General features: G+C 74.4%; 108 protein-coding genes and 1 pseudogene (2 of these 109 running past the window's edge). 34 read left to right on the top strand and 75 right to left on the bottom strand.

All coding sequences use genetic code 11. The features are described from left to right. Positions 1–1,544: the 5' portion of an ABC transporter ATP-binding protein gene (locus GA0070613_RS18285; protein WP_089013414.1), read on the bottom strand. 334 nt of this gene lie to the left of the window's left edge; the window shows 1,544 of its 1,878 coding nt (coding positions 1–1,544); its start codon is at positions 1,542–1,544; the stop codon falls past the left edge of the window. Between the two features lie 210 nt (positions 1,545–1,754). On the opposite strand from GA0070613_RS18285, the gene GA0070613_RS18280 reads away from it, so the two are divergent. The 3 genes from GA0070613_RS18280 (at position 1,755) to GA0070613_RS18270 (ending at position 5,429) form a co-directional block, all read left to right on the top strand. Beyond that, positions 1,755–2,384, top strand: a complete 630-nt coding sequence (locus GA0070613_RS18280; RefSeq protein WP_089013413.1) for a TIGR03085 family metal-binding protein — start codon at positions 1,755–1,757, stop codon at positions 2,382–2,384. 124 nt (positions 2,385–2,508) lie between these two features. Further along, positions 2,509–3,459 carry a terpene synthase family protein gene (locus tag GA0070613_RS18275; protein WP_089013412.1) on the top strand — a complete coding sequence of 317 codons (951 nt, stop codon included), beginning with the start codon at positions 2,509–2,511 and terminating at the stop codon, positions 3,457–3,459. 143 nt (positions 3,460–3,602) lie between these two features. Continuing rightward, positions 3,603–5,429 (top strand): AMP-dependent synthetase/ligase, encoded by a 1,827-nt coding sequence (locus tag GA0070613_RS18270; protein ID WP_089013411.1) that lies wholly within the window; start codon positions 3,603–3,605, stop codon positions 5,427–5,429. A gap of 64 nt (positions 5,430–5,493) precedes the next feature. Here GA0070613_RS18270 and GA0070613_RS18265 read toward each other — a convergent pair whose 3' ends face one another. The 3 genes from GA0070613_RS18265 to yczR all read right to left on the bottom strand — a co-directional run bounded on the left by GA0070613_RS18265 (position 5,494) and on the right by yczR (position 9,680). Next, the gene (locus GA0070613_RS18265) at positions 5,494–6,807 is read right to left on the bottom strand and encodes a low temperature requirement protein A (protein ID WP_231929261.1); all 1,314 of its coding nucleotides are present in this window, start codon (positions 6,805–6,807) and stop codon (positions 5,494–5,496) included. A gap of 64 nt (positions 6,808–6,871) precedes the next feature. Further along, positions 6,872–8,149 (bottom strand): low temperature requirement protein A, encoded by a 1,278-nt coding sequence (locus GA0070613_RS18260; protein WP_197698922.1) that lies wholly within the window; start codon positions 8,147–8,149, stop codon positions 6,872–6,874. Positions 8,150–8,222: 73 nt separating this feature from the next. Beyond that, complete coding sequence (gene yczR, locus GA0070613_RS18255; RefSeq protein ID WP_089013408.1) at positions 8,223–9,680, bottom strand: MocR-like transcription factor YczR; 1,458 nt, start codon at positions 9,678–9,680, stop codon at positions 8,223–8,225. A gap of 59 nt (positions 9,681–9,739) precedes the next feature. Between yczR and yczE the strand changes: the two genes are divergently transcribed. Together yczE and GA0070613_RS18245 are read left to right on the top strand one after the other, a co-directional pair. Next, positions 9,740–10,426, top strand: coding sequence for a membrane protein YczE (gene yczE, locus GA0070613_RS18250; RefSeq protein ID WP_231929260.1), 687 nt, complete (start codon positions 9,740–9,742; stop codon positions 10,424–10,426). 228 nt (positions 10,427–10,654) lie between these two features. Further along, positions 10,655–11,116: a hypothetical protein gene (locus tag GA0070613_RS18245; RefSeq protein WP_089013407.1), complete on the top strand. Its 462-nt coding sequence runs from the start codon at positions 10,655–10,657 to the stop codon at positions 11,114–11,116. Positions 11,117–11,149: 33 nt separating this feature from the next. Here GA0070613_RS18245 and hisF read toward each other — a convergent pair whose 3' ends face one another. The 12 genes from hisF to hisD all read right to left on the bottom strand — a co-directional run bounded on the left by hisF (position 11,150) and on the right by hisD (position 19,268). Next, positions 11,150–11,917: an imidazole glycerol phosphate synthase subunit HisF gene (gene hisF, locus GA0070613_RS18240; protein ID WP_089013406.1), complete on the bottom strand. Its 768-nt coding sequence runs from the start codon at positions 11,915–11,917 to the stop codon at positions 11,150–11,152. A 74-nt stretch (positions 11,918–11,991) separates the two neighbouring features. Beyond that, the gene (locus GA0070613_RS18235) at positions 11,992–12,990 is read right to left on the bottom strand and encodes an NADP-dependent oxidoreductase (protein ID WP_089013405.1); all 999 of its coding nucleotides are present in this window, start codon (positions 12,988–12,990) and stop codon (positions 11,992–11,994) included. Positions 12,991–13,036: 46 nt separating this feature from the next. After that, entirely contained in the window at positions 13,037–13,468 is a 432-nt protein-coding gene (locus GA0070613_RS18230) for an organic hydroperoxide resistance protein (protein ID WP_089013404.1), read from the bottom strand. 4 nt (positions 13,469–13,472) lie between these two features. Next, the gene (locus tag GA0070613_RS18225) at positions 13,473–13,919 is read right to left on the bottom strand and encodes a MarR family winged helix-turn-helix transcriptional regulator (RefSeq protein WP_089013403.1); all 447 of its coding nucleotides are present in this window, start codon (positions 13,917–13,919) and stop codon (positions 13,473–13,475) included. Positions 13,920–14,000: 81 nt separating this feature from the next. Beyond that, positions 14,001–14,414 carry a RidA family protein gene (locus GA0070613_RS18220; protein WP_089013402.1) on the bottom strand — a complete coding sequence of 138 codons (414 nt, stop codon included), beginning with the start codon at positions 14,412–14,414 and terminating at the stop codon, positions 14,001–14,003. Beyond that, a complete protein-coding gene (priA, locus tag GA0070613_RS18215; RefSeq protein ID WP_089013401.1) occupies positions 14,411–15,139 on the bottom strand; it encodes a bifunctional 1-(5-phosphoribosyl)-5-((5-phosphoribosylamino)methylideneamino)imidazole-4-carboxamide isomerase/phosphoribosylanthranilate isomerase PriA in 729 nt (242 codons plus the stop codon). Before priA ends, GA0070613_RS18220 begins: the two co-directional genes overlap by 4 nt. 16 nt (positions 15,140–15,155) lie before the next feature. Beyond that, the gene (locus GA0070613_RS18210) at positions 15,156–15,479 is read right to left on the bottom strand and encodes a hypothetical protein (RefSeq protein WP_089013400.1); all 324 of its coding nucleotides are present in this window, start codon (positions 15,477–15,479) and stop codon (positions 15,156–15,158) included. Positions 15,480–15,486: 7 nt separating this feature from the next. Beyond that, the gene (gene hisH, locus GA0070613_RS18205) at positions 15,487–16,110 is read right to left on the bottom strand and encodes an imidazole glycerol phosphate synthase subunit HisH (protein ID WP_089013399.1); all 624 of its coding nucleotides are present in this window, start codon (positions 16,108–16,110) and stop codon (positions 15,487–15,489) included. Next, positions 16,110–16,268 (bottom strand): hypothetical protein, encoded by a 159-nt coding sequence (locus GA0070613_RS32800; RefSeq protein WP_172875845.1) that lies wholly within the window; start codon positions 16,266–16,268, stop codon positions 16,110–16,112. Before GA0070613_RS32800 ends, hisH begins: the two co-directional genes overlap by 1 nt. After that, complete coding sequence (gene hisB, locus GA0070613_RS18200) at positions 16,268–16,879, bottom strand: imidazoleglycerol-phosphate dehydratase HisB (protein WP_089013398.1); 612 nt, start codon at positions 16,877–16,879, stop codon at positions 16,268–16,270. Before hisB ends, GA0070613_RS32800 begins: the two co-directional genes overlap by 1 nt. Continuing rightward, a complete protein-coding gene (locus GA0070613_RS18195; protein ID WP_089013397.1) occupies positions 16,876–17,949 on the bottom strand; it encodes a histidinol-phosphate transaminase in 1,074 nt (357 codons plus the stop codon). The genes hisB and GA0070613_RS18195 overlap by 4 nt, the downstream gene beginning before the upstream one ends. Next, positions 17,946–19,268, bottom strand: a complete 1,323-nt coding sequence (gene hisD / locus GA0070613_RS18190) for a histidinol dehydrogenase (protein WP_089013396.1) — start codon at positions 19,266–19,268, stop codon at positions 17,946–17,948. The genes GA0070613_RS18195 and hisD overlap by 4 nt, the downstream gene beginning before the upstream one ends. 104 nt (positions 19,269–19,372) lie before the next feature. Between hisD and GA0070613_RS18185 the strand changes: the two genes are divergently transcribed. Then, positions 19,373–20,077, top strand: coding sequence for an LON peptidase substrate-binding domain-containing protein (locus tag GA0070613_RS18185; RefSeq protein ID WP_089013395.1), 705 nt, complete (start codon positions 19,373–19,375; stop codon positions 20,075–20,077). Here the strand turns inward: GA0070613_RS18185 and GA0070613_RS18180 are convergent. The 25 genes from GA0070613_RS18180 to mraZ all read right to left on the bottom strand — a co-directional run bounded on the left by GA0070613_RS18180 (position 19,992) and on the right by mraZ (position 46,406). Further along, complete coding sequence (locus GA0070613_RS18180) at positions 19,992–20,939, bottom strand: DUF2567 domain-containing protein (protein ID WP_408630949.1); 948 nt, start codon at positions 20,937–20,939, stop codon at positions 19,992–19,994. The two genes, GA0070613_RS18185 and GA0070613_RS18180, sit on opposite strands and share 86 nt — an antisense overlap. Before the next feature lie 47 nt (positions 20,940–20,986). Then, entirely contained in the window at positions 20,987–22,558 is a 1,572-nt protein-coding gene (locus tag GA0070613_RS18175) for an AAA family ATPase (protein WP_089013394.1), read from the bottom strand. Positions 22,559–22,657: 99 nt separating this feature from the next. Continuing rightward, a complete protein-coding gene (locus tag GA0070613_RS18170) occupies positions 22,658–23,548 on the bottom strand; it encodes a hypothetical protein (RefSeq protein WP_231929259.1) in 891 nt (296 codons plus the stop codon). A gap of 95 nt (positions 23,549–23,643) precedes the next feature. Then, positions 23,644–24,588 (bottom strand): RluA family pseudouridine synthase, encoded by a 945-nt coding sequence (locus GA0070613_RS18165; RefSeq protein WP_089013393.1) that lies wholly within the window; start codon positions 24,586–24,588, stop codon positions 23,644–23,646. Continuing rightward, positions 24,585–25,208, bottom strand: a complete 624-nt coding sequence (gene lspA, locus GA0070613_RS18160) for a signal peptidase II (protein ID WP_089013392.1) — start codon at positions 25,206–25,208, stop codon at positions 24,585–24,587. Before lspA ends, GA0070613_RS18165 begins: the two co-directional genes overlap by 4 nt. A gap of 66 nt (positions 25,209–25,274) precedes the next feature. Beyond that, positions 25,275–25,694 (bottom strand): TraR/DksA family transcriptional regulator, encoded by a 420-nt coding sequence (locus tag GA0070613_RS18155; RefSeq protein ID WP_089013391.1) that lies wholly within the window; start codon positions 25,692–25,694, stop codon positions 25,275–25,277. 229 nt (positions 25,695–25,923) lie between these two features. Next, positions 25,924–27,426, bottom strand: a complete 1,503-nt coding sequence (locus tag GA0070613_RS18150) for a potassium/proton antiporter (RefSeq protein ID WP_089013390.1) — start codon at positions 27,424–27,426, stop codon at positions 25,924–25,926. Between the two features lie 22 nt (positions 27,427–27,448). Beyond that, positions 27,449–27,748: a DUF167 domain-containing protein gene (locus tag GA0070613_RS18145; RefSeq protein ID WP_089013389.1), complete on the bottom strand. Its 300-nt coding sequence runs from the start codon at positions 27,746–27,748 to the stop codon at positions 27,449–27,451. 11 nt (positions 27,749–27,759) lie between these two features. Further along, positions 27,760–28,359: a hypothetical protein gene (locus tag GA0070613_RS18140; RefSeq protein ID WP_089013388.1), complete on the bottom strand. Its 600-nt coding sequence runs from the start codon at positions 28,357–28,359 to the stop codon at positions 27,760–27,762. 74 nt (positions 28,360–28,433) lie between these two features. Then, positions 28,434–29,228: a DivIVA domain-containing protein gene (locus GA0070613_RS18135; protein WP_089013387.1), complete on the bottom strand. Its 795-nt coding sequence runs from the start codon at positions 29,226–29,228 to the stop codon at positions 28,434–28,436. A 43-nt stretch (positions 29,229–29,271) separates the two neighbouring features. Continuing rightward, complete coding sequence (locus GA0070613_RS18130; protein WP_089013386.1) at positions 29,272–29,577, bottom strand: YggT family protein; 306 nt, start codon at positions 29,575–29,577, stop codon at positions 29,272–29,274. Positions 29,578–29,605: 28 nt separating this feature from the next. Then, entirely contained in the window at positions 29,606–30,298 is a 693-nt protein-coding gene (locus tag GA0070613_RS18125; RefSeq protein ID WP_089013385.1) for a cell division protein SepF, read from the bottom strand. A gap of 192 nt (positions 30,299–30,490) precedes the next feature. Further along, positions 30,491–31,243: a YggS family pyridoxal phosphate-dependent enzyme gene (locus GA0070613_RS18120; protein WP_089013384.1), complete on the bottom strand. Its 753-nt coding sequence runs from the start codon at positions 31,241–31,243 to the stop codon at positions 30,491–30,493. A gap of 9 nt (positions 31,244–31,252) precedes the next feature. Next, the gene (gene ftsZ, locus GA0070613_RS18115) at positions 31,253–32,368 is read right to left on the bottom strand and encodes a cell division protein FtsZ (RefSeq protein ID WP_089013383.1); all 1,116 of its coding nucleotides are present in this window, start codon (positions 32,366–32,368) and stop codon (positions 31,253–31,255) included. A 262-nt stretch (positions 32,369–32,630) separates the two neighbouring features. Next, positions 32,631–33,449: a cell division protein FtsQ/DivIB gene (locus GA0070613_RS18110; RefSeq protein ID WP_089013382.1), complete on the bottom strand. Its 819-nt coding sequence runs from the start codon at positions 33,447–33,449 to the stop codon at positions 32,631–32,633. Next, positions 33,446–34,927 carry a UDP-N-acetylmuramate--L-alanine ligase gene (gene murC / locus GA0070613_RS18105; RefSeq protein ID WP_089013381.1) on the bottom strand — a complete coding sequence of 494 codons (1,482 nt, stop codon included), beginning with the start codon at positions 34,925–34,927 and terminating at the stop codon, positions 33,446–33,448. The genes GA0070613_RS18110 and murC overlap by 4 nt, the downstream gene beginning before the upstream one ends. Before the next feature lie 31 nt (positions 34,928–34,958). Beyond that, a complete protein-coding gene (gene murG, locus GA0070613_RS18100) occupies positions 34,959–36,065 on the bottom strand; it encodes an undecaprenyldiphospho-muramoylpentapeptide beta-N-acetylglucosaminyltransferase (RefSeq protein WP_089013380.1) in 1,107 nt (368 codons plus the stop codon). Next, positions 36,065–37,471, bottom strand: a complete 1,407-nt coding sequence (locus GA0070613_RS18095; RefSeq protein WP_172876001.1) for an FtsW/RodA/SpoVE family cell cycle protein — start codon at positions 37,469–37,471, stop codon at positions 36,065–36,067. Before GA0070613_RS18095 ends, murG begins: the two co-directional genes overlap by 1 nt. A gap of 233 nt (positions 37,472–37,704) precedes the next feature. Further along, positions 37,705–38,829 carry a phospho-N-acetylmuramoyl-pentapeptide-transferase gene (mraY, locus tag GA0070613_RS18090; protein ID WP_089013378.1) on the bottom strand — a complete coding sequence of 375 codons (1,125 nt, stop codon included), beginning with the start codon at positions 38,827–38,829 and terminating at the stop codon, positions 37,705–37,707. Further along, positions 38,826–40,223 (bottom strand): UDP-N-acetylmuramoyl-tripeptide--D-alanyl-D-alanine ligase, encoded by a 1,398-nt coding sequence (locus GA0070613_RS18085; protein ID WP_089013377.1) that lies wholly within the window; start codon positions 40,221–40,223, stop codon positions 38,826–38,828. Before GA0070613_RS18085 ends, mraY begins: the two co-directional genes overlap by 4 nt. Then, the gene (locus GA0070613_RS18080) at positions 40,220–41,743 is read right to left on the bottom strand and encodes a UDP-N-acetylmuramoyl-L-alanyl-D-glutamate--2,6-diaminopimelate ligase (RefSeq protein WP_089013376.1); all 1,524 of its coding nucleotides are present in this window, start codon (positions 41,741–41,743) and stop codon (positions 40,220–40,222) included. The genes GA0070613_RS18085 and GA0070613_RS18080 overlap by 4 nt, the downstream gene beginning before the upstream one ends. Positions 41,744–41,835: 92 nt before the next feature. Continuing rightward, positions 41,836–44,058, bottom strand: coding sequence for a peptidoglycan D,D-transpeptidase FtsI family protein (locus GA0070613_RS18075; RefSeq protein WP_089013375.1), 2,223 nt, complete (start codon positions 44,056–44,058; stop codon positions 41,836–41,838). Positions 44,059–44,062: 4 nt separating this feature from the next. Continuing rightward, positions 44,063–44,662: a hypothetical protein gene (locus tag GA0070613_RS18070; RefSeq protein ID WP_089013374.1), complete on the bottom strand. Its 600-nt coding sequence runs from the start codon at positions 44,660–44,662 to the stop codon at positions 44,063–44,065. Beyond that, entirely contained in the window at positions 44,659–45,768 is a 1,110-nt protein-coding gene (gene rsmH / locus GA0070613_RS18065; protein WP_089016031.1) for a 16S rRNA (cytosine(1402)-N(4))-methyltransferase RsmH, read from the bottom strand. The genes GA0070613_RS18070 and rsmH overlap by 4 nt, the downstream gene beginning before the upstream one ends. A 206-nt stretch (positions 45,769–45,974) precedes the next feature. Next, positions 45,975–46,406, bottom strand: a complete 432-nt coding sequence (gene mraZ, locus GA0070613_RS18060) for a division/cell wall cluster transcriptional repressor MraZ (protein ID WP_089013373.1) — start codon at positions 46,404–46,406, stop codon at positions 45,975–45,977. A 355-nt stretch (positions 46,407–46,761) separates the two neighbouring features. Here mraZ and GA0070613_RS18055 point away from each other — a divergent pair, with 355 nt between their 5' ends. The 3 genes from GA0070613_RS18055 to GA0070613_RS18045 are packed head-to-tail and all read left to right on the top strand — an operon-like array spanning position 46,762 to position 49,401. Beyond that, positions 46,762–48,009 carry a MurT ligase domain-containing protein gene (locus GA0070613_RS18055; RefSeq protein ID WP_089016030.1) on the top strand — a complete coding sequence of 416 codons (1,248 nt, stop codon included), beginning with the start codon at positions 46,762–46,764 and terminating at the stop codon, positions 48,007–48,009. Next, positions 47,999–48,721 carry a type 1 glutamine amidotransferase gene (locus tag GA0070613_RS18050; RefSeq protein ID WP_089013372.1) on the top strand — a complete coding sequence of 241 codons (723 nt, stop codon included), beginning with the start codon at positions 47,999–48,001 and terminating at the stop codon, positions 48,719–48,721. Before GA0070613_RS18055 ends, GA0070613_RS18050 begins: the two co-directional genes overlap by 11 nt. Beyond that, positions 48,661–49,401, top strand: a complete 741-nt coding sequence (locus tag GA0070613_RS18045; protein ID WP_089016029.1) for a TVP38/TMEM64 family protein — start codon at positions 48,661–48,663, stop codon at positions 49,399–49,401. Before GA0070613_RS18050 ends, GA0070613_RS18045 begins: the two co-directional genes overlap by 61 nt. A 218-nt stretch (positions 49,402–49,619) precedes the next feature. Here the strand turns inward: GA0070613_RS18045 and leuS are convergent, their stop codons facing one another. After that, positions 49,620–52,460 carry a leucine--tRNA ligase gene (gene leuS, locus GA0070613_RS18040; RefSeq protein ID WP_089013371.1) on the bottom strand — a complete coding sequence of 947 codons (2,841 nt, stop codon included), beginning with the start codon at positions 52,458–52,460 and terminating at the stop codon, positions 49,620–49,622. Between the two features lie 448 nt (positions 52,461–52,908). Here leuS and GA0070613_RS18035 point away from each other — a divergent pair, with 448 nt between their 5' ends. From GA0070613_RS18035 to GA0070613_RS18025, 3 genes and pseudogenes are all read left to right on the top strand, one after another. Continuing rightward, positions 52,909–53,961 carry an AAA family ATPase gene (locus tag GA0070613_RS18035; RefSeq protein ID WP_089013370.1) on the top strand — a complete coding sequence of 351 codons (1,053 nt, stop codon included), beginning with the start codon at positions 52,909–52,911 and terminating at the stop codon, positions 53,959–53,961. 1 nt (position 53,962) lies between these two features. Then, a complete protein-coding gene (locus GA0070613_RS18030; protein ID WP_089013369.1) occupies positions 53,963–55,261 on the top strand; it encodes a DUF58 domain-containing protein in 1,299 nt (432 codons plus the stop codon). Beyond that, positions 55,258–57,746, top strand: a pseudogene (locus tag GA0070613_RS18025) (transglutaminase TgpA family protein). Before GA0070613_RS18030 ends, GA0070613_RS18025 begins: the two are co-directional and overlap by 4 nt. 178 nt (positions 57,747–57,924) lie before the next feature. Here the strand turns inward: GA0070613_RS18025 and GA0070613_RS18020 are convergent. From GA0070613_RS18020 to GA0070613_RS17965, 12 genes are all read right to left on the bottom strand, one after another. Continuing rightward, positions 57,925–58,320: a DUF3040 domain-containing protein gene (locus tag GA0070613_RS18020; RefSeq protein WP_089013367.1), complete on the bottom strand. Its 396-nt coding sequence runs from the start codon at positions 58,318–58,320 to the stop codon at positions 57,925–57,927. Between the two features lie 115 nt (positions 58,321–58,435). Then, complete coding sequence (locus GA0070613_RS18015; RefSeq protein ID WP_089013366.1) at positions 58,436–59,695, bottom strand: DNA polymerase IV; 1,260 nt, start codon at positions 59,693–59,695, stop codon at positions 58,436–58,438. Positions 59,696–59,773: 78 nt separating this feature from the next. Further along, the gene (locus GA0070613_RS18010) at positions 59,774–60,955 is read right to left on the bottom strand and encodes an alkaline phosphatase family protein (protein WP_089013365.1); all 1,182 of its coding nucleotides are present in this window, start codon (positions 60,953–60,955) and stop codon (positions 59,774–59,776) included. Then, entirely contained in the window at positions 60,952–61,701 is a 750-nt protein-coding gene (locus GA0070613_RS18005; protein WP_408630948.1) for a methyltransferase domain-containing protein, read from the bottom strand. Before GA0070613_RS18005 ends, GA0070613_RS18010 begins: the two co-directional genes overlap by 4 nt. A 40-nt stretch (positions 61,702–61,741) precedes the next feature. Then, complete coding sequence (locus GA0070613_RS18000) at positions 61,742–61,921, bottom strand: hypothetical protein (protein WP_089013363.1); 180 nt, start codon at positions 61,919–61,921, stop codon at positions 61,742–61,744. A 95-nt stretch (positions 61,922–62,016) separates the two neighbouring features. After that, on the bottom strand, positions 62,017–65,445 hold the full coding sequence (locus GA0070613_RS17995) for an error-prone DNA polymerase (protein WP_089016028.1): 3,429 nt from the start codon (positions 65,443–65,445) through the stop codon (positions 62,017–62,019). A 222-nt stretch (positions 65,446–65,667) separates the two neighbouring features. Beyond that, positions 65,668–67,308: a DNA polymerase Y family protein gene (locus tag GA0070613_RS17990; protein WP_089013362.1), complete on the bottom strand. Its 1,641-nt coding sequence runs from the start codon at positions 67,306–67,308 to the stop codon at positions 65,668–65,670. Between the two features lie 46 nt (positions 67,309–67,354). Further along, the gene (locus GA0070613_RS17985) at positions 67,355–68,137 is read right to left on the bottom strand and encodes a hypothetical protein (protein WP_231929257.1); all 783 of its coding nucleotides are present in this window, start codon (positions 68,135–68,137) and stop codon (positions 67,355–67,357) included. A gap of 134 nt (positions 68,138–68,271) precedes the next feature. Continuing rightward, the gene (locus GA0070613_RS17980; protein WP_089013361.1) at positions 68,272–68,721 is read right to left on the bottom strand and encodes an SAV_6107 family HEPN domain-containing protein; all 450 of its coding nucleotides are present in this window, start codon (positions 68,719–68,721) and stop codon (positions 68,272–68,274) included. 411 nt (positions 68,722–69,132) lie between these two features. Next, positions 69,133–69,804, bottom strand: a complete 672-nt coding sequence (locus GA0070613_RS17975; protein WP_089013360.1) for a lysophospholipid acyltransferase family protein — start codon at positions 69,802–69,804, stop codon at positions 69,133–69,135. Positions 69,805–69,816: 12 nt separating this feature from the next. Then, a complete protein-coding gene (locus GA0070613_RS17970; protein ID WP_231929256.1) occupies positions 69,817–70,527 on the bottom strand; it encodes a DJ-1/PfpI family protein in 711 nt (236 codons plus the stop codon). Positions 70,528–70,530: 3 nt separating this feature from the next. Further along, a complete protein-coding gene (locus GA0070613_RS17965) occupies positions 70,531–71,112 on the bottom strand; it encodes a TetR/AcrR family transcriptional regulator (RefSeq protein WP_089013359.1) in 582 nt (193 codons plus the stop codon). A gap of 248 nt (positions 71,113–71,360) precedes the next feature. Here GA0070613_RS17965 and GA0070613_RS17960 point away from each other — a divergent pair, with 248 nt between their 5' ends. Genes GA0070613_RS17960 through GA0070613_RS17945 form a run of 4 tightly spaced genes read left to right on the top strand, consistent with a single transcriptional unit; the run spans position 71,361 to position 74,115 of the window. Continuing rightward, the gene (locus tag GA0070613_RS17960) at positions 71,361–72,758 is read left to right on the top strand and encodes a ferredoxin reductase family protein (protein ID WP_089013358.1); all 1,398 of its coding nucleotides are present in this window, start codon (positions 71,361–71,363) and stop codon (positions 72,756–72,758) included. A gap of 20 nt (positions 72,759–72,778) precedes the next feature. Continuing rightward, on the top strand, positions 72,779–73,288 hold the full coding sequence (locus tag GA0070613_RS17955; protein WP_089013357.1) for an FMN-binding protein: 510 nt from the start codon (positions 72,779–72,781) through the stop codon (positions 73,286–73,288). A 14-nt stretch (positions 73,289–73,302) separates the two neighbouring features. Next, a complete protein-coding gene (locus GA0070613_RS17950) occupies positions 73,303–73,770 on the top strand; it encodes an FAD:protein FMN transferase (RefSeq protein WP_157746380.1) in 468 nt (155 codons plus the stop codon). 9 nt (positions 73,771–73,779) lie between these two features. Further along, positions 73,780–74,115: an FAD:protein FMN transferase gene (locus GA0070613_RS17945; protein ID WP_089013355.1), complete on the top strand. Its 336-nt coding sequence runs from the start codon at positions 73,780–73,782 to the stop codon at positions 74,113–74,115. Here the strand turns inward: GA0070613_RS17945 and GA0070613_RS17940 are convergent. Next, complete coding sequence (locus GA0070613_RS17940) at positions 74,097–75,293, bottom strand: FAD-dependent monooxygenase (protein ID WP_089013354.1); 1,197 nt, start codon at positions 75,291–75,293, stop codon at positions 74,097–74,099. The genes GA0070613_RS17945 and GA0070613_RS17940 overlap by 19 nt on opposite strands. A gap of 93 nt (positions 75,294–75,386) precedes the next feature. On the opposite strand from GA0070613_RS17940, the gene GA0070613_RS17935 reads away from it, so the two are divergent. The 7 genes from GA0070613_RS17935 (at position 75,387) to GA0070613_RS17905 (ending at position 81,436) form a co-directional block, all read left to right on the top strand. Then, positions 75,387–76,118: a TetR/AcrR family transcriptional regulator gene (locus GA0070613_RS17935; RefSeq protein ID WP_089013353.1), complete on the top strand. Its 732-nt coding sequence runs from the start codon at positions 75,387–75,389 to the stop codon at positions 76,116–76,118. A gap of 89 nt (positions 76,119–76,207) precedes the next feature. Next, positions 76,208–76,696, top strand: a complete 489-nt coding sequence (locus GA0070613_RS17930) for a YbaK/EbsC family protein (protein ID WP_089013352.1) — start codon at positions 76,208–76,210, stop codon at positions 76,694–76,696. Beyond that, the gene (locus GA0070613_RS17925) at positions 76,693–77,424 is read left to right on the top strand and encodes a monooxygenase (protein WP_089013351.1); all 732 of its coding nucleotides are present in this window, start codon (positions 76,693–76,695) and stop codon (positions 77,422–77,424) included. Before GA0070613_RS17930 ends, GA0070613_RS17925 begins: the two co-directional genes overlap by 4 nt. Beyond that, a complete protein-coding gene (locus GA0070613_RS17920; protein WP_089013350.1) occupies positions 77,421–77,999 on the top strand; it encodes a GNAT family N-acetyltransferase in 579 nt (192 codons plus the stop codon). The genes GA0070613_RS17925 and GA0070613_RS17920 overlap by 4 nt, the downstream gene beginning before the upstream one ends. Next, positions 77,999–78,814, top strand: coding sequence for a carotenoid biosynthesis protein (locus tag GA0070613_RS17915; protein ID WP_408631007.1), 816 nt, complete (start codon positions 77,999–78,001; stop codon positions 78,812–78,814). Before GA0070613_RS17920 ends, GA0070613_RS17915 begins: the two co-directional genes overlap by 1 nt. Then, positions 78,811–79,938 (top strand): glycosyltransferase, encoded by a 1,128-nt coding sequence (locus tag GA0070613_RS17910; RefSeq protein ID WP_089013348.1) that lies wholly within the window; start codon positions 78,811–78,813, stop codon positions 79,936–79,938. Before GA0070613_RS17915 ends, GA0070613_RS17910 begins: the two co-directional genes overlap by 4 nt. A gap of 10 nt (positions 79,939–79,948) precedes the next feature. Continuing rightward, a complete protein-coding gene (locus GA0070613_RS17905; RefSeq protein ID WP_089013347.1) occupies positions 79,949–81,436 on the top strand; it encodes a phytoene desaturase family protein in 1,488 nt (495 codons plus the stop codon). Between the two features lie 13 nt (positions 81,437–81,449). Here the strand turns inward: GA0070613_RS17905 and GA0070613_RS17900 are convergent, their stop codons facing one another. Next, a complete protein-coding gene (locus GA0070613_RS17900; protein ID WP_089013346.1) occupies positions 81,450–82,139 on the bottom strand; it encodes a CDP-alcohol phosphatidyltransferase family protein in 690 nt (229 codons plus the stop codon). 44 nt (positions 82,140–82,183) lie between these two features. Then, on the bottom strand, positions 82,184–83,101 hold the full coding sequence (gene metF, locus GA0070613_RS17895) for a methylenetetrahydrofolate reductase [NAD(P)H] (RefSeq protein ID WP_089013345.1): 918 nt from the start codon (positions 83,099–83,101) through the stop codon (positions 82,184–82,186). A 436-nt stretch (positions 83,102–83,537) separates the two neighbouring features. Here metF and GA0070613_RS17890 point away from each other — a divergent pair, with 436 nt between their 5' ends. Next, positions 83,538–84,620 (top strand): polyprenyl synthetase family protein, encoded by a 1,083-nt coding sequence (locus GA0070613_RS17890; RefSeq protein WP_089013344.1) that lies wholly within the window; start codon positions 83,538–83,540, stop codon positions 84,618–84,620. Positions 84,621–84,690: 70 nt separating this feature from the next. On the opposite strand, the gene GA0070613_RS17885 is transcribed toward GA0070613_RS17890, so the two are convergent. Continuing rightward, positions 84,691–85,080, bottom strand: a complete 390-nt coding sequence (locus GA0070613_RS17885; RefSeq protein ID WP_089013343.1) for an Rv2175c family DNA-binding protein — start codon at positions 85,078–85,080, stop codon at positions 84,691–84,693. A gap of 168 nt (positions 85,081–85,248) precedes the next feature. On the opposite strand from GA0070613_RS17885, the gene pknB reads away from it, so the two are divergent. Both pknB and GA0070613_RS17875 read left to right on the top strand, forming a co-directional pair. Continuing rightward, positions 85,249–87,234, top strand: coding sequence for a Stk1 family PASTA domain-containing Ser/Thr kinase (gene pknB / locus GA0070613_RS17880; protein ID WP_089013342.1), 1,986 nt, complete (start codon positions 85,249–85,251; stop codon positions 87,232–87,234). Next, the gene (locus GA0070613_RS17875) at positions 87,231–88,091 is read left to right on the top strand and encodes a deoxyribonuclease IV (RefSeq protein WP_172875844.1); all 861 of its coding nucleotides are present in this window, start codon (positions 87,231–87,233) and stop codon (positions 88,089–88,091) included. Before pknB ends, GA0070613_RS17875 begins: the two co-directional genes overlap by 4 nt. Before the next feature lie 40 nt (positions 88,092–88,131). On the opposite strand, the gene GA0070613_RS17870 is transcribed toward GA0070613_RS17875, so the two are convergent. From GA0070613_RS17870 to GA0070613_RS17860, 3 genes are all read right to left on the bottom strand, one after another. After that, entirely contained in the window at positions 88,132–89,151 is a 1,020-nt protein-coding gene (locus GA0070613_RS17870) for a threonine aldolase family protein (RefSeq protein WP_089016025.1), read from the bottom strand. A 4-nt stretch (positions 89,152–89,155) separates the two neighbouring features. Beyond that, complete coding sequence (locus tag GA0070613_RS17865; RefSeq protein WP_089013341.1) at positions 89,156–90,562, bottom strand: class II 3-deoxy-7-phosphoheptulonate synthase; 1,407 nt, start codon at positions 90,560–90,562, stop codon at positions 89,156–89,158. 102 nt (positions 90,563–90,664) lie between these two features. After that, a complete protein-coding gene (locus GA0070613_RS17860; protein WP_089013340.1) occupies positions 90,665–91,156 on the bottom strand; it encodes a hypothetical protein in 492 nt (163 codons plus the stop codon). Between the two features lie 69 nt (positions 91,157–91,225). Here GA0070613_RS17860 and GA0070613_RS33985 point away from each other — a divergent pair, with 69 nt between their 5' ends. Then, positions 91,226–91,588: a lytic polysaccharide monooxygenase gene (locus tag GA0070613_RS33985; protein ID WP_269458998.1), complete on the top strand. Its 363-nt coding sequence runs from the start codon at positions 91,226–91,228 to the stop codon at positions 91,586–91,588. 16 nt (positions 91,589–91,604) lie between these two features. On the opposite strand, the gene GA0070613_RS17850 is transcribed toward GA0070613_RS33985, so the two are convergent. Continuing rightward, entirely contained in the window at positions 91,605–93,242 is a 1,638-nt protein-coding gene (locus GA0070613_RS17850) for a glycosyl hydrolase family 18 protein (protein WP_089013339.1), read from the bottom strand. A gap of 144 nt (positions 93,243–93,386) precedes the next feature. Here GA0070613_RS17850 and GA0070613_RS17845 point away from each other — a divergent pair, with 144 nt between their 5' ends. Next, positions 93,387–93,875 carry a glutathione peroxidase gene (locus GA0070613_RS17845; RefSeq protein WP_089013338.1) on the top strand — a complete coding sequence of 163 codons (489 nt, stop codon included), beginning with the start codon at positions 93,387–93,389 and terminating at the stop codon, positions 93,873–93,875. Positions 93,876–94,043: 168 nt separating this feature from the next. On the opposite strand, the gene GA0070613_RS17840 is transcribed toward GA0070613_RS17845, so the two are convergent. Then, the gene (locus GA0070613_RS17840) at positions 94,044–94,457 is read right to left on the bottom strand and encodes a DUF4259 domain-containing protein (protein ID WP_089013337.1); all 414 of its coding nucleotides are present in this window, start codon (positions 94,455–94,457) and stop codon (positions 94,044–94,046) included. A 105-nt stretch (positions 94,458–94,562) separates the two neighbouring features. Then, entirely contained in the window at positions 94,563–95,366 is an 804-nt protein-coding gene (locus GA0070613_RS17835; protein WP_089013336.1) for an SGNH/GDSL hydrolase family protein, read from the bottom strand. 234 nt (positions 95,367–95,600) lie between these two features. Here GA0070613_RS17835 and GA0070613_RS17830 point away from each other — a divergent pair, with 234 nt between their 5' ends. After that, a complete protein-coding gene (locus tag GA0070613_RS17830; RefSeq protein ID WP_089013335.1) occupies positions 95,601–96,290 on the top strand; it encodes an NADPH-dependent F420 reductase in 690 nt (229 codons plus the stop codon). A gap of 60 nt (positions 96,291–96,350) precedes the next feature. On the opposite strand, the gene GA0070613_RS17825 is transcribed toward GA0070613_RS17830, so the two are convergent. Further along, positions 96,351–96,842, bottom strand: coding sequence for a GNAT family N-acetyltransferase (locus tag GA0070613_RS17825; RefSeq protein ID WP_089013334.1), 492 nt, complete (start codon positions 96,840–96,842; stop codon positions 96,351–96,353). Positions 96,843–97,003: 161 nt separating this feature from the next. Between GA0070613_RS17825 and GA0070613_RS17820 the strand changes: the two genes are divergently transcribed. Continuing rightward, a complete protein-coding gene (locus GA0070613_RS17820; protein WP_157746379.1) occupies positions 97,004–97,951 on the top strand; it encodes a threonine ammonia-lyase in 948 nt (315 codons plus the stop codon). Positions 97,952–98,028: 77 nt separating this feature from the next. Here the strand turns inward: GA0070613_RS17820 and GA0070613_RS17815 are convergent, their stop codons facing one another. The 5 genes from GA0070613_RS17815 to GA0070613_RS17795 form a co-directional block, all read right to left on the bottom strand. After that, a complete protein-coding gene (locus GA0070613_RS17815) occupies positions 98,029–98,379 on the bottom strand; it encodes a DUF2203 domain-containing protein (protein ID WP_089013332.1) in 351 nt (116 codons plus the stop codon). 87 nt (positions 98,380–98,466) lie between these two features. Next, on the bottom strand, positions 98,467–99,285 hold the full coding sequence (proC, locus tag GA0070613_RS17810; RefSeq protein WP_089013331.1) for a pyrroline-5-carboxylate reductase: 819 nt from the start codon (positions 99,283–99,285) through the stop codon (positions 98,467–98,469). 74 nt (positions 99,286–99,359) lie between these two features. Next, the gene (locus GA0070613_RS17805; RefSeq protein ID WP_089016024.1) at positions 99,360–100,388 is read right to left on the bottom strand and encodes a 6-phosphofructokinase; all 1,029 of its coding nucleotides are present in this window, start codon (positions 100,386–100,388) and stop codon (positions 99,360–99,362) included. 178 nt (positions 100,389–100,566) lie between these two features. Next, entirely contained in the window at positions 100,567–101,070 is a 504-nt protein-coding gene (locus tag GA0070613_RS17800) for a pyridoxamine 5'-phosphate oxidase family protein (protein ID WP_089013330.1), read from the bottom strand. Positions 101,071–101,155: 85 nt separating this feature from the next. Continuing rightward, a complete protein-coding gene (locus GA0070613_RS17795; protein WP_089013329.1) occupies positions 101,156–101,653 on the bottom strand; it encodes a polyadenylate-specific 3'-exoribonuclease AS in 498 nt (165 codons plus the stop codon). Positions 101,654–101,901: 248 nt separating this feature from the next. On the opposite strand from GA0070613_RS17795, the gene GA0070613_RS17790 reads away from it, so the two are divergent. Further along, positions 101,902–102,594 (top strand): Crp/Fnr family transcriptional regulator, encoded by a 693-nt coding sequence (locus GA0070613_RS17790; protein ID WP_089013328.1) that lies wholly within the window; start codon positions 101,902–101,904, stop codon positions 102,592–102,594. Positions 102,595–102,679: 85 nt separating this feature from the next. Here GA0070613_RS17790 and GA0070613_RS17785 read toward each other — a convergent pair whose 3' ends face one another. After that, positions 102,680–102,889 carry a hypothetical protein gene (locus tag GA0070613_RS17785; protein WP_089013327.1) on the bottom strand — a complete coding sequence of 70 codons (210 nt, stop codon included), beginning with the start codon at positions 102,887–102,889 and terminating at the stop codon, positions 102,680–102,682. A gap of 178 nt (positions 102,890–103,067) precedes the next feature. On the opposite strand from GA0070613_RS17785, the gene GA0070613_RS33980 reads away from it, so the two are divergent. Further along, entirely contained in the window at positions 103,068–106,649 is a 3,582-nt protein-coding gene (locus GA0070613_RS33980; protein ID WP_089013326.1) for an ATP-binding protein, read from the top strand. Positions 106,650–106,656: 7 nt separating this feature from the next. Here GA0070613_RS33980 and GA0070613_RS17775 read toward each other — a convergent pair whose 3' ends face one another. Continuing rightward, on the bottom strand, positions 106,657–107,358 hold the full coding sequence (locus tag GA0070613_RS17775; protein ID WP_089013325.1) for a lysophospholipid acyltransferase family protein: 702 nt from the start codon (positions 107,356–107,358) through the stop codon (positions 106,657–106,659). Positions 107,359–107,602: 244 nt separating this feature from the next. Here GA0070613_RS17775 and GA0070613_RS17770 point away from each other — a divergent pair, with 244 nt between their 5' ends. Then, positions 107,603–108,454, top strand: a complete 852-nt coding sequence (locus GA0070613_RS17770; protein ID WP_089013324.1) for a hypothetical protein — start codon at positions 107,603–107,605, stop codon at positions 108,452–108,454. Between the two features lie 174 nt (positions 108,455–108,628). Beyond that, complete coding sequence (locus GA0070613_RS17765; protein ID WP_089016023.1) at positions 108,629–110,047, top strand: alpha,alpha-trehalose-phosphate synthase (UDP-forming); 1,419 nt, start codon at positions 108,629–108,631, stop codon at positions 110,045–110,047. Between the two features lie 11 nt (positions 110,048–110,058). On the opposite strand, the gene GA0070613_RS17760 is transcribed toward GA0070613_RS17765, so the two are convergent. The 3 genes from GA0070613_RS17760 to GA0070613_RS17750 all read right to left on the bottom strand — a co-directional run. Continuing rightward, the gene (locus GA0070613_RS17760; RefSeq protein WP_089016022.1) at positions 110,059–110,859 is read right to left on the bottom strand and encodes an alpha/beta hydrolase; all 801 of its coding nucleotides are present in this window, start codon (positions 110,857–110,859) and stop codon (positions 110,059–110,061) included. A gap of 49 nt (positions 110,860–110,908) precedes the next feature. Further along, entirely contained in the window at positions 110,909–112,315 is a 1,407-nt protein-coding gene (locus tag GA0070613_RS17755; protein ID WP_089013323.1) for a flavin-containing monooxygenase, read from the bottom strand. 143 nt (positions 112,316–112,458) lie between these two features. Beyond that, on the bottom strand, positions 112,459–112,545 hold the 3' portion of the coding sequence (locus GA0070613_RS17750) for an endonuclease/exonuclease/phosphatase family protein (RefSeq protein ID WP_089013322.1). Its footprint extends 612 nt past the window's final position; the window shows 87 of its 699 coding nt (coding positions 613–699); its start codon lies beyond the right edge, outside the window — the gene reads right to left on this strand; the stop codon is at positions 112,459–112,461.

Below are 112,545 nucleotides of genomic sequence, written 5' to 3'. Positions count from 1 at the left end.
AGCAGCCGGGGCCGGCCGGCGAGCGCGCGGGCCAGGGTGAGCCGCTGCCGCTGGCCGCCGGAGAGTGAGGTGCCGCGCTCGCCGACCATGGTGTCCAGCCCGTCGGGCAGGGCGGCGACGAACCCGTCGGCCTCGGCCAGCCGCAGGGCGGCCCACACCTCGTCGTCGCCGATGCCGGGCCGGTCGAGGGCGATGTTGGCCCGGACCGTGTCGTCGAAGACGAACGGCACCTGGGCGACCAGGGCGACCGTCGAGGCGAGCGAGGCGGCGGTGAGGTCACGGACGTCGACGCCGTCCAGGGTGACCGCGCCGGCGCGCGGGTCGACCAGCCGGACCGCGAGGGACGCGATGGTCGACTTGCCGGCGCCGGTCGGCCCGACCAGGGCGACGGTCTTCCCGGCCGGCACGGCGAAGCTCACCTCGCCGAGCACCTCGGCGCCGGGCAGGTGCGCCTCGGCCGGCTCGTAGCCGAAGTGCACGTCGTGGAAGGCGAGCGTGGCCGGCGTCGGATCGGCCGGGTCGAGGACGGTGCCGCCGTACCGCATCTCGCCGGTGGCGTCGAGCACCCGGCGCACCCGGTCCCAGCCGGCGACGCTGCGCGGCAGCTCGGCCAGCACCCAGCCGATGGCCCGGACCGGGAAGGCCAGCACGGTGAAGAGGAAGGCGACGCTGACCAGCTCGGCGACGCTGATCGCGCCCTGCCGGAGCCGGACCGCGCCGACCACCAGCACGGCGAGGGTGCCGAGGCTGGGCAGGGTCTCCAGCATCGGGTCGAAGACGCCGCGGAGCCGGCCGACGGCGATCAGCGCGTCGCGCAGCTCGCCGGCCCGGGACGCGAAACGCCCGGTCTCCTGCGCCTCCCGGCCCATCGTCTTGACCACCAGGGCGCCGTCGAAGCTCTCGTGGGCGATGCCGCTGACCTCGGCGCGCAGCCGCTGGGCCCGGGCCTGCCGCGGCGCCATCCGCCGGGAGTAGACCACGTTGAGCGCGAAGAGGGCGGGGAAGACGGCGAGGCCGACCAGGGCGAGCGCCCAGTCGGTGAGGAAGAGCGAGACGACCGCGCCGACCAGCATGACCACGGTGCCCACCGCGAACGGCAACGGCGCGATCGGATACCAGGCCGCCTCCACATCGGAGTTGGCGTTGGAGAGCAGCGTGCCGGTGGCGTTGCGGTGGTGCCAGGACAGCGGCAGGTCCAGGTAGCGCCGGGTGACCCGGCGGCGGTAGGCGGCCTGGAGCCGGTACTGCATGTAGCCGGCGCCGAGCCGGCGGCCGAAGATGCCCACCACCCGCAGCACGCTGATCCCGAACAGGGACGCGGCGGCCAGGGCGAGCACCCCGGCGCCGACCGAGCCGCGGGCGATCGCCGGCACCACGACGTCGCCGACCACCCGGCCGACCACGAACGCGCTGGCGATCACCATGAGGCCGAAGAGCACGCTCCCGGTCACGGCGACCGCGAAGATCCGCGGCTGCTCCCGGATGGCCCGGCCGAGGACCCGCAGCCCCCTGCCGAGGACGTCCCGACTTGTCCCGCTCGCCACGCTCTCCCCCGCCGTAAGCCGCAATTATCTCCCTCATCCTTACCGGTCCGTGCCAGCTCCGCCGACCCGGACGGATATGTCCAGCGTCACTCCCCCGCTGGCGGCGCGCCAACCAGGGCGGGCCGGCGCCGCGGCGGGTCGGCGGCGGGCGCGGCGGCGCCGCGCCGCGCCGGGCGGGCCGAAACGCCGCGCCGACCCTACGATCGGTGCATGCCGCGGTACGCCCGATCGGAGCGCGAGGCGCTCGCCGACCTGCTGCTGGACCTGGGACCGGACGCGCCGACGATCAACGAGGGGTGGCGCACGCGGGATCTCGCCGCGCACCTGGTCGTCCGGGAGCGCCGGCCGGACGCCGCCGCGGGCATCCTGCTGCCGCCGCTGCGCCGGCACGGCGAGGCGGTCCGCCGGCGGGTCGCCGCCCGCCCGTACCCGGAGCTGGTGGCACGGGTACGCCGCCCGCCGGCGTGGAGCCCGCTGAGCAACCCGCTCACCGACGAGCTGGTCAACACGATGGAGTTCTTCATCCACCACGAGGACGTGCGGCGGGCCCGCCCGGGCTGGCTGCCCCGGGACCTGCCGGCCCGCCTGTCGGCGGTGCTCTGGAAGCGGACCGCCGTGCTGGCCCGGGTGGCGTTGCGCCGGTTCCCCGCCGACCTGCTCGTCCAAGCGCCCGGGTTCGGCGAGCTCACCGTCGGGCGGGGCGGGGAGCGGCTGCGGTTGGTGGGCGCGCCGGGAGAACTGGCCCTCTTCCTGTCCGGCCGGCAGCGGGTTTCCCGGGTGCAGATCGACGGGCCGGCCACCCCGGCCGACCGGCTGCGGACGGCCAGCCTGGGCTTCTGACCGAGGGCGCGGAATCGGTCGCGGGTCGAGGTGAACCAGCATCGACCCAGCGACCGGGGCCGATCGCTGCTCCCGTACGCTGCTGCCCGCCGCCCCGCCCAGGGGCCGCGGGCAGGGGGCACGGATGCGGAGCTTCGCCGTCTCGGCACTGCGCGAACCCCCCTTCGCGGCGCGCCGGCACGCCGCCGTCGAGCTGGTCGCCGGGGAGAGCGCCGGGTGGGCGCGTGACCTCGGCCTGGTGGCCACGGCGGCCGGGCTGCGCCGGCTGCGTGGGGCCGGTCCGGCGGAGCTGGCCGGCCGGGCCTGCCCGGACGCGCCGGTCGACCGGTTGCGGCTGCTGACCGACCTGATCTCCTGGCTGTTCGTGATGGACGACGCCTGCGACGAGGACGGCCTGGCCGCCAGCCCCACCCGGCTCGCGCCCACCGTGGCGGAGCTGCTGCAGGTGCTGGACGGGCAGGGTGATCCGGCGGCGCCACGGCCGGTGGCGGCCGGGCCGCTCGGTGTCGGGCTGGACGACCTCTGCCGGCGGGTCCGCGCCCTGCACCGGCCGACGTTCCTGCTGCGGCTGATCAGCCAGCTCCGGGAGTACCTGCTGGCGCTGCTCTGGGAGGCGGCGAACCGGGAGCACCGACGGGTGCCCGGGGTCGCCGAGTACGTGCAGATGCGCCGGCACACCGGCGGGGCCCGACCCAGCTTCACCCTCACCGACCTGGCGTACGGCGATCTGCCCGGCGCGGGCCGGTGGGCCGACCCGGCGCTGGCCGCGCTGGACGACCTCGCCGCGGACCTGGTCTGCTGGTGCAACGACCTGTTCTCCTACGGCAAGGAGTTGAGCAGCGCGCCGGACACGCACAACCTGGTCACCACGATCGCCGGGGAGACCGGGCAGGGCGAGGCGGCGGCGCTGCGGGCGGCGGCCGCCCGGTTCAACGAGGGCCTGGCCGCGTACGCCGAGCGGGAGGCCGCGCTGACGGATGCCGGGGACGCGTCGGTCCGGGCCGTCCTGGTGACCCGCCGGAACTGGATCCGGGCCACCTACGACTGGTCGCGCGCCGTCTCCCGGTACTCCTGATCCGGGCGTTCCACGTCCCGGGACGCCGGCCACTACCGGATGGAAGGGCTAGCCGCTGCCCCGGTGCAGGCAATACTCTTCGGTAACCGCAGAATGGCGTGACCCCCGTCACGTCTATCCACCCTCTGAAGGCGGCTACAGCGATGGCTCTCGATGTACCGTACCGTTCCATCCCCGACATGTTCCTCAAGCGCGTGGCGGCGACCCCCGACCGCCACGCCTTCGCCCATCCCGCTCCCGACGACTCGGGACCGGTCTGGCTGAGCTGGGAGCAGGTCGGTCGGCGCGCCAAGGCGGTCGCCGCCGGGCTGCACGGGCTCGGCGTCGGCCTGGAGGATCCGGTGGCGATCCTGGCCAACACCCGGCTGGACTGGGTGATCGCCGACTTCGGCATCATGTGCGCGGGCGGCGCGACCACCACCGTCTACCCGACCACCGAGCCCGAGGACGCGACCTACATCATCGCCGACTCCGGGTCCCGGGTGCTCTTCGCCGAGAACCCGGCCCAGGCCGCGAAGATCGCCGGCGCCGAGCTGCCGGCGCTGACCCACGTGGTGCTCTTCGACGGCGCGCCCGACCCGGCCGCCGCCGTCCCCCAGCTCACCCTGGCCGAGCTGGAGGAGCGGGGGGCGCGCGCCCTCGAGGCCGAGCCGGACCTGATCGACATGCTGGTCGCCGGCATCGGACCGGAGCACCTGGCCACCCTGATCTACACCTCCGGCACCACCGGCCGGCCCAAGGGCGTCGAGCTGCTGCACGGCGGTTGGTGCTGGGAGGGCGTGGCGCAGGCCGAGATGGGGCTGCTCCGCGACGACGACCTGCAGTACCTCTGGCTCCCGCTGTCCCACTCGTTCGGCAAGACTCTGCTCTGCGGCGCCACCCACGTCGGCCTGCCGACCTACGTGGACGGCCGGGTGGACAAGCTGGTCGACCTGCTCGCCGTGGTCAAGCCAACGCTGATGTGCGGCGCGCCCCGGGTCTTCGAGAAGGTCTACAACAAGGCGGTCACCACGGCCCAGGGCGCCGGCGGCGCGAAGGCGAAGATCTTCGCCTGGGGGGTGCGGACCGGCAAGGAGAAGGTCGCCCTGGAGCAGGCCGGCAAGCCGGTCCCGGCCGGGCTGAAGCTGAAGTACGCGCTGGCCGAGAAGCTGGTGTTCAGCAAGCTCCAGGCCCGACTCGGTGGCCGGATGCGGGTGCTGGTCTCCGGCGCGGCGCCGCTGAGCCCGGAGATCGCCACCTTCTTCGCCGCCGCCAACCTGCCCATCTCCGAGGGGTACGGCCTCACCGAGAGCAGCGCGGGCAACTTCGTGAACCCGCCGGAGGGGCTGCGGATCGGCAGCGTCGGCCAGGCGATGGGCGACCTGGAGTGCCGGATCGACACCGACGGCGAGATCCTGGTGCGCGGCAAGCCGGTGATGCGCGGCTACCACAACCTGCCCGAGGAGACCGCCGCGGCGTTCACCGAGGACGGCTTCTTCCGTACCGGGGACATCGGCAGCCTGGACGACGACGGCTACCTGCGGATCACCGACCGGAAGAAGGACCTGGTCAAGACCTCCGGCGGGAAGTACATCGCGCCGTCGCACATCGAGGGCATGTTCAAGGCGGTCTGCCCGTACACCTCCCAGGCCGTGGTGATCGGGCAGGCCCGCAACTACTGCACCATGCTGGTCACCCTCGACCCGGACGCGATCAAGGGTTGGGTGGCCGGCGGCCCGCTGGAGGGCAAGGAGTACGCGGAGATCGTCGCCTCCCCGGAGGCGCAGGCGATGGTCGACGGGTACGTGGCCGAGCTGAACGGCAAGCTCAACCGGTGGGAGACGATCAAGAAGGTGGCCATCCTCCCCCGCGACCTGACGATCGAGCACGGCGAGATCACCCCGTCGCTGAAGATCAAGCGCCGGGGCGTGGAGAGCAACTTCGCCGCCGAGATCGACAAGATGTACGCCGGGACGCTCGCCGAGCTCTGATCCACCCGTAGCGGCCGGCGGCCGTGCCCCTCCGTCCCGGGGCACGGCCGCCGGTTCGTCGGCGTCACAGGTGGCGCTGCCGCCACTGGCTCTGCTCCACCTCGGCGGCGATCTGCTCATCCAGCGCGAGCTGGCGGATCTGCCGCCGCCGCCCGTCCTCGCTGATGGTCTGGGCCACCATGGCGGCGAGGCAGAGCAGCGCGAGCAACGCCAGCGCCACCAGCTCCGGCAGCCGGCCGGCCACCGGAGCGGCCAGGGCGAGCACCGCCACCGCCACCAGCAGCCGCCAGTGCACGGTCCGCAGCGCCCGCCGCCCGCACGCGGCGAGGCTGAGCAGGTAGAGGCCGACCCCGCCGTACAGGACGGTGATCCAGAAGCCGCCCAGCGGCACCCCCCAGGACGGCGTGTCGGGCTCCGCCGCCTCCGCGAGCAGGCCCTTGAGGCCGAGGGCGAAGAAGATGATCCCGGCAACCATCGGCAGGTGCAGGTAGGTGTAGACGTCCCGGGCCAGCCGGGCGCGCGGGACCGGCTCCCGGGTGTGGTGCAGCGTCTGCTCGAGCGCGAAGGCCAGGGTGTCGAAGTACGCCCACCACAGCGCCGCCACTACGGCGATGCCGAGCGCCGCGGCGACCACCACCGGGCCGCTCAGCGGCAGGCCGCTGATGAACTTCGGGCCGATCCCCAGCGCGATGATCGACTCGCCGAGCGCCACCAGGACGATCAGGGCGTGCCGTTCCGCCCAGTGCCCGGCGGAGACCACCAGCCAGTACGAGCCGCCCAGCGCCACCCCGGCCCCGTACTCCACGGCCAGCGCCGCCGTCCAGAGCGCGAGCTGGAGCGCGACCGCCGCGGGCCGGTCGGTGAGCCGCTGCGGCGCCAGCCCGGCGGCGACCAGCAGCGTCGAGGCGAGCACTGGCAGGGCGGCCAGCAGCGGCCAGCGCCGGCGGTGAACCGGGTCCGAGCGGACCACCCAGCCGACGACCGCGAGTTGCGCGGCGCGGACCACGAAGTAGCAGGCGGCGAAGACGAGGGGGCCGTTCAGCCCGCCGGGGAGGTCGACGAACGCCCCCGGCATGCTCAGCGCCAGCAGGAAGATGGCGGCCACGGTGACGAAGCCGACCACCGGCAGCACGCCCTGGTCGGCGCGGACCAGGTTGCCGACCACGGCGAAGCCGGTCCAGCACCACCAGAGCAGCGCCAGCACCAGCAGGCACCGGAACAGGTTGACCGGGTTGGCCCGGCTCTCGGTCAGGCTGGTGACGTTGAGGAACGCGAAGACGAAGACCAGGTCGTAGAAGAGCTCCAACCGGGTCGTCCGGGTCCCGGGCGCGCCGGAGCGGACGACATGCGACCACCGGGTACCGCCGCCGTTCCCCACCTGCGCAGTCTCCCAGCCCGGCCCTCGGCAGGAGCCGGATCCGGGCAGCTGGGAAGTGCTCGCGTCAGCGGCCGGGCGGCGCGCCGGCGCCGTGCTCGTCGAGGAAGGCGTCCCGCAGCGCCCGGCGGGCCTCGCCGAAGAGCACCACCTCGGCGGTCACCATGCCGGCGCAGACCAGGGCGAGCAGCCCGAGGGCGGCCAGCGCCGGCAACTGGTCGGCCACCGGCACCAGCACCACCAGCAGCCCCGCCGCCGCCACCCGGGGCCAGTTGACCGAGCCCATGTTGCGCAGCCGGAAGCCCACGTGCCCGAGTAGGTAGAGGATCACCCCGCCGTAGAGGGCGAGCAGGCCCAGCCCGTGCAGCGGGTCGGTCAGCCGGTGGTGGCTGTCGTCCCCGACGTACGCGAGGACCTTCTTGAAGCCGAGGGCGAGCAGGATGATCCCGGCGACCATCGGCAGGTGGAGGTAGGTGTAGGAGTCCCGGCCCAGCGCGGCCCGTTCGGCTCCCCGGGCTCGGTGCAGCACCCGCTCGGCGGCGATCGCCACCACGTCGAAGTACGCCCACCAGAGGGACGCGGCGACCGCGATGCCGAACGCCGAGGCGACGATGATCGGCCAGGAGATCGGGAGCGCGGTCACCCCGACGCCGATCGCGACGAGGGACTCGCCCAACGCCACGATGATGATCAGGCCGTGCCGTTCGGTCCAGTGCGCGGCGGAGAAGATCTGCCAGCCCCGGGCGCCGATGGCCATGATGCCGCCGTAGTCGATGGCGAGGGCGAGCACCCAGAGCAGGGTGCGGATGCTGCCGACCCGCTGCGGGTCCGCGCTGAGCTGCTGGGGCAGTAGGGCGGCGGTGAAGAGCAGGGTCGCCCCGCCGAGCATCGGCAGCGCCGCGCGGAGCAGCTGGCGGCGCAGCCCGGCGTCACCCCGCGCGGCGTGCCAGTAGATCACCAGGTGCAGCACCCGGACGACCAGGTAGCAGGCGGCGAAGACCACCGGGCCGGAGAGGCCGCCGGGCAGGTCCACGAAGGCCTCGGGAATGGTCACCGCGACCACGAACATGGTGGCCATGACCGCGAAGAGGGCCACTCGGACGACGCCCTCGTCGGCCCGTACCGTGTTGCCCAGCCAGGCGTAGCAGCACCAGCACCACCAGAGCAGCGCCAGCACCAGCATGCCCCGGCCCAGCCCGCGCCAGGTGAGGTCGGCCGCCATCAGCGCGGTCACCTGGGTGAGCGCGTAGACGAAGACCAGGTCGAAGAAGAGCTCCAACGGCGTCACCGTGGCGCCCTCGGTCATCACCCGCATCCGCGGCGCGCGCCGCGTCCCGTCCGTCACGGCGCACAGTGTGGCAGCCGGCCCGTTCGCCCGGCGTCCCCGGAACGCCCGGCGGGTCGCGGGCGTCGCGGCGTCAGGCGATGACCGAGGGCTCCCGCCACTGCGGGCGGCCGGCGCGGTCCAGGTCGTAGCGGACCGCGGCGAGCCGGCCCACCGCCTCCACCAGGTCTGCGGCGGACAGGGTGAAGGGCAGCCGCAGGAACCGTTCGAGGGTGCCGTCCAGGCCGAACCGGGGGCCGGGCGCCAGCCGTACGCCGACCTCCTCGGCGGCCCGGGCCAGGGCACTGGAGATCGGGCCGTCCAGCTCGGCCCAGAGCGTCACGCCGCCGCGCGGCACGGCGACCCGCCAGTCGGGCAGCCGGTCGGCCAGCGCGCCGATCAGCGCGTCGCGCTGGGCGGTGAGCTGGGCCTGGCGGGCGGCCACGATGGCCGGGGCGTCGGCCAGCAGGTGCACCGCGACGAGCTGGTCGAGCACCGGGCTGGCCATGTCGACCCCGACCCGGGCGGCGGCCAGCCGCTGCACCTGCGGGGCGGAGGCGCGGACCCAGCCGATGCGCAGGCCACCCCAGTAGGGCTTGCTCATCCCGCCGATGGAGATGACCCGGGAGTGCCGGTCGAAGGTGGCGGTCGGTGGGGGCAGCTCGGTGCCGTCCAGCGGCAGGTCCACGAAGGACTCGTCGATGATCAGGTCGGTGCCGGCGGCGTGGGCGGCGCCGACCAGCCGCTCGCGCAGCTCGGTCGCCATCAGGTGGCCGGTCGGGTTCTGGAACTCCGGGATCAGGTACGCCAGCTTCGGCCGGGTCTGCCGGATGCTGCCGAGCAACAGGTCGGCGTCCCAGCCCGCGCCGTCGGCGGCGAGCCCGTGGGTGGTGATCCGGGCCCGGCGGGCGGCGAGCGCCGCGAGGGCGTTGGGGTACGTCGGGGACTCGACCAGCACCCCGCCGCCGGGCGACAGCGTCAACCGCAGCACCAGGTCGAGCGCGTGCTGGGTGCCGCTGGTGACCATGATCTGCTCGGGGCTGGTGGGCAGGCCCCGCTCGGTGTACGACCGGGCGACCGCCTCGCGCAGCTCGATGATCCCGGTCGGGTGGTAGCCGGCCCCGCTCAGATAGCGCGGCAGGTCCTCGGCGGCGGCCCGGGCGGCCGGGACGAGCTGGGCCGGGGCGGCCAGCGCGGCGACGCCGAGGTCGATCATGTCCCGGTCGTCGAGCGGGGTCCACAGGCCGGTGCTGGCCACCCGGTGGGTGCCCGGGAGCATGGTCCAGCTGCCGGCGCCCCGGCGGCTGGCCAGGTGACCGGTCTCCCGCAGCTCCCGGTACGCGGCGGTGACCGTGGTCCGGCTGATCCGCAGCGCCTCGGCCAGCTCCCGCTCGGCCGGCAGGCGTACCCCGAGGGGGAGCCGGCCGTCGGCGAGCAGGCCGCGGACCGCGGCGGCGAGCGCGGCGTAGTCTGGACTGCGCCGCCGGCCGGGCAGCGCGTGCCACTGGCCGAGCAGCCGGGCCAATTGAGTGCCACGCACTTGACTCGTCATGGCCACCCCTCCCGAATTGGCTCCTTGAAACGCTGCGATTGGCCCCTAGGGTGGCATGCATGGCAGCGATTGGCAATCTCCGGTACCGGCCGGCCCGGCGGCTGAGCCAGCTCTACGTCGGGCTCGCCCTCTACGGGGTCAGCATGGCGCTGATGATCCGGTCCGGACTTGGGCTCGACCCGTGGGACGTGTTCCACCAGGGGCTCGCCGGGCAGACCGGGCTCTCCTTCGGCACGGTCACCATCGCGGTCGGGGCCCTCGTCCTGCTGCTCTGGATTCCGCTGCGGCAGCGCCCCGGCCTGGGCACGGTCAGCAACGTGGTGGTGATCGGCCTGGTGGTGGACGCCACTCTCACGGTGCTGCCGGCCGGCGCACCGCTGCCGGTACGGATCGGACTGCTGGTCGTCGGCATCGTGGCCAACGGCGCGGCCACCGGCCTCTACCTCGGCGCGCGGCTCGGCCCCGGCCCGCGCGACGGCCTGATGACCGGATACGTCGCCCGCCGCCCGGGCCGGTCCGTCCGGCTGGTCCGCACGGTCATCGAGGTGACCGTGCTGGCGCTGGGCTGGCTGCTCGGCGGCACCGTCGGAGTCGGCACCGTCGCCTACGCGCTCGCCATCGGGCCGCTGGCCCAGGTGTTCATCCCGCTCTTCGCGGTGACCCCGGCTCCGGAGCCGGCGCCGTCCACCCTGGACCCGGTGGCCCGCGCGACCGGTCCCGCCGGCCCGGCGACCGAGGCGGCCTGACCGGTCCCCCGGCGCGGCCGGCACCCGGCCGCCGCCCCACACCCCCGTCGGGTCGCCCCCGGCGGCCAGCCCGCCCCGACCGGTACGGAGGTCTCCGGACACGCAGGGTCACCGGAGGTGCGCCGACCGCCACCGGATGGGGTCCCCCGGACCCGCGGTGAGCTGCGGTGATGTCCGACCGGAAAACCAGGTGTTTTCTCCGCCGTCGACGCCGGGCATCATTCCTGCATGGGGGAGAACGGATGGCGCTGGACCGACGCCTGGATCTTCGTCTCACTGGTCATCGCGAGCGGCGCCGGTCGGCACCGCCGGTCGGCCTCGACCCGACGGCCCGAGGGCGTGCGCCTGGCTGACGTGCTCTCCACCGCCGACCACCTCAACCAGTCCATCCCCGAGCGGCACGAGGTGGAGGGCGCGGTCCGCCGGCTGGCCGGCGCCGGGCTGGTCAGCGTCTCGGACGGCTGGTTCCGGATCACGCCGGACGGGGAGCGGCTCTGGCGCACCCGGCCCAGCGCCGGGGTGGCGACCACGGTGGAAACCGTGCAGGCGGTGCTGAGCCGTCGGCACACCCCGGGCACCGCAGACTGGAGCCTCGCCGAGGACGACCACGCCGCCGCCGTCCAGGAGTACGCGGTCCGCTCGATCCCGGCCCCGCGCCGCTCCCCCGAGGGCCACTCCGGCCGCGGCTGACCCGGCCTCCGGCGGACCCGAACTCGGTGGCGGTCAGCGGACCGGGTGGCCGGCTCCGCGCAGGGCGTCCTTGACCTCGCCGACGGTCAGCTCGCCGAAGTGGAAGACGCTGGCCGCCAGCACCGCGTCGGCACCCGCGCCGATCGCCGGCGGAAAGTGCGCCACCTCGCCGGCGCCGCCGCTGGCGATCACCGGCACGTCGACCACCGCGCGGACCGCCTGGATCAGCGCCAGGTCGAAGCCCGCCTTGGTGCCGTCGGCGTCCATCGAGTTCAGCAGGATCTCCCCGGCGCCCAGCTCCGCGCCGCGCCGCGCCCACTCGACGGCGTCGATGCCGGTGCCCCGACGACCGCCGTGGGTGGTCACCTCGAAGCCGCTTGCGGTGGTGCCGGCCGGCGCCCTCCGGACGTCGAGCGAGAGCACCAGCACCTGCCGGCCGAACCGGTCCGCGATCTCGGCGATCAGCTCCGGTCGGGCGATCGCGGCGGTGTTCACGCCAACCTTGTCCGCGCCCGCGCGCAGCAGCGTGTCGACGTCGGCGACCTGGCGTACGCCGCCGCCGACGGTCAGCGGGATGAAGACCGACTCGGCGGTGCGGCGGACCACGTCGAGCATGGTCCCCCGGTCGCTGGAGGAGGCGGTGACGTCGAGGAAGGTCAGCTCGTCCGCGCCCGCGCGGTCGTACGCCGCCGCGAGCTCCACCGGGTCACCGGCGTCGCGCAGGTCGAGGAAGTTGACCCCCTTGACCACCCGCCCGGCGTCCACGTCCAGACACGGGATCACCCGTACCGCCACCGTCATGTCGCGAGCCTATCCAACGCGTACGGCACGGCGGCCGGCCCGACGCGGGCCGACCGCCGTGAACGAGTTCCGGGTCACACCCGGACGAGCATCTTGCCCAGGTTCTCGCCGCGCAGCACACCCAGGAACGCCGCCGGGGCGTCCTCGATGCCGTCGACGACCGTCTCGTCGTACGAGATCTTCCCGTCGCGCAGCCAGCCGGCCATCTCCTGGACGAACTGGTCGCGCAGGTGGCCGTGGTCGGCGACCAGGAAGCCGCGCAGGGTGAGCCGCTTGCCGATGACCAGCGCCAGGTTGCGCGGCGCGGCCGGCGGCTCGGTGGAGTTGTACTGCGCGATCATGCCGCAGATGGCGGCCCGGCCGTGCAGGTTCATCGCCCCGATCGCGGCCTCCAGGTGCTCGGAGCCGACGTTGTCGAAGTACACGTCGATGCCGTCCGGGGCGGCGGCCTTCAGCGAGTCGCGCACCGGGCCGTCGTGGTAGTCGAAGGCGGCGTCGAACCCGAGCGCCTTGAGCCGCTCGACCTTGGCCGCCGAGCCGGCGCTGCCGATCACCCGGGACGCGCCCCGGAGCTTGGCGATCTGCCCGACCATGCTGCCCACCGCGCCGGCGGCGCCGGAGACGAAGACGGTCTCGCCGGGCTTCATCGCGGCCACGTCGAGCAGACCGGCGTACGCGGTCAGGCCGGTCATGCCGAGCACGCTCAGGTACGCGCTCACCGGCGCCAGGCTCGGGTCGACCTTGCGGGCCGCCTTCGCGTCGAGCAGCGCGTACTCCCGCCAGCCCAGGCCGTGCAGCACGGTGTCGCCGGGCTTGATCCCCTCGGCCTCGCTGGCCACCACCTCGCCGATCGCGCCGCCGTCGAGCGGGGCGTCGAGCTGGAACGGGGGCACGTACGACTTGACGTCGTTCATCCGGCCCCGCATGTACGGGTCGACCGACATGAACTGGTTGCGGACCACGATCTGCCCCGGGCCCGGGGTGGGCACCTCGGTGGAGACGAGGCGGAAGTTCTCGGCCGTCGGCCAGCCCTGGGGGCGGGAGGCCAGGTGGATCTCACGGTTGGTGCTCATGGGAGTTCGTCCTTTCGTACGCGAGGGTCCGGGCTGTCGGCGGCGCTCAGGCCGACGCGGCCTCGCGGACGGTGAGGGCGACCTCGATGTTGCCACGGGTGGCGTTCGAGTACGGGCAGACCTGGTGGGCGGCCTCGACCAACTGCTCGGCGACGGCGCGCTCGACGGCGGGCAGGTCCACCACGAGGGCGACGGTCAGGCCGAAGCCGCCGCTGCCGTTCGGGCCGATGCCCACCTCGGCCTCGACGACCGAGCCGCTGACGTCGGCCTTGGCCTTGCGGGCGACCAGCCGCAGGGCGGAGTGGAAGCAGGCCGCGTAGCCGGCGGCGAAGAGCTGCTCCGGGTTGGCCGCGCCGCCGGCGCCGCCCATCTCCTTCGGGATCGCCAGGTCCAGCTCGAACGTGCCGTCCGAGGTGCGGACGTGGCCGTCCCGACCGTCGCCGGTGGCGCGGGCGGAGGCGGTGTAGAGCACCTGCATGATGTCACTGCTCCTTCTGTCGGTGGATCGTCTCGGTGACCCGGGTGAGGGTGTCGCGCAGCCCGATCAGCTCGGCCTCGGTGAGGCCGGTGGCGCGGGCGACCCGCAGCGGCACGTCGTCCATCCGCTGCCGCAGGTCCCGACCCCGCTCGGTGAGGCCCACCTCCACCCGGCGCTCGTCGCGCGCCGAGCGGCTGCGGACCACCAGGCCCGCCGCCTCCAGACGCTTGAGCAGCGGGGAGAGGGTGCCGGAGTCGAGCCGGAGCTGGGCGCCGAGCTCGGAGACCGTGGGGGCCTCGTCGCCGCGCTCCCAGAGCACCAGCAGCACCAGGTACTGCGGGTAGGTCAGCCCGTGCTCGTCGAGGATGGGCCGGTAGACGTCGGTGAGGGCGCGCGACGCCGCGTAGAGGGCGAAGCACACCTGCCGGCGCAGCACCAGATCATCGGTCACGTCCAAACCGTAGCGTGCAATTAAGTTGTGCACAACCGATCTGAGCATGACGTGGCCGCCACCACACCGGGACGGCCGGGCTCACCGGTCGCCGAGCCAGGCCTCCAACTCGACCTCGACCAGCAGTTCGGGGTCGATCAGCCCGGCGACCACCACCATGGTGGCGGCCGGACGGACCGCGCCGAAGACCGCGTTGTGCGCCCGCCCCACCTCATCGGCGTGGCTGCGGTCCGTCACGTACATCCGGGTCCGGACCACGTCACCCGGCTCGGCACCCACCTCGGCGAGCGCGTCCAGGCCGATCCGCAACGCCTGGGCGGTCTGCGCCGCGGCGTCCCCGGGGTGCGCCACCCGGCCGTCGACGGTGGACGTGCACCCTGCCGTCCAGGCCAGGTTTCCCGCCCGGACCACCCGCGCATAGCCGTAGACGGCCTCCCACGGCCCACCGGAGCCGAGCCGGGTGACGGCCGCGCCGTCGCCCGCCACCGTGGTCACGCCGCGTCCCGCAGCGTGGCCAGCGCCTCGGCGACCGTGAACGCGCCGGCGTAGAGCGCCTTGCCGGTAATCACGCCCTCCACCCCGACCGGCTCCAGAGTGGCCAGCGCCCGCAGGTCGTCCAGGGTGGACACGCCGCCGGAGGCGATCACCGGGGCGTCGGTCCGGGAGCAGACCTCGCGGAGCAGGTCCAGGTTCGGCCCGCGCATCGTGCCGTCCTTGGTGATGTCGGTCACCACGTAGCGGGAGGCGCCGGCCTTGTCGAGCCGCTCCAGCACCTCGTACAGGTCACCGCCGTCGCGGGTCCAGCCCCGCGCGGAGAGGGTACGACCGCGCACGTCCAGCCCGATCGCCACCCGGTCGCCGTACTCCCCGCAGACCCGGTCACACCACTCGGGGTCCTCCAGCGCGGCGGTGCCGATGTTGACCCGGGCCGCGCCGGTACCCAGCGCCGCGTGCAGCGACTCGTCGTCCCGGATGCCGCCGGAGAGCTCGACCTTCACGTCGAGCTGCCGGACCACCTCGGCGAGCAGGTGCGCGTTGGTGCCCCGGCCGAACGCCGCGTCCAGGTCGACCAGGTGGATCCACTCCGCGCCGTCGGACTGCCAGGCCAGCGCGGCCTCGAGCGGGTCGCCGTAGGTGGTCTCACTACCGGCGGCGCCCTGCACGAGCCGGACGGCCTGGCCGTCGGCGACGTCCACGGCGGGCAACAGGATGAGGCTCAACGCTCTTCTCCTCGCTTCAGGTACGACGGTCCAGGGCGATCACCACGATCGCCGGCAGGACCAGCAGTAACAACACGACCAACGCCAGCCGCAGCGCCAGGTCGTCGACGAAATACCAGATCATGGCCAGCGTCGCCCCGGTGAGCAGCACGATCGCGGCCCGCTCGCCCCGGGTGTGCCGGGCCAACCGGCCGTTGCGCCCCCGCCGCACCGTCGGCGTCAGCCGGCGTACGACGGCGCGGCGGCGCTCCCGGCGGGCCACCCGGCGGCGCCGGACGGCGCGTTCGGCCGCCAGCTCGGCCTGACGGGCCGTCCGGCGCCGGGCCCGCTCCTTGCTCACCTCGCGCTCACAGTGTGGTGAGCCAGTTGCGCAGCAGCGCGGCGCCGGTGTCCGCCGACTTCTCCGGGTGGAACTGGGCGGCCGACAGCGGGCCCCGCTCGACGGCCGCGACGAAGTCGGTGCCGTGATGCGCGGTGGTCACCTTCGCGCCCGCGGCGGCCAGCCCGGCCACGTCGTTCACCCCGTACGAGTGGACGAAGTAGAACCGGCTGTCCGCGGGCAGGCCGGCGAAGAGCACCGAGCCCTGCGGCGCGCGCACCGTGTTCCAGCCGATGTGGGGCAGCCGCTCGGCGGGCAGCTTCGTCACCCCGCCGGGCAGCAGCCCGAGGCCCTTGGTCACCACGCCGTGCTCGTCACCGTGCTCGAAGAGCACCTGCATGCCGACGCAGATGCCCAACACCGGCCGGCCGGCTCCCACCCGCTCGGCGATGACCGGGCCGGCGCCGAGCGCCTCGATCCCCGCCATGCACGCGGCGAACGCGCCCACCCCCGGCACGACCAGGCCCTCCGCCTCGGCGGCGGCGGCCAGGTCGTCGGTCACCGTGACGTCCGCGCCGGCCCGCTCCAGGGCGCGCTCGGCCGAGCGCAGGTTGCCCGAACCGTAGTCGAGCACCACGATCCGCTTGCTCATCAGCCCTCCCCGGGCAGGTGCCAGAGCAGCCCGCCGACCGTGGCCAGCGCGGCGAGCAGCCCGGTGACCACCACCGCGAACCGCGGGGCGCCCTGCTTGTGCAACGACCAGGTCCCGCCGACCAGCACGCCCGCCAGGATCAACAGCACCGTCCCCATCAGAGCGCACCCTTGGTGCTGGGGATCGCTCCGGCGTTGCGCGGGTCGATGGAGGTGGCCTCGCGCAGCGCCCGGGAGACCGCCTTGAACTGGGCCTCGACCACGTGGTGGGCGTCCGGGTGGCCGCCGGGCCGGGCCGCCCGCAGCACGTCCACGTGCAGGGTGATCCGGGCCGCCTGGCCGAACGACTCCCAGATGTGCCGGGTCATGCTGGTCGGGTAGACCGGCCCGATGTACGGGGCGAGCACCGGCTCGTCGTGCAGCACGTACGGCCGGCCGGACAGGTCGACGGCGGCCCGGACCAGGACCTCGTCCATCGGGACGGTGGCCGAGCCGTACCGCCGGATGCCGGCCTTGTCCCCCAGCGCCTGGTCGAACGCGGCGCCCAGGGCGAGCGCGGTGTCCTCCATCGTGTGGTGGGCGTCGATCTCCAGGTCGCCGACGGTGCGCACGGTCAGGTCGAAGCCGCCGTGCCGGGCGATCTGGTTCAGCATGTGGTCGTAGAAGCCGACGCCGGTGGTGATCTCGGCCCGGCCGGTGCCGTCGAGGTCGAGCTCGACGAGGACCTTGGTCTCCTTGGTGATCCGCTCGACCCGGGCGGTGCGACTCATGAGAGCTTCTCCATTGCGGCGAGGAAGGCGTCGGTCTCGGACGGGGTTCCGGCGGTGACCCGCAGCCAGCCGGGCAGGCCGACGTCGCGGACCAGCACGCCCGCGTCGAGCAGGGTGCGCCAGGCCGCCGACTGGTCGCCGGCCACCTCGAAGAGCACGAAGTTCGCGTCGCTGTCGGCGACCCGGCGGCCCCGGGCGCGCAGCTCGGCGACGATCCGGTCGCGCTGCTCCATGATCGCGGCGACCGTGCCCAGCAGGGCGTCGCGGTGGGCCAGGGCCGCGCGGGCCGCGGCCTGGGTGAGCGCGGAGAGGTGGTACGGCAGCCGGACGAGCTGCACCGCCTGCACCACGGCCGGATCGGCGGCCAGGTAGCCCAGCCGCCCGCCGGCGAAGCCGAACGCCTTGCTCATCGTCCGGGTGACCACCAGCCGCGGGTGGCCGGGGAGCACCGCCAGGGCGCTGACCGTGCCGGGCCGGGCGAACTCGGCGTACGCCTCGTCCACGACCACCATGCCCGGCGCCTCGTCGAGCACCGCCGAGACCACCGCCGGGTCGAGCGCGGTGCCGGTCGGGTTGTTCGGCGAGCAGAGGAAGACCACGTCCGGCTGGTGCGCGCGGACCTGGGCGACCGCGTCGGCGGCGGTCAGCCCGAAGTCGGCGCCGCGCGCGGCCGGGATCCAGCCGGTGCCGGTGCCGAGCGCCAGCAGCGGGTGCATCGAGTACGCCGGGATGAAGCCGAGCACCGTCCGCCCCGGGCCGCCGAACGCCTGAAGCAGCTGCTGTTGGACCTCGTTCGACCCGTTGGCCGCCCAGACCTGGTCGACGGTGAGCCCGTGGCCCAGGTAGCCGGCCAGGTCGGCGCGGAGCGCCACCGCGTCCCGGTCCGGGTAGCGGTTGAGGTCGCGCAGCTCGACCGCGAGGGCCTTGCCGATCGCGTCCACCACCGGCTCGGGCACCGGGTAGGAGTTCTCGTTGGTGTTCAGCCGCACCGGCACGTCGAGCTGCGGCGCCCCGTACGGCTTCAGCCCGCGCAGGTCGTCGCGGATCGGGAGATCGTCCAGCGTCGTCACGCCGTGTCCTCCGGGAAGCGGACGCTGACCGCCTGGCCGTGCGCCGGCAGGTCCTCCACGGTCGCCAGCGTGACCACGTGCGGGGCGACGTCCCGCAGCGCGTCCTGGCTGTACTCCACCAGGTGGACGCCGCGCAGGAAGGACTGCACCGACAGGCCCGAGGAGTGCCGGGTGCAGCCGCCGGTGGGCAGGACGTGGTTGGAGCCGGCGCAGTAGTCGCCGAGCGACACCGGCGACCAGGCGCCGACGAAGATCGCCCCGGCGTTGCGCACCCGCAGCGCCCAGTCGCGGGCGTCGACGGTCTGGATCTCCAGGTGCTCGGCCGCGTACGCGTCGACCACCCGCAGCCCCGCTTCGAGGTCGTCGACCAGGACGAGGCCGCTCTGCTCGCCGGTGAGCGCCGTGGTGACCCGCTCGACGTGCTTGGTGGCCGGCACCTGCCGGGCCAGCTCCCGCTCGACCGCGTCCGCGAGGGCCACCGACGGGGTGACCAGCACGCTGGCCGCGAGGGGGTCGTGCTCGGCCTGGCTGATCAGGTCGGCGGCGACGTGCGCCGGGTCGGCGGTGTCGTCGGCGAGGATGGCGATCTCGGTCGGGCCGGCCTCGGCGTCGATGCCGACCACGCCGCGCAGCAGCCGCTTGGCCGCGGTCACCCAGATGTTGCCCGGGCCGGTGATCATGTCGACCGGCGTGCAGCGCTGCGCGCCGTCCGGGTCGACGGTCGAGCCGTACGCCAGCATCGCCACCGCCTGGGCGCCGCCGACCGCGTACACCTCGTCGACGCCGAGCAGCGCGCAGGCCGCGAGGACCCGCTGGTCGGGCAGGCCGCCGTTGTCCCGCTGCGGCGGGCTGACCACGACCAGCGAGCGGACCCCGGCCGCCTGGGCGGGAACCACGTTCATCACCACGGTCGACGGGTACATCGCCAGGCCGCCGGGGACGTACAGGCCGACCCGGTCGACGGGCACCCAGCGCTCGGTCACCGTGCCACCGGGCACCACGTGGGTGGTGTGGTCGGTGCGCCGCTGGTCGGCGTGGACCTTGCGAGCCCGGGTGATCGACTCCAGCAGCGCGGCGCGGACCTGCGGGTCGAGGCTCCCCTCGGCTTCCTTGATCGCCTCGGCGGGCACCCGCAGGCGCTCCGGGGAGATGCCGTCGAACCGCTCGCTCGCCTCCCGGATCGCCGGGTAACCATGCTCCCCGACCGCCTCCACCAGTGGGCGGATCCGCTCGACGGCCACCGACACGTCGAGCTGGGCACGGGGCAGCAGGTGACGCGGGTCACGGACCCCGCCACGCAGGTCGATCCTATTCAACACCCTTGCGAGTCTAGGCCTCGGGTCCGGAGCGGACCCCGCCGCCCGCACGCCGGGACGGTGAGCCGGGACACGCCGCCGGGCCGTGATCGGGATACGCTCGACGCGTGACTGCGCGGCTGCCGGTGTTTCCGCTCGGGACGGTGCTCTTCCCGGGGCTGGTGCTGCCGCTGCACATCTTCGAGGAGCGCTACCGGGAGCTGGTGCGACACCTGGTCGGGCTGCCCGAAGGGGCGCCCCGCGAGTTCGGCGTGGTGGCGATCCAGGCCGGCTGGGAGGTGGCCCCGGCCGGGTCGCCCGGCCGGCCGACGCCCGGCGCCGGGGACGTGACGCTGCACGAGGTGGGCTGCACCGCCGAGCTGCGGCAGGTCACCGAGCTGGCCGACGGCGGTTTCGACATCGTCACGGTCGGCCGGCGGCGGTTCCGGATCGCCGACGTGGACGACCGCTCGGCGCCGTACCTGACGGCCGACGTGGAGTGGCTGCCCGAGCCGGCCGGCACCGACGAGGTCGCCGACCTGCTCGCCGCCCGGGTGATCTCGGTCTTCCGGCAGTACCTGGGGCTGATCCGGCCGGACCCGCAGGAGATCTCCGAGCAGCTGCCGGAGGACCCGACGGTGCTGTCGCACCTGGTCGCGGCCACGGCCGCGCTGACCGTCGCCGACCGCCAGCGGCTGCTCGCCATCGACGACACCGCCGGCCGGCTCCGCGCCGAGCTGCGGCTGCTCAACCGGGAGGCGGCTCTGCTGCGCCAGGTCCGGGCGGTTCCGGTGCCGCTGGGCGAGCTGGCCGGTCCCCCGGCGCCGAACTGAGCCCTTCCGCCGAACCGAGCCCCTCCGCCGGGCCGACGCCCCGGCCGCCGGTCCCCCCGGCCGGCGGCGGCCAGTCCGCGTACGGCTCCGGCTCCGGGCGCAGCGACGGCCAGCGGGACCAGCCGGCCAGCAGGGTGTACGTCACGGCGGCGCCGAACGCGGGCAGCAGCAGGTTGCCGTGCGGCACCGGCAGCACGCCGAGGAGCCAGTCCACGCCCCCAGCCCGCAGGTCGGCCGGCTTGGTGAAGGGCCGCCCGTCGGGCGCGGTGTCCAGCAGCCGCTGGTAGGTCGACAGCCCGATCCGCCGGCCGAGCTGCCAGGCCACCACCGCCGCACCGAGGCCGCCCAGCGCGCCGGCGAGCAGTCCGACCGGGCCACGGCGGCGGCGCAGCAGGAACCACAGGGCGATCGCGGCGAGCATGCCGAAGCCGAGGCCGAGCAGGCTGAACCAGCCGTCGGCGGCGATCGGCTGCTCCGGCTGGGGCGTGGCGTAGATCGCCCCCTCGGCGGTCTTCACCACCGGGATGTCGGGCGCGACGGCCGCCCAGAGCAGCCCCAGCGGGGCGCCCAGGACGGTGAGCAGGAGCGCGATCCCCAGGGTCAGCCCGACGGCCCGGCGGACCCCGCGGGCGGGCCGGGCGGTCACGGCGGACCCGGCGACCGTCGCCGGGCGGTGCTCGGCTCCCGGGCCGGCCCAGCCGAACGGGTCGGCGCCGGGCGCGCCGGCCGGGGTGCCGGCCGGCACCGGCAGGCCGGCGGGTGGGTCGACGGCCGGCTGCTCGGGCCAGGGCTCCGGCCCGGCGCGACCGGGCTCGCCGGGCCGGTGCGCGGCCCGCTCGGGGTCAGGGGTGTCCGAACTCACCCGATGATCCTCTCAGGAGCCGGACCGCCGTGGGGCGGCGGTGGCGGTCAGCGGGCGAACGGCTCCAGCATCACCGCGGCGGCCTTGAGCCACGCCTGCCGGGTCTCCGGCTGGAGCTGGTGGTACTCGATCGAGGAGCCGGTCTCCAGCGCCGGGTCGTACGGCACCACGGCGACCGCCCGGGTCCGGGTGGCGAAGTGCCGCTCCAGGTCGTCCTGCAGCGAGGTGCGGCCCGGCGTCGGGCAGGAGATCAGGGTGACCGCGTTGTCGGCCAGCTCCCCCATCCCCACCTCGTGCAGCAGGTCGAGCATCCAGTCCGCGCTGAACGCGGCGTCCTCGCGCGGCACGGTGGTCACCACGAGCTGGTCGGCGGCCTGCATGACGGTACGCCAGTTCGGGCTCTCCACGTTGTTGCCGGTGTCCACGCAGACCACGTCGTGGGTGCGCCGCAGCAGCTCCAGCACCCGCTTGACGGTGAACTGGTCCAGGCGCTGGGCGAACCGGGGGCTCTCCTCCCCGGCCAGCACGTCGTACGAGCCGTCGGAGGCGTGCCGCAGGTAGTCGTCGAGGTGTTCCAGCAGGGCGGCGCCCTCCAGGATCTCGATCTGGGCGAGGTCGTGGACCAGGTGCCGGATGGTCCGGGCGTGCCGGGCGCTGCCGGCGCGCAGGCCGAGGGTGCCGCGCAGCTCGTTGTCGTCCCAGGCGAGCACCCCGCGCCCGCGGACGCTGCCCACGGAGGCGGCGGCGAGCACGGTGGCGGTGGTCTTGTGCACCCCACCCTTCGGATTGGCGAAGGCGAGCACCCGGGGGGTGCCCAGCTCGCGGCGGAGCACCCCGGCGGCCCGGTCCAGCTCGCTCTCCGGGGCGGGAGCCCGCCACTCGACGCGGGCCGGCTCGATCCGGGCCGGGTAGGAGTCGGCGATCGCCGGCTGCTGGTACGCGGCCGGCGTCGGGGCGACCGGCTCCGGCGGCGGGTACGTCTCCGGCCGGTAGCCGCCGTTGTCCAGCAGGGCGTACCGGGACTCGACCGACGAGGGCTCGTGCCGGTAGCCGTGGTCCAGGACCGCGTAGCGGGACTCGACGGAGGCGGACCCCCGGTGCGGCTCCCGGTCGGGCTGGCCCGGTTCGGGCTCCGCCGGGTACGACGGCTCCGCCCGGTACGACGGCTCCGCCCGGTACGACGGCTCCGCCCGGTACGACGGCTCCGCCCGGTACGACGGCTCCGCCCGGTACGACGGCTCCGCCCGGTAGGGCGGCTCGGCGGCGTAGCCGGGCTCCGGCGGCTGGGACGGCTCGGCCCGGTAGCTGGGCTCGGCCTGGTACCCGGGGTCGACGCGGTAGGCCGGCTCGACCCGGTAGGTCGCCTCGACGCGGTAGGCCGGCTCGGCGCCGTACGACAGCTCGGCGGGATGCCCGATCGCCGGCGCCCGCCCGGACCAGCCGTTGCCCGCGCCGTGCCGGGGCAGCGACTCGGGAGGCGGCGCCGGGGGCTCCTCGGCGCGGCGGTCGGCCTCGGCGTGCTCCGCGCCGCGGCCGCCGAGGCGGGCCCGGTCGAGCAGCGCCCGCCACCGCGGTGCCGGCTCAGCCTGCCGACCCCAGCCGGTTTCGCTGCCGTCCAAGGCTCGCCCTCCCCAGCCACATCGATCTCCGCCTGACAGGCTACGAACGAAACCCTATGCGGACCACACCCGTCCGCGCACATCCCCCGGTGGGCATGCTCACCGGTATGTCGCCGGCGCGCCGCCGGCGGCCGCGTCCGGGGAGGTCGGGGCGGTGGTGGGCGGCGTTCCGCCCGGCGCGGATCCGCCGACACCCGGTGAGGGGGCGGTCACCGTCGGTGCGGCTTCCGACGAATCGCCCACCCCAGGGTCGCGCCCGGCCGGCGTGGCGGACGCCCCGGCCAGCCCCGCGTCGGCCGGTGGCCGAGCCACGTCACGCTGCTCGGGCAGCGGCGGGGTGAAGACCGTCCGGTCCAGCCGGCTCACCTCCGGGGCCGGGTCGACGGCCCGCACCCCGGGCCGGGCGGCCAGGCCGCGCAGCGCGTCGGACGTGGCGCGGATCACGGCCGCGTACACGCAGGCGCACCCCGACCGGTACGCCGCCGCCTCCTCGGCCGAGACCCGCGCGCCGGTGTCGTACAGCCGGCGCAGCTCGGCGTCGGCGGACGCGGCCGGGGCGGCGGCGCGCGCCCGGTAGTCGGCGGCCTCCCCGTCCTTGCGGGCGGCCACCTCGGCCATCCCGGCGACCAAGTCCTCCGGTACGCGCAGCGCGGCGATCCGGACGATCTCGGTCTGCCAACCGGGCAGCGGCACCCGGGCCACCGCCGCCGAGACCGGCGCCCCGCCGAGCGTCGCCGCGACCCGCTGCGGGGTCAGGTACGCCGAGAAGGACACCAGCGCGTACGTGCCGCTCGCCGGTCCGGTGGCGTCGGTCAGCCGGGCCAGCTCGTCGGCGGCGGCCCGCAGGTACGCAGGGACGGGGTCGCCGGCCGCCACGCCGACCCGGGTCACCTCGCCGACGGTGCGGTCACCCACCGGCTCGCGCCGCCCGGCCCAGGCGCCGGTGACCAGGACCACCACCGCGCAGAGCAGCGCCAGCCAGGTCAGCATCGCGGACCTCGACATGCGGCGGCGCGGGCGCGGCGATCGGTCGGCGGGCACGGGTCATCCCCTCGTCGGGCGGTCGGCGGATCGGCGCGGCGTGGTCAGTCGCGCAGGATCTCCAGCGCGTGCGCCAGGTCGTCCGGGTAGTCGCTGACGAAGGTGACCTCGTCGCCGGTACGCGGGTGCTGGAAGCTCAGCGAGCGGGCGTGCAGCCACTGCCGGCTCAGCCCGAGCCGGGCCGAGAGGGTCGGGTCGGCGCCGTACGTGATGTCGCCGACGCACGGGTGGCGCAGGGTCGAGAAGTGCACCCGGATCTGGTGGGTGCGCCCGGTCTCCAGGCGGACGTCGAGCAGGCTCGCCGCCGGGAACGCCTCCAGCGTGTCGTAGTGGGTGATGCTCGGCTTGCCCCCGGTGACCACCGCCCAGCGGTAGTCGTGGTGCGGATGCCGGTCGATCGGCGCGTCGATGGTGCCGCGCAGCGGGTCCGGGTGGCCCTGCACCACGGCGTGGTAGCGCTTCTCCACCTCGCGGTACTTGAAGGCCCGCTTCAACGCGGTGTACGCCTGCTCGCTCTTGGCCACCGCCATGATCCCGGTGGTCCCCACGTCGAGCCGGTGCACCACGCCCTGCCGCTCCGCGGCGCCGCTGGTGGAGATCCGATGGCCGATGGCGGCCAGGGCGCCGATCACCGTCGGGCCGGTCCAGCCGGGGCTGGGATGGGCGGCCACGCCGACCGGCTTGTCGACCACCACGATGTCGTCGTCCGCGTAGACCACGGTCAGGCCGGGCACGGCCTGCGGGACCACGGTCGCCGGGGCGGCCGGGGCGGGCAGGGTCACCTCCAGCCAGGAGCCGGCCTTGACCTTGTGCGAATTGGCCCGGACGGCGCCGTCGACCAGTGCGTCCCCGGCGTCGACGAGGGCCGCGGCGGCGGTCCGGGAGAGCCCGAAGAGCCGGGACACGGCCTGGTCCAGCCGCATGCCGTCGAGGCCGTCCGGCACGGGCAGGGAGCGGTGGTCGCCGCCGGCGGCGAAGGCCGAGGTCATGCCCGCCCCCGCTGCTCGCTGCCGGTGGGCGCCCCGTCGCCGGACTCCGCCGCGCCGGCCGGCTCGGCGCCGGCCCGGCGGCCGTCGCGCTGCCGGCCGGTCAGCTCCAGCAGCACGGCCAGGAGCACGCCGCAGACCAGGGAGCTGTCGGCCAGGTTGAACACCGGCCAGACCTGCCCGTACGGGTCGAAGAGGCTGATCATGTCGACCACGTGCCCGACGAAGTGGCCGGGCGCGCGGAAGATCCGGTCGGTGAGGTTGCCGAGCGCCCCACCCAGCACCAGGCCGAGCGAGACCGCCCACGGCACCGACCGCAGCCGCGCCGCCATCCAGGCGATCCAGCCGATCACGCCGAGGGTGATCAGCGGGAAGACCCAGGTGTGGCCGGACCCGATGCTCCACGCCGCCCCGCTGTTGCGGGTCAGGGTCAGGTAGACGGTGCCGTCGAGCAGGCCGAGCGGCGGGCGGCCGGTGAGCGCGGTCAGCGCCCACTGCTTGGTGACCAGGTCGGCCAGGAGCGCGACCAGGGCGACGCCGAGGAGTGCCCCGACCGCCCGGCGTCGGGGCGTGCCGCCGCCCGACTCAGCGGTGCCGGCTCCGGCGGGCGGTGCTGCGGTCATCTGCTCCCCATCGACGCTCTCGGCGGTGATCCCTCACCGTCTCCACTCCGCCGCCGGGGAGCGGGCCTAGCGCCGCTCCTCCAGCTGCTTGCAGGTCACGCAGAGGGTGGCCGACGGGAAGGCGGCGAGCCGCTCCACCGGGATGGGGTTGCCGCACCGCTCGCACCAGCCGTAACCGCCCTCGTCGAGCCGCTCCAGGGCCCGCTCGACCTGCGTGATCCGTTCCAGGATGCTGTTGGCGAGTGAGATCTCCTGCTCGCGCTCGAACGTCTTGGTGCCGGTGTCGGCCTGGTCGTCCCCGGCCGAGTCGGTCAGCCGGTCGCGCTGCAGCTCGGTGATCTCGCTCAGCGTCTGATCGTACTCGGCGCGCAACTCGTCGCGCCGGGCCGCCAGGGCCGCCCGGATCTTCTCGGTCTCCGCCGCGCTGCGGGTGGCCTTCGCCACCGGCTTGCGGCCGGCGGTCCTGGTATCGACTGGCTTCGCCATCGTCAGCTCCCTCGGCCGCGGATGCGCGGCGGTCGGCGGTGCGGTGCCTGGGCAGGGGCCACCGGCCTGGGCGTCCCCCATGTACGAAACGGGCGCACGGCTACCAGGCCGTGCACTCCGGAGGGTGGCAAGAATACGGAACGTACAGGCGTCCGACAACGTACCGCGCCGTTGCTCCGCGTTTCAGCCCCGAACAGCCACCAGTCAGGGCAAAAGGAACGTTAGCAGATCATCCGTCCCGGTCCTCGCCGTACTCGCCAAACCACCGGGCCAGCCGGCCCCGGCGGCTGATCGCCCGCAACCGCCGCTCCACCTCGTCCCGGACCCCTGCGGTGGCTACGATGAGCAGGCTGTCGCCGACCTTGAGCCGGGTGTCCGGCCCGGGCACGAAGCCGGCCCCGTCGCGCAGCACCAGGGTCACCGAGGCGCCCACCGGAAGCCGCAGCTCGTCCACGTGCACCCCGCCGAGCCGGGAGCCCGGCGGCACCTCGAGCTGGAGCAGGTCCGCCCGCATCCGTTCGAGGGGGGCCGTCTCGACCCGGATCTCGGCCGCCTCCGCCGGGGCGGTCACCCCGAGCCGACGGGCCGCCGGGGCGAGGGTCCCGGCCTGCACCAGCGTGAAGATCACCACCAGCACGAAGACCGCGTCGAAGAGTCGGTCCGCCCCCGGGACCCGCTCGGAGAGCGGGATGGTGGCCAGCACGATCGGCACCGCGCCGCGCAGCCCGGCCCAGGACAGGAACGCCTGCTCGCGCAGGCCGAACCGGAACGGCAACGCGGAGACCGCCACCGACAGCGGCCGGGCGGCCAGCACCAGGGCCAGGCCGGCCACCACCGCGGGCAGCACCGCGGCGTCCAGCCGGCCCGGCGACACCAGCAGGCCGAGCAGCACGAAGAGGCCGATCTGGGCCAGCCAGGCCAGCCCGTCGGCGAAGCCGAGGATGGCCTGGCGGTGCGGCAGCCGGGCGTTGCCGAGCAACACCCCGGCGACGTACACGGCGAGGAAGCCGGAGGCGTGCAGCACCGCTCCGGCGGCGTACGCGAGCACGGTGAAGCCGACCACCGCGATCGGGTAGAGCCCCGCCGAGGGCAGCGCGGCCCGGCGCAGCGCCCACCGTCCGGCGATCCCGGCGGCCACCCCGACCGCCGCCCCGACCCCCAGCTCGTAGCCGACGAGGAGGACCTCGTACCACCAGGGGTGGGCGGCGGGGGCGGCCCGGGACAGCAGCACCACCAGGATCACCACGGGGGCGTCGTTGATGCCCGACTCGGCTTCCAGGGTGGCCACCAGCCGGGGCGGCAGGCGCAGCCGGCGCAGGGTGGCGAAGACGGCCGCCGCGTCGGTGGAGGAGAGCACCGCGCCGTAGAGCAGCGCCAGCCGCCAGTCCAGGCCGAGCAGCAGGTGCACGACGAGGCCGACGACCACGATGCTGACCACCACGCCGACCGTGGAGAGCGCGGCGGCCAGCCCGAGCACCGGCCGCAGGGTGCTCCACCGGGCGCTCAGCCCGCCCTCCGCGATGATCACGATGAGCGCGCAGAACCCGAGCACCCGGGTCAGCTCGACGTCGTCGAAGCGGATGCCCAGGCCCGCCTCGCCGATCGCCACCCCGAGCGCGAGGTAGACCAGCAGACTGGGCACCCCGAGCCGGGTGGAGAACCGCACCGCGCCCACCGCCACCAGCAGGACGGCCGCGCCGAGCAGCAGCGCGAGATCCAGCCCGGGGGTCATCCGCGGCCGGCCCGGGCGGCCCTCACTCGGCCGATCCGTCGCGCAGCCGGCGAAGCACCACGGGCAGCTCCGACGAGGGGCGCTCGACCAGGAAGAGTTTGTCGCGGCTGGCCGCGCCGGTGCGCAGCGAGACCGCCGCGGCCCGGACGCCCAGCGCGTCCGCGAGGGCGCGGCGGGCCGCCTCGGTGGCCCGGCCGTCGACCGCCGGGGCGTTCACAGCGATCACCAGGGCCGGCCCGTGCGGACCGTCGAAGCGGCCGCCGACCCGGGCCCGGGAGGCGCCGGGCTTCACCCGTACGGCGACGGTGAGCGTGTCGTCCATGGGCGCCGCCCTCAGCTCGGCCGGGCGTCGGCGAGCAGGACGGTTGCCGGCGCGCACCGGGCGCACGGGGTGAAGCCCAGCTCGACCGCCTCGGCCACCGGGAGTCGGGACGGCAGCCGGTCGAGGAGGTGCGGGCAGGCGGCGAGGTGGTATCGCGGCCGGCCCTGCACGACGTGGACCGGGGTGAGCAACTGGGCGACCACGGCGGCGTCCTCGGGCGGCACCCGCTGGACGTCCGGCTCGTCGACCGGCGCCTCGTCGGTGCCGGGTCCCGGTGCCGGCCGCGGCCGCAGCTCGGACCCCGACGGCGGCTCGGGTGGTTGCCGCCACCCGGTGCCGACCGTCGGGGGAACGTGCTGGACGGGAATCTCGGGCTCCATGACCGGAGACCCGTACGGGCCGCGCGACGTCGCCGGCCCGCCCCGACGCCCTGCCGTCCGGTCCGTCGTCGCCCGGGTGGCGGCTGCCTGGCGGGCACCCACGACGAGGGCGACGGCGGCCAGCAGGCTGGCCGCGATGGAGGTGATCAGCAGCGGACTGGACCCGCCGGCCAACCCGGCCACCAGGAGCACGACGGCGACGAGGATGAGCAGGAGGCTGGCGACTGTCACGGCTCACCCCCGCCGCATCGGGTCGGTCTGCGAGCGGTCGGCGGCCGTCGCGGGGACGGCCGCCGACGGCGGGATCAGCGGCCGGACTCGAGCGAGCCCGAACGACCGCCACCGTACGAGCCGGCGGCGGCGAGGCCGTTGCTGCCGCCACCGGAACGGTTGCCCTCGGTGCGGTTGACCTCGGCCTCCAGGCCCTGGGCCCGGCCGTCGAGGTCCCGCAGCTGGCTCTCCAGGTACGCCTTGAGCCGGGTGCGGTACTCCCGCTCGAACTGCTTGAGCTCCTCGATGTGCTTCTGCAGCGCGGTGCGCTTGGCGTCCAGGCCGCCCATGGCCTCCTGGTGCCGCTGGCGGGCGTCGCGCTCCAGCGCGTCGGCCTTGGCGCGGGCCTCGCGGGTGACCTCCTCGGCCTTGGACCGGGCCTCGGAGAGCAGCTGGTCGGCCTCACGGCGGGCGTCCGACACGTGGTCGTCGGCGGTGCGCTGGGCCATCATCAGCACCCGCAGCGCCTGCTGCTCGCCGTCAGCGCCGGCGGCCGGGCCGCCCTGGGCGCGGACCTGCTCCAGCTCGGCCTGCATCGCCCGGGCCGCCTGCTCGGCGGCCGCCTTGTCGCGCTGCACCCGGTCCAGCTGGGCCTTGACGTCGTTGAGCTCGGCCGCGAGACGGGGGTCGCCGCCGGGGCCGGCGGGAGCGGGGCCGCGACCGCCGCGCTCCACCTGGGCGCGCAGCTCGTTGTTCTCCTCGATCAGACGGGCGAGCTCGCGCTCGACCTCGTCCAGGAAGGCGTCGACCTCCTCCTCGTCATACCCCCGCTTGCCGATCGGCGGCTTTTTGAAGGCGACGTTGTGGACGTCGGCCGGGGTCAGCGGCATCGAAACTCCTCGGGTCAGTTGCGGCCGCGAAAGCGCGCGCTGGTCAGGAGAAGTTCCTGATCAGCGGATCTAACACAAACCTCATCAGCACGAACAGGATAACCAGGAGCACAAGTGAGGCCAGGTCGATGCTCACGTTACCAATTCGCAGTGGTGGGATCACACGCCTCAACGTCCGCAGAGGCGGATCAGTGACGCTCCACACCGATTCCAGTCCCGCCGATGCTCCCCGGCCCGGTTGCCAGCGGCGTCCGTACGCGAGAACGGCCGCGAGGACAAATCGGGCCAAGAGCACAAGCAGGAACAGATAGACCAGCAGATACAGCACTTGGAACAAGATCGACAACACGGCAGGCGACGTCCCTCGGTCGAGCGGGCTAGCTCAGGCTGAAAAAGCCGCCCTCAGCGATCTTGGCCTTGTCCTCCGCGGTGACCTGGACGTTGGCCGGTGAGAGCAGGAACACCCGGTTGGTCACGCGCTCGATCGTACCGCGCAGTCCGAACGCCAGCCCGGCAGCGAAGTCCACCAGCCGGCGGGCGTCCGCCTCGTCCATCTCGGTGAGGTTGATGATCACGGGCACGCCGTCGCGGAAGTGCTCGCCGATGGTGCGCGCCTCCCGGTAGGTGGTGGGGTGCAGCGTGGTGATCTGGTAGCGCTGCTCCTCCTCCGCCACCACGGCCCGCTCGCGGGGCTGGACCTGCGGCGCCAGGGCGAGATTGTCCCGGGTGTGGTACGTCAGCGCGCCCGAGGTCTCCCCGGCCCCTGACCGGGTGATCGACCGGACGCTGGACCGCTCGACCCGCTCCGCCCGCTCGCCGTCGGCGCGGTCGATCTCCGCCGCGCGGCTCGAGGCGCGCTCGGTCAGCCGGCCCCGGTCACCGACCCGGGAACGGGCCGGCGGCTCCTCCGACTCGTCGTCCTCCTCGTCGGCGAACTCCTCAGAGTAGCGACTCGACCGGTAGCGCGAGTCGCGGTAGCCACCCTTGTCGTAGCCACCGTCCTCGTACGCCCGCTCGTCGTCCTCCTCGACCAGACCGAGCCAGACCCCCGCCTTGCGCAGTGCACCCATCCCGCGCCCTTCCGTCCGCCGTGCGGCACACGCCCCCGTGCCGTGTCTCTTGATCACGCGTGGACAACGATGCCCACCGGACCGGATCGGCAATCCCTCGGCGCGCGATTCGCGGTCCGCCCGCCATAGCCCCCGACAACGGGATGCCGTTCCTGAACAACACTGCTGTAATTTGCTTCTTTCGCGGTCAGGCTACCGCAGCGTGGGGCGCATTCCGAGCAACGCGCTGCCGACGCGGACATGTGTCGCGCCGTACCCGATCGCGGTTTCCAGATCCCCGCTCATTCCGGCCGACAGCATGGTCGCCGCCGGATGCCGCCGGCGGAACCATTCCGCCACCTCGGCCAGCCGGGCGAACGCCCGCTCCGGCTCCCAGCCCAGCGGCGCCACCGCCATCAGCCCGCCCAGCCGCAGCGCCCCCGCGCCGGCCACCGCCTCCGATACCGGACCGAGACCGCGGTCCGGATCGACCGAGTCCGGCAGCGCCCCGCCCCGGGCCGGGTCGCCGTCGATGCTGACCTGCACCAGCACGTCCAGCGGCCGCTCCCGGTCCGGACCTGCCGCCGCCGCCGCGTCCAGCGCCCCGGCCAGCCGGACGCTGTCGACCGACTGCACGACGTCGGCGTACCGGACCACCGAGCGGCACTTGTTGCGCTGCAACTGGCCGATGAAGTGCCAGCGCGGCGTCACCCCGGCCGCCGCCACCTCGGCGGCCTTGCCGGCCGCCTCCTGGTCGCGGTTCTCCCCCACGTCGGCGACGCCGAGCCCGGCCAGGGCCACCACGTCGCCGGCCGGGTAGGTCTTGGTCACCGCGATCAGGGTGACCTCGGCGCGGTCCCGGCCGGCGGCGGCGCAGGCGTCGGCGATCCGGGCCCGCACCCGGGCGAGCCCGGTCGCGAGCTCGGCACGACGGTCCGGTCGTACCGTGGCTGGTGTCTCCGTCATCGGCGCGGCTCAGGAGCCGTTCTTGAGGAAGTCCGGCACGTCCACGTCGTCGAAGAGCACCCGGCGCGGCGACTGCTGCGGCGCCGGCATGGTGGCCGGCGGCGCCACCGGCGTGCCGGGCTGCGCCGGCTGGTTCTGGTTCGGCTTGCGGGTCGGCTCGGCCGCCTTGTACGCCGGCGTCCCGCCGTCGAACCCCGCCGCGATGACGGTGACCCGCACCTCGTCGCCGAGGGCGTCGTCGATGACCGCGCCGAAGATGATGTTCGCCTCCGGGTGCGCCGCGTCGGTGACCAGCTGGGCCGCGTCGTTGATCTCGAACAGGCCCAGGTCGGAGCCGCCGGCGATGGAGAGCAGCACGCCGCGCGCGCCGTCCATGCTCTGCTCCAGCAGCGGGCTGGAGATGGCCGCCTCGGCCGCCTCGACCGCGCGGTTCTCACCCCGGGCGCTGCCGATGCCCATCAGCGCGCTGCCGGCGCCGCTCATCACGCTCTTGACGTCGGCGAAGTCCAGGTTGATCAGACCCGGGGTGGTGATCAGGTCGGTGATGCCCTGGACACCGGAGAGGAGCACCTGGTCGGCGGTCCGGAAGGCGTCCATCATGGAGATGTTGCGGTCGCCGAGCGCGAGCAGCCGGTCGTTCGGGATGACGATCAGCGTGTCGCACTGGTTGCGCAGCTCGTCGATGCCGGACTCGGCCTGCACCTGGCGGCGCTTGCCCTCGAAGGAGAACGGCCGGGTGACCACGCCGATGGTCAGCGCGCCGAGCTTGCGGGCGATGTTCGCCACCACCGGCGCGCCGCCGGTGCCGGTGCCGCCGCCCTCGCCGCAGGTCACGAAGACCATGTCGGCGCCCTTGAGCACCTCCTCGATCTCGTCGCGGTGGTCCTCGGCGGCGTTCTTGCCGACGTCCGGGTTCGCCCCGGCGCCGAGCCCCCGGGTCAGCTCCCGGCCCACGTCGAGCTTGACGTCGGCGTCGCTCATCAGCAGCGCCTGCGCGTCGGTGTTGATCGCGATGAACTCGACGCCCTTGAGCCCAACCTCGATCATCCGGTTGACGGCGTTGACGCCGCCGCCCCCGATGCCGACGACCTTGATGACCGCCAGGTAGTTGTGCGGAGGTGTCATCTCCGGTCCTTTCCCTTCGAGATTGGCATGGGCCGACCCCACACGGCTTGGCCTAGACCAGCGGTCGACGCAGTTCCCAGCGGGGTTGCGGGTCGAAACCCTCACCCTCTACTAGAGGCCTACAGTTATGTCAACCACTGATCCTCTTCGGGGCAACGTAAGCGCCTCCACGCCGAGAGCCAAGGACCCGCCCGGCGTGTCGTCGCCCATAGCGGGACGAGTCACGTCCCGCCGGCCGCCGCCCACCCCGCCGACCGGCGGATCACTGGAAGGTCACCACGTCCGGCGCGCTCACGTCGATCGTGTCGGCCTGCCGACCGAGCAGCGCGGTGGCCACCCGCGACTTGTCCGCGCCCCGGGTGGCGTCCCCCCAGACCACCGTCCGGTCGTGCCGCAGCCGCAGCGTGATCCGGGCCAGCCCGGCCACGTCCACCGAGACCAGCTCGGCGCGGAGCTGCGGGCTCAGCGCGGCGAGCACCGCCAGCCCCGCCCGGGTGCCAGGGTCGTCCGGTCCCGGCTTGCCCACCTGGACCAGCGGCAGCGCGTCCGGAGCCCGGGGCACGGTCCGAAAGACCACGCCGGCGCTGTCGATCACGGCGAACTGCTCGCCCTGCGGCACCGCCGCCACGGCGGTCCGCTCCACCACCCGGATCACCAGGGTGCCGGGCCAGTCGCGCTCCACCGACGCGCGTTCGACCGGGGCGAGGGTGCCGACCCGCCGGGCGGTCGCCGTCAGATCCACCCGCGCCAGGGGCGCGTCGTCCGGAACCGCCGCCGCGTCCCGCACCTCGACCGGGGTGACCAGCTTCGCGCCGACCACCCGGACCTCGCGGACGCCGAACAGGCCGGTGCCCAACACGGTCCACGCGACCAGACCGGCCAGGGCGAGCACCCCGACCGCCGTCGCCCACGGCAGGGCGGCCCGCATCCGGCGCTGTCGGGCCCGGGCCATGAACCGCCGGGTGGACGGCGGGACCGCGTCGGTGCCGGCCCGGACCAGCTGCCAGCGCCGCACCGGTCCGCGCCGGCCGGCGCCGCCGTCCGGGCCGGGCGTCCGGCCCCGGGCCGGGCCGGGACTCATCCGGCCGGGGCGGCCGCGCCGTCCGTGTCGACGGCGGCGCCCACGGCCGTCGCGCCGCCGGCACGGGCAAGCAGCGCGTCGAGCAGCTGGTCGCCCATCAGCGAGATGGGCGGCGCGCCCATGGTCACCACGACGTCGCCCGGTCGGGCCCGGCGGGCCACCTCGGCCGGCACCTCGTCCCACGAGTCCACGAAGACCTTCCGGTCTGCCGGCAGCGGCACCGCCTCGATCAGCGCGGCCGAGCCCTCGCCGGGCTGCCGCAGCTCACCCGGGCCGAACACCTCCAGCAGCACCAGCTCGTCGGCGATGCCGAGCGCCGCGGCGATCTCGGCCTGCAGGTCCCGGGTGCGGTACAACCGGTACGGCTGGAAGACCACGATCAACCGGCCCTCGCCGGCCACCTCGCGCAACGTCTGCAGAGCCAAAGTCATCGAGGTCGGGTGGTACGCGTACTCGTCGTAGACCAGCACGCCGTCCGCGACGCCCTTGCGCTCGAAGCGCCGCCGGACGCCGGGGAACGCGCCGAGCGCGGTCTCCGCCGCCTCGACCGGCAGCCCCAGCAGGTACGCGGCGAGCACCGCGGAGGCGCTGTTGAGTCCCATGTGCCGGCCCGGGACAGGCAGCCGGATCTCGCCCAGCGACCGGCCGTCGATCTCGGCCAGGTAGCGCACCCCCCGCGCGGAGGAGGCCATCTCGCTCAGCCGCAGGTCGGCGTCGGGCGACTCGCCGTACGTCCACACCCGGCGGCCCTCCGCCCGCAGCGTCTCGGCCAGCCGCCGGCCGCCCGCGTCGTCGGCGCAGGTGATGATGAACCCGTCCGGGTCGGTGAGCCGGGCGAACTCGGCGAACGTCGCCTCCAGGTTCGCCAGGTCGCCGTACGTGTTGAGGTGGTCCGCCTCGATGTTGGTGATGATCGACACGTACGGCCGGTAGATCAGGAAGGAGCGGTCGCTCTCGTCCGCCTCGACCACGAAGTACTCGCCGGTGCCGTGGTGCGCGCCGGAGCCCACCTCGGAGATCTCCCCGCCGATCACGAACGACGGGTCGACGCCGGCCTGCTGGAGCACCATGGTCACCATCGAGGTGGTGGTGGTCTTGCCGTGGGTGCCGGCGACGGCCACGGTGCGCCGGCCGGTCATCGCCGCCGCCAGGGCCTCGGAGCGGTGCAGCACCCGCAGGCCGCGCCGGCGCGCCTCGACCATCTCCAGGTGGTCCTGGGGGATCGCCGAGGAGTAGACCACGGTGTCCACGCCGTCGAGGTTGGACGTCTCGTGGCTCATGTGGATCGTGCCGCCGAGCGCCCGCAGCCCGGCCAGGGACGGCCACTCCCGCAGCTCGCTGCCGGAGACCGGCAGCCCCCGGGTGAGGAAGAGCCGGGCCAGCCCGCTCATGCCGACCCCGCCCACCCCGATCAGGTGGATCCGGCCCAGGTCCTCCGCGGTCAGTGTGCCGGCGGGGGTGAACTGCGCGGTGTTCATTCCGAGTACCTTCCCGTCGCGGTGGCCGACGTCATCGGGCCACCGCCTCGTAGACGAAGTTCAGCAGCGCGACGTCGCCGTCCCGCCGGCCGTACGCGGCGGCGGCGGCGCCCATCGCGGCGAGCCGCTGCGGGTCCCGGACCAGCGGGATGACCGTCCGCTCCAGCCAGTCCGGGGTCAGCTCGGCGTCGTCGACGAGCAGCCCGCCCCCGGCCTCCACCACGGGCAGCGCGTTGCGCTTCTGCTCCTGGTTGCTGTGCGGGTACGGCACGTAGATGGCGGGCAGGCCGATCGCGGCCACCTCGGCGCAGGTCATCGCCCCACCGCGGGCCAGCATCAGGTCGGCGGCCGCGTAGCCCAGCTCCATCTCGGACAGGTAGGGCAGGGTCACGTACGGCACCGGCAGGTCGGTGGCGACCGACACCGGCTCGTTTCGGGCGCCGATCACGTGCAGCACCTGCACGCCGTTGCGGGCCAACTCCTTGGCCGCCCCGGAGACCGCCAGGTTGATCGAGCGGGCGCCCTGCGAGCCGCCGGCGACGAAGAGCACCGGCAGGTCTGGGCGGAGTCCGAAGTGGGCCCGGGCGGCGTTCCGCATGGCCGCCCGGTCCAGCCCGGCGATCCCCCGGCGCAGCGGCACGCCGACCACCCGGGCGTCGCGCAGCGACTCGGCCTGCACCGGCTGGTGCGGGAAGCCCACCGCGACGTTCTTCGTGAACTTCATCCCGAGCCGGTTGGCCACGCCCGGGGGCACGTTCACCTCGTGGATCACGATCGGCAGCTCGCGCCGCCAGGCGGCGAGGTAGCCGGGGACCGAGACGTACCCGCCGAAACCGACCACCGCGTCGGCCTGGACCTCGTCGATCACCTTGCCCGCCGCGCGGGCCGCCTTCCACATCCGGTCCGGCGTGCGCACCAGGCTCATGTTCACCGAGCGGGGCAGCTGGTAGGCCGGGATCTGCCGCAGGTCGTAGCCGGCCGGCGGGATCAGCTCGTTCTCCAGGCCCTTCGGGGTGCCCAGGCAGGTGATCCGGACGCCCGGGTCGTGTCGGCGCAGGCAGTCGGCGAACGCGAGCAACGGGTAGATGTGCCCACCCGTTCCTCCTCCGCAGAGCACCACCGAACGCAGCGGACCCATCAGCGTCTCCTCTCGCTCGCCGTGCCGGCGCGCGTCCGGCTCGGCCGGGCGCCGCGGGCCGCGGCCTGGTCGTCCTCCCGCCGCGCTCGGGACCGGGGTACGGACCCACGGTCGGCCGGTGGCGACGCCGGACGGCGTCGCCGGCCGGGAAGCGGCGGCAACGGGGCCCAGACTAGTCGGACCCACCGGGCCGGCGGACGGGCATGCAGGGCTCGGGCCGCGTCGGGCTCCGCGCGGGCGAACGAGGCGAGCATCCCGATCGCCGCGAGGGTGACGACGAGGGCGCTGCCGCCGTCGGAGATGAACGGCAGCGGCACGCCGGTCAGCGGCAGCAGTCCGGTCACCCCACCGATGTTGATCACGGCCTGGCCGACCAGCCAGGCGGTGACGCCGGCCGCGGCGAGCCGGCGGAACGGATCCTCGACCCGCCGGGCGATCCGCAGCCCGGTGTACGCCAGCACGGCGAAGAGCACCAGCACCACGGTGCAGCCGACCACGCCCAACTCCTCGGCGACGATCGCGAAGATGAAGTCGTTGTGCGCCTCGGGCAGCCAGCCGAACTTCACGCTGCTCTTGCCCAGCCCCACGCCGAACCAGCCGCCGTGCTCGATCGCGTTGCGGGCCTGGACAAGCTGGTAGCAGGTGTCCGCGGCGCACTGGTCCAGCGGGGGCGGGTTGACGAAGTTGGTCAGCCGGGCCAGCCGGTAGTTGTCGGCGTCTCGCGAGCCGGAGCCGGCGCCCAACGACGCCATCGCGACCAGCAGACCGATGCCGAGCAGGCCGACCGCGGAGAGGGTGGCGAAGATCTGCATCCGCACCCCGGCCGCCCAGAGCAGCCCGACGACCAGGGCCAGCAGGCAGAGCATGCTGCCCAGGTCGTTGTAACCGACCAGCACGAAGAGCAGGCCGACCACCGGGAAGAGCGGGGTGGCCAGCTCCTTCCACCAGCCCAGCGCGGCGCCCTTGCGGGCCAGCACGTGGGCGCCCCACAGCGCCAGCGCGAACTTGGCCAGCTCGGCCGGCTGGACCTGGATCGGGCCGAGGAAGAGCCAGAGCAGCTCGGCGTGCAGCGGGCCGACCGACTTCACCCCGAACAGCGCCTCCAGTGCGACCAGCAGGTTGAGGATGAGCAGCAGCACCACCGCCACGCCGAGCGCCGGCCGGCCCAGCGCGCGGAAGGTCCGGGCGGGCAGCCGCTGACAGGCCCAGAACGCGACGATGCCGATCACCGCGAAGATCGTCTGCTTGACCAGGGAGGCCGACGCGTCGCCGTCCTCGGCGTAGTCCTTCACGCTGGTCGCCGAGAAGACCATGGTCAGGCCGATCAGCAGCAGCAGGCCGGCGCTGGACAGCAGCAGGTAGTAGGAGGCCAGCGGGCGGGCCAGCAGGCCACGCAGCGCGGCCAGGCCGCCCGCCGCGTCCAGCCCGAACAGCGCGCCGGGCGGGTCCGCCGGCCGGGTCGCCGCGGGTGGTCGGCGGGTCTGCGTCTCGGTCGTGCCCTCGGTGTCTCGTTCCTCCCCCACCCGCCCATCATCGCGGCTGGGCCCGCCCGCCCGTGGCGCAACCGACCGGTCGGCGTGTCGGAACGCGAAAGGAGGGGCCACCCGGGCCCCGCCCCCTCCCGCGTCGGTGTCCCGGCTCAGGTCACCGCGGCCAGGAACTCGCTGTAGAACAGGCCCAGCGCGATGGCCACGCCGATCCCGGCGATGATCCAGAACCGGACCACGATGTTGACCTCGCTCCAACCGGCCAGCTCGAAGTGGTGCTGCAACGGGGACATCCGGAACACCCGCTTGCCGGTGGTCCGGAAGGAGATGATCTGGATCACCACGGACATCGTGATGATCACGAAAAGCCCGCCGATGATCGGCAGCAGCAGGATGGTCCGGGTGGACATCGCCATGCCGGCGATCAGGCCGCCCAGGCCGAGCGCGCCGGTGTCGCCCATGAAGATCCGCGCCGGCGAGGTGTTCCACCACAGGAAGCCGACACAGGCGCCCGCCGCCGCCCCGGCGATCAGCGCGATCTCCAGCGGGTCCCGGACCGTGTAGCAGTACGCCTCGGTGTAGTTCGGGTCCGCGCACCAGTGCCGGTACTGCCAGAAGGCGATCAGCGCGTACGCGGCGAGCACCATCACCGAGGCGCCGGTGGCCAGGCCGTCCAGCCCGTCGGTGAGGTTCACCCCGTTGGTCGCCGCCATCACCACCAGGATGATGACGATCACCGAGGCGACCTTGCCGATCTCCAGCGCCGGGATTTCCCGGATGAAGCTCAGCGTGGTGCTGCCGACCGTCTCGGCGTTGGTCCGAGCGCCGGTGACGTCGTACATCCTGCTCGGGAAGTAGAGCGCCACGATGCCGAAGATCGCCCCGACCAGGATCTGGCCGGCCAGCTTGCCGCGCTTGTTCAGGCCGCCGCTGTGCCGCTTGCGGACCTTCAGGAAGTCGTCGATGAAGCCGACCGCGCCGGAGAAGACCATCAGGCCGAGCAGCACCAGCGCGGTCATGGTCGGCTCCACCTGCGCGATCTGCGCGTCCGGCAGGGTGGTCAGCGCGAGGTGCCCGGCGACGTAGGCGATCACCGTGGCCAGGATGAAGACCACGCCGCCCATCGTCGGCGTGCCCTTCTTGGTCTGGTGCATGGCCGGGCCCTCGGCCCGGATCGGCTGGCCGGCCTTCAGCCGGGTGAAGACCTTGATCGCGATCGGGGTGCAGAGCAGCGAGATCAGGAAGGCGACCCCGATGGCGACGATGACCGCCCTCATGGGGTGATCCCCTCCCCGACGGCCTCGCGCAGCGCGTCGACCACCTCCCAGGTGCGGTACCGGGAGCCCTTCACCAGGACCACGTCCCCCGGACGTAGCTCGCCCCGCAGCACCTCGACGGCCGCCGCCTGATCGGTGAGCAGCACCGACTCTCCTCCCCAGTCACTTACCGCTGTCGCGCCTTCCTGAATCGGCGCCGCCGGCGCGCCCACCACGAGCAGCCGGTCCACGCCCAGCTCGGCCGCGAGCCGGCCGACCTGCTGGTGCCCCTCCCGCTCGAACGAGCCCAGCTCGGCCATGTAGCCGAGCACCGCGACGGTACGCCCCTGCCCACGCAGCCCCGCCAGCGCCCGCAGCGCGACCGCCATCGAGGCCGGGTTGGCGTTGTACGAGTCGTCGATCACGGTGACCCCGTCGGAACGCTCGAAGACGTCCATCCGCCGGCTCGAGACCAGCCCCAGCTCGGCCAGGGCGGCGGCCAGCTCGGCCAGAGGCATCCCCAGCTCGCGGGCCACCGCCGCGGCGGCGAGGGAGTTGGAGACCTGGTGCCGCCCGGTCAGCCCGAGCCGCACCGGCGCGCTGCCCTCCGGGGTCACCAGGGTGTACGACGGCCGACCCCGCCCGTCCAGCGTCACCTCCACGGCCCGCACGTCGGCGTGCGCCGCCTCGCCGTACCGGACCACCCGGGCCTTGGTACGGGTGGCCATCGCGTCGACCAGCGGGTCGTCGGTGTTGAGCACGGCCAGCCCGTCCGCGGGCAGCGCCTCGACCAGCTCCCCCTTGGCCAGTGCGATGGTCTCCACCGAGCCGAACTCGCCGATGTGCGCCACCCCGACGTTGAGCACCACGGAGATCCGCGGCGGCACCACCTCGCAGAGGTAGCGGACGTGCCCCACCCCGCGGGCGCCCTTCTCCATCACCAGGTAGCGGGTCTCCGGCCCGGCCTGCAGCGCCGTGTACGGGTGGCCCAGCTCGTTGTTGAACGAGCCGGGCGGCGCCACGGTCGGGCCGAGCCGCACGGTGAGCTGGGCGATCAGGTCCTTCGTGGTGGTCTTGCCCGACGAGCCGGTCAGCCCGATCACGGTGAGCCCGGGCAGCCGGTCGACCACCGCGCGGGCCAGCCGCCCCATCGCCGCGAGGGCGTCGTCGACCAGCACCATCGGCACGCCGGGGAGCTCCCGGGTGCCGAGCACCGCCACCGCGCCGGCCGAGACCGCCCCTGCGGCGTAGTCGTGCCCGTCCACCTTCTCCCCGGGGAACGCCACGAAGAGTCCGCCGGGGGCGACCTTGCGGGAGTCGAACTCGACCGACCCGGTCACCCGGACCTCCGGGTCGGCGGCGACCAGCCGCCCGTCGACGGCCGAGGCGACCTCGGCCAGGGTCAGCGGGATCACCGTCGACCCGCCAGGTCACCGAAGCGGGCACGCAACGCCTCGGCCAGCTCGACGCGGTCGTCGAACGGGAACACCTCGCCGGCGATCTCCTGGCCGCGCTCCTGCCCCTTGCCCAGCAGCGCCACCACGTCGCCCGGTTCGGCCAGCCGGACCGCCTCGGCGATGGCGGCCCGCCGGCCGGGCGCCTCGATGATCCGGGCGGCGGCGTTCGCCGCGTACGCCCCGGCGAGCACCTCGGCCCGGATCGCGGCCGGGTCCTCGGTGCGCGGGTTGTCGTCGGTGACCAGCACCACGTCGGCTCCCTCCGCCGCGGCGGCGCCCATCACCGGCCGCTTGCCCCGGTCCCGGTCGCCGCCCGCGCCGATCACGCAGATCAACCGTCCGGCGCTCAGCCCGCGCAGCGCGACCAGGACGGCCTCGATCGCGTTCGCCTTGTGCGCGTAGTCCACCACCCCGCGCACCGGCGCGTCGCCGCTGACCAGCTCCAGCCGCCCCGGCACCCCGCCGCAGGCGGACACCCCGGCCACCGCGGTGGCCGGGTCCACCCCGGCGGCGACCAGGGTGGCGACGGCCAGCAGCGCGTTCGCCACATTGTGCCGGCCCGGCAGCGCCACGACGGCGGGCAGCGCCAGCCCGTCCGGGCCGTGCACGGTGAAGCGCTGGGCGTACCCCTCGCCGTCGATGCCGTCGGCCCACCAGGTGGCGGTCGGGTCGCCGGCCGCCGAGTAGCTGACCGTGGCCGGCTTGAACAGCGGCCGCAGCGCCGGGTCGTCGTGGTTGAGCACCTCGACCTGGCAGCGGCCGTCGAAGAGCTTCGCCTTGGCCGCGAAGTAGTCCGCCTCGTCGGCGTGGAAGTCCAGGTGGTCGGAGCCGAAGTTGGTGTAGCCGCCGACGGTGAAGCGGACCCCGCCGACGCGTCCCATGGCCAGGGCGTGGCTGGAGACCTCCATGACCACCGCACTCACCCCGCGCTCCCGGGCGACGGCGAGCATGGCGTGCAGGTCGGTCGCCTCCGGGGTGGTCCGGACGCTGTCGATCACCAGGTCGCCCAGCCGGGTCTCCACGGTGCCGATCAGGCCGGTGGTGTGACCGGCGGCGCGCAGCCCCGACTCGATCAGGTAGCTGGTGGAGGTCTTGCCGGCGGTGCCGGTGACCCCGATCACGGTCAGCCCCGCGGTCGGCTCGCCGTAGACGGTGCCGGCGACCTCGCCGAGCACCGCCCGGGGGTCGTCGACCACCAGCGTCGGCAGGCCCGCCGCGGCGGCCAGCTCCGCGCCGGCCGGGTCGGTCAACAGGGCCACCGCGCCGGCCTCGGCCGCCCCCGCGGCGAACTCCGCGCCGTGCCGGCGGGCGCCGGGCAGCGCCGCGTACAGGTCCCCGGGGCGGACCTCCTGGCTGGCGTGGGTCACCCCGGTCACGGCCACCTCGGCGGCGTCCTCGGGCGGCGCGACGGCGAGCCGCGCGGCGAGGTCGCCGAGCCGGACGGGATTCACGGTACGGGGACGTGGATTGCCGGGCACGGCGTCAGACCCTACCCGGTCGTCCGGGTTCCGACCGCACAGCCGCCCCGGTGGTTCGTCGCCACTCACCGATGATGTCCCGCCCGCCCCGCTCAGCGCGGAAAGACCTCGAACTTGGGCGACCTGCTGGTCGCCGACGGCGGCACCCGGTAGTGCCGCAGGGTGTAGCCCATCATCTCCCGGAAGGCCGGCGCGGCGACCGCGCCGCCCTCGCCGCCGGGGCTCCAGACGAAGACCGCCACCACGTACCGGGGATGCTCGGCCGGGGCCATCCCGATGAACGAGCCGACCTCGCCGGGCTGCAGCTTGCCGTCGGCGTACCGCAGGCCGGTGCCGGTCTTGCCGGCCACCCGGTAGCCGGGGACGGCGGCGGCGAGGCCGGTGGCCGGCCCCTCCGGACCGTTGACCGTGGTGACCGCCTCCAGCATCGTGCGCAGCGCGGCGGCGTTCTGCGGGCTGAGCACCGACCGGGTCACCGGCTTCGGGCCTGGCGTCCGCTTGCCGTCCGGGCCGATCACGTCCTTGATCAGGTGCGGCTGGACGTACGTGCCGTTGTTGGCGATGGCGGCGTACGCGGCGGCCATCTGCAGCGGGGTGGCGTCGACGCTGTGCCCGATCGGCACCGACCCGTACGACGACCTGCTCCACTCCTCGGCGGGCAGCAGCCGCCCGGAGGCCTCCCCCGGCATGCCCTCGCGGGTGGGCTGGCCGAGCCCGAACCGCTTCTGGTAGTCGATCAGCCGGTCCCGGCCCAGCTTGTCGGCGATCTCGATGGTCGCGACGTTGGAGGAGTAGGCCAGCATCCCGGGGATGCTCATCCGCTGCCCGTCGGCCGGATGGGTGTCCCGGAAGGTCTGGTCGCCCCTCTGGATGGTGTTGGCAATGGGCATCGTGGTGTCCGGGCTGATCACGCCCTCCTGGAGGGCCGCGCCGTAGGTGATCGCCTTGTGGATCGAGCCCGGGTCGACCACGAAGCTGGTCGCCGCGTCCTCGCGGTCCGTCGGCTTGCTGCCCTCCGGGTCCGCCGCGTCGTAGGTGGGGTTGCTGGCCTGGGCCAGCACCTCGCCGGTGTGCACGTCGATGATCACGGCGGCGCTGACGCTGCCCCTGGTCTGCGCCATCTGGGCGGTGAGGATCCGCTGGGTCTGGAACTGGAGGTCCCGGTCGATGGTCAGCTCCAGCGAGCTGCCCGGCTTGGGCTGGGTGGTCTGGCTGTAGCCGCCGGGGATCGGCGCGGCCAGGTCGCCCTGGCCGACCTCGTAGGTCTTCTTGCCCGCCTGCCCCTGGAGCAGGTCGTCGTACTTCGCCTCCAGCCCCTCCAGGCCGACCATGTCCTGGCTGACGAAGCCGATCAGGTTGGCGCCCAGATCACCGCCGGGTACCTCACGCCGCTCGTCCCGGTGCACGCCGATGCCGGCCAGGTCCAGCGCCACGATCTGCTTGGCCCTGGCGATGTCGACCCCGCGGGCCAGGTACTCGAACTGCGACGGGGTGGCGGTGCCGGGCAGGGTGCGCGGCTTCATCTTGTCGGCCAGGTCGGAGACCCGCTTGCCGAGCAGCGGGGAGAGCAGCCGGGCGGTGGCGAACCGGTCCTTGACCCGGGTCGGGTCGGCGAAGACGTACCGGGCCTCGACGCTGTGCGCCAGCGGGTCGCCGGTCCGGTCGTAGATCGCGCCGCGCGGGGCGGGCAGGTCGACCACGGCGAGCCGGTCGGTGACGCCGCCGTCGGCGTACGCCGGGGTGTCCACGGTCTGCAGGAAGACCAGCCGGATGCCGATCGCGGCGAAGAGCGTCAGGGTGAGCAGCGTGCCGAGCCGCAGCCGGCGGCGCGGGTCGGCGAGCTTCGGCGGGCGGCGCGGCTTGCGCGACGGCCGCCGGGCGGCGGGCCGGTCCGGCCGGCGCGGGCCCGGCCGGCGCCGCGGCGCCGGGGCCTCGTCGTCGTCGAACGGCTCCCGCGACGGGCGCGGTGAGACGGTCCGCACCACCCCGGCCCGGCCGCCCGCGGCGGTCTCCCGCCGGCCGGTGCGGCCGGCGCCGGCCCGGCCGCCGTCGAGCACCTGCAACGCCGGCCGGAACGGGTCGCCGGAGCGGCTGCTGCGCGGGGTACGCCGCTGCTCCGCGCCCCCGGTGGGCACGGAGCGGGCGGCCCCGCCGCCCTCGCGGATGGTGCGCCCCCGGGGCGTGTACGCCCGAGCGTCGGAGATCCCGCCGACGCCCGGCTCGCCGGAGCGCGGGTCGGCGCCCCGACCGCCCCGGGACGAGCCGCGCCGGGAGCCCGTGGCGTCCCGGCGCGGTTCCTCCGATCTCGGGGGCACCTGACTACCCCCCGTTGCCCTGCTGGCTGGTGACGGCCGGCGCACCCTCCGCCGGGTGCGGAACGCCGATCGTCTTCCCGTCCGGCAGCCGGATGTAGGCGGGCTCGCCGGACTCGACCAGGCCGAGCTTGCGGGCGTTGGCGGTCAGGTTGCCCGGCGCCTTCTGCTCGGCGATCTCCTTCTCCAGCTGCTGCTGGTCGACGTCGAGCTTGGCCTGCTGCTGCTGCAGCTTCTCCAGCTTGAAGGCGTTCTCGTTGATCTTCGTGTTGACCAGCAGGATGCCGAGCACCCCGCCGACCACCAGCACCAGGATCAGCCCGACGAACGGGGCCCGCGGCACGGAGACCGGCGGCGGCGGGGCGACCCGCAGCCGCGGCGACGCCGTCGTGGTGGCCTTCGTCCGCTCGGCCGGCCGCAGCGCGGCGCTGCCCTGGGTGGGAAACCCGCGCGCCCCCCGGGCGCGGGTTTCCTCCCGGCGGTCGGGCCGGTCCGCCTCCGCCGTCGCGGTCGTCCCTCGCGTGGTGCGCTGCGCCGCGGTCCGGCCCCCCGACCGCGGTGCGCGCTGCCCGACGGCGTCCCGGCCGTCGCGCTTGTTGACGTTCATGTCCCCTCCCCCTCTTCGTCCGTCCCACTGCCGTCCCCGGGGGTCGACCGCGGATCCGTCGCGGATCCCGGTGACCCCGTACCCGGTTGGTGCATCGCCTTGACCCGGCGGCGGTACCGTTCGCGGTCGGTACGCCCCTGCCGGGCCGCCTCCGGGTCGAGCCGTTCCGCGGCCCGCAGCCGCACGGAGGAAGCGCGCGGGTTCGCGGCCACCTCCGCCTCCCCGGCGAGCTCGGCGCCCCGGCTGAGCAGCCGGAACGTCGGGCCCGACCCGGGCAGTTCGACCGGGAGGTCGACCGGGCCCTTGCTGCGGACCCGGTCGGCGAGCGCCTGCTTGGTGAGCCGGTCCTCCAGCGAGTGGTAGGACAGGACCACCATGCGGCCGCCCACGGTGAGCTTGTCGAGAGCGGCCGGCAGCGCCGTCTCCAGCGCCGCCAGCTCCCTGTTTACCTCGATCCGTAAAGCCTGAAACGTTCTCTTTGCCGGGTGTCCCCCGGTTCGTCGGGCTGGTGCCGGAATGCTCTCTCTGACCAGCTCGGCCAGCCGCGCGGACGAGGTGATCCGGGCGCGCTCCCGCTCCCGGATGATCGCCGAGGCGATCCGCCCGGCGAACTTCTCCTCGCCGTACACCCGCAGCACCCGGGCCAGTTCCGGATGGCCGTACGTGTTGACCACCTCCTCGGCGGTCACCCCCCGGGTCTGGTCCATCCGCATGTCCAGCGGCGCGTCCTGCGCGTACGCGAACCCGCGGTCGGGCGCGTCGAGTTGCAGGGACGAGACGCCGAGGTCGAACAGGATCCCGTCGATCGCCGGGTAGCCCAGCCGGTCGAGCACCTCGGGCAGCTCGTCGTAGACGGCGTGCTCGAGGTGGATCCGGTCGGCGAACCGGGCCAGCCGGACCCGCGCGTGGGCGAGGGCCTCCGTGTCCCGGTCCAGGCCGATCAGCACCGTGTTCGGATGCGCCTGAAGGACCGCCTCGGCGTGCCCGGCCAGCCCGAGCGTCGCGTCGACGTAGACGGTGCGTCCGTTCCGACACAGCGCGGGGGCCAGCAGCTCGAGACACCGCTCGAGCAGCACCGGCACATGCGTGCCACGCAGCTCCCCCATGTCGACCCCCACTGGTTGAGACCCACTTCCGTCCGTGCCGCGTCCTGTCGTCGCCACGACGCCTCGTCGTACCGCCAGATCCCCATCCGCTCCCGCCCGCCGGAGGCCGCGGCCCCGATACGGATCGTGCGCCTGGCACCGGGGAAGGGGTGCCAGGAACTCGAAAGCGGCTGGAGATCTCGCAGTACGCCGGGCGTCGCCACGCCCTACAGACCGCCGGGCAGCACCCCCTCCTCGATGTCGGCGAAGTCGTCTTCGCTCTCCGCGAGGTAGGCCTCCCAGGCCGCCCTGTCCCAGATCTCCACCCGGGTGCTCGCGCCGATCACGACCAGATCGCGGTCGAGGGCGGCGTACGAGCGCAGGTGCCCGGGGATGGTCACCCGGCCCTGCTTGTCCGGGACCTCGTCGTGCGCGCTGGCGAAGAAGACCCGGCTGTAGGCCCGGGCCGCCTTGTGCGTCATCGGTTGCGCGCGCAACTGCTCCGCGATCCGCTGGAACTCGGGCATCGGGAAGACGTAGAGGCAGCGCTCCTGCCCTTTGGTGATCACGACACCCCCCGCCAGCTCATCCCGGAACTTCGCCGGAAGAATCAACCGGCCTTTGTCGTCCAGGCGCGGAGTGTGGGTGCCGAGGAACATCGGCCCAACCCCCTCGCCCTGAGCGGCGTTCGCGGCGCCGCTGACCCCCCGGGCCGGTGCGACCCTCCCGGCCTCACCATTGCGCCCCACTCTACTCCACTTCCCTCCACCCGCAACCAGAAACGCCCGCGTGGCGCGCCGTTTCCGCGCGCAAAAGCGCACGTCAGAGGGGGTGGAGCGGAGTGGAGGGCCGCGGCGGCCCACCGGCCGCGTCCGCTACCCGACATTGATCGACTCCATCCGGCCGAGCGCGAGCCGGCCGTCCGCCTGGTCACCCCGGCCGAACGGATCGCCGTCGGCGGCGATCTGGCGGGGCCACGGGTCCGGTAACCTCGCTCGCGTGACGGACGCGAAAATTCCCCTGCGGGCAAAGGTGGCCAGCTCCGTGTCGCGGACCGCCGCGGCGCTGTCCCGAGCCGCCGGCCGTGGCGACGGCTCGGTGATCGGCGGCTGGATCGGCCTCAAGATCGATCCCGAACTGCTCGCGCACCTGTCGGCGGGGCGGGCGATCGCCCTGGTGTCCGGCACCAACGGCAAGACCACCACCACCCGGCTCACCACCGCCGCCGTCGGCGTGCTCGGCCGGGTCGCCACCAACTCCTTCGGCGCCAACATGCCCACCGGCCACACCTCGGCCCTGGCGAAGGCCGGCAGCACCCCGTACGCGGTGCTCGAGGTCGACGAGCACTACCTCGCCCAGGTGCTGGAGGCCACCGAGCCGCACGTCGTGGCACTGCTCAACCTCTCCCGCGACCAGCTCGACCGGGCCAAGGAGGTCGCCATGATGGCGCAGCTCTGGCGTGCCGCGCTGGTCCAGCACCCCGACGTGCGGGTGGTCGCCAACGCCGACGACCCGATGGTCGTCTGGGCCGCCACCCCGCCCGCCGACCCGGCCCGCGGCCACATCCCGCCGCACGTCACCTGGTTCAGCGCCGGCCAGCGCTGGCACGACGACTCGTGGGTGTGCCCCGAGTGCGGATCGACTATCGAGCGCTCGGGCGAGCAGTGGCGGTGCACCGGCTGCCCGCTGCGCCGCCCCGAGCCGCAGTGGACCGTCGAGGACGACGGCGTGCTCGACCCGACCGGCGCCTGGCACAAGATCCAGCTCCAGCTCCCCGGCAAGGTCAACCTGGGCAACGCGGCGACCGCCCTCGCCGTCGCCGCCGAGTTCGGCGTACGCCCGGTGGACGCGGTCTCCCGGCTCGGCACGGTCACCTCGGTCGCCGGCCGCTACGCCCAGGTGGACCGGGACGGGCGCAACATCCGGCTGCTGCTGGCCAAGAACCCGGCCAGCTGGCTGGAGGCGTTCGACATGGCCGACGAGGCGCCCACCCTGCTCTCCATCAACGCCCGCGACCCCGACGGGCTGGACACCTCCTGGCTCTTCGACGTCGACTTCGCCCCGCTGCGCGGCCGGCAGGTCCTGATCACCGGCGACCGGGCGTACGACCTGGCCGTCCGGCTGGACGTCAACGGCGTGCCGTTCCAGCACGTCCGGACCTTCGACGATGCGATCCGGGCGGCGCCACCGGGCCGCCTGGAGGTCATCGCCAACTACACCGCATTCCAGGACATCCGAGCGGAGCTGGACCGTGTCAACTGAGAGCCTGCGCATCGTCTGGATCTATCCCGACCTGCTCTCCACGTACGGCGACCGGGGCAACATGCTGATCCTGGCCCGCCGGGCCCAGCTGCGTGGCATGCCGGTCGAGGCGCTGGAGGTCCGCTCCGACCAGCGGCTGCCCGCCACCGCCGACATCTACCTGATCGGCGGCGGCGAGGACGGCCCGCAGGCGCTCGGCGCCCAGCGGCTGCTCGCCGACGGCGGCCTGCACCGGGCGGTGGCCCAGGGTTCGGTCGTCTTCGGCGTCTGCGCCGGCTACCAACTCCTCGGCACCTCGTTCTTCGCCAAGGGCACCAAATGCGCGGGGCTGGAGCTGCTCGACCTCTCCTCCGACCGCGGGCCCACCCGGGCCGTCGGCGAGCTGGCCGGCGAGGTCGACCCGCGGCTGGGCGTCCCCGCGCTGAGCGGCTTCGAGAACCACGGCGGGCGCACGCACCTCGGGCCCGGCGTGTCGCCGCTGGCCCGGGTCACCGCCGGGGTCGGCAACGACGGCGCCACCGAGGGCGCGTGGCGGGGCAAGCTGCTCGGCACGTACTCGCACGGGCCCGCCCTGGCCCGCAACCCGGCGCTGGCCGACCTGCTGCTGCGCTGGGCCACCGGCGTCCACCAGCTTCCCACGCTGGACGACACCTGGTCCGAGCGGCTCCGCTCGGAACGCCGCGCCGCGGTGGCGGCCGCCGCCCGGGCGTGACCCCCGCCGTCCGGCGGCTGCTCCGGCAGCCGTCGGCGCTCCGCTTCGCCGGGCTACTGGTGCTGCTCGCCGGATTCGCCGTGACGCTCCTGCTGGTGCCCCGGCCGGACCCGGCCCAGCTCCCCCGGCTGGCCGGCTCCCTCGACGGGTACGCCCCGATCGCGGCGATCGTCGGCGGGGCGCTGCTGCTCGTGGCGCTGGTGCCGCGGACCTTCGTCACGCTGGCCGCCGGCGCCATCTTCGGCCCGCTGGAGGGCGCCGCGTACGCGCTCGGCGCGGCGCTGCTGGCGGCGGCGATCGGCTTCACCGTCGGACGCCTGCTGGGCCGGGAGTTCGTCGCCGAACGGGTGCGCGGCCGGCTGGCCCGCCTCGACGGTTGGTTCGCCCGGCAGAGCGTGCTCGGGGTGATCACCGTCCGACTGCTGCCGATCGCCGGCTTCGGGCTGGTCAGCTACGGCTACGGCACGACCGGCGCCCGGCTGCTGCCGTTCCTGGCCGGCAGCGTGATCGCCTCCGCCCCGACCGCCTTCGGCTACGCCGCCATCGGCGCGGCGGTCAGCTCGCCGGGCCACGTCAACTGGTACGCCGCCGCGCCGGCCAGCCTCGGGCTGATCGCCAGCGTGGTGCTGATCCACCGCTGGTGGCGCGCCGAACGGCGGCGCCGGCCGAGGCAGACCTGATCCCTGCCGAGGAGCCGCTGCCCGGCGGGTTCATCGCCGTGGCGTGGCGGCGCGCGCCGCCTCCGTGCGGATGGTCGCCACCGCGCGATGCCGCCTTCGACAGGTGCATGTCCGGGAAGCGATACACCTGAGAGGCATATTTGTGCCTCTCAGGTGTATCGCTCGCGGCCACACTCAACCCACCACCGCGAACCCTGACCCGCCCGGGGCGGGAACGGTCAGGCGACGACCGAGACCATCCGGCCCTTCACCACGATGACCTTGCGGGGCACCCTGCCGTCCAGCGCACCGTCGACGGCCGCCAGGGCCGCCGCGCGCACCGTCTCCTCATCCGCGTCGGCGGGGACCTCGATCCGGCCGCGGACCTTGCCGTTGATCTGCACCGGGTAGGTCACCGTCTCGGCGACCAGCAGGGCCGGGTCGGCGGTCGGGAAGTCCGCGTACGCCAGCGAGCTGTCGTGGCCCAGCCGCCGCCACAGCTCCTCGGCGATGTGCGGGGCGAACGGCGCCAGCATCAGCACCAGCGGTTCGGCCACCTCGCGCGGCGTGGCGGACAGCCGGGTCAGCGCGTTGGTCAGCTCGATCAGCTTGGCGATCGCGGTGTTGAACCGGATCCCCTCCATGTCGCCGCGGACCCCGTCGATCACCTGGTGCAGCAGCCGCCGGGTGGCCTCGTCCGCCGGCACGTCGGTGACCCGCGGGTCACCGGTCTGCTCGTCGACGACCGCCCGCCAGACCCGCTGCAGGAACCGGTACGAGCCGATCACCGCCCGGGTGTCCCAGGGGCGGGCAACCTCCAGCGGGCCCATCGACATCTCGTACACCCGGAAGGTGTCCGCGCCGTACGCCGCGCACATCTCGTCCGGGGTGACGACGTTCTTCAGGGACTTGCCCATCTTGCCGTACTCGCGGCGCACCTCGGACTCGCCGTGGAAGAAGCGACCGTCGACCTCGACGACCTCCTCCGCCGGCACCACGGCCTCGCGGGCGTCCCGGAACGCGTACGCCTGGATCATGCCCTGGTTGAACAGCTTGCGGAACGGCTCGAACGACGAGACGTGCCCCAGGTCGAACAGCACCTTGTGCCAGAACCGGGCGTACAGCAGGTGCAGCACGGCATGCTCGGCGCCGCCGACGTACAGGTCGGTGCCCCCGCAGTCGCCCGCCCCGCGCGGCCCCATCCAGTACGCCTCGTTCGCCGGGTCGACGAACCGCTCGGAGTTCGTCGGGTCCAGGTAGCGCAGCTCGTACCAGCAGGAGCCGGCCCACTGCGGCATCACGTTGGTCTCCCGGGTGTAGCGCTTCGGCCCGTCACCCAGGTCCAGCTCCACCTCCACCCAGTCGCGCCGCCGGGACAGCGGGGTCTCCGGGTTGCTGCCGGCGTCCTCCGGGTCGAACGTCTTCGGCGAGAAGTCGTCCACCTCGGGCAGCTCGACCGGCAGCATCGACTCGGGCAGCGCGATGACGGCGCCGGTCTCGTCGTACACGATCGGGAACGGCTCGCCCCAGTAGCGCTGCCGGGAGAACAGCCAGTCGCGCAGCCGGTAGGTCACCGCGCCGGCGCCGTACCCGTTCGCCTCCAGCCAGGCGATGATCGTCGCCTTGGCGTCGGCGACCCCCAGGCCGTCCAGGTCCAGGCCGCGGTCGGGCGCGGCGCTGTTGATCGCCCGGCCGTCCCCGGTGTACGCCTTGCCGTCGAAGCCGTCGGCCGGCTGCACGGTACGCACGATCGGCAGGTCGAAGACCTCGGCGAACGCCCAGTCCCGCTCGTCCTGCCCGGGCACCGCCATGATCGCGCCGGTGCCGTAGCCGGCCAGCACGTAGTCGGCGATGAAGATCGGGATGCGCCCGCCGGTGACCGGGTTGGTCGCGTACACGCCGACGAAGACGCCGGTCTTCTCCCTGGTGTCGGCCTGCCGCTCCACGTCCGTCTTGGCCGCGGCGGCCTTCCGGTACGCCTCGACGGCCGCCCGCGGGCTGGCGTGCCCGCCGGTCCAGGCGTCCTTCGTCCCCTCGGGCCAGGTCGCCGGGACCAGCACGTCGACCAGCTCGTGCTCGGGGGCCAGCACCATGTAGGTGGCGCCGAAGACGGTGTCCGGCCGGGTCGTGAACACCCGGATCGGCTCCAGGGTGGTGGGGAAGTCGATGTGCGCGCCCTGGGACCGGCCGATCCAGTTGCGCTGCTGCAGCTTGATCGGCTCCGGCCAGTCCAGGGTGTCCAGGTCGTCCAGCAGCCGGTCGCCGTACGCGGTGATCCGCATCATCCACTGCTTCAGGTTGCGCTTGAAGACCGGGAAGTTGCCCCGCTCGGAGCGGCCGTCGGCGGTGACCTCCTCGTTGGCCAGCACGGTGCCCAGCCCCGGGCACCAGTTCACCGGCGCCTCGGAGACGTACGCCAGCCGGTGGTCGTCGACGATCGCCCGCCGCTCGGCCACGGTCAGCTCGGCCCAGGGGCGACCGTCCGGGGTCGGCCGGGTGCCCCCCTCGAACTCGGCGATCAGCTCGGCGACCGGACGGGCCCTCTTCGCGTCCGCGTCGTACCAGGAGTTGAAGATCTGCAGGAAGATCCACTGGGTCCAGCGGTAGAAGTCGGTGTCGATGGTGGCCACCGTGCGGCGCTCGTCGTGGGCCAGCCCCAGCCGGCGCAGCTGCTCCTTGTACCGCGCGATGTTCGCCACCGTGGTGGTGCGCGGGTGGGTGCCGGTCTGCACCGCGTACTGCTCGGCGGGCAGGCCGAACGCGTCGAAGCCCATCGCGTGCAGCACGTTGCGCCCGGCCATCCGCTGGTAGCGGGCGAAGCAGTCGGTGCCGATGTAGCCCAGCGGGTGGCCGACGTGCAGGCCGGCGCCGGACGGGTACGGGAACATGTCCAGCACGTACAGCTTCTCCGCGCCCGCCCGCGGGTGGTCGGGGTCGGCCAGCGGCCCGGCCGGGTTCGGCGCGTGGAAGGTGCCCTCCCGCGCCCAGCTGTCCTGCCAGCGGTGCTCGATCTCGCCGGCCAGGGCCGCGGTGTACCGGAACGGGGGGATGTCGTTCGCCGGTGCGGCTGCCTCACTCATGGCGTCTCCTCGGCGCTTCATGTCGGATTTGGGGAGCTCTGCTCAGGGCACAAAAAAGCCCCTCGCGCAGGAGGGGCCGCCGTGCTGTCGCGCGTCAGCGCATCAGCACGGCCCGGTAAGAAGCAGGAAGACTCCGGCCATGACCGGGAGTGTACCCGCCCCGCGGCCGTCCACGCCGACCGCTACCGCTGGTCGGGACGCGCGGCGGGCCGGACCGGCCCCCGGACGGCCCCGGCGACGACGGGCCGTGACCGCCCGGTTCCCTCGACCTGACGAATATTCGGGCGTAACCGACCGACTGGCTGCGGGGGTCGGCGGCAGCGACAAACATGGTTAGCCTGAGAGGCCAGTGAGATTATTGCGGCAGACGAGGCTCGCACGTCGCGAACCTAACGGCGGGTCCAGGTGCTCTATACAGAGCTGCCGTCCGGCGACGAGGAGGAGGCCCGTGACACAACAGACCTGGGACGAGGTGGGCGGTCTGCTGCCGCACGACGAGTTCCGCGCCGCCAGCGAGGCCATCGTGGCCAACATCGAGCAGGTCATCGAGGGCAAGACCGCCACCGTGCGGCTCGCCCTGGCCGTGCTGCTCGCCGAGGGCCACCTGCTCATCGAGGACGTGCCCGGCGTGGGCAAGACCAAGCTGGCCAAGGCGCTCGCCCGTTCCATCGACTGCTCCGTCCGCCGGATCCAGTTCACCCCCGACCTGCTGCCCAGCGACGTCACCGGGGTCAGCGTCTACAACCAGGAGACGCACGACTTCGAGTTCCGCCCCGGCGCGGTCTTCGCCAACCTGGTGGTCGGCGACGAGATCAACCGGGCCTCGCCGAAGACCCAGTCCGCCCTGCTCGAGTGCATGGAGGAGCGGCAGGTCACGGTCGACGGGGTCACCTACCAGCTGCAGACCCCGTTCATGGTGATCGCGACGCAGAACCCGATCGAGATGGAGGGGACGTACCCGCTGCCGGAGGCGCAGCGCGACCGGTTCACCGCCCGGATCGCGATGGGCTACCCGGACGTCGGCGCCGAGCTGGCCATGCTGGACGGTCACGGGGCCGCCGACCCGCTGAACGAGCTGCGCCCGGTCTCCGACGCGGCCACCGTGCGCCGGCTCATCGCCACCGTCCGGCAGGTGCACGTCGCCGACGCCGTCAAGCAGTACGCGATCGACCTGGTCACCGCCACCCGCGAGGCCCCGGACCTGCGCCTCGGTGCCTCTCCCCGGGCCACCCTCCAGCTGCTGCGCACTTCCCGCGCGGTGGCCGCCCTGGAGGGGCGCGACTACGTCCTCCCCGACGACCTCCAGGCGCTCGCCGTGCCGGTGCTGGCGCACCGGATCATCCCGACCGCCGACGCGCAGCTGGCCCGCCGCACCACCGACGCGATCGTCGCAGAGCTGGTGCACCGGCTGCCGTTGCCGCACGACCGCAAGCGTTCCCCGTACGACACCCGGCCCGCCACCGGCAACGGCCGCGGCCCGTTCGAGCCCCGGAGGCCGTGAGGTGCGCGACGGCCTGCGTGGACTGACCACCCGCGGCCGCTCCTTCCTGGCGGCCGCGCTGGCCGCCGCGGTCTCCGCCGGCATCCTCGGCGAGAAGGACCTGCTGCGGGTGGCCATCCTGCTCGCCGTCCTGCCGCTGCTCGCGGCGGCGTACGTGGGGCGCAGCCGCTACAAGCTCGCCTGCAACCGGTCCCTGGAGCCGCACCGGGTGCCGGTCGGGGCCAGCTCCCGGGTGGTGCTGCGGCTGCAGAACCTGTCCCGGCTGCCCACCGGCACCCTGCTGCTGGAGGACCGGCTGCCGTACGCGCTGGGCAGCCGGCCGAGGGTGGTGCTGGAACGGCTCGGCGCGCACCAGGCCAGCTCGGTGGCGTACACCGTCCGCGCCGACGTGCGTGGCCGGTACGAGGTGGGTCCGCTGGTGGTCCGGCTGACCGACCCGTTCGGGTTGTGCGAGCTCACCCGCGCCTTCCCCAGCACCGACCACCTCACCGTCATCCCGCAGGTCACCCCGCTGCCCTCGGTCCGCCTCCCCGGCGAGTACGCCGGCAGCGGCGACAGCCGGGCCCGCTCGGTCGCCGTGCACGGCGAGGACGACGCGGCCACCCGGGAGTACCGGATGGGCGACGACCTGCGCCGGGTGCACTGGAAGTCGACCGCCCGCACCGGCGAGCTGATGGTGCGCCGCGAGGAGCAGCCCTGGGATAGCCGGGCCACGGTCGTGCTGGACACCCGCGCCTTCGGCCACCGGGGCGACGGCCCGACGGCGAGCTTCGAGTGGGCGGTCTCCGCCGCGGCCAGCATCGCCGTGCACCTGCGTCAGGCCGGCTACAAGCTGCGCCTGGTCACCGGCTCCGGCGCCGACGTGGACGCGACCGAGGGGGCCGGCGACGGGTTGCTCCTCGACCACCTCGCCGAGGTCCGGCTGGACAGGCGGGTCGAGATGTCCACGCTGGTGCAGCGGGTCCGGCAGCGGGCCGACGGCGGGCTGATCATCGGCCTGTTCGGCTCGGTGAGCACGGCCGAGGCGGAGCTGCTCGGCGGGCTGCGAGGCAGCGGCGCCACCTGCGTCGGCTTCGTGCTGGACAGCTCCACCTGGCTCAACCTCCCGCCGAAGGCCCGGGCCGAGGCGGACCACGCGCACGGCGCCGCGGCGCTCGCCCTGCTGCAGAGCGGGTGGCGGGTGATCGGCGTGGACCACGGCAGCCGGTTGCCGATGCTGTGGCCGCAGGCGGCCCGCGGCTCGCAGGGCTTCGCGCTGCGCGCGGCGCTCGCCGAGACGGTGGCCGGGGGCGTGCGATGACCGGAAGGACGGACTCGTGACCCCGACCCGGAACCTCGGCTTCGTCGCCGCCGCGGCGACCCTGCTGGCCGCGGCGCCGCTGTCGGCCATCTTCGAGCGCTGGACGTGGCTGATCCAGGCGGCCATCGTGGTGGCGGTGGTGGGCGGGGCGGCCGCGCTGAGCCGGCTGGTCCGGGCCCCGCTGTGGGGCCAGGTGCTGGCCATGCTCGCGGGCCTGCTGCTCGCGCTCACCTGGATCTTCCCGGGCGGCACCGAGCTGCTCGCGTTCCTGCCCACGCCGGCCACCTTCGCCCACTTCGGCGAGCTGCTCAGCGCGTCGGTGCAGGACATGCGGACGTACGGCGTGAAGGTGCCCGACGTCGACTCGCTGCTGTTCCTCACGGTGCTCGGCCTCGGCGGGGTCGCGGTCGTGGTCGACGTGCTGACCGTGGGGCTGCGCCGGCCGGCGCTGGCCGGCCTGCCGATGCTGGCGATCTACTCGGTGCCGGTGGCGGTCTACGTGGACAGCGTCCCCGCGACCCCGTTCGTGGTGGGCGCCTGCGGGTACCTCTGGCTGCTGGTCACCGACAACGTCGACCGGGTACGCCGGTTCGGCCGCCGGTTCACCGGCGAGGGCCGGGACGTCGACGTGTGGGAGGCGTCGCCGCTGGCCGCCGCCGGCCGCCGGCTGGCCGTGGTCGGCGTCGCGCTGGCCGTCGCGCTGCCGCTGGTCGTGCCGGGGATGACCGGCGGCCTGATGGATGCGGTCGGCTCCGGGACGGGCGACGGCACCGGGCGGCCGGGGCAGGGCGGCAGCCCGGGCCGGATCGACCTCTTCGCGGCGCTGAGCGGCCAGCTCAACCAGTCTGAGGTGACCGACCTGGTCAAGGTCAGCACCACCGAGCCGTCCCCGTTCTACCTGCGCTTCGGGGTGGCCGACGAACTGCGCCCGGACGGCTTCCGGGTGCGGGTCCCGACCGGCCGGCCGGCCAACCGGAGCCTGCCCGACCCGACCGAGCGGGCCGGCCAGGGCGTCGAGCAGCGGCACTACCGGGCGACCGTCGAGGTGACCAAGAACCTCAACATGCCCCTGCTGCCGGTGTACGCGTCGCCGGTGAAGACCGAGGACCTCAGCGGCAGCTGGCTCTACGACCCAAACCTCCAGATCCTCTTCTCCAACCGGGAGAACTCCCGGGGCAAGCGCTACTCGTTCGACTACGTCCGCTCGACGTTCAGCCCCTCGGCGTTGCGCGCCGCGCCGTCGCTCTCGGCCGACAACCCGGTGCTGCTCCAGCAGACCCAGGCCCCGGTGGTACGCGAGGTCGACAAGCTGGTCGACCAGCTCGTCAAGGGCAAGCAGAACGACTACGACAAGGTGCGGGCCATCTACGACTACTTCTCGGTCGAGAACGGCTTCACCTACTCGCTGTCCACCAAGGGCGGCACGAGCGGCGACGACATCACCAACTTCCTCGCCACCAAGGTCGGCTACTGCCAGCAGTACGCCGCCGCGATGGCGTGGCTGGTCCGCCAGGCCGGCATCCCGGCCCGGGTGGCGTTCGGCTTCACCAACGGCAGCAACTCCGACGGCGACACGTACGTGCTGACCAACCGGAACCTGCACGCCTGGACGGAGGTCTTCTTCGGCGGGATCGGCTGGGTGCCGTTCGACGCGACCCCGGCGGCGAGCGTCCAGGGCTCGATCCGGTCGGCCTGGGCCCCGGACACCGACGCTCCGGAGGCGAACGCCCCGTCGACGGGCAGCCCGTCCGCGCCGGGCGGAGTCGACGCCTCGGCCGGGCCGGACGGGCCGAACCGGGCCGACAAGGAGACCGACGCGGGCCTGGCCGTGGACGGTGGCGGCCCGACCCGGCAGGCCCCGCTCTGGCCGTGGTGGACGGCCGGCGCGCTGGCCCTGCTGGCGCTGCTCGCCATGCCGGCGCTGCTCCGGAGGACGTTGCGGCGCCGTCGACGCGGTCGGGCGCACGTACCGACGGCCACCGTGCTGGACGCCGGCCCCGGCGGTCCGGGCGGGACGCGCGAGGTGATGGTCGGGGTGGACGCCGACGCGGCCCGCGCGGATGCCCACGCCGCCTGGGACGAGCTGCTGGACACGCTGGTGGACTTCCGGGTGCCGGTCGACCGGACGGAGACGCCCCGGGCGACCGCCGACCGGCTGGTCCGGGACACGCTCACCGAGGACGCGTCGGCCGCCACCGCGGCCCGGCTGCTCGGCCGCGCCGAGGAGCGGGCCCGGTACGCGCGCGATCCGCTCACCGGCGAGCCGCTGCACCCGGCGCTGCGCACCGTACGCGGGGCGCTCGCCGCGCGGGCGGACCGGCGTACCCGCCTGCTGGCGGCCGTGCTGCCGCCGTCGGTGCTGCTGCGCTGGCGGCGCGCCATCTCGGACGCTTCCACCCGCCTCGTCGCGACGGGCGGCCAGGTGCGGCACCGCCTGCTGCGGTGGAGTCCGCGTCGCCTGCTGGCCGGCCGCCTGGCCCGTTGACCGGGTCCCGCCCGCCGGCGCTCCCCCGCCGGCGGGCGGGACACCGCCGCCGCATCGGCGTCCGGGGGTGGATCAGGGGAGCTGGAGCTGGTCCGACGAGGGCGCGAGGGAGCCACCACGCTCGCCGGAGGAATCCGGCGACACGCCGTCGCGTCACCCCGTCAGGGATGTGACGTGGTCAGCGGTGCCCTTCCGGGCGCTGCCGCCAGCGGTCCTCCATCCGGTCGAGGAACGAGCCCCGCCGGGCGGTACGACCACGGGGACGACGGCGACTCGTCGTGCCGCCCACCACGTGCAGGTCGGGCGACTGGGACCGGCGGTGCGACTGCACCGCGTACCCCAGCGAGGCCAGCATCACGACGAAGCCCGCGACGGCAAGCAGGGGCGTCTTGATCACGGCACCGTAGATCAACAGGGCCAGACCAGCAATGACCACGCCGGCAGCGACGAGCACGCGACGCCGCGCGTGGAAACGCGGGTCGCTGGCGCGAACGGCCGAGGCGAATTTGGGGTCCTCGGCAAGCGACCGCTCGATCTGCTCGAACAGCCGCTGCTCGTGCTCCGAGAGCGGCACGGCACTCCTCCCCGGTCACGTTGGTCGGCCCGCTCGGGCCGACAGACCGTGGCAGCCAACCGGCTGCTTACCCGCAAGTCTACGAGGGGGCCCGCGCGTCGGAAAGCGGGACGACCTACGGCCGGGTCGGTTTTTCGTCCCGACGCGGATCACGCTTGCCGAGAAGACTGGCCGGACCTATGACGGAACGCCCGAATCGGGCAGCCGCGGCGTCGGCCGCCGCCTCCGCCTCCCGCCAGCCGCGCTCGGGCGCACCCAGGGTGAGCTGGCGCGGCGTCTCTCCGGCGGCGGCCAGCCCCTCCACCCGTACGCCGACCAGGCGGATCGGCTCCCCCGGGTCGAGGGCGGTCCAGAGCGCCCAGGCGGTGTCGAACATCTCCCGGGCGGTGTCGGTCGGCACGCCCAGGGTGCGGGAGCGGTTGACCGTGCGGAAGTCGGCCAGCCGGACCTTGAGCGACACCGTCCGCCCCACCTGCCCGGCGCCGCGCAACCGGGCGCCGACCTTCTCGGCGAGGGCGAGCAGCGCCCGGCGGATCTCCGTCGGGTCGACGACGTCGACGTCGAAGGTCACCTCCGCGCCGATCGACTTCTCCACGTGCTCCGGGCTGACCCGGCGCGGGTCCCGCCCCCAGGCCAGCTCGTGAAGTCCGGTCGCGGAGGCCTCGCCGACCGCACGGCGGAGCAGCCCGAGGGGCGCCTCGGCGAGGTCGCCGACGGTGGTCAGGCCGAGTCGGCGCAGCGCCTCGGCGGACCGCTCCCCCACCCCCCAGAGCGCCGACACCGGCAGCGGGTGCAGGAAGTCGAGCACCCGGGCCGCCGGCACCACGAGCAGCCCGTCCGGCTTGGCCCGGGTGGAGCCGAGCTTGGCCACGTACTTGCTCGGCGCCACCCCGACCGAGCAACTCAGCCGCTGTTCCTCGGCGACCCGGCGGCGGATCAGCCGGGCGATCTCCGCCGGGGAGCCGAACAGCCGGCGGGCGCCGGCCACGTCGAGGAAGGCCTCGTCCAGGGAGAGTGGCTCGACCAGCGGGGTGACGTCCCGGAAGATCCGCATCACCGCCCGGGAGGCCGCCGTGTACTGCGTGAAGTCGGGCGGCAGGTAGACGGCGTGCGGACAGAGCGCCCGAGCCCGCGCGGTGGGCATGGCGCTGCGGACGCCGTACCGGCGGGCCTCGTAGCTGGCGGAGCTGACCACGCCGCGCGGCCCGATCCCGCCGACCACGACGGGCCGGCCGCGCAGCTCGGGGCGGCGGCGCACCTCGACCGAGGCGAAGAACGCGTCCATGTCGACGTGCAGGATGGGGCAGCCGGTGTCGTCGGCATCCGGCCCGAAGCGCGGATCACCGCCCCGGGGCAACGACTGGCTGCGGCCCATCCCCGCAGGCTAGCCGCCGGGTCCGACAACCCGGCGAGCCGACCACCCGACGGCCGCCGGGCCCGCCGACCGGGCCGGTCAGCCCCGGACGACCAGCAGCGGGACGGTCATCTCGGCCGCGGTGTCCGCGCCGTGGTACGCCACCAGGCGCGACTCCATCGGCTTCTCCGACCGGGTGGCGACCACCGCGTACGTGTCGCGGCAGACCACCACCACGTCGCCGATCCGGCGCAGGTGCTCCTCGGGCACCGGCCCGAACCAGCCGGTCGCCACCGCCTCGTCGCGGGTCGTCACCCGGGCGGCGTCGCCCAGCACCGCCGACCAGGCGGCCAGCACGTCGGCGACCGCGCGCGGCTCGACGTGCAGGTAGCGGACCCGGGGCTCGCCGGCGATCACCCGCACGCCGGCCCGCAGCCGGGGGTCGGTGTCGAAGTCGACGCGCCGGCCCGGCGGGACGTTGAGCTGGCCGTGGTCGGCGGTGATGAGCAGGGCGGCGTCCGGCGGCAGCCCGTCGACCAGCCGGACGAGCAGCCGGTCCACGTCGGCGGCGGCGAGCCGCCAGGGCGCCGAGTCGACCCCGGTGAGGTGGCCGTGCCGGTCCAGGTCGGGGTGGTAGCCGGAGACCAGGGTCGGGCCGGCGCCGGCCGCGAGGGCGGTGAGCATCTGCCGGGCCAGCCCATCGACGTCGGAGGCGCCCCGGTAGTCGCCGCCCCGGTTGGCGGCGAGGGTGAGGCCGCTGCCGCTGTACTCGGGGCGGCTGACCACGGTGACTGCGACGCCGGCGGCGCGGGCCCGCTCGTACTGAGTGGGCACGGGCTGCCAGGACAGCGGGTCGGGATCGCCGGCCCACTCGATGTGGCTGAGCACCCGGTCGGTGTCGGGGACCCGGACCTTGAAGCCGAGCACGCCGTGCGCGCCGGAGGCGGCGCCGGTGCCCAGGCTGACCAGGCTGGTCGGGGTGGTGGAGGGGAAGCCGGAGGTGAGCGGGGCGCCGACGGTGGCGGCGAGGCCGGCCAGGGTCGGCGCGTACGGGGCGGCGGTCGGAATCTGGTACCAGCCGAGCCCGTCCACCAGCAGCACGGCGATCCGGCGCACCCCGGCCAGCCGGGGACCCAGGCCGAGCAGGTCGACCGCGCCGGGGACGCCGAGCACCGCCAGGGCGCTGGGCAGCACGTCGGCCAGGCTGCCGCCGCCGTAGCGCGGCGCGACCGGGTCGAGCGGACCGGGTCGCCCGGTCGAGGCGGGCGACGGGTCGGTCATGCCGGGCGGCGGGCGAAGAGGTGCAGCTGGGCGGCGAGATCCCGGTACGGCGACCGGGCCGCCAGGGCCCGTTCCAGCTCGACCAGGGCGGCCGGCTGGCCGTCCGCCACCGCGGCGGGGAGCAGGTCGGCGAGGACGCGTACCCCGTGGATCTCCTCGACCGTGAGCCCGGCGGCGGTCAGCAGCGCGGCGGCGCCGTCGGCGTCGTACCGGCGGCGCAGGGTGTCCCGCGGGCCGGCGGTGCCGTGCGGGTCGGCGGCGAGCGCGGCGGCCATGTCGAGGTGGCCGTTCATCGCCCGGCTCAGCACGGCGGCGGCCCGGCCGGCCACCAGCACGCTGGCCGCGCCGCCGTGGCGCAGCGCGCCGACCAGCGCCGACACCACCGACGCCGGCTCGTCGACCACCTCCAGGACGGAGTGGCAGAGCACCAGGTCGACGCTGGCCGGCTCGACCAGCCCGGCGAGCGCGTCGCCGTCGCCCTGCAGCGCGCGTACCCGGTCGGCGACCCCGGCCTCGGCGGCCCGGCGGGTCAGCGCGGCGAGCGCGTCGGGGCTGGCGTCGACCACGGTGACCCAGTGGCCGGCCTCGGCGAGCGGGACGGCGAATCCGCCGGTCCCGCCGCCGACGTCGAGCACGGTGAGCCGCTCGCCGGCACGGCGCTCCAGCTCGGCCCGGAGCACCGACCAGATGACGGCGGTACGCGGGGCCGGCGTTCGAGTCTGCTCCACCCTGTCGAGCCTAGTCACCCGCGCCAGCGGACTCCCGGAGGCGGTGGCGGCTCTGGGGTCAGGACTCGCCGCCGTCGGCGGGGTCCTCCTCCGCGTGGGAGCGGTGGGCGTTGGCCACCGGCCCGTCGGTCACCTGGTACTCGCGGGCCTCGACGTCGGAGGCCGGCGACCAGCCGGCGGGCAGCCGGGTGCGCCGGGCGTTCGCCACTCCACCGGTGTGCGTGCTGTTCAGGGTCATCGTTCTTCCCCCATGCCGGGCGGGCCACTCTGCCCGCGCGTGCCGGAAGTCTCCCGCCTACCGGCACCCGGAAACCGTAATGTGGATCACTCCGCTCAACGGAAATCCCGGGATGCCGGAGCCACGGGAGGCTCGATCGCGTCCAGCCGGTCCGCGGTGAGGCTGGTTACCCCCTCGTGCCGCTGCAACCGGCCCCGCACCACCAGTGCAGCGCTGGTGCGGGCGATTCGACGGTAGCGCTGCCAGAGCCCCGGGGAGCAAGTGACATTGAGCATCCCGGTCTCGTCCTCCAGGTTGAGGAAGGTGACCCCGCCCGCGGTCGCCGGGCGCTGCCGGTGGGTGACGATCCCGCCGACCCGGATCCGCTGGCCGGGCTCCACCCGGCCGAGCCGGGCGATCGGCACCGCGCCGAGGGCGTCGAGCCGGTCGCGGATGAACCGGGCCGGGTGGCTCTCCGGCGACAGGCCGGTGGCCCAGACGTCGGCGACGAGGCGGTCCACCGCCTCCATCCCGGGCAGGGTGGGCGCCGCCGCGCCGGTCACCGTGCCGGGCAGCCGGCCCGGCCGGTCCTGGGCCGCCGCGCCGGCGGCCCAGAGCGCCTGCCGCCGGGTCAGCCCGAAACAGGCGAAGGCGTCCGCGGTGGCCAGCGCCTCCAGCTGCGCGGCGGTGAGCCCGACCCGCCGGGCCAGGTCCGGCATGTCCCGGTACGGCCCGTCGGCCGCCCGCTCCGCCTCGATCCGCTCGGCCACGTCGTCACCGAGGGTGCGCACGCTGCCCAGCCCGAGCCGGACCGCCGGACCGCCCAGCCCCCAGGCGTGCGGCGGCTCCCCCGGCTGGCTCCCCCACCGGGTCTCCGGCGTCGACTCCAGCACGGCCTTCGCCCCGCTGGCGTTGATGTCCGGCCGGCGCACCTCGACGCCGTGCCGGCGGGCGTCGTCGACCAGGGTCTGCGGCGAGTAGAAGCCCATCGGCTGGGCGTTGAGCAGGGCGGCCAGGAACGGCGCCGGGTGGTAGCGCTTGAGCCAGGAGCTGGCGTACACGAGGTAGGCGAAGCTCATCGCGTGGCTCTCCGGGAAGCCGTAGCTGGCGAACGCGGTGAGCTTGCGGTAGACGTCGTCGGCCAGCTCGCCGGTGATGCCCCGCTCGGCCATCCCGGCGTAGAGCCGGTCGGCGATCTGCGCCATCCGCTCCACCGAGCGCTTGGCCCCCATCGCCCGGCGCAGCTGGTCGGCCCCGGCCGCGTCGAAGCCGGCCAGGTCGATGGCGAGCTGCATCAGCTGCTCCTGGAACAGCGGCACGCCGAGGGTCTTCTCCAGCGCGTTGCGCATCAGCGGGTGGGCGTACGTCACCGGTTCCTGGCCGTTCTTGCGCCGGATGTACGGGTGCACCGAGCCGCCCTGGATCGGGCCGGGCCGGATCAGCGCCACCTCCACCACCAGGTCGTAGAAGCAGCGGGGCTTGAGCCGCGGCAGGGTGGCCATCTGAGCCCGGCTCTCCACCTGGAACACCCCGACCGAGTCGGCCCGGCAGAGCATGTCGTAGACCTCGGGGTCGTCCAGCGTCATGTCACCCAGGTCGAGGGTCGTGCCGATCATGTCGTAGCCGTAGTGCAGCGCGGAGAGCATGCCGAGGCCGAGCAGGTCGAACTTGACCAGCCCGACCGCGGCGCAGTCGTCCTTGTCCCACTGGAGCACGCTGCGCCCGGGCATCCGGCCCCACTCCACCGGGCAGACCTCGATCACCGGCCGGTCGCAGATCACCATGCCGCCGGAGTGGATGCCCAGGTGCCGGGGGAAGGTCTGCAACTCGTTGGCGTACGCGACCACCTGCTCGGGGATGTCTTCCACGTCCACCGACGCGACCGAGCCCCAACGGTCGATCTGCTTGCTCCAGGCGTCCTGCTGGCCGGGCGAGAAGCCGAACGCCTTGGCCACGTCCCGCACCGCCGACCGCGGCCGGTACGAGATGACGTTGGCGACCTGGGCGGTGTACTCCCGGCCGTACCGGGCGTAGACGTGCTGGATCACCTCCTCCCGGCGGTCGGACTCGATGTCCACGTCGATGTCGGGCGGCCCGTCCCGCTCCGGGGCGAGGAAACGTTCGAAGAGCAGCCGGTGCCGGACCGCGTCCACGTTGGTGATCCGCAGCGCGTAGCAGACCGCCGAGTTCGCCGCCGAGCCCCGGCCCTGGCAGTAGATGTCCTGCGCGCGGCAGAACGCGACGATGTCGTAGACCACCAGGAAGTAGCCGGGGAAGCCCAGCTCGTCGATCATCCGCAGCTCGTGCTCCAGCTGCGCGTACGCCTCGGGGTGCGCCTCGCGCGGCCCGTACCGCTCCCCGGCGCCGTCCATGGTGAGCTTGCGCAGCCAGCTCATCTCGGTGTGCCCCGCCGGCACCGGGTAGTCGGGCAGCTTCGGCGCGACGAGTTGCAGGTCGAAGGCGAGCTCCGCGCCGAACTCGGCGGCCCGGGCCACCGCCCCCGGGTACGCGCCGAACCGGGTCGCCATCTCCGCGCCGCTGCGCAGGTGGGCGGTGGCCGCGGCGGGCAGCCAGCCGTCGATCTCGTCGAGGCTCCGCCGGGCCCGCACCGCGGCCACGGTGGTGGCCAGCCGCCGCCGGGCCGGGGTGGCGTAGTGCACGTTGTTGGTGGCCACGGTCGGCAGCCCGGCGGACGCGGCCAGCTCGGCGAGGGCGTCGTTGCGATCGGCGTCGACCGGGTGGCCGTGGTCGGCCAGCTCCACCGCCACCGTCTCCGCGCCGAAGAGCGCGGTGAGCCGGTCCAGCTCCCGGGCCGCCGCGTCGACGCCCTCGGTGAGCAGCGCGCCCGGCACGTGCCCCTTGCGGCAGCCGGTGAGCACCAGCACGTGGTCGCGCAGCTCGGCGGCGACCTCCTCCAGCTCGCCGTAGACCGGGCGGCCCTTCTCGCCGCCGCGCAGCTGGGCGCGGGAGATGGTGGCGGCCAGCCGGGCGTACCCCTCGTGGCCGTGGGCGAGCACCAGCAGGTGCCGGCCGAGCGGGTCGGGTTCGCCGTTCTGCGGGCCGGGCAGCCCGAGGGAGAGTTCGGCGCCGAAGATGGTCGGCAGATGCAGCGCGCGGGCCGCCTCGGCGAAGCGGACCACCCCGTAGAAGCCGTCGTGGTCGGTGACGGCGAGCGCGGTGAGCCCCAGCCGGGCGGCCTCCTCGGCCAGCTCCTCCGGGTGGCTGGCCCCGTCGAGGAAGCTGAAGTTGGTGTGCGCGTGCAGCTCGGCGTAGGGCACCGCGCCGTCCGGGCGGGGCAGCTCGGGGGCCTCGTAGTGCTGCCGCTTGCGGCTCCAGGCCGGGGAGTCCCCGCCGTCGGCGTCCACGGCGAGGGGATCCACCACGTGCAGGTGCCGCTCGTCCCGTGACCGCCCGTCCCGCGACCGTCCGCCCCGTGGCCGCCCGCCGTCGCCCGACCGGCCGCCACCGGACCGGCCGTCGCCGGGTCGCCCGGAGAGCACGCGTTCCAGCTCGGACCAGGGCAGGTTGGGATTGTGGAAGCTCATCGGGCCGCTCCGGGTGGAGCGACCGCGGGCCGCGGCGGACACCCGTTCCCGCATCCCCGCTCTCGACTGACCCGCCGCGGCTCGGCCGAGGACGGGAGGGTCGGTGAGCGATATACCTGTGAGTCATATATATGCCTGACAGGCATATCGCTCACCGGCACACCCGCTCCCGGCGCGGAGCGAGCCAGCCGGACCCGCACGCCCGTGCCGGGCCGGACCGGCTCAGTCATAGATCGCCTCCACCAGCCACTGGCCGGCCTCGACGGCCAGCAGCAGGGCGGCACCGTCGGCGAGGCAGACCTGGAACCGGGCCCGCCGCCGGGCCTCGGCCGGCGCCCACCAGCGCTCGTCCACCGGCCACGGACCGGCCCAGCCGACGATCTCCGCCGGGCGGGCCGTACCCACGGTGAGCCGGGCCGGCGCGGCGCTCACCGCCAGGCGCGCGCTGACCACGACCGGCTCGCCGGCGGCGTCGTGCACGGTGGCGGCGAGCGGACTGGGCAGCACCACGGCCGGTGCGGGCGGCGGGAGCCGGCCGGGCCAGGGCGGGGTGCCACCACCACCCCGACCGGCAGCCCGGTCGGTGCCGGCGGCGCCAGCCGTGGCCGGCTCGTCCGACAGCGCCGGCGGGCCGGGACGGGCGGGGAGCCGTTCATCGCCCCACGGCACCAGCCGTGTCTGGTCGGCCGGGGAGCGGCCGCCGCCGAGCACGGCGGTGACCACCGCCTCGGGGCCGAGGATGCCCTGCACCCGGCTCAACGCGCGGTGCGCCCGCTCCCGCTCCTCGCCGGTCTCCCCCCACAGCCCGGGTTGCAGGCCGGCCTGGGCGAGCACCCCGTCCGGCACGAGCCGCAGCCGGATGATCCCGGCGGTCGGCCGGGTCGGACGGGCGCCGCCCCGGCCGGTGCTGCCGGAGAGCCAGCCGTCCAACTGCCAGCGCACCCGGTCGGCGATGGCCCCGGCGGTCAGCAGGCCGTCGTGCCGCCAGACCCGGTGCAGCTCCTGACCGTGCGCGGTGACCGCCTCGATGCCGAGCCGGGTGCAGGCCAGCCCGTACGCGGCGAGCCGCTCGTGCAGTTGCTCGGCCAGCGTCCGGGCGGCGAACGCCGCGGCGTCGACCCGGTCGATCGGCTCGTCGTGGTCGGCGGTGACGGTCAGGTCGGCCGGGGGTTGCCGGACGGCGAGCGGCCGGTGGTCCTGCCCGGCGGCGAGCCGGTGGGCCAGCGCCCCGTCGAAGCCGAACCGGGCCAGCACGTCGCCGGCGGGCAGCGCGGCGAAGCCCCCGAGGGTACGCACCCCCAGCCGGCGCAGCAGGTCGGCCAGGGCCGGGCGGCCGAGCGCCTCGACCGGCAGGGCGGCCAGGAACTCCGGCGTCCCGCCGGGCGGCACGATCCGCCCGTCCCGGGCGGCCAGCCCGGCGGCGAAGACCCCGTCGGCGATGCCGACCTGGCTCTCCACCGCGCAGGACTGGGCGACGTGCTCGACGATCCGCTCGGCCGCCGCCTCCTCACCGCCGAGGTAACGGCTCGGGCCCCGGGCCGCCAGCGCGCAGGCCCCGGGGCGGACCACCTCGACCCCGGCGGCCACCTCCTCGACGGCGGCGACCACCGGCTCGAACGCCCGGGCGTCCCGGCCGGGGTCGTACTCGACGACGGTGAGCTGCGGGCAGCGCCCCTGCGCCTCGCGCCTGCGCAGCCCCCGGCGCACCCCTTCGGCGCGGGCCCGCTCGGAGCAGGCGACCACCCGGTTGGCGTGCAGCACCGCGACGGGGTCGGTGGCGGGCACCCCGTCGACGATCTCGGCGGCGAGGACCGGCCAGTCCGGGCACCAGAGCAGCAGCGTCCGCACCGGCGCACCGCTCATGCCGGCCCTCCCCGGCGGACACACGGCACACCGCTCACACCGGCGGTCATGCCGGACCGACCAGGGTGAGCGCGCCGCGGCGGGACGGGATGGCGAGGGCAGCCGAGGCGGCCGGCGTCACCGGGCGGAGCCGCCCGGCGCCCGGCCCGGCCACCCCGGTCGCCCGGGGGATGACCTGGGTGAGTCCGTCACCGGGCAGCCAGACCTTGATCTCCTTCGGGCGGGCGGCCGCGCCGCGCCCGCGCGCCGAGACGGTCACCTCCCGGCGTCGCAGCCGCCCCCGGCCCGGCCCGAGCCCCTCCCAGACGCCCCGGACCACCTGCAACGTGACGTCCGCGCCGTCCCACCGGCCGTACGGGACGAGCACGCTGCCGCGCTGCCGGGCGCGGGCGGCCAGCCGGTTGGCGACCGAGGCGGAGACCGTGGTCGGCACGGCGGTGACCACCACGTCCACCCCGTCGATGAGCGCGGCGATGACGGTGGGCCACTCCGGCCCGGGGTTCGGCACCAGGGCCAGCCGGTCCAGGGCGATCCCGGCCTCGGCCGCCGCGCCGGCCCCGAAGGTGGGGACCCCGACCACGGCGCACCACGAGCCGGCCCTGGACGCCTCGGCGAGCAGCGCCAGGATCAGCGACGTCGCACCGCCGCGCCGGGGCTGCCCGGAGCCGATGGCGATGGTGCTGCCGCGGCGCAGCCCGCGATTGGGCAGCAGCCCGGTCAGCTCCGGCCGGACCGGCAGCACCCGGTGGCCGCCCGCCGGGTCGGGTGCGCTCGCCGGACGCACCAGACCGGCCAGTGCGGCGGAACCGACCACCATGCGGCCCGCCATCGGACCAACCCCCCGTCGTGTCGCGCGGGGACCTACCCCGTCGTGTGCTGCTGGATCAGAAAGCGCGGCGGCTGCCGCGCCGGGTGGCGTCCGGCCACCCGGGCCCCGCCGCGGTGGTGGCCGGGCGCCACGACTCAGGCGGCGAGCCCGTCGAGCGCCGGTTGGTGCGCCAGGTCGAGCGCGGTCTCCACCACCGTCACGAACTGCTCGGCGGCGCGGAGCAGGTCGTCGGCCTCCCGGGCGGTGACCACCCGGGGGATGCCGGCCTCGGCGGCGGCCCGCTTGCCGGCGCCGGCGGCGAAGTAGCGGGCCCACTCGTCGAGCTCGGGGGCGACGCTGGAGAGCAGGACCCAGACGCTGGTGATCCGGTTGCGGCGGGTGGGCGCGGGGCGGGCCCGGGCGGCGAGCAGGGCGGCGGCGGCGCGCAGCGCCGAGAGGTGGGCGGCGGCGTACCGGAGGCCGTCGGGACGGGTCCGGGCGGCCTCGGCCAGCCCGTGGCGGGCCACCGCGAGCAGCTGGGCCGGGGTGCGGTGCGGCAGCACGTGCGCCGGCACCATCGGTGCCTGAGCCGGACTGGTCGGCATGGTGTCTCCTCCGCGTGGCCGGGGCGGGCGCGTCGCGTGACGGATCGGATCCGCCGAGCGGGCGCCTGGAGCGGGTGGTGCGGAGGAAGACGCACCGTGGGGGGCCGGCCGGGTGTGGAGCTTCCCCACACCACACCCGGCCGGCGTACCGGCGGGTCCGTCGCCCGCCGCCCGGGGGTCGTGGGCGGCGGGCGACGATCCTGCCTGACGGGACCGGACTCGCGACTGCCCGGAACCCGGTGCGGTCCGCGGAACCGCACCTCCCGGGATCCGGCGCCGCGAAACACCTCTCCCGGAAACGGGCGTACGAATGAATCGAACACTCGTTCTAACTGCCCTGACAGTACACCTCCCCTCCGACGAAAATGCAACGTGTGACGCGCGAGAGTGCCAGGACCGTCCGGGCCGCCGTCAGGGCGTGGGGGAAGACAGCTCGTTGTAGCCCTCGGCCGCCTCCTGGCCGGACAGCTCCCGGATGGCGGCCATGATCTCGTCGGTGACCGCGCGACGCACCTGACCGGCGCTGCCCGACGGCGGCGGCACGAAGTGAAGCGGCGCGCCGAAGCGCACGGTCACCCGGCCGATCCCGGGCAGTCGGGCGCCGACGGGCTGGATCCGGTCGGTGCCGAGGACGGCGACGGGAACTACCGGAGCGCCGGAGGCGAGCGCGAGCCAGGCCACCCCGGTACGGCCACGATAGAGCCGCCCGTCGCGCGACCGGCTCCCTTCGGGATGGATACCGAAGGCTCGTCCGTCGGCGAGAACACCGAGGGCGACGTCCAGTGCCGCCCGGGCGGCCCGATGGGTGCCCCGCGGCACGGGTACGGCGTCGATCCCGGTGAGGCAGGCGCGGGTCAGCCACCCCCTGAGCCCGGGACGCCGGAAGTACTCGGCCTTGGCGAGGAAGGCGACCGGCCGTGGCGCCACCAGCGGGATCACCACGCTGTCGATGACGGAGAGGTGATTGGCGGCGAGGATCACCGGCCCCCGTGACGGCACGTTGTCGCGCCCCGTCACCACGGGCCGGTAGAGCAGCCGGGCGAGCGGGGCGACCACCAGCCGTACGGCCGCTTGCAGCAACATGTTCCCTCCGCGTCAGTACAGGATGGCGTCACGGCGGGCGCGCAGTGCGGCCACGATCTCGCGGGGTGCCCGGTCGGGAGAGCCCGCCCGGTAGGGCGGTTGGGGCTCGTACTCGTGGGCGAGCTGGACGGTCTGGGCGACGGCGTCACCGGCGATGCGTCCGGCGAGGGTGAACGCCATGTCCAGGCCGGCGGAGACCCCGGCGGCGGTGACGTACTTGCCGTCGATCACCACGCGCTCGGCGACCGGGACGGCACCCAGCGGGGCGAGCTCGTCGGCGGCCAGCCAGTGCGTGGTGGCCCGCCGACTGGCGAGCAGGCCGGCCCCGGCGAGCAGGAGCGATCCGGTGCACACCGAGGCGGTCCAGGCGGTGTGTTCGTCGGCCGCCCGCAGCCACCGCCGGGTCGGGCCGTCGGTCATCTGGGCGTGCCAGCCGGGCCCGCCGGGCACCACGACGACGTCCGGTCGGGGCACGTCGGCGAAGGTCGCCGTGGCGGTCAGGTGCAGGCTTCCCACCTCGTTGACGACCGGCCCGACCCGCTGCGCGACGAACACGGTTTCAGCGCCGGGCAGGTGGGACAGGACGTCGTAGGGCCCGACGGCATCGAGCGCGGTGAACCGGTCGAAGAGAAGGATGGCGATCTGCATGTGCTCCCTTTCGGTGCGGTCGGTGCTCAACGGTCCGCCCGTCGACTCGGCGAGGAACCGGGAGGCGCGGTCCACGACTCATCGCCACAGATGCGCCTCCACCGCGCGGCGCAGCAGCGGTTCGGCGTCATCGGTGCCCACCACCATCTGCAGGCTTCCCCAGAGCCGGAGCTGGGCGATGCCGTGCAGATTCGCCCACAACGCGCCGGCGACGACGGCGGGGGACGGCGCGCCGGGCGGCTCGGGCCGGGCGTGGACGACCAGGTCGACGAGGACCTCGAACAGCTGACCGCTGGCCTCCCGCAGGCCGACGTGGTTGCCCCGCAACAGGTCGTGCCGGAACATGAGCTCGAACATGCCGCGATGGGTGCGCGCGAAGTCCAGGTACAGCCGGCCCAGCGCGAGCAGCTGGTCGTACGGATCCCGGTCACCCTCGCCGAGCAGCCCGGCGACCTGTCGGCCGAGATCCAGGTAGCCCTCCCGCGCGATCGCGGCCAGCAACGCCCGGTGGGTGGGGAAGTGGCGGCGCGGCGCGCCGTGTGAGACACCGGCCCGACGGGCAATCTCGCGCAGCGAGAGGGCGTCCGCGCCTTCGCGCGTCACCAGCTCGACGCCCGCCTCGACCAACCGGGCGCGGAGGCCACCGCCCCGCTCATCCATAGACACTGTCTACCAAGGTTCGTAGACACTGTCTACCACCCGTTCGGGCGCCCCGTGCGCCAGCTCCGGACGCGATCGTCGTCGACGCGGTCGGGTCGGGACCGGAGCGGATCCACCGGGTCCGACCGCCATGCCGTCGGTCGCTGCGGATTCTCAGGCCACGCACAGCAACGGCAAAGGCGGTACGGAGGTGGTCATCGCAGGGTTGATCCCATGAACATCGCCAGCCGTACCGAACCGACCGTCCGGTGACCGCCGCCGTCGCCGAGCGGCGAGCCACGCGTCGCGCCCTCCCGGCGGTCCCCGGCTGGTGGGCCGACGTCGCGGGCAGCGCGGCCGTGCTCAGCCTGCTGGTCGTCACCGCGCTCTGGACCGCGGACCGGGGGGTGCAGGAGCTGTTCGGCGGCCTCGCCACCGGCCTCACCTCGCTCGGCCGGCTCACCGGCCTGCTCAGCGCCGACCTGATGCTCATCCAGGTGGTGCTGATGGCCCGGGTGCCGCTGATCGAGCGGCGCTTCGGTCAGGACCGGATCGCCCGCTGGCACCGGCTCGCCGGCTTCACCTCGTTCCACCTGCTCCTCGCCCACGTGGTGCTGACCACCCTCGGGTACGCCGGGACCGCCCGGCGCAACGTGCTGGTCGAGACCTGGGACCTGGTCACGACGTACCCGGGGATGCTGCTGGCCACCGCGGCGCTGGCCCTGCTGGTGCTGGTGGTGGTGACCTCGGTCCGCGCGGCCCGGCGCCGGCTGCGCTACGAGTCCTGGCACCTGCTGCACCTGTACGCGTACCTCGGCATCGCCCTGGCGCTGCCGCACCAGCTCTGGACCGGGGCCGACTTCGTCGACTCGGCGGCCGCCCGCGCCTACTGGTGGACGGTGTACCTGCTCGCGCTGGCCAGCGTGCTGGTCTTCCGACTCGGCCTGCCGGCCTGGCGCTCGCTGCGGCACCGGGTCGAGGTGGCCGCGGTGGTCCCCGAGGCCCCCGGCATCACCTCGGTCTGGCTGCGCGGGCGTGACCTGCACCGGCTGCCCGCCCGGGCCGGGCAGTTCTTCCTCTGGCGGTTCCTGGACGGCCCCGGCTGGTCCCGGGCGCACCCGTACTCGCTGTCGGCGCCCCCGTCCGGGGACCTGATGCGGATCACGGTCAAGGACCTCGGGGACGACAGCACCCGGGTGGCCACCCTGCGCCCCGGCACTCGGGTGCTGCTGGAGGGGCCGTACGGGCGGCTGACCGGGGAGCACTGGCGCGGCGGCGGGGTCACCATGCTCGCCTGCGGCGTCGGGATCACCCCGCTGCTGGCGCTGCTCTGGGAGCTGCCGTACGCCCCGGGCGAGGCGGTGCTGCTCTACCGCGCGCGTACCCCCGAGGAGCTGGCCTTTCCCGCGGAGCTGGACCGGCTCGCGGCGGAGCGCGGGGTGGTCGTGCACCACCTGGTCGGCCCCCGGGCCCGGCGGCCGGCGTGGCTGCCCGCCTACGCCGAGGGGCTGCCCGACGCGGAGGCACTGCGCCGGCTCTCCCCCGGCATCGCCGGTCACGACGTCTTCCTCTGCGGCCCGGACGGCTGGGTCGAGGCGGCCCGCGTCGCGACCCGGGCGGCGGGGGTGCCCGACGCGCACACCCATCACGAACGCTTCGCCTGGTGACAGGCGCGAAGGGAGAATCCATGCGACGGATCACCGTCTGGCTGCTCTCCACCGTGGCCGCCCTGGTGCTGCTGTTCAGCTACAAGACCAGCACGATGGGCCCCGGCGGGGAGAGCAGCGCGATCGCCCGCTCCGACGGCTCCGCGGCGGGCTCCTGGTCCGCGACCGACGACTCGGGCGGCTCGGACTCGGGCGGCTCGGACTCGAGCGGCTCGTCGTCCAACGGCTCGTCGTCCAACGGCTCCTCGGCCAACGGGAAGGCCACCGGGTCGGTGGCGCAGACCCGGTGGGGGCCGGTGCAGGTCCGGATCACCGTCTCCGGCGGCAAGATCACCGACGTCACCGCTGTGCAGGTGCCGGACGGCAACCGCCGGGACCAGGAGATCAACGACTACGCGGTGCCGATCCTGCGGCAGTCGGCCCTCGCCGCGCAGAGCGCGCAGATCGACACCGTCTCCGGGGCCACCGTCACCAGCGACGGCTACCGCGAGTCCCTCCAGTCCGCGATCGACGCGGCGCACCTGAAGTGAGCGGGGTGGCGACGATGAACCTGACCGCGGAGCTGGACCGGCGGGCCTGGGTGGTGCAGGTGATGGGGCTGCCGGTCAGCGTGCACCTGCGCGGACCGCGGGTGCGCACGGACCCGGTGGCGGAGCGGGTGGAGCGGGTCTTCGCCGAGCTGCGGGAGGTCGACGCGGTGTTCAGCACGTACCGGCTGGAGAGCGTGCTGGGCCGGCTCGGCGGCCGACGGCCCGACCCGGCCACCGCCGAGCCGCTCGTACGCGAGGTGGTGGAGCTCTGCGAGCTGGCCCGGCTGCGGACCGACGGGTGGTTCGACGCCGACCGCCTGCCGCTGCCCACCGGCGGCACCGGCTTCGACCCGTCCGGCCTGGTCAAGGGCTGGGCGGTGGAGCGGGCCGCGCGGTGGCTGGCCGACCTGCCCGACCACGACCTCTGCCTCAACGCCGGCGGGGACGTGCTGCTGTGGGCCGCGCCGGGCCGGCCCACCTGACGGGTCGGGGTGGAGGACCCCGGGCGTCCCGAGCGGCTGCTCGACGTGCTGGAGCGGGAGCGCGGCGCGGTCGCCACGTCGGGGACCTCGCGGCGCGGCGCGCACATCGTGGACCCGCACGCCGGCCGGCCCGCGGAGGCCGTCCGGTCGGTCACCGTGGTCGGGCCCGACCTGCTCTGGGCCGACGTGTACGCGACCGCGGCCGTCGCCCGGGGCGCGGACGCGCTCGACTGGCTGGCCACCCTCGACGGGTACGCCGGCCTGCTGGTGGACGCCGCCGGTCGGGTCCGGGCCACCCCGAACTGGCCCGGAACCCGACCGGCGGCTCAGACCCGCGACGGATAGTCGGGCAGGTCGAGATCGGTGGCCAGCGAGCCGGTGCTGCGCAGGAGCATCGACTGGACCGGCCGGGTGGCCAGCAGCCGGTTGCGCAGCCACAGCCCCCACCCGGTGGCGGGGGCGAGGAACCGGCCCGGGCTGGCGCCCCGCTGCCAGCGCATCGCGTAGCCGCGCAGCCGGCTCTCGTACGCGGGGAAGGCGACCCGGTGGTCGCCGCCGGCCAGGGCCAGCTCGCCGGCCAGCACGTACGCGCCGACGACGCCGGTGCCGACGCCCATCCCGCCGAGCGTGACGCCCCAGGCCGCGTCGCCGAGCAACACCGTCCGGCCGGTGTGCCAACGGGGCACGCTCACCCGGCTGATCGAGTCGAAGTACAGTTCCGGCGCGTCGCGCAGGCCGGTCAGCAGGTGCGGCACGTGCCAGCCCAGCCCGGCGAAGGCGTCCGCGATGAGCTTCTTCTGCTGGTCGAGGTCGCGCCAGTCGAGGTCGAGCCGGGGTGCGGCGAAGACGACGAGGGCACCGGCCCGGTCCGGGTCGCGCTGGTCGGCGGCGACGCTGGCCATCCGCCCGGGGACGTTGTACTGCCGGGGGACGGCGCCCACCCCCAGCTCGTTGGGCAGGTCCCAGCCGGCCAGGTGGTAGCCGAGGTGCCGCACGTACGCCGCCTCCGGGCCGAGGACGAGCCGCCGTACGCCCGAGTGCAGCCCGTCCGCGCCGACCACCAGGTCGACGGTGCGCGACGCGGCGCGGGCGAAGTCGACGCGTACTCCGTCGGCGGTCTCGGCGAGGGCGGTGATCACGTCCCCGAACAGGTACTCCACCCGGTCGGCGCCGTGCTCGTACAGGATCCGGGAGAGGTCCCGGCGGTAGACCTCCAGCTCGCCCCCGGCGAACTCGGCCGGCAGCCGGAAGATCTCCCGGTCGTGCTCGTCCACGCAGCTGATCGCCCCGGCGTGGGTCTGCCCGGCGCGCAGCTCGTCGAGCACGCCCATGGCGGCCAGCACGCCGAGGTGGGTGGGGCCGCGGAAGTCGACCGCGAAGCCGCTGGCGCGCAGCGCCGGGGCCAGCTCGACCACGGTGACCTCGGCGCCGTAGCGGGCCAGCCACCAGGCCAGCGCCGGCCCGGCGACCCCGGCCCCGGAGACCAGGACGCGTTGGCCGCGCAGCGGAAGGGTGTGAGACATGGTTTTCCCCCCGGGAGTTAAACTGTGTCCGTTGGACACAGCGTACTGTAGACACAGTTTTCGTCCCCGACAAGACCGATCGACGGGAGAACCATGGACCGGGCGGACGCCGGCGGCGCGGCCGACAAGCGGAAGGTCATCGAGCTGCTGTGGGGGACGCCCAGCATGCCGAGACGTGGGCCGCGCCCCACGCTCACCCTGGCGGCGATCGCCCGGGCCGGCATCGCGATCGCCGACGCCGACGGGCTCGACGGCCTGACCATGCAGCGGGTCGCCGAATCCCTGGACGTGACCAAGATGGCGCTGTACCGCTACGTCCCCGGCAAGGCGGAGCTGGTCGCCCTCATGATCGAGACGGCGGTGGGCGAACCCCCCGCGCCACCGGAGGGCGCCGGCTGGCGCGACCAGCTCGACGACTGGGCCCGGCAGCTGTTCGACCGCTTCCGGCGGCATCCCTGGGCCCTGGCGGCCACCGTCGGCGCGCGCGTCATGGGCCCGAACGAGCTCGGCTGGCTGGAACGGGCCCTCGCCGCCCTCACCGGCACCGGCCTCAACGGCGGCGAGATGCTGGACGTCGCGGTGCTCCTGCTCGGGCACGCCCGCAACCTGGCCCAGCAGGTGTCGGCGATGGACACCGGCGCGCCGGAGCAGGCGCTGCAATCCGGCCTGGCGGCCCTACTCAAGGGCCGGGAGGAGCGCTTTCCCGCGCTGATCGCCGCGGTGGCGTCGGCGGCCGCGCACGCCGCCCAGGACCAGGCCCTCGACTTCGGACTGGCCCGCATCCTCGACGGCGTCGACCTCCTGATCAAAACCCGCCACCCCTGACCCCCTCCCTCCCTCCCGGGTGGCCCGGGGGTGGGACAGACGGCGTGGCCGGGTGAACCGGAGGGTGGTGGACCGGGGAGAATGACCGCATGCAGCCACACCCGAACGTGCAGGCGGTGCAACGGGCGCTCGACGACGCGGGCGCGCGGGACGGCACCGGCGGCGCCAGCCAGGTCCGCCTGCTGCCCGAGGCGGTGCACACCGCCGCGGCGGCGGCCGAGGCGCTCGGCGTCGGCGTGGGCGCCATCGCCAACTCGCTGATCTTCGACGCGGACGACGCCCCCCTGCTGGTGCTCATCTCCGGCGCGCACCGGGTGGACGTCGCCGGCCTGGCCGCCTCCATCGGGGTCACCCGGCTGCGCCGGGCCACCCCCGAGTTCGTCAAGGAACACACCGGCCAGGTCATCGGCGGCGTCGGCCCGGTCGGCCACCCGCGACCGCTGCGCACCCTCGTCGACACCGACCTTGCCGGCTACGACGAGGTGTGGGCCGCCGGCGGGGTCCCGCAGGCGGTCTTCCCGACCACGTACGCGGAGCTGCTGCGGATCACCGCCGGGACCCCGGCCGAGGTGGCGTGAGCACTCCCGAACTGGTCACGCTGCACGTGTGGCGGATCCCCCGCACCGCGGCGCCCCGGGCGCTGGCCCGGATGGCGGTGCACCCGCTCCGGCTGCGCCGCACCCCCGGCGTACGGTTCGGCAAGCTGCTCGGCACCGGGACCGGCACCGGTTTCGGTCCCGGCGACGCCGACCTGACCCGGTGGGCCGCGCTGGTGGTCTGGGACTCCCCCGCCGCGGCGGCCCGCTTCGACGACTCGCCGGTGGGCCGCTCGTGGGCCCGGATCGCCCGCGGGTCGGCCCGGATGGAGCTGCGCCCGCTGACCAGCCGCGGCGAATGGTCCGGCGTCCGCCCCTTCGGCGACCCGCCCGGCGACCGGGTCGACGGGCCGGTGCTGGCGCTGACCCGGGCCCGGCTGCGGGCCCGCCGGGCGGTCACCTTCTGGCGGGCGATCCCGCCGGTCGCCGCCGCCCTGCACGCCGCGCCCGGGCTGCTCGCCCGGTTCGGCGTCGGCGAGGCCCCGCTGGGCTGGCAGGGCACGGTGAGCGTGTGGCGAGATCCGGCGGACCTGGTGGCGTTCGCGTACCGTCACCCGGAGCACCGCGCCGCGATCACGCGCACCCCCACCGAGGGGTGGTACGCGGAGGAACTCTTCGCGCGGTTCGAGGTGCGCGACGTGATCGGCGACCGGACGGTGCTCGGGTGGGCCACCGAGGGCGACCCGGAAACGGCGAGAGGACACGCATGAGGTTGGTGCGCTGGACGCCGGACGATCTGGTCCGGCGGCTGGACGACGTGGTGGCCGTCTACGGCGAGGCCATGGGCTACCGCGCCGACCTGCTGGAGGCCCGGCGCGGCTACATCGCCACCCACGTCCGCCGCCCCGGCTTCCGGGCCGTCGCCAGCCTCACCACCGAGGGCCACCTGGCCGGCTTCGGGTACGGCTACCTCGGCGCCGCCGGCCAGTGGTGGCACGACCAGGTGCACCGGGCGCTGGACGCCGACGCCCGGCGCCGGTGGCTGACCCACTGCTTCGAGGTGGTGGAGCTGCACGTCCGGCCGCCCGCGCAGGGGCACGGCCTGGGCGCCGGCCAGCTGCGCGCCCTGCTCAGCATGGCGGAGGGGACGACCACCCTGCTCTCCACGCCGGAGGCCGACGAACAGAAGTCCCGGGCGTGGCGGCTGTACCGCCGGTTCGGCTTCGTCGACATCCTGCGCCACTTCCATTTTCCCGGCGACGAGCGGGCGTTCGGCGTGCTCGGCCGGGACCTGCCGCTGCCCCCGCCAGGCCCCCGCGCCGCGCCCGGCCCACCCGCGCCGTGATCCGGCGGCGACTGCCCTGGGCGCTGCTGGTCGTCCTGGTCCTCGCCCAGATCTGCTACCCGCTCACCGGCGGCGCGACCCGGGCCGGGCTGACCGTGGCCACCGTCGTGCTCGGCTGGCTGCTCTCCGTCGGCCACGCGCTGCTGTCCCGGGGCGCGCGGACGGCGGGGGCGCTGATCGCGGTGGCCACCGGCGGCGGGTTCGCGATCGAGGCGGTCGGAGTGGCCACCAGCGTCCCGTTCGGCAGCTACGACTACTCCGGGGAGCTGGGGCCGAAGCTGGCCGGGGTGCCGCTGATCATCCCGCTCGCCTGGACCTGGATGGCCTGGCCGGCCTGGCTGGCCGCGGTCCGGCTCACCCCGTCCCGACCCGGGCGGATCGCGCTGGCCGCGATCGGGCTGGCCACCTGGGACCTCTTCCTCGACCCGCAGATGGTGGCCGAGGGGTACTGGGTGTGGCGGGACGCCACCCCGGCGCTGCCCGGGCTGCCCGGCATCCCGGTCAGCAACTACCTCGGCTGGCTGCTCTTCGCGGTGCTGCTGACGGCCGCGCTGCGCCCCCTCGCCGGGGCCACCGCCGACCGCGCCGACGGGCGGGACGCGCCGATGTTCGCGCTCTACCTGTGGACGTACTTCTCCAGCGTGCTGGCCCACGCCGTCTTCCTCCGGCTGCCCGCCTCGGCGGTCTGGGGCGCGGTCGGCATGGCGGTGACCGCCGTGCCCCTGGCGGTGACGCTCCGGCGCGCTCGGCGCGACGGCGCCGACCGCCGGCAGCCGCACCCGGCGCCACGCCCCGGCGTCGACGCGGCGGCATGACCGCCGTCGTCGCGCTCGTCCTCACGGTCGCCGCGCTCACTGCGCACACCTGGGTCAACGGCGCCCGCTGGCTGCGCCGCCCCGACGCCGGTCCGGTCGAGGTGACCGAACCGGTGGCGGTGCTGCTGCCGCTGCGCGACGAGGCCGACCGGGTGGCGCCGTGCCTGCGCGCGCTGCTCGCCCAGCGGGGCGTGCCCGACCTGCGGATCGTGGTGCTCGACGACGGGTCCACCGACGGCACCGCCGACGTGGTCCGCGTGGTGGCCGGTGACGACCCGCGACTCACCCTGCTCGCCGGGGTCGCCCCGCCGCCCGGCTGGCTGGGCAAGCCGCACGCCTGCTGGCAGCTCGCCACCCGGACCGACCCGGCCGCCACCGTCCTGGCCTTCGTCGACGCCGACGTGGCGCTCGCCCCGTACGCCGTCGCGGCCGCGGTCACCGAGTTGCGCGCGGCCCGGGCGGCGCTGCTGTCGCCGTACCCCCGGATCCTGGTGCGGACGGCGGCCGACCGGCTGGTGCAGCCGCTGCTGCAGTGGCTGTGGCTGACCTTCCTGCCGCTGCGCGCGATGGAACGCTCGCCGCGGCCCTCCCTCGCGGCGGCCGGCGGGCAGTTCCTCGTCGTCGACAGGGCCGGCTACCTGCGGGCCGGTGGGCACGCGGCGGTCGCCGACAAGGTCCTCGAGGACATCGAGCTGGCCCGGGCGGTGAAACGCTCCGGCGGCCGGATCGCCCTCGCCGACGGCTCGAAGCTGGCCGCCTGCCGGATGTACGAAACCTGGCCACAGCTGCGCGACGGCTACACCAAGTCGCTCTGGGCCTCCTTCGGCCACCCGCTCGCGGCGGCCGCGGTGGTGACCGTGCTGCTCCTGCTCTACACCGCTCCCCCGCTGGTCGCGGTGGGAGCGGTGTTGGCCGGCGCGCCGGCGGTGGCCGCCCTCGCGGTCCTCGCCTACCTGCTCGGCGTCGCCGGGCGGGCGGCCAGCGCCCGGGCCACCGGCGGGCGGGCCTGGCCCGACGCGCTGGCACACCCCGTGTCGGTCGGGGTCCTCGGTTGGCTGACATTTCGGTCGTACCATCTGCGGAAGCGGCGCCGGCTGTCCTGGCGGGGCCGCCCGGTCAGCTAGGAGGCGCGGCATGGCGCGGATCGTGGTCATCGGCGCCGGCGTGGGTGGCCTCGCCACCGCCGCCCGGCTGGCCGTCACCGGGCACGAGGTCACCGTCTTCGAGCGGGCCGACACCGTCGGCGGCAAGCTCGGCCGGTACGTCCACGACACCCCGGCGGGGTCGTTCCACTTCGACACCGGGCCGAGCCTGCTCACCCTGCCCCAGGTCTTCCACGACCTGTTCGAGGCGACCGGGGCCAAGCTCGACGAGTACCTCGACCTGACGCCGCTGGAACCGATCGTCCGGCACGTCTTTCCCGGCGACGGGCCCACCCTGGACTCCTGCGCCGACCCGGTCGAGTTCGCCGCCCGGATCGGCGCCGCCCTCGACGACCGGGCCGCCGCCGACTGGCAGCGGCTCTGGCGGCGCGCCGCCCGGGTCTGGGAGGCGTCGCACCGGGACATCCTGCGCCGCGCCGTCGACTCCCCCCGCGACCTGGCCGCGCTGGCCTGGCGGCTGGGCGACCTGGCCGCCATCGGGCCCGGCCGCACCCTGCGCGGGCTGGGCCGCAAGCACCTGTCCGACCCGCGGCTGCGGATGCTGCTCGACCGGTACGCCACCTACACCGGCGCCGACCCGCGCCGGGCCCCGGCCGCGCTGGTCGCCGTCCCCTACGCCGAGCTGACCTTCGGCGGCTGGTACCTGCGCGGCGGGCTGGGCACCCTCGCGGACGCGCTGCTCTCCCGCTGCCTGGACCTCGGCGTGGTCGTGCAGACCGGCGCCACGGTCACCCGGATCGACGCCACGGGTGGCCGGGTCCACGGCGTACGTCTCGCCGGTGTCGCCGCGCCCGTCCCCGCCGACGTGGTGGTGGCCAACGTCGACGCGCTCACCGTCTACCGGGACCTGCTGCCCAACCCCCGCCGGCTGGCCGGGCTGACCGACCGCAGCCTGGCCGGCTTCGTGCTGCTGCTCGGCGTACGCGGCGACTCCGGGCTGGCCCACCACAACGTCTTCTTCCCCCGCGACCACGACGCCGAGTTCGACGCGGTCTTCGGCGACCCGGGGCGCGGGATCCGGGCCCGGCCGGCGGTCGACCCGACCGTCTTCGTCACCGTCGCCGACGACCCGATGGTCCGCCCGGACGGGCACGAGGCGTGGTTCGTGCTGGTCAACGCCGCCCGGCACGGCACCGCCCCGGGCGCGGTCGACTGGCGCCGGCCGGGGCTCGCCGAGGCGTACGCCGACCGGATCCTCGACGTGCTCGCCGAGCGGGGCGTGGACGTGCGGGACCGGCTGGTGTTCCGGGAGATCCGTACCCCGGCCGACCTGGACGCGGCGACCGGCGCCCCGGGCGGAACGATCTACGGCACTGCGGGCGGGCTGCTCCGCCCCGCCAACCGGGGACCGGCCCACGGGCTCTGGCTGGTCGGCGGCTCCAGCCACCCCGGCGGCGGCCTGCCCATGGTCACCATGTCCGCCCAGATCGTCGCCGACCAGATCGGCCCCGCCTGGTAGCCGTGCGGCCGGGTCAGCCGGCGTCGATCAGGGCGCGGCGGACGGCGGAGAGGAGCTGCCCCAGGCCGAAGCCGGCCAGCAGCACCCACACCGTGGTGGCCATCGTGATCGTGCCGGCGATGAGATCCACGTCGATCAGCCCGGTCAACCCGGAGACCAGCAGCCCGACCAGCGCCACGCAGACCCGGGTGGGGCGCTCCCCCACGGTCACCGCACCGATTTCCCGCATGCCGGCGGAGACCGCCCGGGCCCGGACGTACTCGTGCAGCCAGGAGAGGCCACCGGCGGCGGCGACCAGCGCGCCCGGCGCGCCGATCAGCCAGAACGCGGTCAGCCAGGCGGCCTCGCCCAGCCGGTCGGCGACCGAGTCGTAGACGTAGCCGAGCCGGGTGGTCCGGTTGGTCGCCACCGCGACCGCACCGTCGACGCTGTCCGCCACCGCGGCGAGCAGCACGAACAGCGCCCCCAGGAACGGCCCGTCCCCCGACCGGCCGACGAGGAGCGGGACGCAGAAGCAGAGCAGCACCCCGACCACGGTGACCGGGGTCGGGCCGACCCGCAGCCGGCCCAGCACGTACCCGACGTGGTAGGCGAAGCGCAGCCAGGCGCGGACCACCGGCGCCGCCACCCGGGGGTCGAACCCGCCGTGCAGCCGCGCCCACGCCGTCGCGTACTGGTCCCAGTTCAGCTGTGTACCCACCACGGGTCAACCGTAGAAGGGCGGTGCTGGTGTCGGCGGACGGGTGGTCACACCCGAGCGTTGGACCGGAGGTGCTGCCAGACCTCGCGGGTGGCGGTGGACCGATTGAGGGTGATGAAGTGGATCCCCGGCACGCCCTCGTCGAGCAGCTTCGCGCACATCTCGCTGGCCTGCTCGATGCCGAGCCGGCGGACCGCCTCCGGATCGTCGGCGACCCGCTCGAACCGGTCCGCCAGCGCGGGCGGGAACGGCGCCCCGGAGAGCTGCACGGACCGCTCGATGGTGCCGATCTGGGTAACCGGCATCACCCCGGCCAGGATCGGGGTGTCGCAGCCGGCCGCCGAGACCCGGTCCCGCAGCCGCAGGTAGTCGTCGGCGTCGAAGAACATCTGGGTGATGGCGAACTCGGCCCCCGCCTGGCACTTGCGGACGAAGTGCGCGGTGTCGCTGGCCACGTCGGGCGAGCGCGGGTGCTTGTACGGGAAGGCGGCCACCCCGACGCTGAAGTCACCGGCGTCGCGGACCAGCCGGACGAGGTCCTCGGCGTAGTGCACGCCCTGCGGGTGGGGCACCCACTCCCCGCCCGGGTTGCCGGGCGGGTCGCCCCGCACGGCGAGCACGTTGCGCACCCCGACCCCGGCCAGCCGGCCGATGACGTGCCGCAACTCGGCGACGGAGTGGTTGACCGCGGTCAGGTGCGCCATCGGCAGCAGGGTGGTCTCGGTGGCGATCCGCTCGGTCACCGCGACCGTGGTGTCCCGGGTCGACCCGCCGGCGCCGTAGGTGATCGACACGAACGAGGGGCGCAGCGACTCCAGCTCGCGGATCGCCTGCCAGAGCAGCCGCTCCCCCTGCTCCGTCTTGGGCGGGAAGAACTCGAAGGAGAAGGTCGGCTGACCGGCACGGATCAGCTCCCCGATCGCCGGCTGGGGATTCGGGAGGACCGAGGGGAGACCGAGCGCCACGTACCGACTCTATCGGTCGGCGCACGTCGTACCCAGGAGCTTCCCAGCCTGCGAGCACGGCGCGGCGGAGCGTCGTACCCGGGTGCTTCCCCACCGTGATGCGAGTGCTACAGCGGCCCTCGACGTTACGGACATCGAGCATGCTCGACCAGCGCATAAAGGGACCCCAGCGGCCACCCGCTGGGGTCCTGCTGCCTGGGCTGTTCATCAGTCGCGCCTACGGAACCTGTCGGGCCATCCGATGAACCGTGTGTAGAGGGCGCGTACGTCCGCATCGTTCGGGTTGAGCTTCGTCAGGTCTTCGCAGGCGAACCTGCCGGTCGGGGCGGCGGCCGCACCCGGACCGGCCCGCGTCCGACCGCCCATGTCGGCGCGCCGCGCGGCGCGCCGACATGGCGGCACGACGCGACCAGCGGGGACCGGCTAGCGTCGGGGCGTGACCCACGCTGCTTCCGTTTCCCCCGTCGACCGCGCCGGCCTGCGTCAGCGGATCGACAAGGCCCTGACCGAGTTCCTCACCGGCCAGCGCGTCTGGATGACCGGTGTCGACGACGCCCTCGCCCCGGTCGCCGAGGCGATCGAGGCGTTCGTGCTGGGCGGTGGGAAGCGGCTGCGGCCGGCCTTCGCCTACTGGGGTTACCGGGGTGCTGGGGGCGTCGACTCCGACCAGGTGGTGACCACCCTCGCCGCGCTGGAGTTCGTGCAGGCCAGCGCCTTGATCCACGACGACCTGATGGACCGCTCGGACACCCGGCGCGGCGAGCCGGCGGTGCACCGGCGGTTCGCCGCCCGGCACCGCTCCGCCGGCTGGGGCGGCGACCCGGACGGGTTCGGCGACGCGGCCGCGATCCTCCTCGGCGACCTCTGCCTGGTCTGGTCCGACGAACTGCTGCACTCCGCCGGCCTCGACCCGCGCACGGTGGCCCGGGCCCGGCCGGTCTTCGACGAGATGCGCACCGAGGTCACCGTCGGGCAGTACCTCGACGTGCTGACCCAGGCGACCGGGGACACCTCGCTGGAGCGGGCCGGCAAGGTCGCCCGCTACAAGTCGGCGAAGTACACGGTCGAGCGGCCGCTGCTGCTCGGGGCCGCGCTGGCCGACGCGCCGGCGGAGGTGCGGTCGGCGTACTCGGCGTACGGGCTGCCGTTGGGCGAGGCGTTCCAGCTCCGCGACGACGTGCTGGGAGTCTTCGGGGATCCGGCGCAGACCGGCAAGCCGGCCGGCGACGACCTGCGCGAGGGGAAGCGGACCTACCTGGTGGCGGCGGCCCTGGAGGCGCTCGACGACGCCGGCCGGGAGCTGCTGCTCGGCGGCCTCGGCGACCCCGGGCTCGGCGGCGCCGGGGTGGCCCGGCTGCGCGAACTGATCACCGACAGCGGCGCGCTGGCCCGCACCGAACAGCGGATCGGCGCACTGACCGAGAGCGCCCTGGCCGCCCTCACCACGGTCGACCTGGACACCGAGGCCCGGCAGGCCCTCGTCGACCTCGCCATCGCCGCCACCCGCCGCACCGACTGACCCGCCCACCGCCCCCGGCCCGCCCACCGCGCCCGGCCCGGCCCCGCTCCGGGGCCGGGCCGGGGGTGGGTCAGAAGCCGAGGGCCTGGGCGCGGCGCTTGACCTCGCGGGCCAGGTCACCGCCGAGGGCGACGGCGGGGGTCCCGGGGAGGGTGGAATCCTCCTCGTAGAGCCAGCGCAGCGCCGCCTCGTCGTCGTAGCCGGCGTCGGCGAGCAGGTTGAGCACGCCGGGCAGGTGCTTGAGCACGGTGCGGTTGGCCACCAGGTCGGCGGGGATCCGGCGGACGCCGTCGCGGCGTACCGCGAGAAGTTCGCGGTCCCGGATCATCTGGTGGACCTTGCTGATCGACAGGTCGAGCCGTTCGGCGACGTCCGGCAGGGTCAGCCAGGCGGCCGGGTCGGTCGGTCCGGGCAGGTCCGCGCCGGTGGCGGCCTGGTCGGCGGGTACGGAATCGGTCACCCGACCACCCTGCCACGTGCCCGGTGCGGACCCGGCAACGGCACCCCCGTCCGACGCGGCGGCCGGGCGCCCGGCGGGCGGGGCGAGCGCGGCGGGACAGGGCAGGTCGGAACCCGGCTGTAGCATCCTGTTCAACCTTCACCCTCCCGACACATAGACTGCCTGCCGATGGACACACAGGTCGCCGACACGTTGCTGGGCTCGCTGATCGACGGGCGCTACCGCATTCGCGGTCGCGTGGCCCGCGGCGGCATGGCGACCGTGTACACCGCCACGGACGAGCGCCTCGAGCGCACCGTGGCGGTCAAGATCATTCATCCGACCCAGGCCCCCGAGGCCCGGGCCCGGATGGCGGGCTTCGTGGCGCGGTTCACCGACGAGGCGAAGACCATCGCCCGGCTGACCCACCCGAACGTGGTCGCGGTCTACGACCAGGGCACCCACGGCGGACTCCCCTACCTGGTCATGGAGTACGTCCGCGGCCGCACCCTGCGCGACGTCCTCGCCGAGCGGCGCCGGCTCAACCCGGACGAGGCGCTGGCCATCGCCGAGCAGATGCTCGCCGCGATCGCCGCCGCCCACCGGGCCGGCCTGGTGCACCGGGACGTCAAGCCGGAGAACGTGCTGGTCGCCGAGGCGCCCACCGGCGGCCCGGCCAACCTGGTGGACAGCGTCGTCAAGGTGGCCGACTTCGGGCTGGCCCGGGCGGTCGAGGCGAGCGCCGAGGAGGAGAACGGCAACCAGCTGATGGCCACCGTGGCGTACGTCGCCCCGGAGCTGGTCACCGAGGGGCGCGCGGACACCCGCACCGACGTCTACTCGGCCGGGATCGTGCTGTTCGAGATGCTCACCGGCCGGGTCCCGTACGACGGCGACCGGCCGGTGGACGTGGCCTGGCAGCACGTCGACCGGGACGTGCCGGCCCCGTCGACGCTGGTGCCCGGCCTGCCCCGGGTGCTCGACGACCTGGTCGCCCGCGCCACCCGGCGGGATCCGGGGGCCCGGCCGGCCGACGCCGGCGCGCTGCTGGCCGAGGTCCAGGTGGCCCGGGACGACCTGGGCAACGCGAACTCGCACACCGCCGTGCTGCGGCGGCTCGGCGACGACACGACGCCGATGTCCCAGCCGACCATGGCGGTGGCCGCCGTCCGCCCCGCGGAGCGGCCCGCCTGGGCCCGGCTGCCCGAGGGTGGCGGGCAGCGCTCGCACCGCCGCCGGGCCGCGCCGGAGGACGCCGACGTGGGTGCCCGGCTGGCCGGGCTGCGTACCCGCGTCATGGGCTCGCCCCGCGGCCGGCTGGCGATCGCCGCGGCGGCCGTGGTGCTCGGCCTGGTGGCCGCCGTCGGCGGCTGGTGGTTCGGGGTGGGGCGGTACACGGTCGCCCCGCAGTTGGTGAGCCTGAGCAAGGCGGACGCGGAGGCGCGGGCCGCCCGGGCCGGCTTCACCCTCGCCTACGCGGAGCCGCGGTACGACGAGAAGGCGCCCAAGGACAGCGTGCTCGGCCAGGACCCGGTCTCCGCGACCCGGATCGTCAAGGGCGGCACGATCAGGCTCACCCTGTCGTTGGGGCCGGAACGGCTGCCGGTGCCCGACGTGGTGGGCAAGGACTTCGAGCTGGCCCAGGCGGAGCTGACCGACGCCAAGCTGGTGGTGGCCAAGGGCGCCGCCCGGTACGACGACAACCTGCCCACCGGGGTGGTGGTGACCACCGACCCGAAGGTGGGCACGGTGGTCAAGCCCGGCAGCAAGGTCACCGTCGTGCTGAGCAAGGGCAAGGCGCCGGTCTCGGTGCCGAACCTGGTCGGCAAGAACATCAACGAGGCCCGAACGACGCTGGCGCAGCTCGGGTTGACCCCGGTGGAGACGTACAAGGACTCGGACAAGCCGAAGGACGAGGTCCTCGGCCAGAGCCCGGCGGACGGCGCCGGTGTGGAGAAGGGCGCCCAGGTCAAGCTGGAGATCAGCAAGGGCCCGCCGGCGGTCGTCGTCCCCCGGGTGATCGACCTGCCCTGTCAGCAGGCGAAGCAGGTGCTGGAGAGCCAGGGCTTCCCGACCAACATCCAGCTCAACCCGAACGGCGTGGCCCGCTTCCAGAACCCGGGCGAGAATTCGCAGGTGCCTCCGGGCACCCCGGTCACGATCACCTGCCTGTGAACGCGCACCGGCCGATCGGCTCGCACACCCCCACCTCCGGCGGTCTGGCGAAGGCTGCCCTGCCGTACGTCGAGGCGGCCGGCTCCGAGGTGGTGCAGGTCTACGTCTCGAACTCCCGGGGCTGGGCGCTGCCCGCGGGTGACCCGGCCCAGGACGCGCTGTTCCGCGACGGCTGCGCCGAGCGCGGCGTGCCGGTCTACATCCACGCTTCCCTGCTGGTGAACCTCGGCTCCCCCACCCCGGCGACGGTCGAGAAGTCGGCGCAGACCCTGGCGCACGCGCTGCGCCGGGGGGCGGCGATCGGCGCCCGGGGCGTGGTGTTCCACGCGGGCAGCGCGGTGGACGCCGGGCACGCGGAGGCGGCGATGCGGCAGGTCCGGGAGACGCTGCTGCCGCTGTTGGACGATGCGGCGGCGATGGGCGGCCCGATGCTGCTGGTCGAGCCGAGCGCGGGCGGGGGCCGGTCGCTGGCCTCCCGGGTGGAACAGCTCGGCCCCTACCTGGACGCGGTGGACCGGCACCCGGGGCTGGGGGTCTGCTTCGACACCTGCCACGCCTGGGCGGCCGGGCACGACCTGGCCGCCGAGGGCGGCATGACCGCGGCGCTGGACGCCCTGGTGGCGACGGTCGGGCCGGGCCGGCTGAAGCTGGTGCACGCCAACGACTCGAAGGACCTGTGCGGCTCGACCCGGGACCGGCACGAGAACATCGGCAAGGGCACCATCGGCGAGCCGGCGTTCGCCGAGCTGATGCGCCACCCGGCAACCGCGGGCATCCCGATCGTGGTGGAGACCCCCACGGAGAAGCACGAGGGACACGCGGCCGACATCGCCAACCTCAAGCGCCTCCACCCCTGACCCCCGCCCCGGCCCGGGGAACAGGGCAAGGTGGGGCGGGTCAGCCGCGCAGGACGCGGGTGAGCACGGTCGCCGCGCGGTCGACCGCCGCGTCGTCGACGTCCAGGTGGGTGACCAGGCGGGCGGTGCGCGGGCCGAGCACCGAGATCAGCACGCCCTCGGCGCGGGCGGCGGCCGCGAGGGCCTTCGCGTCGAGCGGGTGCTTGGTGAGGTCCAGCGGGACGATGTTGGTCCGCACGGCGGTGGCGAGCACACCGAACGGGGCCACCGCCTCGGCCAGCCGGGCCGCCTTGGCGTGGTCCTCGGCGAGCCGGTCGACGTGGTGGGCCAGGGCGTACCGGCCGGCGGCGGCGAGGACGCCGACCTGCCGCATCCCGCCGCCCATCCGCTTGCGGACGAACCGGGCCCGGGCGATCTTCTCGGCGCTGCCGACGACGAGGGAGCCGACCGGCGCGCCGAGGCCCTTGGAGAGGCAGACCGACAGCGTGTCGAAGAGCGCGCCGTACTCGGCCAGCGGCACGCCGTCGGCGACGTGCGCGTGCCAGATCCGGGCGCCGTCGCAGTGCAGGGCGAGGCCGTTGTCGTCGGCGACCCGGCGCAGCTCGCGCAGGGTGGCCAGCGGGATCACCCCGCCGCCACGGCGGTTGTGGGTCTGCTCGACCGCGATCGCCCGGGTGGGCACGGCGAAGTAGCCGTCGGGCCGGACCATGCCGGCGACCACCTCCGGGTCGATCTCCGCGCCGACCGCCGGCCAGGTCCGCGACGAGATTCCGCCGTACGCGGCCGCCGCCCCGATCTCGTACGTGACGACGTGCGCGTCGGCGTCGCAGAGCAGCTCGTCCCCGGGCGGGACGACGAGCTGGAGGGCGATCTGGTTGGCCATCGAGCCGCTCGGAGCGAACAGTGCCGCCTCGTGCCCGAAGAGCGCGGCGACCTCGGCCTCCAACGCGGCGACGGTCGGGTCCTCGCCGTAGACGTCGTCACCGACCTCGGCGGTGGCCATCGCCTCGCGCATCCCGGCGGTGGGCCGGGTCACCGTGTCGGACCGCAGATCGATCACATTGTCAGCCACGCAGCATCTCCGCCACCAGGAAGGCCAGCTCCAGCGACTGCTGGGTGTTCAGTCGCGGGTCGCAGGCGGTTTCGTACCGGTCGGGCAGGTCGAGGTCCTCGATGCCCTGGGCGCCGCCGAGGCACTCGGTGACGTCCTCGCCGGTCAGCTCGACGTGCAGGCCGCCCGGGTGGGTCTCCAGGCCGCGGTGCACCTCGAAGTAGCCGAGCACCTCGTCGACGATCCGGTCGAAGTGCCGGGTCTTGTAGCCGTTCGAGGACTCGTGGGTGTTGCCGTGCATCGGGTCGCACTGCCAGACCACCTTGGCGCCGGCCGCGGTGACCTTGGCGACGATCGGCGGCAGGGCGTCCCGGACCCGGTGGTTGCCCATCCGGCTGATCAGGGTCAGCCGGCCGGGGATGTTGTCCGGGTTGAGCTTCTCGCAGAGCTCGATCGCCTCGTCCGGGGTGGTGGTCGGGCCGAGCTTGACCCCGATCGGGTTGGCGATCCGGGAGATGAAGTCGATGTGCGCCCCGTCGAGCTGCCGGGTCCGCTCGCCGATCCAGAGGAAGTGCCCGGACAGGCCGTACGCCCGCTCCCCGGAGACCCGGGTGAGCGCCCGGTCGTACTCCAGGGCGAGGGCCTCGTGCGAGCAGTAGAGGGTGACCGTGCGCAGCGCCTCGTCGTCGGTCATCCCGCAGGCCCGGATGAAGGCCAGCGCCCGGTCGATCTCCCGGGCGATCGCCTCGTAGCGCTCGCCGGCCGGGGAGTTCTTGACGAAGCCCTTGTTCCAGTCGTGCACGGCGTGCAGGTCGGCCAGCCCGCCGGCCAGGTACGCCCGCAGCATGTTCATCGCCGCCGCCGAGTTCGCGTACGCCCGGATCATCCGCTGCGGGTCGGCGACCCGCGCCTCCGGCGTGGCCTCCAGCGAGTTGATCATGTCGCCGCGGTAGGCCGGCAGGCCGCGGGCGTCGGTCGGCAGCGAGCGGGGCTTGGTGTACTGGCCGGCGACCCGGGCCACCTTGACCACCGGCAGCGACGCGCCGTACGTCAGCACGATCGCCATCTGGAGCAGCGTGCGGGCGTTGGCCAGCAGGTGGCTCTCGGTGTTGTCGGCGAAGGTCTCGGCGCAGTCGCCGCCCTGGAGCAGGAACGCCTTGCCCTCGCAGACCAGCGCGAGCCGCTGCCGGAGCTGGTCGACCTCGTAGGGCGCGACGACCGACGGCACGGTGTCGAGCACCTTGCCGACCTCGGCGACCTTGGCCTGGTCCGGCCAGGGCGGGGTCTGCGTCCGGGGAAGCTCCCGCCAGCGGTCCAGCCCGAGGGCCGCGTCCTCGGCGGAGTCGACGGTCGGACGACTGGTCTGCAGGCCCGGGCTGCCCACCGCGGGGTGACTCAGCTGATGCCACTCATGGCGCATGACAGAAAGCGTACGGCGACCGTCGGGGCGGCTCGCCGCCGAGGGGGACGGTTCCGGCAGTTGAGAGATGACCGACACCGGCAGGTCAACGCCGGTGACCGGTCAGGGAGTGATGGCCGGCTCTGGGGTGTTGCCGCCCGGGACCTCGGCGGAGATACACCAGTCGGCGCCGCCACGGGTGACGGTGAACAGCAGCGGCCGGGTGGCCTTGCGGCTGCCGACGGTGACGGTGACCGCAGTGCTGACCTCCTGCCCGTGCGGGCTGGACCGGACGTCGGTGATGGTGGCCTGCGGGACGGTGAAGTGGTCGGCGAAGTCGCCGTTCGGGCCGGTGGCCGCGGCGTCGAAGGGCTTCTGCATGGGGGCGCAGAGCTGGCTGCGGCCGGCGTCGGTGTCCTTGGCCGCCATCGCGTCGAGGTACGCCTGCACCCGTTCCCGGGACTTGGCGGCGGCCTCCTCGGCCGGCGCGCGCTGCGCCCCGGTCGCCGGGGCCCGGGCCTCGTCGTCCCCGCCGAAGCCGCAGCCGGCCAGGCTGAGCGGCAGGAGCGCGAGCAGGGCGACGACGCTCGCCACCCTCAGGTGCGTCAGGCCCATCGGTCCCCTTCCATCGGCGCGGACATCGGGACATGCCGAGCGGCGAGTGTGTCACATCGGCTCACTTGCATGTCATGCCCGCTCCGCTCAAGACTTTTAGTTAACTTTCCTTACGGAATCAGCGTCGCCGCACTTGGCGGCATCCCTATCCTGGCCTCGCTGGCGCTGGTCAGCCAGGCCGGCGCGCACGGCAGCACGCAGTCACGGGTCAGCCGGACGTACGCCTGCTTCCTGGAGGGCCCGGAGTCGCCGGACTCCGACGCCTGCCGGGCGGCGGTGGCGGCCGGTGGCACCCAGGCGCTCTACGACTGGAACGAGGTGAACATCGCCAACGCGGCCGGGCGGCACCGGCAGCTCATCCCCGACGGCCACTGGTGTGCAGCGCCCCGGCGGGGAGGGACCGGTGCTGGTCCCTCCCCGCCGTGTGGGTGATGCGTCGGCGCTCGGCTCAGCCGAGACCGCCCTTGATGGCGCCGATCAGCTCGCCGTTGCCGGTGTCACCGGAGAGCTCCCAGAAGAAGGCGCCACCGAGGCCCTGGTTCTTCGCGTACGTCATCTTGCCGCCGACGGTGGACGGGGTGTCGTAGCTCCACCAGTTGCTGCCGCACTTGGCGTAGGCGGTGCCGGCGACGGTGCCGGTGGCCGGGCAGCTGTTCTTCAGCACCTTGTAGTCCTCGATGCCCTGTTCGTAGGTGCCCGGGGCGGGGCCGGTGGCGCTGCCGCCCGGGGCGGTCTGAGTGACCCCGGTCCAGCCGCGGCCGTAGAAGCCGATGCCGAGCAGCAGCTTGTTCGCGGGTACGCCCTTGCTCTTGAGTTTCTGGATCGCGGCGTCCGCCCAGAAGCCCTGCTGCGGGATCCCGGCGTACGAGTAGAGCGGGGAGTGCGGGGCGGTGGGACCTTGCGCGTTGAAGGCGCCGAAGTAGTCGTACGTCATCGGCATGAGCCAGTTCAGGTTCGGTGCGGCGCCGGCGTAGTCGGTGGCGTCGATCTTGCCACCGGTGCTGCCGTCGGCGGTGATCGCCGCGGTGACCAGCGCCGACGAGCCGAACTTGGCCCGCAGCGCGCCGATGACGTTCTTGAAGGCGTTCGGGCCGCTGCTGTCGCACTGGAGGCCGCAGGCGTTGGGGTACTCCCAGTCGATGTCGATGCCGTCGAAGACGTCCGCCCAGCGCGGGTCCTTGACCAGGGCGTAGCAGGAGTCGGCGAACGCGGCCGGGTTCTGCGCGGCCTGGGTGAAGCCGGCCGACCAGGTCCAGCCGCCGAAGGACCAGATCACCTTCAGGTGCGGGTACATCTTCTTCAGCTTCCGGAGCTGGTTGAAGCTGCCGCGCAGCGGCTGGTCCCAGGTGTCGGCGACGCCGTCCACACTGTCCGCCGCGGTGTACGCCTTGTCGTAGTCGGCGTAGCTGTCCCCGATGCTGCACCGGCCGCCGGTGGTGTTGCCGAAGGCGTACAGGATGTGGGTGAGCTTGGCGGCGGACCCACTGGTGTGGATGTTCTTGACGTGGTAGTTCCGGGCGTAGACGCCCCACTCGGCGAAGTAGCCGACCACCTTCTTGTCCCCGCTGGGCGGGGTCGTGGTCGGTGGCGTGGTGGTCGGTGGCGTCGTGGTCGGAGGCGTGGTGGTGGGGGGCGTGGTGGTCGGCGGGGTGGTGGTGGGTGGCGCGGTGGTGGGCGGCGTGCCGCCGCCGGCGCAGGACGCGCCGTTGACGGTGCAGTTCAGCGGCCCGGCGTACGGGCCGGTGCCGTTGTAGCCCCAGCTGAAGCTGGCCCCCGGGGCGAGCGGGCCGGCCCAGCTCTTCTTGACCGCGACGTAGTGGTTGCCGCTGCTGGTGACGTCGGCGTCCCAGAAGGTGCTGATCGTGGTGCCCGAGGGCAGGTCGAACTCGATGCGCCAGGTGTCGACGCTGGCGCTGGTGCCGTTGGTGACGGTCACCTTCGTCTCGTGACCGGTCCCCCAGTCCTGCACCTTGGCGAACGTGGCGGTCACGCTGGCGGCGGCGGAGGCGGTGGCCATCGGCACCGTCGCGACCGCGAGCGCGACCACGGCACCGGCCCAGAGGGCCCGGCGGAGCGATCTCTTCATGTGGCGTCTCCCCAAACAGTTAGGAAACTTTCCAGATTGAATGCTGAGACGCTACTCACGCCGTCATCACTTCGTCAAGATGTGCATACATCGATTTCTACGGCCCTCGCCGCGCCGGTCCGGGGAGCGCGTAGCCTCGGCGGCATGACCGTTTTCGACGTCCAGATCGACGCCCTCACCGGCGGCCCCGCCGACCTCGCGCGGTACCGGGGCCGCGCCCTGCTGGTGGTCAACGTGGCCTCCCGGTGCGGGCTGACCCCCCAGTACGCCGGCCTGCAGGCCCTCGCCGACGAGTACGCCGACCGGGGGCTGACGGTGCTCGGGGTGCCGTGCAACCAGTTCGGCGGCCAGGAGTCCGGCACGGCCGCCGAGATCGACGAGTTCTGCCAGGTCAACTACGGCGTGACGTTCCCGCTCACGGAGAAGGTCGACGTCAACGGCCCGGACCGGCACCCGCTCTACGCCGAGCTGGTGTCCACCCCGGACGCCGAGGGCCACACCGGCGACGTGCGGTGGAACTTCGAGAAGTTCCTGGTCGCCCCGGACGGCACGGTGGCGGCCCGGTTCGCCCCGACGGTGACCCCCGACGCCCCCGAACTGCGCGCCACCGTCGAGAAGGTCCTCCCGGCCTGACGTCGGCGACCACGGCGGGGGCCACCGGCCGGGTCGGATGAGCGGAACGGGAACGAGTCCGGGGCGACGCCGCGCCCCGGACTCGTCGGTCAGGTCGGGTCAGGCCAGCCGCGGCGCCGGCCGTGAGGGTGAAAGCGGCGGGCGCCGGGTTCGACCCGGACCAGGCGCTCAGGCCGCCAGGGCGGCCCGGAGGGTGGCGAGCTCGGCGAGGAACTCGTTCGGCTCGCCCGCCTCGGCCCAGAGGTCGGCCAGCTCCGACTCGTCGGCCACCACCCGGTCGAGCGCCTGGACGGCCACCGGCCGGAACCGTTCCGGCAGGTCCGCCCGCCCGCCCCCGGTGAGGAAGTCCGGCGCGTACGGCGAGTCGACGGCCGCGGCGCCCGGCAGGTGGGCGGCGATGACGGCGGCCGCGGCCACCGCCTCGACGGCGAGGTCGGAGTCCAGGTAGCCGGGCTCGTCGAGGACGGCCCGCAGGGCCTGTTCCACCAGCGCCGGGCGCCGCTCCGGCGCGGCGTCGTCCAGTTCGCCGCACCAGTCCGCCGCCGTGTCGTTGTCGAACGGTCCCGCCGCCCAGGTGCCCATCGATCCTCCGCTTTCACTCTCGTGTGGAGGACCGAAGGTAACCGCGGGGTCCGACAACCGGGCTCGCGTCCGGGACGGGACCGGTCCGTCCCGGACGGAGCTCGGTCAGCCGGCCGCGCCGCGGAAGACCGGGTAGTAGCCGCCGGCCTGCCCGGCGGTCGTCGGGTGGTACGAGATGCCGATGTTGGTGTAGTTCAACGCGTGCAGCCACTTCTCGCCGTAGCTGCAGAGCTGGTGGCCGACGAAGATCGGCCGGACGTCGGCGAAGGTGAAGCCGGCGGCGAGGGCGGCGCTTCGGGTGATGTCGTCGACCAGGTTGATACCCTCGTTGATCTTCGCCCGGGAGGTGTCGCTCAGCCCCACACAGACCGTGTTCAGCTGGTAGAACACCGGGTACCCGACGACCACGACCCGGGCTGCGGGGGCGCGGCTCTTGATTCCGTTGTAGACGGTGGCGAGCAGCCCGGACAGCTCGGCGCGCGCCTTGTCCTCGGCTGCCTGGACGGCGGCCACGCACTCGGTGGTGCCGTAGAGCACGCAGGTGGTCATGATGTTGGCGAAGCCGACGTCGTTGCCGCCGACCGTGACGCTGACCAGCGTGGTCGTCGAGCCGAGGGCGGCGAGCTGACTGTTGACCACGTCCGTGGTGCGCGCGCCCGAGCAGGCCACCGAGCGGTACGAGGCCGGGTGGATGTTGGTGTTGTAGAGGGCGGGATAGGCGTTGGTACTGCGCTGGCAGGAGCCACTCTCGGTGGTGTAGCTGCCGGCGCCCACGCCGGAGGCGTACGAGTCGCCGAGGGCGATGTACCGGTCGGTGGGGGCGGCCTGGGCCGGGACGGCCAGGGCGAGCGTGGCGCCGAGGGACGTCGCCAGGCTGAGGGCGAGGGTTACGAGACGGGTTCTCCGCACGTCGCACTCCTGGGGGTGGGAAGTGGTGGTGCGAGATAGATATCAATAGATCGACACCCGGCGGAAGATCGTCGATTCGCAAGAGATGCCCATAGAAACTTATAGATACAAACCATCGTCAGTCGTATGCTGTGGCGTGAAGGATTTCGCCAATGCGGCCCCGGTGGGGCTCCGCCGGATAACCAACCGCGATGGTCGGGAATGCCGCCGCCGGGCGCCGGGTTGGCAACGGACATGACAACTGTGGGACTGATCGGCAGCGGCAACATCGGCGGCACCGTGGCCCGACTGGCGGTCGCCGCCGGTCACGACGTGGTGCTCAGCAACTCTCGCGGACCCGAGACCCTCAAGGAGCTGGTGGACGAGCTGGGCCCCCAGGCCCGCGCGGCCACCCCCGCCGAGGCGGCGGCGGCCGGCGACCTGGTGGTGGTCACCATCCCGCTGCGGGCCTACCGCGAGGTGCCCGTCGAGCCGCTCGCCGGCAAGATCGTCATCGACACGAACAACTACTACCCGGAGCGGGACGGGCGGTTCCCGGAGCTGGACGACGAATCGACCACCACCAGCGAGCTGCTGCAGCGGCACCTGCCGGAGTCGCGGGTGGTCAAGGGCTTCAACAACATCTACTTCCGGCACCTGCTCGCCCTGGCCCGGCCGGCCGGCGCGGCCGACCGGACCGCCCTGCCCGTCGCGGGCGACGACGCGGCCGCCAAGGCCACGGTCACCGCGTTCCTCGACTCACTCGGGTACGACGCGGTGGACGTCGGTGCGCTCGCCGAGGGGTGGCGCTTCCAGCGCGACACCACCGCCTACGCCGCGCTCTACTCGGCCGATCCGGCCAACGACTGGGAGCGACCGGCCCCGGTCGACGCGGAACGGCTGCGCGCCGCCCTCGCCGCCGCCCGCCGCTACGCCGACAGCTGACCAGCTGGGCCGGGGAGCGGTCCGCTCCCCGGCCCGCCGGACAGTCACCGCACCCGGCGGTCAGTCCAGCGGATCGGCCGGGAGCGCCAGCCGCATCGCCGGGTCCCGGGTGAGGTGGAAGCCGAGCGAACGGTAGAGGGGCTGCCCCGGCTCGGAGGTGCGCAGGTCGACCGTGCGCACCTCGCGTCGGCGATACCAGTCCAGCAACGCCGTCATGCAGGCCCGGGAGTAGCCGCGTCGGCGGTGGCGCGGGTCGGTGCAGACGTTGAAGACGTAGCCGACCCGCCCGCTCGGATTGGCCGGACCACCGAGCCGCCGCTCGATCGTGCCGACGGCGCAGGCAGCCAGCGTTCCCGGCGCCTCCGGCGCGTCGACCACGAACGCGGCCATCGGCTCGTCGGGATCGCACAGGCGTTCCCGCAGGGTCTCCCGCGCGGCGTCCTGCCACGGGCCCGGCGGCGGTTCCGTCCCCGCCATCGACGCGAGCATCAGCCCGCGCAGTCGGACCAGCTCGGCGGCGTCGTCGACGGTCGCGCGGCGTGCATCGATCATGGCGGCACGGTACCGAGGAGCGCTGGGCCGTCCTCGCCACGGTCCACCGTCGGGCTGGACAGAAGTCCGGTGTGTCCCCGGCCGACCTGCCGCCCAGCTCCGCGGCCGGCTGACCCGGTGCTCCGGACGCCGCCGCGTCCGGGCGCACTAGGCTCATGCGCATGCGGCTGGTGACGGGCGACGAGATCACGGCGGCCGAGAAGCGCCTCGACGGGCGGGTGGTCCGAACCCCGCTGCTGGCGGCTCCCCCGCTCAGCGCGGAGCTGGGCCTCCGGATCTCGGTGAAGGCGGAGAACCTCCAGCACACCGGCAGCTTCAAGGCCCGGGGCGCGATGAACGCGCTGCTCGCCCGCGCCGAACGCGAGGGCATGCCGGCCGGGCTGGTGGCCTTCTCCGCCGGCAACCACGCGATCGCGGTGGCCTTCGTCGGCCGAGCCTTCGCACTGCCCACCGTGGTCTGCATGCCGCCGGGCGCGGTGCCCACCAAGGTCGACACGGTCCGCCGGCTCGGCGCCGAGGTGGTCCTCACCCACGACCTGCTGGACACCGCGCGGGGCCTCGCGGCCGACCGCGGCTACCACCTGCTGCCACCCTTCGACGACCCCGACGTGATCGCCGGCCAGGCCACCATCGGCCGGGAGTTGCTGGCCGACGGTCCGGTCCCGGCCGTGGTGCTGGTGCCGGTCGGCGGCGGGGGCCTGATCAGCGGTATCGCGGCGGCGGTGAAGGAGGCCTTCCCCGCCACCCGGATCGTCGGGGTGGAGCCGGACGGCGCGAACGCCATGTCGTACGCCCTGCGCACCGGCACGCCCACCCCGCCGGTACGACCGGCCTCGGTCGCCGACGGCCTGGCCGCCCCGTTCGCCGGACGGCACACGCTGGCCCACGTCCGGGCGCTGGTCGACGACGTGGTGGAGGTGCCGGAGGAGTCGATCCTCCCCGCCTGGTCGGACCTGGTGGACGCGACGAAGCTGCTGGTCGAGCCGGCCGCCGCGGTGACCCTGGCGGCGCTGCGGGCGGGCCTGGTCGAGGTGGCCCCCGGCGACCGGACCGTTCTGGTCCTGAGCGGCGGCAACGTCGCCCTGTCCCGTCTCACCACCCTCGGCTGACGCCGGTCCATCCCGCCTGCCCACCCTCGGCGGACGTCGCTTCGGACCGGTCCCGACTCAGGCTGGGCGGCGGCCGGTCAGACCGGGCGGCGGCCGGCGAAGCCGCACTCCACCCGGTGGTACCAGCGCACGTCGGAGTCGCCCTCCAACCAGCACCAGAGCACCTGACGGCCGTCCCGCTCGCCGGGGAAGTCCAGCAGCACCGGCGCGATCCCCTTGACCTGGATCTCGTGGGTGTGGAACTCGTCCACGATGGCGTGCAGCCGGGCTTCGAGGGCCTTGACCTCGGCCAGCCCGCCGAGCACGCTGGCCCCGTGGTCGGCCAGGTCGACCCGCAGCTCGGCCAGGTCGGCCCGGAGCCGGATCAGCTCCTCGACGCGGGGCCGCAGGGTGGCCACCAGATGACGCGTCTGGGCGAGAGTGAACACGCCGCCAGTATGCGGCACGGCGGGGCAGGCCGGGACGGGACGGACCGGGCGGGCAGTGCGGGGGCCGGCCAGGCGGGGCGGGGCGACTCAGTCCGCCTGGGCGGCCAGTTCGCGGGCCCGGTCGCGGGCGGCTTCCAGCGCGGCGAGCATGGCCGCGCGGACGCCGTGGTTCTCCAGCTCGCGGATCGCCGAGATGGTGGTGCCGGCCGGTGAGGTGACCGCCTCGCGGAGCTTGACCGGGTGCTCGCCGGAGTCGCGCAGCATCACCGCCGAGCCGATCGCGGTCTGCACGATCAGCTCGTGCGCCACCTGCCGGGGCAGGCCGAGCAGGATGCCGGCGTCGATCATGGCCTCGACCAGCAGGTAGAAGTAGGCCGGGCCGGAGCCGGAGAGGGCGGTCACCGCGTCCTGCTGGGACTCGGGGACCCGCAGGGTCGCGCCGAGCGGGGAGAACATCTCCTCGGCGAGCGCCAGGTGCGCACCGGTGGCGTGGGCGCCGGCCGAGATGGCGCTCATCGCCTGATCGACCAGGGCCGGGGTGTTGGTCATCACCCGGACCACCGGGGTGCCCTCGGGCAGCCGGCGGCTGAAGAAAGTGGTGGGCAGGCCGGCGCAGAGCGAGATCACCAGCTTGTCGGCCGGGACCTTGGGGCCGATCTCGTCGAGCAGCGCCGCGGCGTCCTGCGGCTTGACCGAGATGGCCAGCACCGCCGCCTCGTCCACCGCGGCCAGGTTGTCCACCACCCGGACACCGTACCGGGCGGTCAGCTCCTCGGCGCGACTGGGCCGCCGGGCGGTGGCGAGCAGTCGCTCCACCGGCCAGCCCGAGCGGAGCAGGCCGGAGAGCATCAGCTCACCGATCTTGCCCGCGCCGATCACCGCGACCGTGTGCACCCCGGGTGCCATTCCGCCGTACCCCTCTCGCCTCGGAGCCGCGGCGCGGCGGTCCCCCGCGGGACCGCCGCGCCGCCTGCCGTCGATCAGCTGCCGAAGAAGACCTCGGCCTCGGCGTACCGCTCCAGCGGCACGGTCTTCAGCTCACGGGTGGCCTCCGCGAGGGGGACCCGGACGATGTCCGTGCTCTGCATCGCCACCATCTTGCCCCAGTCGCCCTCGTGCACCGCGTCGATGGCCTGGAGTCCGAGCCGGGTGGCGAGCACCCGGTCGAACGCGGTCGGGGTGCCACCGCGCTGGATGTGGCCGAGGACGACCGTGCGGGCCTCCTTGCCGGTCTTCGCCTCCAGCTGCTCGGCGAGCCACTGGCCGATGCCGCCGAGGCGGACGTGGCCGAACGAGTCCAGCTCCTGGTTGTGCAGCACCATCTGGCCGTCCAGCGGCTGGGCGCCCTCGGCGACCACGACGATCGGGGCGTACTGGTGCTGGAAGCGCTTCTCGACGTAGCCGGCGACCTGCTCGACGTCGAACTGCCGCTCCGGCAGCAGGATCACGTTGGCGCCGCCGGCAAGGCCGGCGTGCAGGGCGATCCAGCCGGCGTGCCGGCCCATCACCTCGACGACCAGGGTGCGGTGGTGACTCTCCGCCGTGGTGTGCAGCCGGTCGATCGCCTCCATGGCGATGTTGACCGCCGTGTCGAAGCCGAACGTGTAGTCGGTGGCGCCGAGGTCGTTGTCGATGGTCTTCGGCACGCCGACGACGTTGACGCCCAGCTCGTGCAGCTTGGTGGCCACGCCGAGGGTGTCCTCGCCGCCGATCGCGATCAGCGCGTCCACGCCCTGCGCGGCCAGGTTCTCCCTGATCCGTTCCACCCCGTTCTCGATCTTGAACGGGTTGGTGCGGGACGAGCCGAGGATGGTGCCGCCGCGCGGCAGGATGCCGCGGACCTCCGCGATGCCGAGTGGCCTGGACAGTCCCTCCAGCGGGCCCTTCCAGCCGTCCTGAAAGCCCACGAACTCGTGACCGTAGGTGGCGACGCCCTTGCGGACCACCGCCCGAATGACCGCGTTGAGACCTGGGCAGTCGCCGCCGCCGGTGAGCACGCCGATACGCATGATCTGCTCATCCTCCTGGAGCATCAGGTGAAGCCCGGATAAGCCCCAGGATATGCGTCAGATCAGACCATCGGCGCCGTTGCCGGCCCGGGGCGGGCCGTCAGTGCGAACTGTAGTCGCCGTGGGGGTACGCCGACACCGCGCCCCGGCCGGCCCCGCCCGCTCGGCCGGCTACCCGTCAGTAGCTGACCGCGTGGTTCTGCCCCGCCTCCGGCGGCTGCCCGGTCACCGTTGCCTTGGCGAAGCCGAGCAGGTTCACCACGGTGCTGCCGGGCGAGTCCCAGTACTCGGCCGAGCTGGCGTGCACCTTGATCAGCGTGATGCCCGGGGTGTCCAGCCCGTCCGGGAACCAGGTCTTGAGCAGCGGGTTCCACAACTCCTCGGCGCGGGCCCGGTCCCAGCCCTCCTGCGCGGTGCCCGCGACGGAGACCCAGGCGTGCTGGCGCTGGTCGGAGAAACCGACGTTGACCTGTGGGTTCACCCGGATCTGGCGGACCTTTGCAGAGCTGGCGTAGGCGAAGAACCACAGATCGCCGTCGAACTCCGCGGCCTGCAGGCCCATCGGCCGGCTGACCAGCCGGCCGTCCACGGCGGTCGTGGTCAGCAGGCAGATCCGGGCGTCCCTGATCAGCTCGGTGACCCGCCCCCGGGACTCCTCGGCGGTGGTCGGCTCCTTGCTCATGGCGACACTCCCTCGCATCGGCTCGATGTCGAACCGTGCCCGGGACAGAATCGGTCAAACCTGCGGGACTCGACCTCCGGACAGATTACCGGCGGCTCATCGCCCGCCACCGGGCCAGGTTGTGCCGGGCGTCGACCAGGGCGTCGTGCCGGTCCGCCTCGGCGTCCGGCAGCTTCGGGCGGCCCCGGTCGTCCCAGAGCTGGCGCAGCTCCTTGGTGAACCGGGGGATCTCCCGGGGCAGCGCCGGCATCGCGCCCCAGAGCTGGGCCAGCACCAGGTGGTCGTACGCGGCGTACCAGGCCCACAGCTCGAGCTGCTCGCCCGGCCGGTCCCGGATCGGCTCCATCAGGAAGTCGTACAGCTCGTCGCGGATGCGCTCCCGTGAGCGCCAGGCCCGGTCGGCCGGCGAGGGGAGCTTGTCGAGGACGTTGCGGCGCACCCAGGGGATCGCCCGGGAGTCGTCGAACTCGGTGGAGACCGCGTAGAACTCGCGGCCGTACTCGTCGACGACGCCGATCGACACGAGGTCGACGATCCGGCCGTCCTCGATGAACTCGCAGTCGTAGAAGTAGCGGTAGACCATCCCCGCCATCCTCGCCCACGGCCGCCGGACGCCGGCCGGCGGGGGCACCGGACGAGCTGGCCGGCGCCCCCGCGCCGCAGCTCGGCAGGGTCACGGAAGTGTTTCCAGGGGTGTACAGCAAGCGACCGGCCCGTCATGATCTGATGTGTACCGCTACCGGACGCCGAACCGGTTCAGAACCTCGTACCGGGGGCTGTCAGGTTCACCCGGCTGCGAGTTGTGTTCCTTGACCGGGGAGGGGTTGGGCCGTGGAGGTTCGCCTGCCGGAGCCGGGTGACGCGCTCACTGGCGTGGCGATGTTCGCCGGGCTGGAGCCGGAGGTCCGGCAGCGGGTCATCGCCGCGGCGGTGCCGCGCACCTACCGCAAGGGCCAGCTGCTGTTCGTGGAGAACGATCCCGGCGAGTCGCTGATCGTGCTGCGCCGGGGGGCGGTGGCCGTCTTCCGCACCGCGCCGACCGGTGAGCGGGCCATGCTGTCGGTGATCCGTCCACCGGACGTGCTGGGCGAGGTCTCCCTGCTGGACGCCTCCACCCGGTCCCTCTCCGCCGAGGCCATCGAGGACTGCGCCGCGCTCGCGCTGTCCCGCCCGGCCTTCATGGAGCTGGTGCACTCCAACCCGCGGATCCTCGACGCGGTGATGCGCTCGCTCGGCGGGCTGATCCGCCGGCTCACCGAGCAGAACGCCGACCACGTCTTCCTCGACCTGCCCGGCCGGGTGGCCAAGACGCTGGTCCGGCTGGCCGGCGAGAGCCAGGCCCCGATGATCACGATCGAGCTCAACCAGAGCCAGCTCGCCGAGATGGCCGGCGGGTCCCGGCAGAGCGTCAACCAGGCGATCGGCTCGTTCGCCAGCCGCGGCTGGCTGCGTACCGAGGGACGCCGGATCGTGGTGACCGATGTGGCCGCGCTGCGCCGCCGGGCCGGCATGAACGATCGCTGAGCCGCCGCGCGGGCGGCGACGGCGTCGGGACGTACGCGAGGGGCCGGGAGGGCGTCGCCACCCCGGCCCCTCGTCGGCGGTGGCCTCAGACGCCGGCGCTGCCCGGCCCCGCCCAGGCCGTGGTGCTGCCCGGGCCGGCCCAGTCGGTGGTGTCCTTGCCGCTGGACCCCTCGCTGACGATCCCGTCGGCCTGCAGCGCGGCGAGCATGGCGGCGTCCACGTCGACCGACTCGCCCGCCGAGTGGTTGATCCCGTCGGCGTCGGTCCAGTCGCTCTCCAGCTTCACGTACACCATGGCGTATCCCCCTTGATCGCAGTCCGCATTCGGCCGCCTGAATGTAGCTCTTGACGCCGTCCGGAGAACTGTCCGCAAGCCAACAGCCCGGTACCTGACACCGTCGCCAACGGCGATACTCACGGTGGACGCCGCGGGGGCGCGGCGCCCGGCCGCGGGGCGGCCGGCAGATCCGCCAGTGGAGGGTGTCATCTCCGCGCAGTGTGACCGTTGTGGACGTACCGCCGCCGACGGCGACCGCTTCTGCGGTGGCTGCGGCGCGGAGCTGGGCGCCGTCTGCCCGCACTGCCTGCGCCCGCTCGCCGCCGACGTGGCGTTCTGCACCTCGTGCGGGGCGGCCCGGAGCGGGGCGCAGCGCCCCGCCGCGGCGCCGCAGGAGGACCGCCGCCGGGTCAGCGTGCTCTTCGTCGACCTGATCGACTTCACGCCGTACGTCGAGCGGGCCGACCCGGAGCAGGTCCGCGGCATGCAGACCGGCTTCTTCTCCGCCGCGAAGCGGGTGGTCGGCCAGTACGGCGGCGTGGTCGAGAAGTACATCGGCGACGCGGTGATGGCGCTCTTCGGCGCCCCGGTGGCCACCGAGACCGACGCGTTGCGCTGCGTACGGGCCGGGTTGGAGCTGCAGCGGGTGCTGACCCGGTTCGCCCCGACCGGCGCCGACAAGCTGCGGTTCCGGGTGGGCGTGGCGACCGGCGAGGCGCTGGTCGACGTGGCCGCCGCCCGGGACGGCGGGCAGGCCATCGTGGCCGGTGACGTGGTCACCACCGCGTCCCGGATGCAGTCGGTGGCGCCGCCCGGCGGGGTGCTGGTCTGCGGCACCACCCACGCGCTGACCAAGGACGCCATCCGCTACTCCGAGCAGCCGCCAGTCACCCTGCGCGGGCGCTCCTCGCCGACCGAGGTCTGGCTGGCGCTGTCCCCGGTCCGCCGGCAGCCGACCGACCGGGAGCCGGACACCACCCCGCTGATCGACCGCGAGCACGAGCTGGGGCTACTGGTCAACGCCCTGCACCGGTCTCTGCGGGACCGGACGCCGCAGGTGGTGACCGTCTTCGGGCGGGCCGGCATCGGCAAGAGCCGGCTGGTCCGCGAGCTGTACCGGCACGCCGGGCGGCTGGTCGACGAGCCGCTGACCTGGCGTACCGGGCGGTGCCCGCCGTTCGGCGAGAACGTCACCTTCGCGGCGCTGGCCGACGTGGTGAAGACCGAGGCGGGCATCCTGGACACCGACCCGGCGCCGACCGCGGCGCAGCGGCTGGCGTCGGCGGTGACCGAGCTGGTCGGCCCCGGGGAGCGGGACCGGATCGTCGACGCCCTGCGCCCGCTGGTCGGACTGACCGGCACCGCGCTGCCGGCGGAGGAGGCCGAGTCGGCGTGGCGGCGGTTCCTGCTGGCGGTGGCCGCGCGCCGCCCCACCGTGCTGGTCTTCGAGGACCTGCACTGGGCCGACGACGCGATGCTGCGCTTCGTCGAGCTGCTCGGCGCGGCCGCCCGGGACGTGCCGCTGCTGCTGCTCTGCACGGCCCGGCCGGAGCTGGTCGACCGGGACCCGAGCTGGGCGGGGACGATCACCGGCTCGGTCACCATCACCCTGCCGCCGCTGCGGGACACCGGCATCGCCTCGCTCTACGCGCACATGTTCGGCCAGGCGGCCTTCTCCGCCGACATGCTCAGCCCGCTGATCGAGGTGGCCGGCGGCAACCCGCTCTACGCCCACGAGTACGTCCGGATGCTGATCGAGCAGGGCGCGCTGCGCCAGTCCGGGCGCGGCTGGTCGCTGGAGAAGCACCTCGACCTGCCGATGCCGGAGAGCGTGCACGCGGTCATCGCCAACCGGGTGGACCTACTCGACGCCAAGGACCGTGCGGTGCTGCTGGCCGCCTCGGTGGTGGGGGTCCAGTTCTGGCCGGGCGCGGTGGCCGCCGCCCTGGGCCTGGCGGTGGAGTCGGTGGAACGGGCGCTGCGCCGGCTGGAGCAGCGCGACTTCGTGCACGAGCAGGCGGCGTCCACGATGGCCGGGCAGCCGGAGTTCCGGTTCCGGCACGTGCTGGTCCGCGACGTCTGCTACCAGCGGCTGCCGCGCACCGAACGGGTGGCCCGGCACGAGCGGACCGCGGACTGGCTGGACGCGCTGTCGCAGAGCCGGGACACCGACCTGGCGGAGGTTCTCGCGCACCACCGGTGGGCGGCGCACGAGATCGCCCGGTCGCTGGGCATGGACACCCACCGGTACGCCGGCCCGGCCCGCGCGGCACTGCACCGGGCGGCCCGCCGGGCGTACGCGCTGCACGGCCTGGACGCGGCCGCCGGCCACGCGGGCCGCGCGCTCGGCCTGGCCGACGACGGCGACCCGGTCGGCCGGCTCCAGCTGGAGCTGCTGAGCACCGAGATCTCGTTCTACCGGGACGGCAACGCCTTCCTGTCCGGGGGCGGGCCGGAGCAGCTGCACACGCTCGCCGAACGGCTGCTCGCCCACGGCGACGACGCCTGCGCCGCCCGGGCGTGGACGCTGCTCGGCCAGGCGGCCTGGCTGCGCGCCGACCGTGGTGCGGCGGTGGCCTGTCTGGACCGTGCGGTGGCGCTGTTCGAGCCGCTGCCGGACAGCGCCCAGAAGGCGGACGCGCACGCCGAACTGGGCCGGCTGCACATGCTCAACTACGAGCGGGACGCGGCGGTCGCGGCGGCCGAGACGGCGGCCGAGATCGGCGAGCGGCTGGGGCTGGCGGAGACCCGCACCAACGCCCGGATCACCGCGGCCACCGCCCGGTACCAGGCCGGCGACCGGGTCGGCCTGGACGAGCTGCACGCGATCGTGGAGTTCAGCCGGGCCCAGCAACTGCTGGCGCTGCCCCGGGCGATGCAGAACCTCGCGTACGCGGTCCGCGAGGAGGGCGACTGGCTGCGCTCGGACGCCCTGCTGTCGGCCGCGCCGGCGCGTACGGCCAGCGGGCAGACGCTGACCACCAGCTATTCCGGCGAGGCGATGCGGGCGTACTTCGACGGAGACTTCGCCCGCCTGCTCGCCGCGGCGGACGCGTTCGTGGACACCCCGACCGGCGGTTGGGACATGCAGGTCCGCGGCCTGCGCTCCTGCCTGCTGGTGCTGCGCGGCCAGCCGGTCCCGCCGGCGCCCCGGCAGCGGGAAGCGGCGGCGGGCGCCGACGCGGCGGCGGCACGGCACCGGGACGACGTGGCCGCCGCGCTGGACACCGCCCGCCGCAGCGGCTTCCATCGGCCGCACTGGACGATGCTCGGCATGGCGGCGCTCTGCCGGGCCCTGCAGGGGCGGGCCGACGAGGCGGCGGCGCTGCTCGACGAGCTGGCCGACTCCTGGTCGGCGGTGCCGGCGCTGGCCAGCGGCGAGTGGATCGCCGCGGCGGCGTACGCGGCGACCCTGGCCGGCCGGGACGCGGCGGTGCGGGTACGCGCGATGCTGGACCGGCTGGGACACCGCACGCCGTGGTCGGAGGCGGCGCTGCGGACGGTCACCGGGGCCGTCGCGGCGGCCGACGGTGCTCACCGGCGCGCCGGTGAGCTGCACCTGGCCGGCGCGGAGATCTACGCGCGGATCCCGGACGTCACCGACCGGATGCTGGCGCTCGCCCTGGCCGCCGCGGAGCTGGACCGGGCCGGTGATCCGGCGGCGGCCGGGACGCCGCTGGCCGAGGTGCGGACCTTCGCCCTGCGCAACGATGCGCCCGGCCTGCTCGCCCTGGCCCGGCATCCGGTCGCCGACACCGGGCCCGCGGTGGCCTGCTGAGGCCCGCTCAGACGGGGACGGGTTCGCTCGGCACGGCCGGCTGGCTCTTCGCCTTCTGCGCGTACATGTCCACGTACTCGCGGCCGGAGAGCTCCATCAGCTCGTACATGATCTCGTCGGTGACCGCGCGCTCGACGAACCGGTCGCCGGCCATCCCGGCGTACCGGGAGAAGTCCAGCGGCGCGCCGAAGCGGATCCGCACCCGCTTGACGTTGGGAATCAGCTGGCCGGGGGGCTGGATCTCGTCGGCGTTGAGCATCGCCATCGGGATCACCGGGGCGCCGCTCTCCAACGCCAGCCGGGCCACCCCGGTCTTGCCCCGGTAGAGGCGGCCGTCGGGCGATCGGGTGCCCTCGGGGTAGATGCCGGCGATGCCGCCGGACCGCAGCACCTTGAGCTGGGTGTCCAACGCGGCGCGGGCGGCGCGGCCGCCGGAGCGGTCGACCGGGATGGTGCCCGCGCTGACGAAGAACATCTTGGTCAGCCAGCCCTTGATGCCCTTACCGAGGAAGTATTCCGCTTTAGCGATGAATGTTACTTTTCGCTTGACGATGAGCGGGGTGAAGATCGAGTCCGAGAAGGAGAGGTGGTTGCTGGCCAGGATGGCCGGGCCCGTCTCCGGGACGTTCTCGAGCCCTTCCACCTGCGGGCGGAAGATCAGCCTCAGCAGCGGGCCGAGGATGATGTACTTCATCAGCCAGTACAGCACCGGTGTCCTTCCAGCGGGGGCGGTGACGCCCGTCACCGGGAGCCCGGCCGGGCCGCCGGCACCCGCCCGGGACCGCGCCCGGGACGCCGTCGGCGAGCGGGACTGTCGGGGATGAGCCTACGAACCGGGAGCGGCACGCCACAACGCACTCCCGGAACCGGGTCCTGACGTGTCACGATTCAGGGCACGGCGTAGGGCGCGTCGCGGCGAGGAGCACCGTCAGGTGCGACGAGGAGGGTGTCCGGTGTCAGCGGGTGGGCCCCGCCGGGGACGGCGGGACAACGGGCTCGACGCGAGCGAGTACGCCGTCGCGGGCGATGTGGATCCGCGCGTCGGCGAGCATCTGCTCGACGTGCTCGCCGCCGGCGGCATCGCCGCGTACCTGCAGCCCTCCGCCGACCTCAACCCGGTGACCCGCACCACCACCGTGCCGTCCCGGCCGGTCGACCGGCTCTACGTCGACCGCTCCCACCTGACCACCGCCCGGGACTACCTCACCCAGCTCGCCGACGAGGGCACCCCCGAGCCGGCCCGGGACGAGCCCGACATCGAGGCCGAGTGGGCCCGGATCGTCGCCGCCTTCGACACCGCGCCGGCCCCCGGGAGCCACCCCTGGCCCGCCGCCGAGGACGTGGACGACCCGGTCGACCCGTCCGAGCCCGCCGGCGGGGCGGCCCCACGCGCCGGGGCCGAGGAGTCCGGCGGCCCGACCGCCACCGACGTCCGGCGCCTGCCGTACGCGGCCGACATCTCCGGGATCTCGGTCAGCCGCGGCCGGCAGGACGAGCCTTCGCTCCTGGACGGCCTGGACACCTTCGGCGCCGACCTGCCGGGGGACGCCGACGAGGAGCACTACACGCCGCCACCGCCGCCCCCGCTGCCCCGCTTCTCGAAGTACGCGGTGGTCGGCGTACTGGCCATCGTCGTCGGGTTCGTGCTCTTCCTCTCCCCGACGGTGCTCCCGGTCAGCGACCCCTCGGTGGTGACGCTGCTCGGCTTCACCGGCATCCTGGCCGGCTTCGTGACCCTGGTCTGGCGACTGCGTCCGGGCGACGACACCGACGACCACGACCCGGACGACGGCGCGGTCGTCTGACCCCGCCCCGGGCGGTCGCCCGGATGCCGGGACGGCGACGGCGCCCGGCCGGTGGCGTAACAGTGGTGTAACTTACGGTCAGTAGGAATACCGCTGTACGTCGCTTCCCTCCTGACTGCCCGGTTCCTCCCCCGCTCGCGGCGGTCGGCCCCTCTGCTGATCGGAATGCCCGAGATGCGACCGAGTCCCCTCGTGGTGGTGGCCAACCGCCTCCCCATCGACGACAGTGTGGCGCCGGACGGCGCCTGCGAGTGGCGCCGCAGCCCGGGCGGCCTGGTGAGCGCACTGCACCCCCTGCTGCGACACACCCCGGCCACCTGGGTCGGCTGGGCGGGCGGCACCGGCCCGGCGCCACACCTGCCGGTGGTGGACGGCGTCCGCATGCACACCGTGCCGCTGACCGCCCATGACCTCCGCGACCACTACGAGGGCTTCGCCAACGCGACCCTCTGGCCGCTCTACCACGACTCGGTGGAGCAGCCCGAGTACCACCGCCGCTGGTGGGAGGCGTACCAGCGGGTCAACCAGCGGTTCGCCGACGCCGCCGCCGAGGTGGCCGAGCCGGGCGCCCTGGTCTGGGTGCAGGACTACCACCTGCAACTGGTCCCCGGCCTGCTCCGGGCGCTCCGCCCCGACCTGCGGATCGGTTTCTTCCTGCACGTGCCGTTCCCGCCACCGGAGCTGTTCATGCAGCTCCCGCGCCGGGCCGAGCTGCTGCGCGGGATGCTCGGCGCCGACCTGATCGGCTTCCAGCGGGCCCAGGCGGCGCACAACTTCGCCCAGCTGGCGACGAAGGTGCTCGACCTGCCGGCGACCGACCGGCGGATCGGCGTCGACGGCCGGGTCGTGCGGATCGGCGCCTTCCCCGTTTCCATCGACACGGCCGAGATGGCCGCGCTCGCCGCCCGGCCGGACGTCGCCGACCGGGCGCGCCGGCTGCGCCAGGACCTCGGCAACCCCGAGCACGTCATCCTCAGCGTCGACCGGATGGACTACACCAAGGGCATCGAGCAGCGGCTCAAGGCGTACAGCGAGCTGCTGGCCAGCGGCGACGTCAAGGTCCGGGACACGGTGCTGGTCCAGGTGGCGGTGCCGAGCCGGGAGCGGGTCGGCCAGTACCAGATCCTGCGGGAACGGGTGGAACGCGAGGTCGGGCGGATCAACGGCGAGTTCGGGCGGGTCGGTGAGCCGGCGATCCACTACCTCACCCAGACCTTCGACCGGGCCGAACTGGCCGCCCTGTACCGGGTCGCCGACGTGATGGCGGTGACCCCGCTGCGGGACGGGATGAACCTGGTCGCCAAGGAGTACGTCGCCGCCCGGGTGGACGACACCGGCGCCCTGCTGCTCAGCGAGTTCGCCGGGGCGGCCACCGAGCTGTCCCGGGCGTTCCTGGTGAACCCGCACGACCTGGAGGGGCTCAAGCAGGAGCTGCTCGCCGCGCTGCGGGCGGCACCGGCCGACGTGGCCGCCCGGATGCGCGCGATGCGGGAGTACCTGCACCGCAACGACATCCACGCCTGGGCGCGGTCCTATCTGAGCGCCCTGAACGAGAGCAGCTCCCTGCTCACCCGGCTCGCCGGGACCGACTGAGACCCGAACGCTCAGCCGGCCGCCGGCGCGGGGTCCTTCTCCAGCCAGTCGAGGATCGCGTCGATCGGCTCCCGCCAGCGGGCGTCGAGCATCAGGTCGTGCCCCATGCCGGGAAAGAGCAGCGGGGCCGAGGCGTACCGGCGGGCGGCCCGGCTCAGCGCGGCGGCCGGCACCACCCGGTCGTCGGGACTGCCCAGCACCAGCACCGGCGGGCGGCCCACCGCCGGCTCGGGCTCCCGGCCGGTCAGCAGCTGCCACTGCGCGCGCCGACCGGCCCGGCCCAGCCGGGCGACGTGGCGGCGGGCCTCGCCGTCCGGCAACTCGCGGCTGAACAGCTGCCGGCGGCTCAGCCGGAGGCCGCCGCCGAAGACCGCCGGCAGGGTGCCAGCGGGATTGCGCCGCAGCGCGTTGCCGAACGTCCCCCAGCCGCCGAGCACCGGCGCCACCAGCACCGCGGCCCGGGCCGGGTAACGGGCCAGCGCGTGCGCCACCACCCGGGCCCCCGCACCGTGCCCCACCAGCACCGCCCGCCGCGGCAGGGCCGCCGCCGCCTGGGTCACGTCATGGGTGTACGACCGCAGCGTCGCCGCCGGCGCCGGCTCGCTGCCGCCGTGGCCGCGCAGGCTGAGCGCGTACGCCGGGAAACCGCGGGACGCGGCGTGCTCCAGCCAGTGCTCGGCGAACGCCCACGCCCCGTGCCCGAACCCGGGCACGAAGAGCAGCGGTGGCCGTCCCTCCTCCAGCTCCGGCACGGCGCTGAGCACCTCGCGACGGGCCGGGCGCTCCGGCCGGGCCCATTCCCGGGCCCGCATGATCCGCACCCGATCGGCGCTCACTGCCGGTCTCCCTCGGTGCCCGCGCTCACTTGGCCTCCAGCTCGTCCAGGGCGCGCTGGACGGCGCGCAGGTAGTCGGCGTGGCCCACCTCGAACCAGTGCCGGGTGCTGTCCTTGACCGCGCCGGAGTAGCGCTCGCCGATGCCGGCGGCGACCCTCCGGTGGAACGCCGCGGCCCGGTCCGGCCGGGTGGCCCGCAGCCGCAGCAGCCGGGCGAAGAGCACGCTCTGCCAGTGCGAGATGGTGAAGACGCCGGAGTCCGGCTGCACCAGGCCGACCACCGCCAGGGTGGGATGCCCGGCGGTGAACTCGTTCAGCCAGAGTCGGGGCCGGCCGACGCCCTCGTCGTCGCCCAGCACCTTCGCCTCCAGGAACTCGAAGCGCGGCAGGTAGCCGGTGGCGAAGATGACCAGTTCGGGATCGATCTCCCGGCCGTCGGTCAGCTCGACCGACCGGTCGTGGAAGCGGGCCAGCTCCGGCACCGGGGTGATCTCGCCGTGCCCGACGTAGTAGACGAGCTGGCTGTTGGCGATCGGGTGGGTCTCGTAGACCCGGTGGTCCGGCTCGGGCAGGCCGAACCGGGTGAGGTCGCCGACGGTCAGCCGCAGCGTCCAGTGGTAGAGCCACTGGCGGACCCGCAGCGGCACCCGCAGCGCGACCAGGGTGTCGTTGACCTGGTCGGCGGGGCGGCCGAGGACGTACTTCGGCGCGTACCAGTAGCCGCGGCGGGTGGAGTGCCAGCAGCGGGAGGCCTGCTGGGCGGCCTCGACCGCGATGTCGCAGCCGGTGTTGCCGGCGCCGACCACCAGCACCCGCTTGCCGCGCAGCTGCGCCGGGTCCTTGTAGGACGAGGCGTGCATCACCTCGCCGCGGAACCCCTCCAGCCCCTCGTAGCGGGGCAGCTTGGGCGACCAGTTGTGCCCGTTTGCGACGACCACCGCCGCGTACCGGGAGGTGCGCTCCGGGCCGTACCCGCCGGTGCTGCGGGTGGTGACGTCCCAGCGGTCCCCCTCGACCGGCTCCACCCGGACCACCTCGGTGCCGAACCAGATGTGCCGGCGCAGGTCGAAGTGGTCGGCGTACCGCTCGAAATAGGAGAGCAGCTGGCTGTGGTGCGGGTAGTCCGGCCAGTCGTCCGGCATCGGGAAGTCGGGGAACTGGGTGAACGGCCGAGACGAGATGAGGTGGGTGCTGGCGTAGACCGGGCTGCGGTCGTGCCGCCAGTTCCAGGCCCCGCCGACGCCGGTCTCCCGCTCGTAGCAGTCCACGCCGAAGCCGTGCTCGGCGAGGTTCTTCACCGCGGTGAGGCCACTGGCCCCGGCCCCGATGACGCAGACCGTGTCACCCCGGTCCGAGACCGGGCGGCCGTCCCGGGTGAGGGCGGACGTCGCCGCCGGAGGATCGGGGCGGCCGAGGTCGGTGGAGGAGGACACCGGGGAATCTCCTTATGTACGGCACGGCGTGCCGGGTCGCTGCGAAATCCTGCCGACAACTCCCGCCGTTGTCCAGCCCGGCCCCGCCGGCCGCGGCCGGCGGGGCCGCACGGCAGGCGTCGAGCAGCCGGGTGACCGGCGACTCAGCCGGCGGGCAGCAGCAGGTCCACCAGGACCGGGAAGTGGTCGCTCGCCCGGCGGGTCAGCGGCGTGTCCACCACGTCGTAGTC

This window comes from Micromonospora inositola (genome assembly GCF_900090285.1).
Classification (GTDB): domain Bacteria; phylum Actinomycetota; class Actinomycetes; order Mycobacteriales; family Micromonosporaceae; genus Micromonospora; species Micromonospora inositola.
This window is presented reverse-complemented; position numbering and strand designations above follow the sequence as displayed.

Excerpts from the sequence above, each read along its gene's own strand:
- GA0070613_RS18280 (WP_089013413.1), top strand. The coding sequence starts at position 1,755 with ATGCCGCGGTACGCCCGATCGGAGCGCGAGGCGCTCGCCGACCTGCTG.
- GA0070613_RS18275 (WP_089013412.1), top strand. The coding sequence starts at position 2,509 with ATGCGGAGCTTCGCCGTCTCGGCACTGCGCGAACCCCCCTTCGCGGCG.
- GA0070613_RS18270 (WP_089013411.1), top strand. The coding sequence starts at position 3,603 with ATGGCTCTCGATGTACCGTACCGTTCCATCCCCGACATGTTCCTCAAG.
- yczR (WP_089013408.1), bottom strand. The coding sequence starts at position 9,680 with ATGACGAGTCAAGTGCGTGGCACTCAATTGGCCCGGCTGCTCGGCCAG.
- yczE (WP_231929260.1), top strand. The coding sequence starts at position 9,740 with ATGGCAGCGATTGGCAATCTCCGGTACCGGCCGGCCCGGCGGCTGAGC.
- GA0070613_RS18245 (WP_089013407.1), top strand. The coding sequence starts at position 10,655 with ATGGGGGAGAACGGATGGCGCTGGACCGACGCCTGGATCTTCGTCTCA.
- hisF (WP_089013406.1), bottom strand. The coding sequence starts at position 11,917 with ATGACGGTGGCGGTACGGGTGATCCCGTGTCTGGACGTGGACGCCGGG.
- GA0070613_RS18235 (WP_089013405.1), bottom strand. The coding sequence starts at position 12,990 with ATGAGCACCAACCGTGAGATCCACCTGGCCTCCCGCCCCCAGGGCTGG.
- GA0070613_RS18230 (WP_089013404.1), bottom strand. The coding sequence starts at position 13,468 with ATGCAGGTGCTCTACACCGCCTCCGCCCGCGCCACCGGCGACGGTCGG.
- hisH (WP_089013399.1), bottom strand. The coding sequence starts at position 16,110 with ATGAGCAAGCGGATCGTGGTGCTCGACTACGGTTCGGGCAACCTGCGC.
- GA0070613_RS32800 (WP_172875845.1), bottom strand. The coding sequence starts at position 16,268 with ATGGGGACGGTGCTGTTGATCCTGGCGGGCGTGCTGGTCGGCGGGACC.
- hisB (WP_089013398.1), bottom strand. The coding sequence starts at position 16,879 with ATGAGTCGCACCGCCCGGGTCGAGCGGATCACCAAGGAGACCAAGGTC.
- GA0070613_RS18170 (WP_231929259.1), bottom strand. The coding sequence starts at position 23,548 with ATGCTGACCTGGCTGGCGCTGCTCTGCGCGGTGGTGGTCCTGGTCACC.
- GA0070613_RS18165 (WP_089013393.1), bottom strand. The coding sequence starts at position 24,588 with ATGACCTCGGCCTTCGCCGCCGGCGGCGACCACCGCTCCCTGCCCGTG.
- lspA (WP_089013392.1), bottom strand. The coding sequence starts at position 25,208 with ATGACCGCAGCACCGCCCGCCGGAGCCGGCACCGCTGAGTCGGGCGGC.
- GA0070613_RS18155 (WP_089013391.1), bottom strand. The coding sequence starts at position 25,694 with ATGGCGAAGCCAGTCGATACCAGGACCGCCGGCCGCAAGCCGGTGGCG.
- GA0070613_RS18150 (WP_089013390.1), bottom strand. The coding sequence starts at position 27,426 with ATGACCCCCGGGCTGGATCTCGCGCTGCTGCTCGGCGCGGCCGTCCTG.
- GA0070613_RS18145 (WP_089013389.1), bottom strand. The coding sequence starts at position 27,748 with ATGGACGACACGCTCACCGTCGCCGTACGGGTGAAGCCCGGCGCCTCC.
- GA0070613_RS18135 (WP_089013387.1), bottom strand. The coding sequence starts at position 29,228 with ATGCCGCTGACCCCGGCCGACGTCCACAACGTCGCCTTCAAAAAGCCG.
- GA0070613_RS18125 (WP_089013385.1), bottom strand. The coding sequence starts at position 30,298 with ATGGGTGCACTGCGCAAGGCGGGGGTCTGGCTCGGTCTGGTCGAGGAG.
- GA0070613_RS18120 (WP_089013384.1), bottom strand. The coding sequence starts at position 31,243 with ATGACGGAGACACCAGCCACGGTACGACCGGACCGTCGTGCCGAGCTC.
- ftsZ (WP_089013383.1), bottom strand. The coding sequence starts at position 32,368 with ATGACACCTCCGCACAACTACCTGGCGGTCATCAAGGTCGTCGGCATC.
- GA0070613_RS18110 (WP_089013382.1), bottom strand. The coding sequence starts at position 33,449 with ATGAGTCCCGGCCCGGCCCGGGGCCGGACGCCCGGCCCGGACGGCGGC.
- murC (WP_089013381.1), bottom strand. The coding sequence starts at position 34,927 with ATGAACACCGCGCAGTTCACCCCCGCCGGCACACTGACCGCGGAGGAC.
- murG (WP_089013380.1), bottom strand. The coding sequence starts at position 36,065 with ATGGGTCCGCTGCGTTCGGTGGTGCTCTGCGGAGGAGGAACGGGTGGG.
- mraY (WP_089013378.1), bottom strand. The coding sequence starts at position 38,829 with ATGAGGGCGGTCATCGTCGCCATCGGGGTCGCCTTCCTGATCTCGCTG.
- GA0070613_RS18070 (WP_089013374.1), bottom strand. The coding sequence starts at position 44,662 with ATGAACGTCAACAAGCGCGACGGCCGGGACGCCGTCGGGCAGCGCGCA.
- rsmH (WP_089016031.1), bottom strand. The coding sequence starts at position 45,768 with ATGGGGGAGCTGCGTGGCACGCATGTGCCGGTGCTGCTCGAGCGGTGT.
- mraZ (WP_089013373.1), bottom strand. The coding sequence starts at position 46,406 with ATGTTCCTCGGCACCCACACTCCGCGCCTGGACGACAAAGGCCGGTTG.
- leuS (WP_089013371.1), bottom strand. The coding sequence starts at position 52,460 with ATGAGTGAGGCAGCCGCACCGGCGAACGACATCCCCCCGTTCCGGTAC.
- GA0070613_RS18015 (WP_089013366.1), bottom strand. The coding sequence starts at position 59,695 with ATGGGCCGCAGCCAGTCGTTGCCCCGGGGCGGTGATCCGCGCTTCGGG.
- GA0070613_RS18010 (WP_089013365.1), bottom strand. The coding sequence starts at position 60,955 with ATGACCGACCCGTCGCCCGCCTCGACCGGGCGACCCGGTCCGCTCGAC.
- GA0070613_RS18000 (WP_089013363.1), bottom strand. The coding sequence starts at position 61,921 with ATGACCCTGAACAGCACGCACACCGGTGGAGTGGCGAACGCCCGGCGC.
- GA0070613_RS17995 (WP_089016028.1), bottom strand. The coding sequence starts at position 65,445 with ATGAGCTTCCACAATCCCAACCTGCCCTGGTCCGAGCTGGAACGCGTG.
- GA0070613_RS17990 (WP_089013362.1), bottom strand. The coding sequence starts at position 67,308 with ATGAGCGGTGCGCCGGTGCGGACGCTGCTGCTCTGGTGCCCGGACTGG.
- GA0070613_RS17985 (WP_231929257.1), bottom strand. The coding sequence starts at position 68,137 with ATGGCGGGCCGCATGGTGGTCGGTTCCGCCGCACTGGCCGGTCTGGTG.
- GA0070613_RS17980 (WP_089013361.1), bottom strand. The coding sequence starts at position 68,721 with ATGCCGACCAGTCCGGCTCAGGCACCGATGGTGCCGGCGCACGTGCTG.
- GA0070613_RS17975 (WP_089013360.1), bottom strand. The coding sequence starts at position 69,804 with ATGTTGCTGCAAGCGGCCGTACGGCTGGTGGTCGCCCCGCTCGCCCGG.
- GA0070613_RS17965 (WP_089013359.1), bottom strand. The coding sequence starts at position 71,112 with ATGGATGAGCGGGGCGGTGGCCTCCGCGCCCGGTTGGTCGAGGCGGGC.
- GA0070613_RS17955 (WP_089013357.1), top strand. The coding sequence starts at position 72,779 with ATGCGACGGATCACCGTCTGGCTGCTCTCCACCGTGGCCGCCCTGGTG.
- GA0070613_RS17950 (WP_157746380.1), top strand. The coding sequence starts at position 73,303 with ATGAACCTGACCGCGGAGCTGGACCGGCGGGCCTGGGTGGTGCAGGTG.
- GA0070613_RS17940 (WP_089013354.1), bottom strand. The coding sequence starts at position 75,293 with ATGTCTCACACCCTTCCGCTGCGCGGCCAACGCGTCCTGGTCTCCGGG.
- GA0070613_RS17935 (WP_089013353.1), top strand. The coding sequence starts at position 75,387 with ATGGACCGGGCGGACGCCGGCGGCGCGGCCGACAAGCGGAAGGTCATC.
- GA0070613_RS17930 (WP_089013352.1), top strand. The coding sequence starts at position 76,208 with ATGCAGCCACACCCGAACGTGCAGGCGGTGCAACGGGCGCTCGACGAC.
- GA0070613_RS17920 (WP_089013350.1), top strand. The coding sequence starts at position 77,421 with ATGAGGTTGGTGCGCTGGACGCCGGACGATCTGGTCCGGCGGCTGGAC.
- GA0070613_RS17910 (WP_089013348.1), top strand. The coding sequence starts at position 78,811 with ATGACCGCCGTCGTCGCGCTCGTCCTCACGGTCGCCGCGCTCACTGCG.
- GA0070613_RS17905 (WP_089013347.1), top strand. The coding sequence starts at position 79,949 with ATGGCGCGGATCGTGGTCATCGGCGCCGGCGTGGGTGGCCTCGCCACC.
- pknB (WP_089013342.1), top strand. The coding sequence starts at position 85,249 with ATGGACACACAGGTCGCCGACACGTTGCTGGGCTCGCTGATCGACGGG.
- GA0070613_RS17865 (WP_089013341.1), bottom strand. The coding sequence starts at position 90,562 with ATGCGCCATGAGTGGCATCAGCTGAGTCACCCCGCGGTGGGCAGCCCG.
- GA0070613_RS17860 (WP_089013340.1), bottom strand. The coding sequence starts at position 91,156 with ATGGGCCTGACGCACCTGAGGGTGGCGAGCGTCGTCGCCCTGCTCGCG.
- GA0070613_RS33985 (WP_269458998.1), top strand. The coding sequence starts at position 91,226 with ATGTCATGCCCGCTCCGCTCAAGACTTTTAGTTAACTTTCCTTACGGA.
- GA0070613_RS17850 (WP_089013339.1), bottom strand. The coding sequence starts at position 93,242 with ATGAAGAGATCGCTCCGCCGGGCCCTCTGGGCCGGTGCCGTGGTCGCG.
- GA0070613_RS17845 (WP_089013338.1), top strand. The coding sequence starts at position 93,387 with ATGACCGTTTTCGACGTCCAGATCGACGCCCTCACCGGCGGCCCCGCC.
- GA0070613_RS17840 (WP_089013337.1), bottom strand. The coding sequence starts at position 94,457 with ATGGGCACCTGGGCGGCGGGACCGTTCGACAACGACACGGCGGCGGAC.
- GA0070613_RS17830 (WP_089013335.1), top strand. The coding sequence starts at position 95,601 with ATGACAACTGTGGGACTGATCGGCAGCGGCAACATCGGCGGCACCGTG.
- GA0070613_RS17825 (WP_089013334.1), bottom strand. The coding sequence starts at position 96,842 with ATGATCGATGCACGCCGCGCGACCGTCGACGACGCCGCCGAGCTGGTC.
- GA0070613_RS17820 (WP_157746379.1), top strand. The coding sequence starts at position 97,004 with ATGCGGCTGGTGACGGGCGACGAGATCACGGCGGCCGAGAAGCGCCTC.
- proC (WP_089013331.1), bottom strand. The coding sequence starts at position 99,285 with ATGGCACCCGGGGTGCACACGGTCGCGGTGATCGGCGCGGGCAAGATC.
- GA0070613_RS17805 (WP_089016024.1), bottom strand. The coding sequence starts at position 100,388 with ATGCGTATCGGCGTGCTCACCGGCGGCGGCGACTGCCCAGGTCTCAAC.
- GA0070613_RS17800 (WP_089013330.1), bottom strand. The coding sequence starts at position 101,070 with ATGAGCAAGGAGCCGACCACCGCCGAGGAGTCCCGGGGGCGGGTCACC.
- GA0070613_RS17795 (WP_089013329.1), bottom strand. The coding sequence starts at position 101,653 with ATGGTCTACCGCTACTTCTACGACTGCGAGTTCATCGAGGACGGCCGG.
- GA0070613_RS17785 (WP_089013327.1), bottom strand. The coding sequence starts at position 102,889 with ATGGTGTACGTGAAGCTGGAGAGCGACTGGACCGACGCCGACGGGATC.
- GA0070613_RS17765 (WP_089016023.1), top strand. The coding sequence starts at position 108,629 with ATGCGACCGAGTCCCCTCGTGGTGGTGGCCAACCGCCTCCCCATCGAC.
- GA0070613_RS17760 (WP_089016022.1), bottom strand. The coding sequence starts at position 110,859 with ATGCGGGCCCGGGAATGGGCCCGGCCGGAGCGCCCGGCCCGTCGCGAG.